Raw genomic sequence first — 115,343 nt, 5'->3', positions numbered from 1 at the left:
AACCGCGTGACTACATATTGCAAAAGCAACAGCCCGCCAGCAGCCTCTTGGTCAAGACCTTGCACGGTTGGAACAGCCTTGGCCAGCCCCTGTTCGCGCCGGATCGCCCTGCACGTCACACGGTTTCGCAAAACCACCCCGGTTCGGTCCGCAAGTCGCCACAATTTGATCCCAAACAGAACCTCAGCGATCGCAATTCCGGCGTCCGCTTTGTTTTGGTTAGGTTTTTTTGATGCTGACACCGTTGCAGAACGCAGCCCAGATCACTCAGACCGTTGCAGTATTTCCTGCAACGTCATTTTGCGTGGAAATGGGCGCCAACACCGGGGATCCGATCGGAGTGATCGACGATCTGGCGTTGGATGACGTGTATCAGCTGGCCTCCGGTCAGCGGCCCAAGGAACTGCGATTGACCGCGCGCGCCGACGGGCAGCTGCTGATTGCCGGGAACAGTGATACAGGATCTGCTGGTGCGCATCTCCATCTGGATTGCCTGATCACCCTCATGCCCGACGTTGGCGCAAATGTGGACGGCATCGTTATGGTTGAGGTGGACAACGCGGGCATGATCGCAGCCGTTTATCTGCTGCCCCTTGCCCCGCTTGAGCCGCAACTGGGCTATACACTCGTTCGTAAAACCCGTGATGGGGCCCGACGGCGACTGGCGCAGCTGGCCTGTGTTTCCTTTACCCGCGGCACCCAAATCACCCTCGCAAATGGGACACTGCGTCCAATTGAAAAGCTGCAGGTTGGCGATCGTGTCCTGACCCGAGATGATGGCGCACAGCGGGTGCGCTGGATTGGTCAAACCACGACGCGCGCCATCGGAGATCTGGCCCCTGTCCTGATCCGGGCCGGTGTCCATGGAAATGAGCGGGACCTGTTGCTGAGCCCCGACCACCGCCTTTTGGTTCATAACCGCCGGGATCTGCACCGCCTTGGCCGCGCCGATCATCTCGTCCGTGCCAGAGATCTGGTGAACGGTGGCGACGTCACCGTGCAGAGCGGTGGTTTCGTGGATTATTTCCAACTCCTGTTTGATCGCCATCACATCATCTTTGCCGAAGGGATTGCCGCAGAGAGCCTGCTGCTGGACCCTTTGACCCGCGCGGCCCTGCCCGACGACCATATGGCCCACAGCCCCGGATTGTTGATGGGGCACCAGCGGGTTGCATCGGGGCTGGATATCCAGCCTGTGGCGGTCGAACGTTCTGCGCAGACATCCCAACTGCCATCCCAACTGCGCCGCGCCCTGATGCGCTGAGCGCAACGCGGCATCCCGCAGCAGTCAATTGTACAGTACAGTGTTTAGCGCTAACAAGCCGCCCAATCGCGTGGCAGTGCAATCATTAGTCGCGTTTACATTTTTTGTACCGAACACGTCTACGTTCGCCAGACTGCCCGGTTCCGTGCTGCTTCGGATCGGCTGTGGGAATTTGAATATGAGCAAACGTCATCTTGTTGAGCGCTGGTTCACCGCTATCTGGGAAAACAACAATGCTGCGGTCTTGGCGGAGCTGTTGCATCCTTCTGTCAGAGAGAGCAATACACTCGACGGGATGCCCAACCCCCATGACGATTTCCCCGTTCTGGTAGAGGCTGTTCACCGGCTAATCGGCAGGTTTTCCGTTGATATTCTGCACCACATGGAAGACGGAGATTGGACCTCGACCTTCTTCGTTCTGCGTTCAGATGTTCACGGCAGCGAACAGAATGTCTCGGCCGATGGGATCGTGATGATGCGGTTCATCGACAACCAGATTGCCGAGCTCCAGTCGCGGTTTGATGCCTTCACCTTTTTCGAACAGCTCGGCCAGTTGCCCGAGGAGGCGATGCCTGCATGCCTGGCCGGACAGCGGCTTACCTGGGCCTGATCTTCAAGCGGCCGACAAAAAAGGGCCCGCAGGTTGCGGACCCGATTTATGAATAACAGCTGCAATGCGGACTGATTACAGCGGATCACCAGACCAGAGCCTGCTTTAGATCAACTCCAGCTCTTCAGTGGTCTCTTCTTCGGCCTCGGGCGCGAGGTCTTCTGATGCGTCCTCAATGCTGAGGGCCATGATCAGGCTCTCGCCTTCGGTGCTAGCAGGCATGTCCTGCGTCTCCAGTGCGTCCTCATAGGCAGCAAACAGATCTTCTGGATCCTGGAAGCCTCCCTCCGGGGCGTCGATGCGGAACACCTCCTCCTGCGTGCCATCCTCCCCGGTTTGATAGAACACTACCCCTTCAAGGGAGGACAGATCGCCGCCGATGGCGCCAGACAGGTAATAGCTGACATAGTTCTCAAAGGTCGGATCTGTTCCCTCGGGAAGGGATGGAATGCTGTAGGGGTTCGGATCTGGCTCTTCCGACAAGATGAAGGTCCCGCCCAATGGATCGCCCGCATCCGAAAAGACCTCTCCGAAGAACAGTTTTTCGTAGGTTGGATCCTGCGGATCTTCGGGCTCTTCCGGTTCTTCCGGATCGTCGGACACGGCCTTGATCGAACCTGCGTCGTTGGTGGTTGACGTGGCACGAATGCCGAAAATATCGACTTCATCAAGGCTGTCGATATCCAGCTCCAACGTCAGGGTATCCCCCGTCTGGAGGTAAGTTTCCTTGTCTTCGCCTTCTGGGCCAAGGCCCGGATCACTGAGCGCGACAGCCTCGTCCCACTGGATGCGCTCTCCATCAAGACGGGTTCCATTCATGTTGAGCGGTCCATCAAGGTTTTCGCTGGAGCCTGAGAACTCGTCATCCCCGAAGTACACGGCATTCACGTCCATGGCCCCTTCGACCACCGTGATGTCCGAGAAAAACGACCCTTCCTGTTCGTACAGAGTGACAATGTAGGACAGACCGTCGATCTGATACGTGAATACTTTGGATTGAACTGGCATGGAGCTCCCCCACAAATGGCCAAGCTTGCCCGCCAAATCGGACAAGGCTAGCGGCCGTCGGAAATCTGAAATTCGGCAACTTGACCCAAGTTTCGCCCAATTTTCGCCAAATTTAAACAAAACACGTAAAAACAATCCCGCGAGATTGTCGCCAATCAGGGAACTGTCTGGCCAACTGACAGCGGACACTCAGAAATTTACATTACCTTACGTCAGAACACGCGATGGGTGAGCCTGTCTATACGCCTCTCCGCCCCTGTTTTTCTTGCCTCGGCCTGCATTCCTGATATACGCGCGCACATGCTCGATACCGTCACAAACCGCCCCGACCTGCCTGCTGAGATCGCTCGGCGCCGCACCTTTGCGATCATCTCGCACCCGGATGCGGGCAAGACCACCTTGACCGAAAAATTCCTTCTTTACGGGGGCGCCATTCAGATGGCTGGCCAGGTGCGCGCCAAGGGTGAGGCGCGGCGGACGCGCTCTGACTTTATGCAGATGGAAAAGGACCGCGGGATCTCGGTTTCTGCATCGGCGATGTCGTTTGACTTTGCAAACTATCGCTTCAACCTCGTCGACACACCCGGCCACTCGGATTTTTCCGAAGACACATACCGCACGCTGACCGCAGTGGATGCGGCGGTGATGGTGATCGACGGTGCAAAAGGCGTGGAAAGCCAGACACAGAAGCTGTTCGAGGTCTGCCGCCTGCGCGACCTGCCGATCCTGACCTTCTGTAACAAGATGGACCGCGAGAGCCGCGACACCTTTGAGATCATTGACGAGATCCAGCAGAACCTTGCCATTGACGTAACGCCGGCCAGCTGGCCGATTGGTGTGGGCCGTGATTTCATTGGCTGCTATGACATGCTGCGCGATCGGCTGGAACTGATGGACCGGGCCGACCGCAACAAGGTTGCCGAGAGCATCGCGATTGAAGGGTTGGACGACCCCAAGCTGGCCGAACACGTGCCGGCGCATCTGCTCGACAAACTGCTGGAAGAGGTCGAGATGGCGCGCGAGTTGCTGCCTGCGCTTGACCCGCAATCGGTGCTTGAGGGGCACATGACCCCGATCTGGTTCGGCTCTGCCATCAACTCCTTCGGCGTGAAGGAACTGATGGACGGGATTTCCACCTACGGCCCCGAGCCGCAGCCGCAGTCCGCCGAACCCCGCCAGATCGCACCCGACGAAAAGAAAGTCGCAGGCTTTGTGTTCAAGGTGCAGGCCAACATGGACCCCAAGCACCGGGACCGTGTGGCCTTTGTCCGGCTTGCGTCGGGCCATTTCAAACGCGGCATGAAGCTGACCCATGTGCGCACCAAAAAGCCGATGGCGGTATCCAACCCGGTCCTGTTCCTCGCCTCAGACCGCGAACTGGCAGAAGAGGCCTGGGCCGGCGATATCATCGGCATCCCGAACCACGGTCAGCTGCGCATCGGTGATACGCTGACGGAGGGAGAAGCTCTCCGTGTGAGCGGCATCCCATCCTTTGCCCCGGAACTGCTGCAAGGCGTGCGCGCGGGCGATCCGATGAAGGCCAAGCACCTTGAAAAGGCGCTGATGCAATTCGCCGAGGAAGGCGCAGCCAAGGTGTTCAAACCGTCAATCGGCTCCGGCTTTATCGTCGGCGTGGTTGGCCAATTGCAGTTTGAGGTCCTCGCCAGCAGGATCGAGATGGAATACGGCCTGCCCGTACGCTTTGAAGCCTCCCAGTTCACCTCTGCCCGCTGGGTCAGCGGCGACAAGCAGGCGATGGACAAGTTCATCAACACCAACAAGCAGCACATTGCCCACGACCACGACGGGGACGTTGTTTACCTCACACGTCTGCAATGGGACATCGACCGGGTAGAACGCGACTATCCGGACTTGAAACTGACCGCGACCAAAGAAATGATGGTCTGAACCCCGTTTCCTGCTCCAAACGCTGACAGCTGACCCGCCATGGATATTGCAAAACAAAACTATCCTGGCGGGTTCTACAAACTGCTGCGACAGCTAGAGAGACGTGAGACACCGTTTCAGGCGCCTTTGTCAGCGCTGCCCCCGGTCGACGTGGTGTTGACGGATTTGTTTACCCCACTCCCGCCCCCTGCGTCGAGCGCTCCCTCTCTGGACGATCTGCCGGACCATCATATTGCGCATAAATGGCAGGCCTTATGCGCAGAATTTGCGGGCGCGCCAGAGATCTGGGCGCTTCACGCGCTTTGCATCGCGATCCTGCGCCGTCGGGACCCACCACAAGAAGCGCGCGCGCTGTTTCTGCGGATCTGGACCGAACATGGGGCGGACCTTGCTGCAGATCTCCCCATCCGCTGGCTGATCTCTGCTGCGGCCACCTTTGCCGATCACGGAGAGACGATAGAGCAACGGCTTGGCGGGCAAGGCTTGCAGATGCTGTTTCACCTGATCAAGCTGCATGACAGTGAACGCAGACTGTCTGGTCGCCCGCTTGATCGCGGCCTGCCCCGGATCAAGGGCAAGGAATTGGATGACCTGGGTTTTGGCATGAGCCCCTACCACCTCCCCCATGGGGACCTGGACCGACACATGCTGGCCCGGCTGTGGCGTATCTGTGAAAACGATTTGGTGTTGCGTCCGCTTGGCATGAAAATGCTGCGGATGGTGATGGAGGATCCACGCAGCATCTTTGGACGCATCCAGCGTTACAAGGCGCCTCGCAAATCATGACGCCAGAGAAACGAACCACCTGGGGCATTGTCAGCACCATCAAGGCCGATGCGCGTACGGTTCTGACGTTTGCCGCCTACCATCTGGATCTCGGCGCCCATCGCGTGCACATCTATCTCGATGAACCCAATGACGAGACCTTTGTGCATTTGAAGGCCCATCCAAAGGTCCGCGTCACGACATGTGACGACACCTATTGGCGCAAGCGTAAACGCGCCCGGCCGGCGATGCATCAGGTCCGACAGACCATGAACGCCACCCACGCCTACCGCCGCATTCAAACCGATTGGGTTGCCCATATTGATGCGGATGAATTCATCTGGCCAATGCCGGACGTCGGCGCACCCAAGGTCGCGGATATATTGACGAGCTTGCCACCAGGCACCACGACCTTGCGGCTGCGCCCGCTAGAGGCGCTGGCCGGGCGGCAAGACCACTATAAATCAATGGTGCCTCCAGGCCCTGAACGCGAGGACGAGGTTCGCGCAATCTATCCCGAATTCGGTAGTTTTCTGAAAGGTGGCTTCCTGAGCCACACCGCAGGCAAGCTGTTTGCCCGTACAGGGCTGCAAGATGTGCAGTTTCGCATTCACAACCTTCTTCGAGACGGAGAAAAAATTCCCGGCGAAGCAATCACCTCTGCCCTCCAGCTGTGCCACCGGCACGCGACAAGCTGGGATCATTGGCAATCCACCTACCGTTTCCGATTGCAGCGGGGGTCTTACAGGCCAGGTCTTTCCGCCGGTTTCCCCCGGGCCATGGGCGGTTTCAGCGCTCATGAACTGCTGTCGATGGTGGAAGAGGAACACGGCCAAGACGGCTTGCGTCGGTTCTTTGCAGAAATCAATGCGGAGCACCCGAGGGTGTTTTCCGAACTGCAGTCACGCAACATGGTCCACCACTGTCAGCTGGATCTCGACGCCAAACGACAGCGACATTTCCCTCAATTTGACTAAACTGTTTCGCGATTACCCGTGTCGCAATCAAAACAGCGGTAAAATCGCGGTTTAATTGACGATCATGGCGGATTTTGCTATGCCCCGCCGCAAGCCAGTCCAGACAGGACGCAAGACCATGCGGGACAGGCACTGTTAGACACGCGCGGGCCAGGTCAGTGTCCGCAAAAACGGACGCAAATGACAAAATTTTCAGATCTGAACCTGAACCCCAAAGTCCTCAAAGCAATTGAGGAAGCGGGTTACGAATCCCCCACACCGATTCAGGCAGGCGCCATTCCGCCCGCTCTCGAGGGCCGTGATGTTCTGGGGATCGCGCAAACCGGGACCGGCAAGACCGCGTCCTTCACTCTGCCGATGATCACCCTTCTTGCACGGGGTCGTGCACGGGCGCGGATGCCGCGGAGCCTTGTGCTGTGCCCAACACGCGAGCTCGCGGCGCAGGTCGCCGAGAACTTCGACACCTACACCAAGCACCTGAACCTTACCAAAGCGCTGCTGATTGGTGGGGTGTCGTTCAAGGAGCAGGACGCGCTGATCGACAAGGGTGTCGACGTCCTGATCGCAACGCCCGGCCGACTGCTCGACCATTTCGAGCGTGGCAAACTGATTCTGTCTGACGTGAAAGTCATGGTTGTCGACGAAGCTGACCGTATGCTCGATATGGGTTTCATCCCTGATATCGAACGCATTTTCGGCCTGACGCCCTTCACTCGCCAGACGCTGTTCTTCTCTGCGACAATGGCACCCGAGATTGAACGCATCACCAATACCTTCCTCTCCGCACCCGAGCGGATCGAAGTCGCCCGGCAGGCCACGACCTCCGAGAACATCACCCAAGGCGTGGTGCTGTTCAAAGCCTCCCGCCGCGATCGTGAAGGCAGTGAAAAGCGGAAGCTGCTGCGCCACCTGATCGATCAGGAAGGCGAAAAATGCACAAACGCGATCATCTTCTGCAACCGGAAGACGGACGTGGATATCTGCGCCAAATCGCTCAAGAAATATGGCTACAATGCCGCGCCGATCCACGGTGATCTCGATCAGAGCCAGCGCATGAAGACGCTGGACGAGTTCCGCGAAGGCAATCTTCGTTTCCTCGTGGCCTCCGATGTGGCGGCCCGTGGTCTGGACGTTCCAACTGTCAGCCACGTGTTCAATTTCGACGTGCCCAGCCACGCAGAGGACTATGTTCACCGCATTGGCCGTACCGGTCGCGCCGGTCGCGACGGTACTGCGATGATGATCTGCGTGCCCAAGGACGAAAAGAACCTGGAAGACATCGAGCGTCTCGTTCAGCAGGAGATCCCGCGTATCGAGAATCCGTTCAAAAAGGCCAAGGCAGACCCCAAGGCCAAAGCGGACGCCAAGGCCCAGGACACTGCCGAAGCCAAAGACGGCGAGACCACAGAACGCAAGACCCGTAGCCGCCGCTCCTCGCGCAGCAAGGATGCCGCCAAGGAAGAGACCACAGCCGTCGAGGCAAATGTGGTGGAGGCCAAGGCCGCAGAACCCGCAAAGACCGAAGAGCCCAAGGCAGCCAATCGTGGCAAGCCGGACCAAAAGGGCAACCAGAAGTCCAAAAACAACCGTGGCCGTGGCAACAACAACGACCGTGTGGTTGTTGGCATGGGCGACCACATGCCAAGCTTCATCGCGCTGAGCTTTGCAGAGCGTCGCGCTGGCTGAACCACAGCTGAAACCAATGACACAAAGGCCACCCAAACGGGTGGCCTTTTTTTATGGATAACACATGCGTCCGGCGGACCTTTGCACGTGCAGCATGGCGGGATTGACGATTTTCGCGGATGTCCTCACCCCTCCAACCCCCTATCTAAGCGGCAACAAAGACGACATCCGAAAGACACGAGGTTCATTATGGACAAGCTGGAATTCCCACACGTGACCGCTGAAGAAATCCGCCAGATCGAAATGCGCGCCCACGAGCTGCGCGCGCAGGCGATGGCTTCTTTCCTGCGCAGCGTTGGTCGCGGCTTTGCGTCCCTGCCCGGCAAACTGGCCGGCCTGTTCGCCCGCCCGCGCCACGCCTGATCGACCAAGATCTGACATCGGCAGCCTCCTCCCTGCTGCTCCTGTCGCAAGACGCCCTGCCCATTCGGCAGGGCGTTTCTGTTTCTGGGTTACCCCAGGATGGTCAGCGCACGAAAAAGCCCGCCACAGGGGTTCTGCAGCGGGCTCTGACAATGTGATACGCACCGTAGGCGGATCGCAACAACGGATCAGCGCATACGGCTGATCACCACAGTGACTTCTGGCTTTTTGCCAATTTCATTCTGCGCGGTCTGACGCGCAACCCGGCGGAGGTTTTCCTCCAGCTTGTCATCGTTGCGCAGCGTCTTTGCATCGGCACGCATCACGAATTGGTTCAGGTCTTCTTCCATCACCTCAACCAGAGCCGCGTTCGAACTGCCGGTTTCTGCCAGCCCCTTGATGTCGCACCATGGTTCACCCAGCGGCTCATCTTCCTCATCAAGGATAAGGGTGACAACCACATGACCGTTCAACGCCATCCGGATCCTGTCGCGCACGACGCCATCTAGCGCACCGTATTTGACGGAACCGTCCAGATAGGTGCGGCCGGTATCGACGTAATCCACCACCTTGGGCGCATCGCCTGTCAGATCCATCATCATGCCGTTCACGGCCACTGCACTGGCGATACCCTTGGCCTCTCCCAGACGGGCATGCTGGCGCAGGTGACGGTGCTCGCCGTGCATCGGGATCAGCATCTGCGGCTTGATGATATCGTGCATCCGCTCCAGATCAGGCCGGTTTGCATGCCCAGACACGTGATACAGCCCGGAGCTGTCATCAACCACGTCGACCCCTTTTTCAGAGAACTGGTTGATAATACGGATAACACCCCGTTCGTTGCCCGGAATGGTTTTGGACGAGAACAGGAAGAGGTCGCCCTCTTTCACCTCTACGCCACGATACTTGCCACGCGCCAATTGCGCAGAGGCCGCACGCCGCTCGCCCTGGCTACCGGTCACGATCAGCATCAGATTGTCGCGCGGCAGCTCCTGCGCGGCCTCGACGCTGACCACCTTGGGAAAGCCCTGCAGGACACCCGTTTCGGTGGCGGCATCGATCATCCGCTGCATGGCCCGCCCCAACAGGACAACGGACCGCCCGGCGGCGTGGCCAGCCTCTGCCAGCGTCTTCACACGCGCGACGTTTGACGCAAAGGTGGTCGCAACGACCATGCCCTCTGCCTCGCCGACGAGGCGGGTAATTTCGGGGCCGACTTCGACCTCGGACCGGCCGGGGTTCAACGAGAACACATTCGTGGAATCGCAGACCAGCGCCTTGACGCCATCCTTGGCGATCTCTGCCCACATTTCCGGATCAAAAGGCTCGCCCACGATCGGTGTTGGGTCAGTTTTGAAGTCCCCAGTGTGCACGACACGCCCGGCAGGTGTGTCGATCACCAGACCACCGCTTTCCGGGATCGAGTGGGAAATCGGCGCAACACCAATGGTGAACGGGCCAAGCTGTGTGACTTCGGGCCAGGCGGACACGGTTTTCACCTGTTCGCTATCCAGACCCGCCTCATCCATCTTGCGGCGGGCAAGGTTGGCAGTGAAGGCGCGGGCATAGATCGGTGTGTTCAGATCCCGGTAGAGATGCGCAACCGCGCCGATGTGGTCCTCATGGGCGTGGGTGATGAAAATCCCTTCCAGCTGGTCGGCCCGCTCTTTCAGCCAGCGGATGTCCGGCATGATGAGATCAACACCTGGGGTGCTGTCCATATCGGGGAATGTCACCCCGAGGTCGACCAGAACAAGGCGTTCCTTGCCCGGTTTGCCATAGCCATAGACATAGGCATTCATGCCAATTTCCCCTGCCCCACCCAGGGGCAGGTAGATCAAACGTTCAGTGCTCATCCTTGGAGACCGTTTTCCTTGTTATATTTGTGAATGATCTGAAGACCATGCATGGTGAGATCGTCCTCCCATGCGTCAAACAGATCTGCTGTCTGCTGGAACAAAGGCGCCAGCCCGCCTGTCGAGATTACTTTCATCGGCACGCCCCGCTCTGCTTTGATTTGCGCGCAGATCTCGCGTACCAGGCCTACGTAGCCCCAGAACACACCTGACTGCATACATGCAACCGTATTGGTGCCAATCACGGCCTGAGGTTTGGAAATATCCACATGGGGCAGTGCCGCTGCAGCCTGATGTAGCGCTTCAAGGCTAAGGTTCACCCCCGGCGCAATGACGCCGCCGATATAGGCACCATCTTCGGCCACCACGTCAAAGGTTGTCGCCGTGCCGAAATCCACCACAATCAGATTGCCGCCATATTTGTCAAAACCCGACACCGTATTGACCAAACGGTCCGGCCCGACATTGGTTCCCTCATCCACCCGCACCGCCACGGGCAAAAGACAATCGGTTTTGCCGACCACCACCGGCCGGGTGTTGAAGTAGCGATCTGCCAGGACGCGCAGGTTGAACACCACGCGCGGCACCGTCGAGGAGATGATCATATCGGTGATATCCGCCTCGATCCCCTGCAGGCGCATGAGCGTATTGAGCCAGACATAATATTGATCTGCCGTGCGCCGCCAGTCTGTTGCTGTGCGCCACGTGCCGACAAAGTTTTCGCCGTCCCAGATTGAAAAAACTGTATTCGTGTTACCGCAGTCTACCGCCAGAAGCATGCTCTGCCCTCTCGCCTAGAAAAAGATGTCCGCGGCCGGGATGCTGATGCGTCCCTTCGCGGTGTTCAGAACCAGATTTCCTGAGGCGTCGATCGTTTCAAAAGTCCCCTCGGTTTCGCTGGTCATCGTGCGTGCGGTCACAACCTCGCCCAACCGGGCGGCACGGGACAGCCAGGCGGTTCTGATAGGTTCAAACCCGTAGGTCACAAACTGCGCCTCAAGCCGGGCGTAGGCCGCTGCCAGCTCGCCCAGGAACACCTCAGGTGTGACCTGAATGCCGGTCTCGGACAACAGCGACACGGGCCATACAGCGCCCGGCTCCAACCATTCCTGCATTGGTGTTTCGATCAGATTGACACCGATCCCGATAGACAGGTGGCTGACACCGCCATCATTGCCGCTTCCGGCGCTTTCCAACAGAATGCCCGCCAGTTTTCCACCGTTGAACAACACATCATTGGGCCACTTCAAAGCGAGGCCCGGAACCTCTCCGCACAGCGCGATGCAGGCGTCGTAGACTGCCAACGCAGCCACAAAACTCCGCAAAGCCACCTGGTCGGCCGGCCCCTTCGGTCGAAGGACCAGTGTCGCCGCGAAATTGCCAGTCGGCTCTTTCCAGGCCCGTCCACGACGGCCCCGCCCCTTGGTCTGCCGCTTGGCCAGGATCCACTCAGGGCCGCTCAGGGTCGGCGCACGTCGCGCGGCTTCGTCCAAGGTACTGTCCACCTCATCAAGGAGGCAGCGTCCATATCCTTCGGGCCAGTCGCTCATGTCCGTTTCCCCTCGTGCTCGGGTCTTATCAAGGCAAAAAGGCCCGGTCCTAAGACCAGGCCTTGTTTGTTTTTTAGGCGATCAACGATCAGTTGACCAGCGCCACCGACGCAGCGGCAGCTGCCCCTTCGACACCAAACATGTTGATGATACCCAGAAGCATGACAGCGGCGGACGCCATCAGGAAGCCCCAGAGGATCGGCGAGCGGTTGCTGTCCAGCTCTTCGCCCTCTTCACCAAAGTACATGTAGTAAACGATGCGCAGGTAGTAGAACGCACCGATAACAGAGGCGATCACACCCGCGATGGCCAGCCAGGCGAGGCCCGCATCATAAGCGGCGTTCAAGACGTAAAGCTTGCCAAAGAAGCCCAGCATCGGCGGTACTCCGGCCAGCGAGAAGAGCAGGATCAGCATTGCCAGCGCCTTGCCCGGCTCGCGGCGCGCGTAAAGGTTCAGCGCGCGGATGTCGGTGATCGGTTTGCCGTCCTTTTCCAACATCAGGATAAAGGCAAAGGTCCCGATGTTCATGGACACGTAGATGGCCAGATAGACCAGCAGTGCCTGAACACCATAGGCGGTGCCAGCAGCCAGACCCATCAGCGCATAACCCATATGCGCAATCGAGGAATAAGCCATCAGACGCTTGATATCACGCTGACCGATCGCGGCAACGGCGCCAACGAACATGGACAAGAGAGACAACAGCGCGACAACCTGGCTCCAGTCTTCGACCGCGTGGCCGAATGCGTCATGCATCACGCGGGCAAACAGACCCATCGCAGCGACCTTGGGAGCAGATGCGAAAAACGCGGTCACGGGGGTCGGCGCGCCTTCGTAGACGTCCGGGGTCCACATGTGGAACGGAACCGCAGAGACCTTGAACGCCATGCCCGAGATCAGGAAGACCAGACCAAACAGCAGGCCGACAGAGACTTCGCCGTGCTGTGCCACCGCGTAAATACCCGCGAAATCGGTCGTTCCGGCAAAGCCATAGACCAGCGAAGCACCATACAGCAGCAGGCCGGAGGACAGCGCACCAAGAACAAAGTACTTCAGGCCAGCTTCGGTCGACTTCACACTATCCCGGCGCAGCGACGCCACGACATAGAGCGCCAGAGACTGCAGCTCGAGGCCCATGTAAAGCGACATCAGGTTGCCTGCAGAGACCATCACCATCATGCCCACCGCGCTCAGCGCGACGAGGATGGGATATTCAAACCGCAGCATGCCACGGCGGGACATATAGTCCTGCCCCATGACCAGAACCGCAGCTGCAGAAAGCAGGATGGCAACTTTTGCGAAACGCGCAAAGCCATCGTCGATGAACATGCCATTGAAGGCAGACCGGCTACCATCGGAGCCGGTGCCAATCCAGATGGCAAGAACCAGCATCAGGCCAGCGATAAGCCAAACCAGCGCCGAGGCCAGTTTGTCTTTGCCGGTGTAGACAGCGCCAAGGAGCGCCGCCATTGCGCTGAGCGCCAGAACAATCTCTGGCAGGATAACGGTGAGATCAGCTGGGATCATCAGCCCATGCCCCCTTAGTGCGAAGCGATCTGGGTCGCCGGGGACAGATCCGCAGCGGCCAGAGATTGGTTGAAGTTAGCGATCAGCGCCTCGGTGGACGGGCTGATGATGTCGGTGACAACCGCAGGATAGACACCCAGCAGGATGGTCATGATGACCAGCGGTGCAAAGATGAAGCGCTCACGCGCAGTCATATCCTTGATGGTTTTCAGGCTCTCCTTGATCAGATCGCCAAAGACCACACGGCGATACAGCCACAGAGCATAGCCCGCCGAGAAGATAACGCCGGTGGTCGCGATCATCGCAACCCAGGTGTTTTTCTGGAAGGTGCCCATCAGGGTCAGGAATTCACCGATAAAGCCGGATGTGCCGGGAAGGCCCACGTTGCCCATGGTAAAGAACATGAAGACAAGCGCATAGGCGGGCATCCGGATGACAAGACCGCCATAGGCGTCGATGTCACGGGTGTGCATGCGGTCATAGATCACCCCAACGCAGAGGAAGAGCGCGGCAGAGATGAAGCCGTGGCTCAGCATCTGGAAGATCGCACCGTCGATGCCCTGCTGGTTGGCAGCAAAGATACCCATGGTGACAAAACCCATGTGTGCGACCGAGGAGTAAGCAATCAGCTTCTTCATATCGTCCTGAACAATCGCAACCAGCGACGTGTAGACAATCGCAATCGCGGACATCCAAAGGACGAGATCAGTCATCACCTCGGCCCCGACCGGGAACATCGGCAGAGAGAAGCGAAGGAAGCCGTAGCCACCCATTTTCAGCAGGATCGCCGCCAGAACAACAGACCCAGCAGTCGGAGCCTGAACGTGCGCATCAGGCAACCAGGTGTGAACCGGCCACATCGGCATCTTCACTGCGAAAGACGCAAAGAACGCCAGGAACAGAAGTGTCTGCATGCCACCCACGATGTGGATGCCGAGGACGTCGAAACTTCCGGCAGAGAAGCTGTGCGTCAGCAGCGCTTCGATGTCGGTGGTGCCTGCGTCTGCAAACATGGCGATCATGGCGATCAGCATCAGAACAGAGCCGAAGAACGTGTAGAGGAAGAACTTGAACGACGCGTAGATGCGGTTCGCGCCCCCCCAGATACCGATGATAAGGAACATCGGGATCAGGCCTGCTTCAAAGAAGAGGTAGAACAGGACAAGATCCAGCGCCATGAACACACCGAGCATCAGCGTTTCCAGGAGCAGGAACGCGATCATGTATTCCTTCACACGGGTCTTGACGTCCCAGCTGGCCAGAATGGTCAGCGGCATGACGAAGGTTGTCAGCATCACGAACAGAACCGAGATGCCGTCCACGCCCATTTTGTATTTCAGGCCAAAGATCCACTCGGCCTCTTCCACAAACTGGAAGCCGGTGTTGGCGGGATCGAACTCAAAGTAGATCCCGAGGCTCACCAGGAAGGTGATCGTGGTAGCAAAAAGCGCAACATATTTCGCGTTACGCTGTGCCGCCTCATCCTCGCCGCGCAGGAACAGGGCCAGGATGGCCGCCGCGAGCGCCGGGATAAAGGTGACAATTGAAAGGAGATTGTCCATCAGTGCGCTCCTCCGCCGATCGACATCCAGGTAACCAGGGCTGCAATCCCCAGCACCATCCAGAAGGCATAAGTGAAGATGTAACCCGACTGTGCGCGACCGGCGAGGCGGGTGAAGAAGGGAATGATACCCATGGCCAGGCCATTGAGGGCACCATCAATGGTGCTGCCATCGCCGCGCTTCCAGAAGAAGCGGCCAAGCGCCAGAGCCGGTTTGACGAAGACGTAGTTATACAGCTCGTCAAAGTACCATTTGTTCTTGAGGAACTGGTAGAGCGGCTGATGGGTCTGTGCCAAACGGCCGGGCAGGCTCGGGTTCACGATGTAGAACCAGATCGCCAGGGACAGGCCAAGCACCATTGCGATGAAGGGCGAAACCTTGACCCATTTGTTGACAGCATGGGCATCGTCCAGAAGGGTGTTGTCAGGTGCGATGTAAAGCGCGCCCTGCCCCGGTTCACCAGCAAAGGCATAGTGATGTTCGCCCTTGGCGGCCTCGCCGTGATCATCCTTGGCTGCACCATGGTCGTCTCCATGCGTCTCGGCAGAGGCTTCGGCATACGGGATGCCATAGAACTTGCCCACGGTGTCGGTGTGACCAAAGAAGCTGTTGTACCAGACCATACCGGAGAACACAGCACCCAGAGCCAGCACACCCAGTGGGACCAGCATGACCATCGGGCTTTCATGCGCGTGATCGTGCGTATGCTTGTCGCCACGCGGCTTGCCGTAGAAGGTCAGGAAGATCAGGCGCCAGGAGTAGAAGGAGGTCATCGCCGCTGCGATCACCAGCATCCAGAAGCCGTACATGGAACCACCTGCATAGGCGCTTTCGATGATGGCATCTTTCGACAGGAAGCCTGCAAAGCCGATGTGCGTCAGCGGAATACCAACGCCGGTGATGGCAAGGGTACCGATCATCATCGCCCAGAAGGTATAGGGGATTTTCTTGCGCAGACCGCCGTAGTTCATCATGTCCTGCTCGTGGTGCATCGCGTGGATCACGGACCCCGCACCAAGGAACAGCATCGCTTTGAAAAAGGCGTGCGTGAACAGGTGGAACATCGCTGCGGAGTACATGCCGACACCGGCTGCAACGAACATGTAGCCAAGCTGCGAACAGGTCGAATAGGCGATCACACGTTTGATGTCGGTCTGGACCAGACCAACCGTCGCCGCAAAGAACGCCGTGGTCGCACCCAACACGGTGATAAAGGCGGTCGCTTCAGGCGCCACTTCCATGAGGGGCGACATGCGGCACACAAGGAACACACCAGCAGTAACCATCGTCGCTGCGTGGATCAGGGCCGACACTGGGGTCGGGCCTTCCATCGCGTCTGGCAGCCAGGTGTGCAGGATCAACTGAGCCGATTTACCCATCGCACCGACGAACAGCAGGAAGGCAATCAGGTTTGCCGCGTTCCATTCCGTCCACAGGAAACCCAGCTGGGTTTCAGCCAGCATCGGCGTCGCGGCAAAGATGTCATCAAAGTTGATGCTGCCAGTCAGGAAGAACAGCGCAAAGATACCAAGCGCAAAGCCGAAGTCACCGACGCGGTTGACGATGAACGCTTTCATCGCGGCCGCACCAGCAGAGGGTTTGCGGTAGTAAAAGCCGATCAGCAGGTAGGAGGCAACGCCCACACCTTCCCAGCCAAAGAACATCTGGACCAGGTTGTCGGCGGTCACCAGCATCAGCATGGCGAAGGTAAAGAACGACAGGTAGGCAAAGAACCGCGGCTTGTAGCTCTCCCCGTCCTTCCACTGCGGATCGTGATCCATGTAGCCAAAGGAGTAGAGGTGAACCAGCGAGGACACGGACGTAATCACGATCAGCATGATCGCGGTCAGACGGTCAACGCGGAACTGCCAGGACGTGTCGAGGCTACCGGACTGGATCCAACGCAGGATTTCGACGGTGTAATAGCCGTTTTCATGCGCAGAGGGATCAAACGTCAGGAAGACGATCCAGGACAGCGCCGCCGTCAGGAAGAGAAGTGCAGTGGCGAACACGGTCGCCACTTTTTCGCCAAGGATCTTGTGGCCAAAGCCACAGACCAGCGCCCCCACCAGCGGGGTAAAGAGAAGGATGGTTTCCATGACGCTTTAGCCCTTCATCACGTTGACGTCTTCAACGGCAATGGTGCCGCGGTTACGGAAGAAGCAAACCAGGATCGCAAGACCGATGGCGGCCTCAGCAGCGGCCACTGTCAGAACAAACAAAGTGAAGACCTGCCCGACCAGATCGCCGAGGAACGACGAGAAGGCCACGAGGTTGATGTTCACCGCGAGGAGCATCAGTTCGATGCTCATCAGCAGGATGATGATGTTCTTGCGGTTCAGAAAGAGCCCGAAGATGCCGATGACGAACAGCGTCGCCGCGACGGTTAGATAATGCTCAATTGTGATCATTGTCTCAAAGCCCCTGCCCCGGTTTCACGTCCTTGAGTTCCATTGCCTTGGCCGGGTCACGCATCATCTGGGCGACAACGTCCTGACGCTTCACGTCCTGGCGATGGCGCAGGGTCAGCACGATCGCACCGATCATGGCGACCAGCAGGATCAGGCCCGACAGCTGGAACAGAAGGAAGTATTGATCATAAAGGATGAGGCCAAGCGCCTCGGTGTTGTGTTTGTCAGCCGGGATCGGCTGCGCCAGCTGGCTACCTGCCGCCGGTGCGCTTTCCCATGCGCCAAACGCCATGACAAACTGCATGAGGATCACCAAACCGATCAGCAGAGCCAGCGGCATATAGCGCGCCATCTCGGCCTTCAGTTCAGCAAAGTCCACGTCCAGCATCATCACGACGAAGAGGAAGAGAACCGCAACGGCGCCGACGTAGACGATCACCAGCAGCATGGCGACAAATTCAGCGCCCAGCAGGACGAACAGCCCCGCAGAAGAAATAAATGCCAGGATCAGCCACAGCACCGAGTGAACTGGCTGACGGCTGATCACCGTAAACAGCCCGCCCGTAATGGCGCTGATGGCAAAGAGGTAAAAGGCAAAAACGGTCATGTTTCATCGTCCCCTTTGGCGTCCATGACTTCCTGCGCCAGCTCCAGCGCCCGGGTCATGGCCGGAATGCCGGCAAAGACCGACATCTGTCCGATCGTTTCCACGATCTCTTGTTTCTTCGCGCCCGCCTCAAGAGCGTGGCGCACGGTCTGGCGCACAGCGGTATCTGCCTGTGCCCCCTGCATTGTCAGCCCGGCCAACGTCAGCAGCAGCCGGGTCTTTGCGTCCAGCCCGTCCTTGTTGACGGTATTGCCGAACATCAGCTCCATGACGTCCTTGGGCATGGTCGGCCACAGGGCCTCAAATTCCTTGAATGCGCCAGAGGGCGAGAAGCTCTCCAGCGCCGGGTTCAAGGCCTTTGCCATGTCCTGTGCTTGGGCCATCATGGCCTCAAACGGGTTCTTGGCGTCACTCATCGGTACGGCGCATCCAGTTCCAGGTTGCGGGCGATTTCGGCTTCCCAACGTTCCCCGTTCGAAAGCAGCTTTTCCTTGTCGTAGAACAGCTCTTCGCGGGTCTCGGTGGCGAATTCAAAATTCGGGCCTTCGACGATGGCATCCACCGGGCACGCCTCTTGGCAGAAACCGCAATAAATGCACTTGGTCATGTCGATGTCGTACCGGGTGGTGCGACGCGAGCCATCTTCGCGGGGTTCCGCATCAATGGTGATCGCCTGTGCAGGACAGACCGCCTCGCAGAGTTTGCAGGCGATGCAGCGCTCTTCCCCGTTGGGGTAGCGGCGCAGCGCATGCTCACCACGGAAGCGCGGCGACAGCGGGCCCTTCTCGTGCGGATAGTTCACGGTGGCCTTGGGTGCGAAGAAATACTTCAGACCCAGTTTCATGCCAGCCCAGAAATCCTGAAGCAGGAAGTATTTGGCGGCGCGGGTATAGTCGAGGTTCGCCATGTATCAGCCTCCCACGGTCCAGCGGGCAAAGATGCCCCAGAACCATTCAAATTTTGCAGCAAAGGCCACGAACACCACCCAGGCCAGCGAGAACGGCAGGAAGACTTTCCAACCCAGACGCATCAGCTGGTCATAGCGGTAGCGGGGCGTGATCGCCTTTACCATCGCGAAGAGGAAGAAGAAGAACGCCATCTTGCCAACCATCCACAGAACGCCATCGGGCAGGAACGGGAACGGGGACAGCCAGCCGCCAAAGAACAGGAGAGACATCAGCGCACACATCAGGAAGATCGCGATGTATTCCCCCGCCATGAACAGCAGGAACGGCGTTGCAGAATATTCAACCTGGTAACCGGCAACCAGTTCGGATTCCGCTTCAGGAAGGTCGAACGGCGGGCGGTTGGTCTCGGCCAATGCCGAGATGAAGAACAGGAACACCATCGGGAAGTGCGGCAGCCAGTACCAGTTCAGCAGACCAAACTCGCCGTCCTGAGCGCGCACGATGTCGCCAAAGTTCATCGAACCTGTCGACAGGATCACACCGATGATGATCAGACCGATGGACACCTCGTAGGAAATCATCTGCGCCGCAGAGCGCAGGCTTCCGAGGAACGGGTATTTCGAGTTCGACGCCCAGCCCCCCATGATAACGCCGTAAACCTCAAGCGAGGAGACCGCGAAAACATAGAGAATTGCGACGTTGATGTCCGACAGAACCCAACCATCGTTGAAAGGGATAACTGCCCAGGCGATCATCGCCAGGACAAAGCTGGTCAGAGGCGCCAGAATGAACACCGCCCGGTCTGCACCGGCGGGGATCACCACCTCTTTCACAACATACTTGAGAGCGTCCGCCACCGACTGCAGCAGGCCGTAAACGCCCACGACGTTGGGGCCCCGACGCATCTGGACAGCGGCCCAGATTTTGCGGTCCCCGTAGACGAGGAACAGGAGCGAAATCATGACAAAGGCAACAACTGCAAGCACTTGCGCCAAAATCAGAACAGCGATGCCGCCTGGGGTGTTAAAGAATTCAGCCATAGGTCCTCACACCGTGGGTATTCCGTTAGCCTCGCAATCCGCGACCACGACTTCGGCGTCGATGGTGCGCAGTCCGCGCGGGAGGGAAGGCGAGATGGTGTAGACAGCATCTGCGGTCTGAACGCCACCCTCTTGTTTCATTTTTGTGCGCACATGACGTGCAAATCCGTATCCGCGGATCAGCGCATATTGCGCTGCTGCGCATTCAGCGTAGTTGTCCAGATCGGCACTGTTTCGCGCGCCGGTCATGGAAACGTGGAACTGCACCAGATCCCCCTCGAGAAGCCGCGTCGACACCCCCTGATAATCAGGGGAAAACGCCGCATCCGCGCTCTGTGGGGCCTGCACGCAGGCCACCAGCAGAAGGGGGGATATGATGGCTGTCCGGATCACTCCGCCGCGATCTTCTCGGCGCTGCGCGCCTTGGCGTTCGCGGACAGTTCGGCCATCAGCTGCGAGGACCGCGCAATCGGGTTGGTCAGATAGAAATCCTTCACTGCCGTGAGGAAGTCCGCCTTACCCATTGCATCCTGCGCAAGCGCTTCGCCGTCGTTTTCGATCACCTCGTCGATGCGCGCCAGATGCGGCACCTCGGCAATCAGGGCGCTGCGCAGCTGTGCCAGCGAGTCATAGCCAAGCTTTGCATCCAGCTCCGCAGACAGTGCCCGCAGGATCGCCCAGTTCTCTTTCGCTTCACCGGGGGCAAAGCTGGCACGCATGGCCAGCTGCGGACGACCTTCGGTATTCACGAAGAGACCGTTTTCCTCGGTGTAGGCCGCACCCGGCAGGATCACATCAGCACGATGTGCGCCGCGATCACCGTGGCTGCCTTGGTAAACCACAAAGGCACCTGCATCAATTTCGACCTCATCAGCACCAAGGTTGTAGATCACCTCGGCACCATCAATCGCCGCCGCAAGGCCACCCTCGGTGACGGCATTGATGTCCATTGCGCCCACGCGGGATGCCGCAGTGTGCAGGACCAGCATGTTGCCCAGCGATTGTGCCTTGGCGAGAACCGCAAGACCGTCAGCCTCGCGCAGGGCGCCCTGCCCCACGATTACCAACGCACCATCCGAAGCCGAAAGACCATCAAGCGCAGCGCGATCGGTTCCGACGTGATCATAGTCGTAGGTCAGATCAACAGCCTTGCCGACCAGCTTGACGTTTGCGCCCTTCAGCCATGCCTTGCGAATGCGGGCGTTCAGAACCGGTGCTTCGTCACGGGGGTTGGTGCCGATCAGGATGATCTCTTGCGCGGTGTCGATATCTTCGATCGCTGCGGACCCGACATAGCCTGCACGGTTGCCGATGGGCAGGCGTGCATTGTCGGTGCGGGCCTCAACCTTGCCACCCAGGCTTTCGATCAGCTGTTTCAGCGCAAATGCAGCCTCGACAGAAACAAGATCACCGATCAGACCAGCAACCTTCTTGCCCTTCATTGCCGAGGCAACAGCCTCAAGCGCTTCGGGCCATGTTGCGGGCTTCAGTTTGCCATCGACACGCACGTAAGGACGATCCAGGCGCTGGCGGCGCAGGCCGTCCCAGACAAAGCGGGTCTTGTCGCTGATCCATTCCTCGTTCACGCCGTCATGGTTGCGCGGCAGGATCCGCATCACTTCGCGGCCCTTGGTGTCAACACGGATGTTGGAGCCAAGCGCGTCCATCACGTCGATGGTTTCGGTCTTGGTCAGCTCCCACGGACGGGCGGTAAACGCATAAGGTTTGGAGGTCAGCGCGCCAACCGGGCAGAGGTCGATAATGTTGCCCTGAAGATTGCTGTCCAGGGTTTCATTCAGATAGCTGGTGATCTCTGAATCTTCACCACGCCCGGTCTGGCCCATCTGAGTGATGCCCGCGACTTCGGTGGTGAAACGAACGCAGCGCGTGCAGGAAATGCAGCGGGTCATTGCAGTGCCGACGAGCGGACCGAGATCGAGATCATCAACCGCACGCTTTGCTTCGCGGAAGCGCGAGAAATCGACGCCATAGGCCATCGCCTGATCCTGCAGGTCGCATTCGCCACCCTGGTCACAAATCGGGCAGTCAAGCGGGTGGTTGATGAGCAGGAACTCCATCACCCCTTCGCGCGCCTTTTTGACCATCGGAGAGTTGGTCTTGACCTGCGGGGCCTGACCTTCTGGACCGGGGCGAAGATCGCGCACCTGCATCGCGCAGGAGGCCGCAGGTTTCGGCGGACCGCCAACAACCTCAACCAGGCACATACGGCAGTTGCCCGCAATGGACAGGCGCTCGTGATAGCAGAAACGCGGGATTTCAACCCCTGCCTCTTCACACGCCTGGATCAGGGTCATCGCCCCATCCACCTCAATCTCGGTTCCGTCAATGTTGATCTTGCGGAGGTCAGACATGGTCTATTTCGCCCTCAGTAACACGCCGATCGCGCTGTTTTTCTTGATTTCCGCACGACCAAACGTACAGAATGTTTCCGTTTTCTCGTATGAGACCCCGTTTTGCGCCAGGAAGCGTTCTCCCTTGGCCCGCATCCGGGACTTTTCGGCGTCCGAGCTGATGTAGGCCCGGATTTCCGTATCGGTGTAGCCCAGCTGGTTGGCGCGCGCACGAAGGCGGCGCAATTCACCGAGGCCTTTGAAGAACCGCGCAGACAGAGAGTCGCAGTGATCCGCAACTTCCTTTGCCAGGGCGACCGCGAACAGCGGATCTTCGATTTCGGGCACGTCCCGCAGGGACGGCTTGGCAGTGGCAAGACCTGGCACCAGCACGAGGCTGGCAGCAATAGCGGCGATCAGTGTGTGCTTCATGGAACGCTCCTTGGAATTGGAGTGCCCACAACGACGCGACAGACCGGCGTTATGCAATAACACCGGTGCCAGCGCGCGGTTCGCTGCCACAGGATATGCCGCAGCCCCGATCACGGGGTGCAGGTTCCGCCATAAACGGCATCCCCGCCAGCCAGCGGCACGGCATCATCCGCATTCAGCGGATCCGCCTGCCAGGCAATCTTGGAGGTGCCATAGTTTTCGATGCAGTAGCGGACGCCCTCGTGATGGGCGGCAAGCCGGGCGCCTTCCAGCGAGCGGGTCGCATCGGACACCGCAACGGTGAACACCGCACGATCCGCTTTCTTGTCGACCGCTTTGGCCTTTGCCTTGAACGGCACGCCGCCATAAAGCGGGCGATTGTTCACCAGATCGGCACAGCCCGCCAGAGCCCCGGCACAAAGGCCGATCAAGGCAAAGGTTTTTGTTACGCCCAGCATCCTCAGCACCCCCGGCCTTATTCCGCCGCCATGGCGCCCATGCGCCCGGACTTCTGTGCTTTGATGCGGTCTTCGATTTCCTCGCGGAAGTTGCGGATCAGGCCCTGGATCGGCCATGCAGCCGCATCGCCAAGCGCGCAGATGGTGTGGCCTTCAACCTGTTTGGTCACATCCCAAAGCATGTCGATCTCTTCCAGCTCTGCCTCGCCCTTCACCAGACGGTCCATCACGCGCATCATCCAGCCGGTGCCTTCGCGACAAGGAGTGCACTGGCCGCAGCTTTCGTGTTTGTAGAACTTGGACAGACGCCAGATCGCCTTGATGATATCGGTCTGCTTGTCCATGACGATGACCGCCGCGGTGCCAAGGCCGGACCCCAGTTCGCCGCGCAGGTAGTCAAAGTCCATGATCGCATCGCGCATGTTCTCACCGCGGACACACGGCACGGAAGACCCACCGGGGATCACTGCCAGCAGGTTGTCCCAACCGCCACGGATGCCGCCGCAGTGTTTTTCGATCAGCTCTTCAAACGAGATGCTCATCGCCTCTTCGACAACACAGGGGTTGTTGACGTGGCCAGAGATCGCAAACAGCTTGGTGCCTGCGTTGTTCGGGCGGCCAAAGCCTGCAAACCAATCCGCACCTCGGCGCAGGATGGTCGGCACAACGGCGATCGATTCCACGTTGTTCACGGTGGTCGGACAGCCATAAAGACCCGCACCCGCCGGGAACGGCGGTTTCATGCGGGGCATGCCCTTTTTGCCTTCCAGGCTTTCGATCAGCGCGGTTTCTTCACCACAGATATACGCGCCTGCACCGTGATGCAGGAAAACGTCGAAATCCCAACCGGACCCCGCTGCGTTGCGACCCAGAAGACCGTTGTCATAGGCTTCATCAATCGCGGCCTGCAGGGCTTCACGCTCGCGGATGTATTCGCCGCGCAGATAGATGTAGCAGGTGTGCGCATTCATCGCGAAAGAAGCGATCAGCGCGCCCTCGATCAGCGTATGCGGATCGTGACGCATGATTTCGCGGTCTTTACAGGTGCCCGGCTCGGATTCGTCAGCGTTGATGACGAGATAAGAGGGACGACCGTCGCTCTCCTTGGGCATGAAGGACCACTTCAGACCCGTAGGGAAGCCCGCACCGCCGCGGCCGCGCAGACCAGAGTCTTTCATGGTCTGGATGATCCAGTCCCGCCCTTTTTCGATGAGGCCTGCGGTGCCATCCCAATGGCCGCGCTGTTTGGCGCCTGCCAGCGTGCGCTCATGCATCCCATAAAGGTTGGTAAAGATCCGGTCCTGGTCCTTCAGCATGTCTGCCTACCTTTGGCTGTCCTGGCGCATCCGCCAGAGTTGAAAAATGTTGACCCCTGCATAGATAAAGCCAGCAAGCGCGGCAAAATCGAACAGTAAAGCGTAGCGTCCGGCGAGCCCCAGAGCGGGGCCGATGAACAGCGTCACGGCAAGCCAGCCAAGCATGGTTGCAGCAATCACCAATGCGATGTGCCGTCCTTTTGCTGCCAGTGCCTTTTCGCGTTCTGCGCTCATTTGGTCCTGATGTCTGGCCCCTGCCCGCAATCAGGCAGAGGCGCTGTTGTTTCTTTAGTCGTCGTCGCCGTAGCGATCGTCTGCTTTTGCCTTCTTGGCGAATTCGGTCTCTTCACCGGAAGCGAGCTGTTTTGCCTGCTCGATCCAACCGTCACGCTCAATGCGGCCCTTGAACTTCAAACGGCTGTCGACCCAGGCGATCTCCGCCTCGCTCCACGCAGCAATCTGATCAAAGTGGAAAAAGCCCAGTTCGTTCAGCGTCTCTTCCAGCTTCGGGCCAACGCCCTTCAGCATCTTGAGATCATCTGCCTGACCGCCACGCGCCGCAGAGAGGGTCTCTGGCTCTTTCTCGGCAACAGCAGCTGCACCACCCTCGGGGGATGCGGGCTCTTGAACAGCGGATTTCTTGGGCTTTTCAGCAGCGGCCTTCTTGGCAGCAGCTGCCTGCTTGGCGGCCGGGACAGCCTGTTTCGGGGCTGGCGGCGGAGTGTCAGCGGTGTCGCGACCGGCAACCTTGCCATCCTTGCCAATCCACGGCGTCAGGATCGGAACCTCGGTCCCGTCGATCCGCTTGACGGTATCACCAATGTCCGCAGCCAGCTGGACCGAAGCGTTATATTGGGTCTTGCCGCTCTCATATTCGGTGAGCGAGGTCAGACCGGACTTCGGCTCTGCCGCATAACGGCCATTTTGCGGGCCGGGCAGCGGAACCTGGCCAGCCGCCAGATCGTCAAGCAGCTTGGCAAAGCCCTCAGCCGTCAGGTCTTCGTAGTAGTCTTTGCCGATCTGAGCCATCGGAGCGTTGGTGCAGGCACCAAGGCATTCGACCTCTTCCCAGGTGAACTTGCCGTCTGCCGACAGGGTGAACGGCTTGTTCGCGATCTTTTCCTTGCAGACAGCGATCAGGTCCTCGGCACCGCAGATCATGCAGGACGTGGTGCCGCAGATCTGAACATGTGCAACAGAGCCAGTCGGTTGCAGCTGGAACATGAAGTAGAAGGACGCAACCTCAAGCGCACGAATATAGGCCATGCCCAGCATGTCCGCGACATATTCGATTGCGGGCTTGGTCAGCCAGCCTTCCTGCTCCTGTGCGCGCCACAGCAGCGGAATGATCGCGCTGGCCTGGCGGCCTTCTGGGAACTTGGTGATCTGCGCTTCAGCCCAGGTCTGGTTCTCAGGCGTGAAGGCAAAGCTTTCGGGTTGTTCGGAATGCAGACGACGGAGCATTAGCGGTCAATCTCTCCAAATACGACGTCCATGGTGCCGATAATGGCAGCCACGTCGGCCAGTTGGTGTCCTTTGGCCACGTAGTCCATGGCTTGCAGGTGCAGGTAGCCCGGCGCGCGCAGCTTGGCGCGGTAGGGTTTGTTGGTGCCGTCGGCCACAAGATAGACGCCGAATTCGCCCTTGGGCGCTTCAACAGCGGCGTAAACTTCGCCAGCAGGCACGTGGAACCCTTCGGTGTAGAGCTTGAAGTGGTGGATCAGGCTCTCCATCGAGGTTTTCATGTCGCCGCGCTTGGGCGGGGTCAGCTTGCCACGGGCTAGAACATCACCCGGTGTTTCGCGCAGCTTGCCGATACACTGACGGATGATCGACAGCGACTGGCGCATCTCTTCCATGCGGACAAGATAGCGGTCGTAGCAGTCGCCGTTCTTGCCAACGGGGATCTGGAAATCAAATTCGTCATAGCACTCGTAAGGCTGCGAGCGACGCAGGTCCCATGCAAGGCCAGAGCCACGAACCATCACACCAGAGAAGCCGTAGTTCAGGATGTCCTCTTCAGTCACAACACCAATATCGGCGTTACGCTGTTTGAAAATCCGGTTTTCGGTCAGCAGACCATCGATGTCATCCATCACAGCCGGGAATGTATAGGTCCAGGCTTCGATGTCGTCGATCAGCGCGTCGGGCAGATCCTGGTGAACACCGCCGGGCCGGAAATAGGCCGCGTGCAGACGGGCACCGCAGGCGCGTTCGTAGAAGATCATCAGCTTCTCGCGCTCTTCAAAGCCCCACAGCGGCGGGGTCAGCGCGCCAACGTCCATCGCCTGCGTGGTCACGTTCAGCAGGTGATTGAGGATGCGGCCGATCTCCGAATAGAGAACGCGGATCAGCGAAGCGCGACGCGGAACTTCCACGCCGGTCAGCTTTTCGATGGCCAGACACCAGGCATGTTCCTGATTCATCGGCGCCACGTAATCGAGGCGGTCGAAATACGGCAGGTTCTGCAGGTACGTCCGGCTTTCCATCAGCTTTTCGGTGCCGCGGTGCAACAGGCCGATATGCGGGTCGCAGCGCTCAACGATTTCGCCGTCCAGCTCCAGCACCAGACGCAGAACGCCGTGTGCCGCAGGGTGTTGCGGGCCGAAGTTGATGTTGAAGTTACGGATCTTCTGTTCGCCGGTCAGGGCGTCGTCCATTTTGGAGCCGTCCATTACTTCGCCCCCTCTTTCTCGTCGCCGGGCAGGATGTATTCGGCACCCTCCCACGGGCTCATGAAGTCAAACTGGCGGTACTCCTGAACCAGGCTCACCGGTTCGTAGACAACGCGCTTTTGCGCCTCGTCGTAACGGACCTCGGTGTAACCGGTGGTCGGGAAATCCTTGCGCAGCGGATAGCCACGGAAACCATAGTCGGTCAGGATGCGGCGCAGGTCCGGGTGGCCGGTGAACAGGATGCCGAACATGTCGAACACCTCCCGCTCAAACCAGTTGGCGGAGGGGTGCACATCCACGATCGACGGAACCATCTCATCCTCACGGATCGACACCCGCAGGCGGATCCGCTGGTTCTGGTACATGGACAGGAAGTGGTAGACCACATCAAAGCGCTTGGCGCGCTCGGGGTAGTCAACCGCGGTCACATCCACCAGAGAAGAGAATTTGCAGGTAGGGTCGTTCTTGAGGAACTCAACAAACCCGGCGATGTTTGCCGGGGCAACGTCGACGTTCAGCTCGTCAAAGGTCACATCCCAGCCGATCACACAGTCAGGACGTTTCGCTTCGATCTGGGCGCCGAGTTCTTTCAGGGCTTCAGTCATTTTCGTCTCTCCAACCAAAGCCACTTAGCGCACGAGCGTGCCGGTGCGGCGGATTTTGCGCTGCAGCTGCATCAGACCGTAAAGCAGAGCTTCTGCCGTCGGAGGGCAGCCCGGCACGTAAACATCAACCGGCACAACACGGTCACAGCCGCGAACCACCGAATAGCTGTAGTGGTAGTAGCCACCGCCGTTCGCACAGGAGCCCATCGAGATCACATAGCGTGGCTCGGGCATCTGGTCGTAAACCTTGCGCAACGCAGGAGCCATCTTGTTGGTCAGCGTCCCGGCCACAATCATCACGTCCGATTGACGCGGAGAGGCGCGGGGGGCGATGCCGAACCGCTCGGCGTCGTAGCGCGGCATGGAGGTGTGCATCATCTCAACCGCGCAGCACGCCAGACCAAAGGTCATCCAGTGCAGCGAGCCGGTGCGGGCCCAGTTGATGATGTCCTCGGCAGAGGTCAGAAGAAACCCCTTATCCTGAAGCTCAGCGTTCAGGGCCTGAGTGACCATTTCCTTGTCGACACCTGCGGTGTTGGCTCCGGTCATCACTCCCATTCCAGGGCCCCTTTCTTCCATTCATAGGCAAAACCGATGGTCAGGACTGCGAGGAACACCATCATCGACCAGAAGCCCGCATCACTGATGTCCTTGAAGCCGACGGCCCAGGGGAACAGGAATGCAATTTCCAAGTCAAAAATGATGAACAGAATCGACACGAGGTAAAAACGTACGTCGAATTTCATACGCGCGTCATCGAATGCGTTGAAACCGCATTCATAAGCACTGACCTTTTCGGGGTCCGGATTGCGGACGGCAAGTACAACTGCCGCCAAAATAAGAACAATTCCAAGCCCGACCGCTACGGCCAGAAACACCAGAATCGGGAGGTATTCCCGCAACATCTCTTCCACGAGTGGCTCCTTTCCGTGCGCGCGGATTCCTGCGCGCCGTCAATTGGCGTGTTGACTTGGGGCAGTGTCTACTCCCCTGCCCTCTCACCGTCAACCAAGGCATCGTTAATGGATGAACCTTCTGTAACCGACGCGGCAGAACAACATCACGCCCTTTAAACCCTATTGTTTTCATAGGATAAGGCGCGCCCGGTCAAAGGCACGCCTTGGTGAATGAAATGCGACAATAACGCCGCTTTTAACGCTGCCAGCTGGGTTTTTCCTTTGCAAAGAAGGCCGCGATGCCTTCTGGCGCTTCGCTGCCCTCCCAACGTTCGACCAATGCCGCAATTGTGTGATCAATGACCGCATCGTCGATTTTCGGCCCCAGATCCCGCACAAGAGCCTTTGCAGCCCCCACTGCTTCGGGTGCGCAGCTCAGATATGGGACAACTTCGGCCTCGATTGCGGCCTCCAAATCAGCAGCAGGGACGGCTTTTGCGAGAATCCCCAGCTCCACCGCCTCCGGAGCATCAAACAGGCGCGCAGACATAAAGACGCGCCGCGCGCGCGCTTCGCCCATCCGCGCAACGACATAGGGGCCGATGGTTGCGGGAATCAGGCCAAGCCGAGTTTCGGTCAGCCCCATCTTGATGTGGTCCGCGCCGATGGCGACATCACACACGGAGGCCATTCCGACACCACCACCAAAAGCGTTACCCTGAATCGCTCCGATCACGGGTTGAGGAAGCGTGTTGATCGCCATCAACATCTCTGCCAGCACGCGGGCTTCCCGCGCGCGCGTTTCAGCGTCCGCAGTCATCTGCGCCTGCATCCATCCCAGATCACCACCTGCGCAGAAACTCTTGCCAGCGCCGGTCAGCACAACCACACGGACCGACCTGTCCGCCGCCAGCGTCGCTGCGGCCGCCTTCAGCTCCTGCAGCATCTCGCCCGACATGGCATTGTGTTTTTCCGGTCGGTTCAACATCAGCGTTGCAACGCCGCGGTCATCCCGAGACAGGGTGAGTGTGTTGTACATCCATATGCCTTTCAAAAGATCCTGTGCGCCGCCGGTTGTTTTCCGGCGGCATCATCAGATTTGGACTGCAATGCGCCGCTGGCTCAGCCCCGCATGGCCCGTGCCATTTCGGCAGCATCAGACAGCACCTCTGCGTCCAGCCCCGTCTCATAGCCAAGGCGCGTCAGATGCTCATGCACGGCTTCGGTTGCCACATTGCCTGCCGCACCGGGCGCATAAGGGCATCCGCCCAAACCGCCAACAGCCGCATCAAACACCCGCACCCCAAGCGACAGCGACGCATCGATGTTGTCAATCGCCCGCCCTGCCGTGTCATGATAGTGACCCGCAAGGCGACTGACCGGCACCCGGTCACGCACCGCAAGCAGCATTCGCGCGATCGAATCGGGCGTCGCCTGGCCGATGGTGTCGCCGAGCGAAATCTCATAGCAGCCCATCGAAAACAGCCGGTCGGCAAGATCGGCAACAGCGCCCGGGTCTGTGGGGCCGTCAAACGGACACTCGACGACGCAGGAAATATAGCCCCGCACAGGCAGGTCGATGTGGCGGGCGGCCTCAATGATCGGGGTGAACCGTTCGATGGATTCGGCCACGCTGGCATTGATGTTGGCTTGGGAAAACCCTTCGGAGGCAGAGGCAAAAATCGCGATTTCATCAGCCTTGGCCGCCAGCGCGTCCTCATAGCCGCGCATGTTGGGTGTCAGTGCAGCATAGCGCACATCGCTCCCCCGGTTGATCCCGGCGAGCACATCCGCAGAGCCAGCCATTTGGGGAACCCACTTGGGAGACACAAAGCTCGCGACTTCAATGCGCCGGAACCCCGCCTGCGTAAGACGGTCAACCAGCGCCACTTTCTCGGCGACAGGTATATCCCGCTTTTCATTTTGCAGTCCGTCTCTCGGTCCGACTTCGAAAATCTCGACACTTTCACTCACAGGCTATCCTCCCAAGCTCAATGCACAAATCAACTGGCCCTTCGGGCCGTGCAGCGCGGGCACGGCCAAAGCCGCACCCATGCCAGCGATTTAGCTGTCCGCCTCTTCCAGACGAACCAGGGCTGCACCCGCTTCGACCTGATCACCAGCCGCGGCCAGCACCTCGGCCACAACGCCATCGCGCGCCGCCAAGAGTGAGTGTTCCATTTTCATCGCCTCAAGGATAGCCAATCGTTCACCTTCTTTGACGCTCTGCCCCGCTTCGGCAAAAACCGCCTTGACCAATCCCGGCATCGGGGCCTCGATCACGTTCTGGTCCCCTCCCGCTGCCGAGGCACGTTCAAGCGGGTCAACCACCTCGAACTGCAGGCCATAGCCATCAAATACGGTAATCGTGTTTCCGGACTGCGACATGGCCGGGAGACGATCGCCCCCCAGAACCCAGCCGCCACCGATCCGGTTCGCGCAGACCTGAGCGTCAGGATCCTCGGGGAATTCCCAAAGCTGTCGATCCGGCCCGTCAACTTCGACCATCGCCTCAAAGGGCTCCCCCTGATAGCTGAGGTGCACGGAACGGCGCATGTCGGACCAGAGAGTAAAGCCCGTCTCCCAGCTGCCATTGATCAGCCCAAGCGCCTGCATGGCTGCTGCGGCCTTGTGTTCCGGCTTGACCTCAGGCGCCTTGACCAGCTGCTCAAGATCCCGCGCGATCAGCCCGGTGTCGACCTCTCCCGCTGCAAACCCCTCATGTGCGGCCAGCGCACCAAGGAAAGCCAGGTTTGTCACCGTGCCGCCCACTTCCGTCTCGGCCAGGGCCTGCGACAGGCGGGACAGGGCAATGGCGCGGGTGGGTCCATGCACGATGACCTTAGAGATCATCGGATCGTACCACGGGCTGATCGTGTCGCCAGCCCGCACGCCACTGTCCGCGCGGCAGCTTTCGGGGAAGGACAGATGAGTCAGGGTGCCGGTCGCAGGCAGGAACCCCTTGGGCACGTCTTCTGCATAAAGCCGGGCTTCAAACGCGTGGCCCGTGATGGAGAGATCGTCCTGCTGGGCAGGCAGGCTCTCGCCCGAGGCCACACGCAGCTGCCATTCCACCAGATCGACACCGGTGATGAGTTCGGTGACGGGGTGTTCGACCTGCAGTCGGGTGTTCATTTCCATGAACCAGAACCCGTCGGTGCGCAGCCCGTCAGATCCATCGACGATGAACTCCACCGTGCCTGCGCCCTTATAGCCGATCGCCTCGGCCGCGCGCACGCCGGCCTGCCCCATCGCTTCGCGCATTTCCGGGGTCATGCCGGGTGCGGGCGCCTCCTCAATCACCTTCTGGTGGCGGCGCTGCAGTGAACAGTCCCGCTCAAACAGATGCACCGCGTGGGTTCCGTCACCAAAGACCTGCACCTCAATGTGGCGCGGTTGCTGGATGTATTTTTCGATCAAGACGTCCGGGTTGCCAAAGGCAGTGGTGGCCTCGCCCTGTGCGCTCTTCAGTGCTTCGGCAAAGTCACCAGCAGCCTCGACCAGCCGCATCCCCTTGCCGCCACCACCGGCAACAGCCTTGATGAGAACAGGATAGCCGATCTGATCCGCTTGTTCCTGCAGGAACCCTGCATCCTGATTGGTGCCGTGGTAGCCCGGTACGACCGGAACACCCGCCTCCTCCATCAATACCTTGGCCGCGTCCTTCAGCCCCATTTTTCGGATCGCATCAGCGGACGGGCCAATAAAGGTGAGGCCAGCGGCCTCAACGGCATCAACAAAGTCCGGGTTTTCCGAAAGAAAGCCATAGCCCGGATGGATCGCCTGAGCCCCTGTCGATTGGGCAATTGCGATAATCTCATCCCCAAGGAGGTAGCTGTCAGCAGGCGCAGGGCCAGTACCGATATGGCAGGCCTCATCCGCCATGGCGACATGCTTTGCGCCACGATCTGCGTCGGAATAGACGGCAACCGTTTTCACGCCCATGGCGCGGGCGGTTTCCATCACGCGGCAGGCGATCTCGCCGCGGTTTGCGATCAGAATCTTGTCAAACATCTTTGTGGTCTCCGAAATCACGGACCAGACGAAAGGTCTCAACCATCATCGGTGCGTTCTGGTGAAAGCGGCCCGCGCGGGTCATGTAGGCTTGATACCCGGCTCGCCAGTGCTCCAAATCTTTGAATTCCCCCTGCCGCGGAACCATCTCTGCCGTCACATCGCAAAAGCGGATCTTTTCCACTTTTTCCGTCTGTGTGGCGCAGGCGGCGGTTCCGTCCCAGCTCAAGACGATATCCACGCGCCCCACCTCGGGGAGGCTCTCCAAACCATCGTCAAAGACCGACCAGGCTTCGCAGCTGACGGTCTTGGCCCCCGACCGGATCAGGCCGATGATTTCGGCGTTCAATGCCGGTGAATCGCCGGGGCGATAGCTTTGCGCGCCGGGAAACTCTGCGATGGCTTCAGCAAGGGAGGTCATTTTTGCCTCACATCCGGAACACGCCAAAGCGTGTATCTTCGATCGGCGCATTCAGGGCAGCGCTCAGGGACAGGGCCAGCACGTCGCGCGATTTGCGCGGGTCGATGATGCCGTCGTCCCAGAGCCGTGCGGAAGCATAAAGCGGATGGCTCTGCTCTTCGAACATGTCGATCGTGGGCTGCTTGAACGCCGCTTCTTCGTCAGCGCTCCAGCTGCCGCCCTGGCGTTCGATGGCATCACGTTTCACCGTTGCCAGCACGCCTGCGGCCTGCTCGCCACCCATCACCGAAATGCGGGAGTTCGGCCAGGTCCACAGGAAGCGCGGCGAGTAGGCCCGCCCCGACATGCCGTAGTTACCGGCCCCGAACGAGCCGCCGACCAGCATCGTCACTTTCGGCACATTGGTGGTCGCCACCGCCGTCACCATCTTGGCGCCGTGGCGGGCGATGCCCTCGTTTTCGTATTTGCGGCCAACCATGAAGCCGGTGATGTTCTGCAGGAACACCAGCGGGATCTTGCGCTGGCTGCACAGTTCGACGAAATGCGCGCCTTTCTGGGCAGCTTCCGAGAACAGCACCCCGTTGTTGGCGATAATCCCAACCGGGCAGCCTTTCACATGGGCAAAGCCGGTCACCAGGGTCTCGCCAAAGCGCGGCTTGAACTCGTCAAAGCGGGAGCCGTCGACCAGACGCGCGATCACCTCGCGAATGTCATAAGGCGTGCGTAGGTCGCCGGGCACCACGCCGAGGATTTCCTCAGGATCGTAGGCAGGCTCTTCCGGGCTGGCCCAGTTCACCGTCAGAGGCTTGGTGATGTTCAGCGACTGCACTGCACGGCGCGCCAGCGCCAGCGCGTGGGCATCATCCTCGGCCAGGTAATCGGCCACGCCGGACAGGCGCGTATGCACATCGCCGCCGCCCAGGTCTTCGGCACTGACAACCTCGCCCGTTGCGGCCTTTACCAGCGGCGGGCCCGCCAGGAAGATGGTGCCCTGCTCCTTCACGATGATGGTGACGTCCGACATCGCCGGCACATAAGCACCGCCCGCAGTGCAAGAGCCCATGACAACAGCAATCTGTGGAATGCCCTTAGCCGACATGCGCGCCTGGTTGTAGAAGATGCGCCCGAAATGATCGCGGTCGGGGAAGACCTCATCCTGGTTGGGCAGGTTGGCACCGCCCGAGTCGACCAGATAGATGCAGGGGAGACGGTTTTCCTCGGCGATCTCCTGCGCGCGCAGGTGTTTCTTGACCGTCATCGGGTAATAGGTGCCGCCCTTCACGGTGGCGTCGTTGCAGACCACCATGACCTCTTGCCCATGCACCCGGCCGATGCCTGCGATCACGCCCGCTGCGGGTGCAGCACCGTCATACATATTATGTGCGGCCGTCGCGCCGATCTCCAGAAACGGAGAGCCGGGATCAAGGAGGTTCGCCACCCGGCGGCGCGGCAGCATCTTGCCGCGGCTTTCGTGCCGCGCGCGGGATTTCTCGCCGCCGCCCATGCGCGCAGCCTCAGCCGCCTCGCTGATCTGCGCCAGCGCGTCCATATGCGCCGCGCGGTTCTGTTTGAAACCTTCGGAGGAAGGCATCGCCTTGGATGTGAGTTTCATGTCCACTCTCCCGTTGTAGGGGTTAGGCTGTGTCCCGTTATACGGGAAATTTCTTTCATTCCGGTTGGGGCAGCGTACGCCGGGTATGCAACACCTTGAGTCATTGGCTTGCTTCCCCGGTCATATCCTCGCTGCGCATCAGAACTCTTAGTTTGAGCCATTCTGAAAGTGCCTCCGAATAGCGGCACACTAATTCGGAAGGCAAATTGGGGTCCGATATCTTGGTACAATCGGGAGCGTCGCCCAAAGCAGGCATGGGCAGAGACAGACCTGCAGGCCCGTTGCCATCAAGAACACTTTTGTCGAAGCCGGGCATCTGGCTAACGATGCGCGCTCCATCCGCCTCCAACCACGCCGCGGCGCTATCAACACAATACTGTAAAGCATTGTTTTCCAGGCTCATGTTGCACATGCGGACGACCTGCGAGACGCATTGGGTATCCATGGGCACCGCAAAGCCAACATCGGGAACAAATCCAGTGCAAGCGCTCAGAAAACCGGCTGTATCAAAAACGGGGGTCGCCTCACCTGCCGCAGTAAGAGGAAAGGACGCGCCCAAAGCGCAAGCACAGGCTGCAACAATGGAAAGGACCGGCTGTTTCATCAGTTCACCTCCCTCACCGCCCGCGCCTTCAGCTCCTTGCGGATCACCTTACCGGTTACGGTCATCGGCAATGCATCCAGAAATTCCACCTCGCGGGGATAGGAGTATTGGGCCAGGCGCTGCTTGACGTGATCCTGAAGCTCTTTCTCGGTGGCCGTGGCGCCTGCTTTCAGCACCACATAGGCCTTCACGATTTCCGTGCGCAGCGGGTCGGGTTTACCGACGACGCCCACAGTCGCCACTGCGGGATGGGTCATCAGGCAGTCTTCGATTTCGGCCGGGCCGATGCGGTAGCCCGCAGAGGTGATGACATCATCCTCGCGGCCGACAAAGCGCAGATAGTCGCCCTCCCAGATGCCGCGATCACCGGTGACCAGCCAGTCGCCATGAAATTTCTCTTCCGTTGCCTCGGGGCGGTTCCAGTATTTCAGCATCATTGATGCAGCCCCGCGACGCACGACCACATCCCCCTCGCCCTGTGTGGGGGCGCCATCTGGATCGATCACCTCCACCACGCAACCCGGTACCGGCTTGCCGATGCAGCCGGGACGAACCGGGAAGTCCACGGCACAGGAGGACACGGTCATGTTGCATTCGGTCTGGCCATAGAACTCATTTATGGTGACGCCCAGATTCTGCTGGCCCCAGGCGAGCATCTCTGCGCCCAGCGGCTCTCCGCCGCTGGCGACAGAACGCAAACCGTCGAGCCCCTGCCCTGCTGATTTCAGCACCCGCAGCGCGGTGGGTGGGAAAAACACGTTACGCACCTCGCCGCGTGCAATGATCTCGGCGCAGGCCTCGGGCGTGAATTTGTCGAGCCGCGCCGCAACCACCGGCACGCCCAGCGCCAAACCTGGCATCAGCACGTCGAACAGCCCCCCGATCCAGGCCCAGTCCGCCGGTGTCCACAGGCAGTCCCCAGATTGACCCAAGTGGTCATGGCTGATCGCAACGCCCGGCAGATGGCCGGACAATACCCGATGCCCGTGAACGGCGCCTTTTGCGCTGCCGGTGGTGCCGGACGTATAGATAAGGACAGCCGGGGTTTCCGGCGTTGTGTCCGCAAAAGGCAGACGAGAGGCGGCCTCTGCCCCTGCTATCAGCAACGGCTCCACCCGCAACGGCGTAGCAAGTGCGCCCAGTTGCGTCTCTCCTGCTGCATCCGTCACCACATAGCTGAGACCTGCATCATTGATCCGCGAGGCCAGAGCGTCATGCTGGAACAGTTTAAATAGCGGCACCGAAATGGCGCCAATCTTCCAGATCGCAAGATGCGCCGCCGCACAGCCAACCGACTGGCTCAACAAAACACCAACCCGATCACCCGGTTTGACCTTTTCCAGCAAATGGCGCGCAATGCGGTCGACGTGATCGTGCAAGGCCCCGACGCTCACGTCTTGCCGATCTGGCCCGGTGAGATCAATCAGCGCCAGCTGGCTCTCGTCATGATCCAGCGCCTGCGCCGCCATGTTCAGCCGGGCCGGAAAAACCCAGCTGCCATCGGCCATCAAACCAGGATAGGTGGTATCGCTCGCCATCATCAGCCCTTCGCTTTTTGCATATCTGCTATGCGGAATTTCCGTTCATTCCCAAGGGGAAAGACGACCTCTTCTTGATCCAGATCAGAGCAGAGCTGAGCAGCATGGCGCATAGATCTCTCGTACAAGAAAGAAGAGGGATAGTCCCAATGACCCGTATGGTATCCGCCCTGGCACTCAGCGCTGCAATCGCCGCTGTCGCAGGCCCCGCTCTCGCTCAGTCGCAAGGCGACTGGACCGTTGGTTTCGGCTTTGCCAATGTGAACCCCAAGTCCAACAACGGCACCGTCGGTGGTGCAGCGGCAACCGTAGATGACAACACCGCGCTGACCTTCACCGCTGAGTACTTCATCCGCGACAACATCGGTATCGAGCTGCTGGCTGCCAGCCCGTTCGAGCACGACATCTTCCTGAACGGCGGCTATGCGGCGACCACAAAACAACTGCCGCCCACCCTGTCGATCAACTACCACTTCCCGACCCAGAGCAAATTCAAGCCCTTCGTCGGCGTTGGTATCAACTACACCACCTTCTTTGAGGAAAGCACTCCTGCTGGTGTGATCTCCCTGGATGACAGCTTTGGCTTGGCCGTGAACCTTGGTGCGGACTGGCAAGTGTCTGATCGCGGCGCCCTGCGCTTCAACGTCCGTTACATGGACATCGACACCGATGTGACCCTGAACGGCACCGATGTCGGCACCGCAGAAATCGATCCGGTCGTGGTTGGCTTTGGCTACGTGCACCGTTTCTGATCTTTCACCTTCGGGTTTCGGAAAGGCGTCGCTTCTGCGGCGCCTTTCTTTATTGCAGCTCACGTCTTTGGCGCGCCGGGCAAACGAGGGGTTGGTCCACTGTGGCGGATCAAACCGCCGAGCCAGTTTACCTCGTAACGAAACAGCGCCGCGTCATGTTCATCCGCCACCCCACATGTCACGACCAACCACGTCCAGGGGCCATTGCCAGGCCGGGCAGAGCAGTCGGTTGTCCGGGGCACACCCTCCAGTCCGGATGCTGCATGATCGGCAAGGTAGCGTTGCGCATAAAGGGTGATGACGTCGGACTCCGTGATCCCCTGTCGCATCACACCGTAGCGAAATCCGATCCCGGCCAGAACCAGCGTCAGCAGAACAAAGGGCCCCCAGTAGATCACCCGCATGACTGCATCCTTGTTCTGATCAGGACCGGAGCGCCATTACATCTGGCCCATCAGCTCGCGGCCAATCAGCATGCGGCGAATTTCGCTGGTGCCTGCGCCGATTTCCATCAGCTTGGCATCGCGGAAGATCCGGCCAACCGGATTGTCGTTGAGATACCCTGCACCGCCAAAAGCCTGAACCGCCTGATGAGCCTGCGTCATCGCAACCTCAGAAGCATAGAGGCAGCACGCTGCTGCGTCCTGCCGGGTGACGGTGCCCTTGTCACAGGCCTTTGCGACTTCATAGACATAGGCCCGGGCGGTGTTCATCGCGGTGTACATATCCGCGATCTTGCCCTGCATCAGCTGGAAGTTCCCGATCGGCTGGCCGAACTGTTTACGTTCTTTCATGTAAGGCATCATCTCGTCCATGCAGGCGGCCATGATCCCGGTGCCGATACCTGCCAAGACAACACGCTCGTAGTCGAGACCGGACATCAGGACGCGCACGCCCTTGCCCTCTTCGCCCAGAATGTTCTCAAACGGGACTTCCACATCCTCAAAGACCAGCTCTGCCGTATTGGACCCACGCATCCCCAGCTTGTCGAAGTGCTGCGAAGTGGAAAAGCCCTTCATTTCCTTTTCGATGAGGAAAGCCGTGATCCCTTTGGAACCAGCCTCAGGATCCGTTTTGGCATAGACCACCAGAGTGTCAGCATCGGGGCCGTTGGTGATCCAGTATTTGTTGCCGTTCAAACGGAAGTGGTCATTGCGCTTTTCGGCCCGCAGGCTCATCGACACAACGTCAGACCCAGCGCCCGCTTCGGACATCGCCAGGGCGCCGACATGTTCGCCGGAAATCAGCCGCGGCAGATACTTCTGCTTTTGCTCTTCACTGGCGTTCAGTTTGATCTGGTTCACGCAGAGGTTCGAATGCGCCCCATAGGACAGCGACACCGAGGCGCTGGCGCGGGCGATTTCTTCGACCGCAACAGTGTGGGCCAGATAGGACATGCCTGCACCACCGAATTCTTCGGGCACCGTGATACCGAGCAGACCCAGCTCCCCCATCTCCTGCCACAGTTCGGCGGGGAACTCGTTTTTCTGATCGATTTCCTGCGCCATCGGCTTGATGCGCTCTTGCGCCCAACGATGCACCATATCGCGAAGGGCGTTCACGTCCTCGCCCAGGTCGAAGGTCATACTCGCGTTAAACATCGATTCCTCCCGAACCAATCCATTATTGAACAGTTGTTCATTAATAGGCATATACCCCGCCCCCAGTCAACAACCTCGCACAGCAGACCGCTAAACCTTCACAAGCGATTGAAACATTAACAAACATCCAAGGGTTGCCTTGCTTGCGCCATAGTATCGTGTGACAACAATTCAGGTTTTGGTAACCCGTGGCAGCCCAATGCGTAATCTGATCATCAACGGCACCTTTGATTCCGGCTCGGCCTATTGGACCGGAAATGACCTTGAGACGAGCTATAGCGAGGGTGCCTATCTCAACAACGGCTCCTCCAACCGGGTGGCCGAAATGGACGGTCGTGCCAATCAGACCACGGTGATGCAGCAGACGTTCCGCGTTGATGGCCCGATCCAAACGGCGGTCACCCTGGATGCAGCACTGCGCAATGCGTCGCTCAATCAGGCCGGAACCGAAGGTTTTGCCGTTGAGGTTCTGGCATCTGACGGCACTGTCATCGCCTCCATGACAGTCCTTCCAACCACCAACAGCTTTACCCAGGTCAGCCTCGACGTGACCTTTGACAGCGCGGGCGACTACACCCTCCGCCTGACAGAGCTGGGCAAAGACAACAGTCTCGGCGCGATTGTCGACAACATCTCCCTGATTGTGTGCTTTTGCGGTGGCACGATGATTGGAACGCCAGACGGGCCTCGCGCGATCGAAACCCTGCAAGCCGGTGACATCATCCTCACCGAAACCGGTGCAAAGCCGCTGCGCTGGATCGGGCGGCGGGTTGTTCGGCCCGACGAAATGACACGCAACGCCAAACTGAAGCCGGTGCGCATCGACACCGGTGCATTGGGCGCGGGTCTTCCGACACAGCCGCTGGAGGTTTCACGGCAACACCGGATGCTGGTGCGCTCTCGCGTGGCAGGGCGCATGTTTGGCAGCCAGGAAATCCTGCTGCCAGCCATAAGGCTGACTGACCTGCCCGGCATCGAAATCAGCGAGGGCACAGAGCCCGTCAGCTACTTTCACATGTTGTTCGACAATCATGAAATTGTCCGGGCCAACGGCGCCCCAAGTGAAAGCCTTTTGGTGACTGAGCGGTCTTTTGCTGCGCTTACCCCAGCCGCACAGGAAGAGCTGCAAGCGCTCTTTCCCCATCTTGTGCACCGCACCGGAACCGCGGCCGCATCTGCCCGCCCGATACCGGAGACAGCCCGCCAGAAGCGGCTGATTCAACGGCTCGCCAAAAACCAACACCCTGTCCTGGATGCAGCCTGATCCATCACGGCGCCGACACGGGCGGGGAAAACAGACCGTCAGACGCCAGGCGCTGCGCCACCCGCCTGAAAAACAGCGCTGACTTCACTGCGGATAATGCGAGCAATCTGGTCGCAATCCTCAAGCGAAAAGGTCAGCGGTACGCGCATATCGATAATGCCCGCCAACACCCTGTCTGTTTTGGGCATGGCAGGTGCGTCGGCATACCGCCAGCTGTCATAGCGAGAGGTAAAGGCAACCGGTTCAGGCGCACCAAACCATTTCAGTTCAACTCCACGGGCAGCACAGCGGCGCAGGACGTCTTCGACCCCGTCCGCAGACCAATCCAAGAGCAGGAACTGAATGGACGATCCGACAAAGTGCTCAGGTTCAGGGCGGTCGATCACGGTCAGCCCAGGTGTATCGCGCAGCCCTGCTTCAAGCCGACGATAACGGGCATTCCAGCGGTCCACCTGCGCCTCAAGATCCTGCAGCTGCGGCCGCAAAATGGCTGCCCGCAGATTGTCCATGCGCCCGGAAATATTCGGGGTCACATATTTCACCCGCTCAAAGACTTCCGGATCCGGTGCCGCACGGTGGCGAGAATACAGCATGTAAGAGCCAGAGAGCATGATCGCGCGGGCGGCGATCTCCTCGTCCGAAGTCACCAGCAAGCCACCTTCGCCCGAATTCACGTGTTTGTATGTCTGGCAGGAATAACACCCAACCGCGCCGTGCCGACCGGACAGCGTGCCATTCCAGCGCGCGCCCATCGTGTGGGCGCAATCCTCAATCACCGTGACCCCGGCAGCGTCACAGATCTCCATCAATCGGTCCATATCGCAAAGATGGCCCCGCATGTGCGACAGCATGAGCACCTTAGGATGATCTGCCTGCGCAAGCTGCCCGGCCAGATCCTCCAGATCCAGCGTCAAAGCCTCGGTGACACCGACATAGACCGGCCGCGCCCCAACCGAGGCGATAGAGCCCGGCACCGGCGCGAGGGTAAAGGCGTTTGTCAGAACCCTGTCCCCCGGCTTCACCCCAACCGCCCGCAAGGCCGTTGCAAGCGCATAGCCACCCGACGCCACCGCAAGCGCATAGGGCGCGCCCATCTGGGCCGCAAACTCTTCTTCCAGAAGGGTGGTTTCCCCCGCCTCGCCGTCTGCCACATTATACCGATGGAGCCGACCGTGACGCATCACGTCGACTGCGGCCTCGATGGCGGCTTCGGGGATGGGTTCTTGCTGGGTAAAGTTACCCTTGAAAACGTCCGTCATGGGCCGAGTAGTGCGCGCCATGACGAAGCAGGTCAAGGCTCAGATCACCAGATCGGCTGCCATGCCACAGAATTCATCCTCGCGCTGTGCAACCCAAATCAGTTGCGGCCAATCAACTCTGCCACGATGGCAGGCAAATGCGCAAAATCTGACAGCAGGGCTTCGGGCTTGAGCGCGGCCATGTCTTCGCCCGATGGGCCAAAGGTCACAAGAACCGACGGCACCCCAGCATTGGCCGAAGTGGTACGGTCCGTGATGGTATCGCCAATGAGAATGGTCTTGTCGGGGGCACCACCGGCCCGGCGCGCGGCTTCAAACAGCGGCGCGGGATCGGGTTTGCGCACCGGCAGCGTGTCGGCGCCCACAAGCGAATGAAACGCATCCCGCACACCCAGGCTCTGCATCAGTTTCTCAGCCAGAGCTTCGGGTTTGTTGGTGCAGATCCCAACGCCAAACCCATCGGATTTCAGCTGCTCCACCGCATCCATCGCACCGGGGTACATGACGGTGTGATGGTCAATCGCATCCCGGTAATGCGACAGCAGAACCGGATAGAACTCCTCCACCAGCGCCTCTTCAAACTTTCCAGCGCGCTCAAGACCAGCAGTCAACATGGCCTTGCCCCCCCGCAATGCGGTGCCGGCATCTCGCTCTCGCGTCAGCAGATCACCCAAACCCATCTCACGGAAACAGGCATTGGCAGCAGCAAGCAGATCACCCGACGTGTCCGCCAATGTGCCATCCAGATCGAAGATAACAGTTCGCATATTTACCCTCTCTCGGCGCATTTCCGCCGCCGCTTGTTGCAGGACGCAACCTTGTTTGATGGCGCTTTGCCTTGCACGCCTGCTGTTAGCGGATAAAACGGGGGCGCTGAAAAGACAAAGAGAAAAGAAAACATGAGCACAGCCCTCGTCATTCTGGCCGCAGGCAAAGGCACGCGGATGAACTCTGACCTTCCAAAGGTTCTGCATCCGATTGCGCAGGTTCCGATGCTGGAACACGCCATGGTCGCCGGGCGGTCGCTTGAGCCGGAACGCACCATCGTGGTGGCCGGTCACGGGGCTGATCTGGTCCGCGCAGCAGTTGCCGAGATCGACGAAACAGCCACCGTGGTGCTGCAAGAAGAACAGCTGGGCACCGGTCACGCCGTCGCGCAGGCCAAGGATGCCCTTTCGGGATTTGATGGGGATATCGTGGTGCTTTACGGTGATACGCCGTTCATCAGCGCCGACACCATCGAACGCATGGTCGCCGCTCGCGCCCGCGCCGATCTGGTCGTCCTGGGCTTTGAGGCCGCAGATCCTGCACGCTATGGCCGGTTGGTGATGCGGGGCGATACGCTCGAAAAGATCGTCGAGTACAAGGACGCAAGCGAGGAAGAGCGGACAATCACCTTCTGCAACTCTGGTCTGATGGCAGGCGACGCAAAGCAGATGCTTGGACTGCTGGAGAAGGTCGGCAACGACAATGCCGCCGGGGAATACTATCTGACGGACCTGCCTGCCCTTGCGCGCGCCGAAGGCCTGAGTGTCACCGCCGTGTCCTGCGATGAGGCTGAGACGCTTGGCATCAACTCCCGTGCGGAACTGGCAAAGGCAGATGCCGTATTCCAGGCCAAGGCGCGTGCAGAGCTGCTGGATCTGGGCGTAACGCTGATGGCGCCGGAAACCGTCTACCTGGCGTTTGACACCATGATCGGGCGAGACACTGTGATCGAACCCAATGTGGTTTTCGGTCCCGGCGTCACAGTGGAAAGCGGCGCCTTGATCCGGGCGTTTTCCCATTTGGAAGGCTGTCATGTCTCGCGCGGCGCCAAGGTCGGCCCGTATGCGCGCCTGCGCCCCGGAGCGGAGCTCGCCGAAGACACGCATATCGGCAACTTTGTCGAAATCAAAAACGCCGAGATCGCCGAAGGCGCCAAGGTCAACCATCTGAGCTATATCGGCGACGCCAGCGTCGGAGCCGCCACCAACATCGGGGCGGGCACCATCACCTGCAACTACGACGGCGTGATGAAGCACCGCACCGAAATTGGTGCGCGCGCCTTTATCGGCTCGAACACCATGCTGATTGCGCCGGTCAAGGTGGGTCATGAGGCCATGACCGCGACAGGCACAGTGGTGACCAAGAATATCGAGGACGGCGCGCTGGCCCTTGGCCGCGCCGAACAGCAAAACAAACCCGGCCGAGCCCGCAAGCTGATGGACATGCTGCGCGCCAAGAAGGCCCGTCTCCAGAAAGGAGCCGAATAATGTGTGGCATCGTCGGTGTTCTCGGCAATCACGAGGCAGCCCCCATTCTTGTCGAGGCACTGAAGCGGCTGGAATACCGCGGCTACGACAGCGCCGGGATTGCAACCGTCAACAACGGTGATCTCGCCCGGCGCCGTGCGGTGGGCAAGCTCGCCAATCTATCGGACCTTTTGGTGCATGAGCCGCTGGCTGGAAAATCCGGCATCGGTCACACCCGTTGGGCCACCCACGGGGCCCCGACCGTGGGCAACGCCCACCCCCACCGCGCGGGCCGTGTTGCTGTTGTTCACAATGGCATCATCGAGAACTTCAAGGACCTGCGCGCGGATCTGGGCCGCAAGGGCATCACCTTTGCCACTGAAACCGACACGGAAACTGTCGCCCTTCTGTGCGAGTCGTTGATTGCCGACGGGAAAGCCCCCGTTGATGCGGCCTACGAAACCGTTCAGCAGCTTGATGGGGCGTTTGCCCTCGCCTTCTTGTTTGAAGGCGAGGAGGATCTGATGATCGCGGCGCGCAAGGGCTCCCCCCTGGCGGTGGGTCATGGCGACGGCGAGATGTTTGTTGGCTCCGATGCCATCGCGCTCGCGCCTTTCACGGATGAAATCAGCTACCTGGAAGAGGGCGATTTCGCGGTCCTGACCCGCAACAGCCTTGAAATCCGCGACCAGCGCGGCGCGATTGCAAACCGCGAAAAGCGCAAGATCGTTCTGGAAAACGCCCGCGTCGACAAAGACGGGCACAAGCATTTCATGGCCAAGGAGATTGCGGAGCAGCCCGTCGCCATTGATCGCGCGCTCAAGGCCTACATGAACGACAACGCAGAGATCACCCTGCCGGAGGGGCTGGATTTCACCAAAGTCGAGCGTCTCACGATGGTGGCCTGCGGCACTGCGTTCTACGCCTGCATGGTCGCCAAATACTGGTTTGAACGGATCGCCCGTCTGCCGGTTGAGGTCGATGTGGCCTCGGAGTTCCGCTATCGCGAGCCTCCTGTGGCACCCAATACGCTTGCGTTGTTTGTTTCTCAGTCCGGCGAAACAGCCGATACGCTGGCAGCGCTGCGGTATATGGACGGCAAGGCAGAAAAGATCGTCGGGCTGGTCAACGTACCCGAGAGTTCGATCGCACGTGAAAGCGATGTGATCCTGCCGCTTCATGCCGGGCCCGAGATTTCGGTCGCATCCACCAAGGCCTTTACCTGTCAGCTGTCGATCCTGCTGCTGTTGGCGCTGCGTGCTGCTGAACAGCGTGGCCTGCCACTGCCTGATGGCATGCCGGGTGATCTGCGATCCCTGCCCGGACTGATCCACCAGTCGCTCGCAGGCGAAAAACAGATTGCCGCCTCTGCCCGCAGCCTTGCCAAGGCTCAGGACATCATCTTCCTTGGCCGGGGCCAGCTGTACCCATTGGCACTTGAGGGTGCGCTGAAGCTGAAGGAACTGAGCTATATCCACGCCGAAGGCTACGCCAGCGGCGAACTGAAACATGGGCCGATTGCATTGATTGATGAAAAGGTGCCCGTGGTGGTGCTGGCTCCGCGAGACGAGTTGTTTGAGAAAACAGTCTCCAACATGCAGGAGGTCATGGCCCGTGGTGGCAAGGTGATCCTGGTGACTGATGCCGAAGGCGCAAAGATCGCTGGCGAAGGCACCCATGAGGTGATCATCATGCCGCAGATCCCTGATGCGCTCGCGCCGATCCTCTATGCCGTACCGGCGCAGCAGATCGCCTATTTCACCGCGATTGCCAAGGGCACCGATGTGGACCAGCCTCGAAACCTCGCCAAATCCGTGACCGTCGAATGACCTGCGACGACGCGCTGGAGGCGCTGAGGACCCATATTGAGCCGGGCCGGGCAGAACAGATGGCGGCCTACCACAAGCAGAGCCGCGAGGTGCTTGGCGTTTCGAATGTTGCGCTCAACGATCTGGCCAAGAGCTGGCGACAGCAACTTGACCTCGACGCCCGCATCAACCTTGCAGCAGAGTTGTGGCAGAGCAACATCTTTGAGGCCCGCATTCTGGCGGCCAAGTTGCTGACGCAGGCTCGGATCAAGGAAGACGAGGCCGTTTGGCAGCTGCAGACATCTTGGGTTGCGGACTTTGACAGCTGGGCCATCGCGGATGCGGTTGCATCAGCCATCGGCAAGCGCCTTCAGGCCCAGCCGGCGCGGCTGGAGGAGATCAGCGAATGGACCACGTCAGAACACATGTGGACCCGCCGCGCCGCATTGGTCAGCACTTTGCCCTGGGCGAAACTGGCCAACCCGAAACCTGCCGAACTGGACCAGCGCGAACAGATCGTCGCCTGGGCCGCCAGCTATGTCCATGATCGCAACTGGTTCATCCAAAAGGCGGTCGCCTGGTGGATCCGTGATCTGTCAAAACATGACCCGGACATGAGCCGCGCCTTTCTGCTGCAGCATGGCGAAGCGATGAAAGCCTTTGCCCGCAAGGAAGCGGCCAAATACCTGCGCAAGTCCGCACAACAAGGCGCAGCCGCCTCCTCGCAGGAGGACGCGGCAAGCTGACCGGTCGTCCAACGGACCATGTGGCAAACACCAAAACGGCGCGGTCACCCGCGCCGTTTTGATTTACTCCCAACTTACCAGGCTGGCCCGCTCAGCCCGCTGGCAGAACCTGAACCTCTACCAGTTCGGTCAACGGCAACCCCAACGCGCGCATCGCATCAATCGACAGGCGGCTTCCTGCACCGGCAGCCCCTTCGATCGGTCGCAGGGTCAGCACGACCTCGTTGCCACGGGGGCTGCGTACCCGCGCGCGCTGCGCAGAAGAGACAAGCGGCGTCTCCATCCACAGGCCCGGTTGGGACGGATCACCAAGGCTCGCCACTGTTGTGGCGCGCCCCGTGTAGCCTGCACTGGTTGCGGACGTTCCCGGTGCCGGTGCAACAGATGTGGTCCCGGCCTCCAGCGGTGCAAGCGGCGTGGCCGCTACGTCCGGCGCAGCAGGCACGGTTGATGGTGACGCGGGTGCAACGGGGGCCGAACCACCGCCGCTGCGCGGCCCAAGAATGGAAGAATTCCACTGCAGCGGGCCACAAGCACCCACAAAGGCGACGGATGAAAGGATCAAAACAGAATAACGCATGGCCTGACCCTAGCCCCGCTCTCTGGTGTTGACCAGTGACAAACAAGGCTGATTGCAACTCCCCTCTTGCCGCAGGCCCATAGCGGCTTTACCTAAGAAGAATGGCTGCTCCGCTGATTGATCCCTTCGCCCGCGCAATCACCTACCTGCGCGTTTCGGTGACCGACCGCTGCGATTTTCGCTGCGTCTATTGCATGTCCGAAAACATGACCTTCCTGCCCAAGAAGGATCTCCTCACGCTTGAGGAACTGGACCGGATGTGTTCGACCTTTGTCGGCATGGGGGTTGAAAAGCTGCGCATCACTGGCGGTGAACCATTGGTGCGGCGTGACATCATGACCTTTTTCCGCGCCATGACCCGCCACCTTGACAGCGGTGCCCTGAAAGAGCTGACGCTGACGACAAACGGCTCTCAGCTGGAGAAATACGCTCAGGATCTCTATGACGCCGGAGTACGACGGGTGAATGTATCTCTGGACACCATCGACGAGGGCAAATTTGCCGACATCACCCGCTGGGGGCGCCTGCCGCAAGTGATGCGCGGCATTGATGCGGCGCAAAAGGCCGGGTTGCGGATCAAGATCAACGCCGTAGCCCTCAAGGGGTTCAACGAGGACGAGCTGCCCAGCATCACCCGCTGGTGCGCTGAGCGCGATATGGATCTCACCTGGATCGAGGTCATGCCGATGGGCGATATCGGAAATGAAAACCGTCTGGGCCAATACTGGTCCCTCAAGGACGTGCGCCGCGCCTATGAAGACCACTACACCGTGAGCGACCTGACAGAGCGGACCGGCGGGCCAGCCCGCTATGTCCGGCTCGAGGAAACCGGCCAGAAGATCGGTTTCATCACACCGCTGTCGCATAATTTCTGCGAAAGCTGCAATCGCGTGCGTCTCACCTGCACCGGTGAGCTGTACATGTGCCTGGGCCAAGAAGACATGGCCGATCTGCGCGCGCCGTTGCGCGATCATCCCAATGATGAAACCGCGCTGGAAGACGCCATCCGAGCCGCGATCCTGCACAAGCCCAAAGGCCATGATTTCGACTATTCCCGCCAGCGGCTAGACGGGCAGATGCCCCGCCACATGAGCCATACCGGCGGCTGAGATGACCCGCGACACATCCGCCGACCGTCCGGCGCTGTTCCATATCTACCGCGCAGCCACAACGCTGCTCGCGCCTTTTGCCTTTCGCAAGGTGGCAGGCAAACTGGCTGAACATGGCGTCAGCCCGGAACGTCAGCGCGAGCGTCTTGGGTATGCAAGCCTCCCACGTCCCGCGTCCACGACGGCAGATGGCACGCACAAGCCGCTGGTCTGGTTTCACGGGGCCTCTGTCGGTGAAAGCCTGGCCGCGCTGAGCCTGATCGACAAGCTGCTGCCGCGTCTGCCGCAGGCCGAGTTTCTGCTGACCTCCGGCACCGCCAGCTCTGCCGACATGATGGCCAAGCGTTTGCCAGAACGCTGCCGTCATCAGTTTGCCCCGCTGGATGCAAGCGGACCGGTGCGCCGGTTCCTGTCCCATTGGAAACCTGACGCCGCCCTTTTTGTTGAAAGCGAACTCTGGCCTGTCACGCTGGACGCGGCAAAGCGCGAAGGCTGCAAACTGGCGCTGGTGAATGCCCGTCTGTCTGCCAAATCAATCGAGCGCTGGAAATCCAAGCCTGCGGTGGCTGCCTTTGTCATGCAACAGTTCGACGTCCTGCTGAGCCAGAACCCGGAAATGGGCGAGATCCTCATCGAGCTCGGGGCCAGTGCAGAGCGGGTGCACCCCAGCGGCAATCTCAAGGCGGGATCCGCCCCTCTGCCGATTGATCGCGCCGCGCTGGAGGCCGTTCGCACAGCGCTTGGTCGCCGCCGCGTCTGGATCGCGAGTTCGACACACAGAGGGGAAGAACAGGCCGTCATTGCGGCTCACAAGGCGCTGCTTGAGACTGATCCCTCACTTTGCCTGCTGCTTGCCCCTCGCCACCCCGAGCGCGCGGATGAAGTTGCTGATCTGATCCGCAAGGCCGGGCTGACATTTGCGCAGCGCAGCAAGGGAGAGGCGCTGACCTCCGACATCCAGATTTATCTCGCAGACACATTGGGCGAAGTCGGGACCTGGTATGCGCTCTCGCCCATTGTTTTCCTTGGCGGATCCTTGGCACCGATTGGGGGCCACAACCCCTTTGAGGTCGCCCAAGCAGGGTCAGCCGTGCTGACCGGTCCGGGGTATTCAAATTTCGCTGAAACCTTCCCTCCCCTGATTGCTGCCGGTGGCGCCGTCGAAGTCCAGGATGGCCAGAGCCTCGCAGCAGCCGTGCAGACCTGGCTCAGCGACTGCAGCTCGCTTGACCAGGCCCGCGATGCGGCCCGCAGTGTTGTGCTGTCACAGGCGGCCGCACTTGATGGGGTCGTCGATCTGCTGATTGAAACGCTCAACCTTCAGGGGCCCCCCCCCAGCCGCCCCCGCCGTTAAAGATATTTCATCATGGCCGATCTTCTTGTTACGAACTTCAACCGCAACTTTACCGGGGTATCGGCAACAGCAGCCAATGTCGTCCGCCAGCAGGCCCGACGATATGACATGGCGCTGGTCGGCCGCCCGCTGCCCGGCTGCCCCGACCCCATCAGCGTCGCTGCCGCCCGCGCCGCAACGCGCAGACATGCCAGCGACAAGCCCTTTGCGATCTGGCATGTGCGTCGCAACACGGAAATGCGGGCAGCGATCTGGGCCCGCGATGTGCTGCGCCTGCCGATCAGGATCGTCTTCACCTCCGCAGCGCAGCGTCGCCATTCCGCGTTTCCGCGCTGGCTGATCTCGCGCATGGATGCGGTCATTGCCACCACAGAAGCCGCTGCAACATACGTCCCGCATGTACGCGCCGTGGTGCCGCATGGCGTGGATACCGATGTGTTCTGCCCTGCCGAGAACCGGGAAACGGCATGGGCCTCACTGGGCTATGGCGGCGGCAGAGGGATCGCAACGGTCGGACGTATTCGCCCTGAAAAAGGCACGGACCTGTTTGTGGACACGATGCTGCAGGTTTTGCCACAACAGCCGGACGTGGTGGCGCTGATCGTGGGCCGGGCCGCGCGGGAACATCAGGGGTTTCTGAAAGGGTTGCAGGCCCGCATCAAGGACGCAGGCCTGAGCGACCGGATCCTGTTTCCCGGCGAGATCCCCGCAGCTGACCTGCCACGTGTGATGCGGGCCTTGTCGCTGGTTGTGCAACTCCCCCGCTACGAAGGCTACGGTATGGCGCCACTGGAAGGTCTGGCCAGCGCTGTGCCGTTTGTCGGTTCTGATACGGGCTACTACCGGTCCTTTTCTGCGCAAGAAACCGTTGGGCGTGTCGTCCCGTTGGGGGCCGTCGGTGACGCTGTGGATGCGACCTTGGGCGTGCTGAGCGATGCAGACGCCTTTGGGGCAATGGCCGCGCGGGCACGGGACGTTGCGCTGCACAGTTTCAGCGCGCAAAAGGAGGCAGACGGCATCGGCGCGGTCTACGACGCCTTATGGGGCGCCCCCTCCTCCGCGCAAAGCTGACAAAAAAAACCGCCCCCGATGAGAGGGCGGTTTTTTCATTTCAGTCGACGGGCCTGGATCAGGCGGCAGGCATCCGCTGTTCGACAATTTCAGCCCACCAGCTGCAGCCGGCAGGGATGGCATCGTCGGTGAAGTTGTATTCAGGGTGGTGCACCGCTGCGGTGTCGCCATTACCGACCAGGATATAGGCACCGGGGCGCTCTTCGAGCATGAAAGCAAAGTCTTCACCGCCCATGACCAGCGGGGCCTCTTCGCAAGACCCAGAGATACCCTCTGCCACCTTGGCGGCAAAATCGGTCTGCTCTTCGTGGTTCACCATCACCGGATACCCGCGATAGTAGGTCACATCTGCCGTTCCACCAAAGGTCGCCGCAACACCAGCACAAATTTCCTTGATCCGCTTTTCGGCAAGGTCGCGCATGTCTGCGGACATCGTGCGCACTGTGCCTTTGATCTGGACGCTCTGCGGAATGACGTTGAACGCTTTCGAGGACGTCTCAAAGGAGGTCACGGAGACAACGATCTGCTCAACCGGGTCGGCATTGCGCGAGGCAATGGTCTGCAGCGCCAGAACCGCCTGCGCCGACATCACGGTGGTGTCGATGGTTTCCTGCGGCTTCGCGGCATGGCCACCACGGCCTTCGAATGTGATGTCAAACTGGTCGGTCGCGGCAAAGAAAGCCCCCGGACGGATCGCAAAGGAGCCGACAGGGCGCCCTGGCCAGTTGTGCATGCCGTAGACTTCCTGAATGTTCCAGCGGTCCATCATGCCATCTTCGCACATCTCGCGACCGCCGCCGCCACCTTCTTCGGCAGGCTGGAAGATCACCACGACAGTGCCGTCGAAATTGCGGGTCTCTGCGAGGTATTTCGCGGCCCCAAGAAGCATCGCAGTGTGACCGTCGTGGCCGCAGGCATGCATTGCGCCATCTGTTTTGGAGGCATAGTCCAGCCCGGTCTGTTCATGGATCGGCAGCGCATCCATGTCGGCCCGCAGACCAATCACCTTTCCAGATGTGTCAGCCTTGCCCTTGATCACACCAACAACACCGGTTCGACCAATGCCGGTGACGATCTCGTCACAGCCAAATTCCTTCAGCTTCTCCGCGACGAGAGCACTCGTGCGATGGGTTTCAAACAGGATTTCGGGATGTTCATGAATATCACGGCGCCATGCGGTGATTTCTTCCTGCATTTCGGCAAAACGGTTCTTTACGGGCATGTTGTCTTCCTTTCCGTCAATGGCAGGTCACAGCTGTGGCTCTGCCCCAGTCTTTCAATACGCGCGCGGCTGTTCTGCCCCGCCAGTGTCGTCAATTCAGCGGCAAACGCTGTTCGATCATCGTCACGAGCCAACTGCAGCCTGCAGGAATGGCGTCGTCGTTGAAATCGTATTCGGGATGGTGCAGGCCGCGGCTGTCGCCATTGCCCAGCCGGATCATCGCGCCGGGCCGCGCATCCAGCATGAAAGAGAAATCCTCGCCCCCCATGGACAGCGGCACCTCTCCACAGCTGCCCGACACAGCCTCGGCTGCGGCGCGGGCGTGATCGGTCGCCGCAGCATCGTTGATGGTCACCGGCACGCCGTTCACAAACTCAACCTCGGCCGTGCACCCGAATGTCTGTGCGATCCCGTCGGTCACCGCCCTCAGACGATCAGGGATCTGCGCCCGCACGTCGCGGGAATGGGTGCGGATAGTTCCCTTCACTTCTGCCCGATCAGGTATCACGTTGAACGCCTTGGAAGAGGTTTCAGCGGAGGTAACAGACAGAACCCCCTGCATCACCGGGTCCACGTTGCGTGCGACAATCGTCTGCAAAGCGCAGATCAGCTGGCACATCATCACCGTGGTATCACGGGTTTCATGAGGTTTGGCCGCATGCCCGCCCCGGCCCTGCAGGCGAATGATGAATTCATCCACCGACGCAAGCAGCGCGCCGGAGCGGATGGCAAACTGCCCGGTTTCCAGTCCCGGAGAATTGTGGATGGCATAGACCTCATCAATTCCGAACCGCTCCATCAGCCCATCCTTGACCATCGCTTCGGCGCCATTGCCCCCCTCTTCGGCCGGCTGAAAGATCACCACAGCAGTGCCGTCAAAATTGCGGGTCTCTGCCAGATATTGCGCAGCCCCCAGCAGCATGGCCGTGTGACCGTCATGACCGCAGCCATGCATGGTGCCGGGGATCTTTGAGGCATGCGCCAATCCGGTCTGTTCCTGCATCGGCAAGGCATCCATGTCCGCGCGCAGACCAACCGCGCGACCAGAACCCGTCTCGCGCCCCCGGATCACGCCCACGACACCGGTACGCCCGATGCCGGTCACGACCTCATCACAGCCAAAGGCTTTCAGCTTTTCTGCAACCAAGGCGCTGGTGCGATGCGTATCGTACAGGATCTCCGGATGCTCATGAATGTCCCGTCGCCAAGCGGTAATATCGGCGTGCAAATCTGCAAAGCGGTTCTTGACGGGCATTCTGGGACCTCAGGCTGTGGGCATTCGTCGTTCGACAAGCTCGGCAAACCAGCTGCAGCCCAGCGGAATCGCTTCGTCGTCGAATACATAGGCAGGGTGGTGGCACATGACGGTGTCGCCATTGCCAAGGAAGATATAGGCGCCGGGACGTTCCTCCAGCATGTAGGCAAAGTCCTCGGACGGCATGATCGGGTCGGTGGCATCATCCACATTGGCCGACACAGCCCGCGCAGCCTCAACCGCGTAGACCGTCTCTGTCTCGGTGTTGACAGTCACAGGATAGCCGGGCGTCCATTTCACAACGGCCTGCGCGCCATAGGCCGAGGCAATGTCTTCGGCGATGCGGCGGACGCGATCTTCGGCCTTGCTGCGCCATTCGCTGGCCAACGTCCGCACCGTGCCCTGAAGGCGCGCGGTATGGGCGATGACGTTGGACGCAGTGCTGTCGGTTTCAAATGTGCCAACTGTCAGAACCACCGATCTCAGGGGGTCCACATTGCGCGCTACAATCGACTGCAGCGACACGACGATCTGCGCCGCCACCAGCGTGGTATCCACCGCCTCATGCGGCGTTGCTGCGTGACCACCCACACCGGTCACCGTGATCTCGAACTCATCGGACGACGCCAGAAGCGGCCCCGGGCGAATTGCAAATGTGCCCACCGGAATACCGGGCGCATTGTGAAGGCCGTAGACTTCCTGGATGTTCCAGCGATCCATCAGACCGTCCTGACACATGGCCAGCCCACCTGCCCCGCCTTCTTCGGCAGGCTGAAAGATCAGCACGACGCGGCCGTCAAAGTTCCGGGTTTCCGCGAGATATTTAGCAGCCCCCAGCAGGATCGATGTATGGCCATCGTGACCACAGGCATGCATGAGCCCCGGTTTGGTAGACGCATACTCAAGGCCCGTCGCCTCGGTAATGGGCAACGCGTCCATGTCTGCCCGCAGACCGATCACGCGGCCCGAATTGTTGCTCTTGCCATCGATGACAGCGACAACACCGGTCTTGCCGATGCCCGTCGTGATATCCGTGATCCCGAACGACGTGAGCTTTTCCACAACAAAGGCTGCGGTTTCGTGGACGTCGTACATAAGTTCGGGGTGCTGATGCAGATGGTGACGCCAGGCGGTGATTTCTCCGTGCATCTCGGCCAGTCTGTTCTTGATCGGCAACTGTCTTTCCCCCTGTTTCAATCCGCGCTCCGGTGGCCGGGTCCTGCCGACAGCGCTAACGCGCGGCAGGCTGCGGCACTCTCCGTCAAAAAACTTGCTTTATCAAGTATTGGCGTACAGTGCCGCCGGCCTGGGCAGGATGCTGCCCGTCAGGCCTGCTCAACCGGCGAGCCGGTCGACCAGTTCCTGCATGAATTTGTGTCCCGCATCAAACTGCGCGACCTCAATGAACTCATTGGGTTGATGCGCCTGCGCGATGTCACCCGGCCCACAGATCACGGCAGAATAACCTGCTTCCTGAAACTGTCCTGCCTCGGTGCCATAGCTCACTACATGTGTTGCGTTATCGCCGGTCAATGACCTGACAAGCGTTTCGGCTTCTCCATCCACCTCTGGCACCAGCGGCGGAACATAGAAATCGCGGCTGACATCGATGCGGGTTTCTGGTCGGACGGCCTGCATGCCTGCTTCGACCTCGCGGATGCGGGCGTAATAGGCCTCTTGCCAGTGATCTGCGGTCTCACCCGGAACCAGTCGGAAATCCATCATGAAACTGCAGTCTTTCGCGGTGATGTTATGCGCAGTCCCGCCCTCGATCATGCCAACGTGACAGGTCGTAAATGGCGGATCAAACCGCGCTGCAACCTCATCGGGGGTCTTGGCCATGTTCTCTGCGTTGCGATCATTGGCCCATTCGATCAGGCGCGCGCCTTCCATGATTGCGCTGACGCCAGTGGGCTGCAGCGAACTGTGAACCTCAAAACCAACCAGGTGCGTGTCAAAGCCAACGCTGCCCTTATGGCCGGTGACCGCCTGCATGGTCGAGGGCTCCCCCACGATCACGCAAGAGCCCTTGGGCAGGATCTTCTGCATTTCCTCAATCATCGGCGGGGCACCGGTGCAGCCAATTTCCTCATCAAAGCTGAGCGCAAGCTGCATCGGCCGTTTAACGCCGCGATGGTGGGCCGCCACCAAGCCCCAGATCGCCAAGGAATCAAAGCCCTTCATGTCGCAGGTGCCACGGCCGAAATATTTGCCGTCGCGCTCTACGACGGTGAAGGGATCGCTCTCCCACGGCTGGCCATCAACTGGCACCACATCCGTGTGCCCGGACAGAACCACTGCGCCCTCGACCTCGGGGCCGACATGGGCAAAGACAGCGGCCTTGTGGGGCTGTTCGGGATCAACCCAGCGATGGGAGACGATGCCGTGGCTGTCCAAATAGTCCTGCACCCAGTCAACCAACGGCAAATTGGTGTCGCGGCTGACCGTGGGGAAGGAGACCAACTTGGTCATGATTTCCAGTGGGCTCAGCTGTTCGGCCATGGATCAGTACCCGCTATCAGTGGTCAGAACGAAATGGCCAGGAGCAACTTCCATGTACTGGGAAGGCTCGGGGCTGTAGTTCAGGTCATGGATCGGAGACGGGATCGGTTTGAAATTCAGATCCTTCTCAGACTTGCGCTGGTTCGGATCCGCAATCGGAACCGCCTTCATCAGGGCCTGGGTGTAGGCGTGCTGCGGGTTTTCAAAGACACGCGCCCGCGGGCCGATTTCCACGATCCGCCCCAGGTACATGACCCCAACCTGATGAGACACACGTTCCACGACAGCCATATCGTGGCTGATGAACAGGAAGGACAGGCCCAGCTCTGCCTGAAGCTCCATCATCAGGTTCAGCACCTGCGCCTGCACGGATACATCAAGGGCCGAAACGGCCTCATCCGCAACGATGAGCTTTGGATTCAGCGCAAGGGCGCGGGCAATCGCGATGCGCTGGCGCTGACCACCGGACATCTCGTGCGGATAGCGGCGCATAAAGCTGCGCGGCAGGTGTACACGGTCAAAAAGGTTGGCGACCCGGTCCTGCAGCTCTGATCCAGAGGCAAGCCCATAGTTGCGCATGGGCTCGGCCACCTGATCCATCAGCTGCATCTGCGGGTTCAGCGACGCAAACGGATCCTGAAAGATCATCTGCATGTCCTGACGCGCCTTGTGAAGTTCATTCTGATTGAGCCCCAGAATATCGCGACCTTCAAATTCGACCTTGCCGGACTGGGGTTCGACCAGACGCAGAATGGACCGCCCGGCAGAGGATTTGCCACAACCGGATTCCCCGACCAGCGACAGGGTCTGGCCCTTGAACACCTTGAAGGACACGTCCTCTACCGCGTGCACATTCGCAACGGTGCGGCGAAGCAGGCCACCCTTGACCGGGAAGCGGGTCACCAGGTTCTCGACGCTCAGGATGACCTCATCAGATCCCTTGATCGGTTCGATTTTCTGGTCTTCGGCCCCCATCAGCTTCATTGGCTCGGGATAGTTCTTGCCGCTCATCTCACCGAGCTTGGGCACCGCCGCCAACAGTGCCTTGGTGTAATCATGCTGCGGATTTTCAAAGATCTCGTGGACTGTGCCCTCTTCGACCTTGTTGCCGCGGAACATCACCACCACTCGGTCCGCCATCTGTGCGACAACGGCCATGTCGTGCGTGATGAACATGACCGCTGTGCCCGTTTCCCGCTTGAGCCGGTCCATCAGCGCGAGGATTTCGGCCTGGATGGTCACATCCAGCGCCGTGGTCGGTTCGTCCGCAATCAACAGGCGCGGCTCACAGGCCATCGCCATCGCGATCACGACCCGCTGACGCATACCGCCTGACAGTTCATGCGGGTACTGTTTCATCCGGCGCTCAGGCTCGGGGATGCGCACTTCGCGCAGCAGTTCGATGGCACGGGCCTCGGCCTGGGCCTTGTTCATGTTTTTGTGGATCCGCAGCCCTTCGGTCAGCTGGCGGCCCACCGTGAACACCGGATTGAGAGCGGTCATCGGCTCTTGAAAGATCATTCCGATCTCATTGCCGCGAATCTGCTTCATCAAAGCCTGGTCGGTATCACCCAGATCGACCTGCCCACCTTCGCGGCGATCGAACACAAGTTGACCCGACGTAATTTCACCACCACCGAACTCGACCAGGCGCATCAGCGACAAGGAGGACACCGATTTGCCTGAGCCAGATTCGCCCACGATACAAACGGTTTCGCCCGGATTCACATCAAACGAGACATCCTGCACCCCGACAACGGGGCCGTCTTTTGTCTGGAACTCGACGCGAAGGCCTTTAATTTGTGCAATAGGCTGATCCAGCACGGTGACGTCCCCTTGTAGTCCTGATTGGTTCTAAGAAAGCGGTGGCGATAACACAAAGGTGTATGCAACGGCATTCACGGCGTCAAACCCACCTCATTTTTTTCTGGACCGCAAGTCTTGCAATTTCCCGGAACTCTGTATTCGATACCCGCAGTGCAGCCACCTCTGCCTGTCAATTCCGCTGAAGTCATATTCTTGTGAGCTCAGCCATGACGGGAAAAGGCGGCATGCCTTACAGGACGGCCCGCAGCAATGCGGCAAACGAGCAGGCCAAAAAGGCTTGTTCAAAAAAAAGGCGCTTAGGTGTCCGACAAGGAGTGTAAAATGAAAATCAAGACCCTCTTGATGGGTGCGATTGCGGCAACTGCTCTCGCTCCCGCAGCCTTTGCCGAACGGGGATCGGACGGCCAGGTCAACATTATCTATTGGCAGGCCCCTTCCATCCTGAACCCGTTCCTTTCGGGCGGCACCAAGGACGTTGAAGCCGCCTCGCTCGTGATCGAGCCGCTGGCGCGTTACAACTCGTCCGGCGAAATGGTTCCGTGGCTGGCAGAAGAGATCCCGACCACCTCCAACGGTGGCGTGTCCGAAGATCTGACCTCGATCACCTGGAAGCTGAAAAAAGGCATCAAGTGGTCCGACGGCTCCGAGCTGACCTCGGCCGACGTGAAATTCACCTATGAATACTGCACCCACCCCGAAGGCGGTTGTGCCCAGGTGACCAAATTCGAAGGCGTGACCTCTGTCGAAACACCCGATGACTATACCGTCGTCGTGACCTTCGGCGCAGCCACCCCCTTCCCCTACGGCCCGTTTGTCGGCGGTGAGAGCCCGATCCTGCAGAAAGCGCAGTTCGAGCAGTGCATGGGCGCCAAAGCCCCAGAGTGCACCGACGCCAACTTTGGCCCGATCGGCACCGGCCCGTTTGTGGTTGAAGAGTTCAAGCCCAACGACGTCATCACCTTCGTAGCAAACGACCAATACCGCGACGCCTCCAAGCCCGCCTTCTCGCGCGTGCTGTTCAAAGGTGGCGGTGACGCAACTGCAGCTGGTCGTGCCGTTCTGGAAACCGGCGAATTCGACTACGCCTGGAACCTGCAGCTGGCACCCGATGTGATCTCCCAGATGGAAGCCGCCGGCAAAGGCAAGGCCGTTGCAGGTTTTGGCCCGCTGGTTGAGCGTCTGATGCTGAACAACACCAACCCGTCGCCGGACCTCGGCCCGGATGAGCGTTCGGTCGTGCGTCCGCACCCGTTCCTGTCCGACCCCGCCGTCTACAAGGCGATGTCCATGGCGATCGACCGCGAACTGCTGGTTGAAATCGGCTATGGCAAAGCGGGCAAAGTGACCTGCTCCTGGGTTCCGGCCCCTGAAGCCTACGCAATCAGCCCGGAAGGCTGCAACGTGCAGGACGTCGCTGGCGCCAACGCGATGCTGGACGAAGCAGGTATCGTCGACACCGATGGTGACGGCATCCGCGAAAAGGACGGTGTACCGCTGAAGGTTCTGTACCAGACCTCTACCAACGCTGTACGTCAGGACTTCCAGGCGCTGATCAAACAGTGGTGGAGCGAAATCGGCATCGACGCCGAGCTGCGCAACATCAACGCATCGGTCTTCTTCGGTGGCGACCCGGGCTCCCCGGACACCTTCCAGAAGTTCTATGCTGACGTTGAAATGTACGCCAACACCTTCAACGGCACCGACCCGCAGTCCTACTTCGGCAACGGTCTGTGCGACAAGGCACCGACTCCGGCATCGCAGTGGCAGGGTGAAAACATCTCCCGTTTCTGTGACGAAGAGTTCGACGCCCTGCACGCTGAGCTGTCCGGCACCGCCGACATGGCCAAGCGCGTTGAAATCGGTCAGAAGCTGAACACCATCATCTTCGAAAAAGGCGGCATGATCCCGCTGGTCCACCGCGGCCGTCTGTCCGCACACGCAAACACCCTGGGTGGTGTTGATCTGAACGTGTGGGACAGCGAACTGTGGAACATCGCTGACTGGCATCGCGCCGAATAAAGGCGATCCAGTCGTCAACAGGGGCCCCGGCACATAGCCGGGGCCTGCTGGTTTTCGCGTTACGGCACGGGGCAGATTCCGGCATTGTTGTCACCTTCGAACTGACCTAAGACAGCCCGCATGGCGTTCCCAGCCCAGTGACACTGCGGTCACGACGGGCAAGGCTGACGCGAACCTCATGACACCTTAATTGCAAAGGCGCCTGGCTGATGCTGACTTTTACCATCCGACGGCTGATCCTCGCAGTGCCGACACTGCTGTTTATCAGTCTCGTGATCTTCCTGCTCCTGGAGCTCGCCCCGGGCGACCCGATGGCGCAGGTTCCCCTCACCGTTCCCCCCGAAGTCAAAGAAAAGATGCGCCTGGCCCTTGGCCTGGGCGAGCCCGTCCATATCCGGTTCTGGAAATGGCTGGTGCAGTTCTTCTGGATCGAACCCCAGGTTCTGATCGACAATATCTTTGGCACCACCTTCTCTGCTGGCGATCTGCGCGTGATCTCCTGGCAGACCCGCTCTCCGGTCATGGACATCGTTGTTCAGCGTCTGCCACAGACCCTGTGGGTTGTCGGAACTGCCTATATCGTCGCGATTGTCATCGCGTTGCCGATCGGAATCTATTCCGCCTACCGCCAGTACAGCTGGTTTGACCAGATGGGGACATTTGTGTCGATGGTGGGCTTCTCCGTGCCGCCGTTCTTTTCGGGGGTTCTGGTTATCGTGATCTTCTCGGTACAGCTTGGCTGGTTCCCGTCGATCTATGACACCACTCTTGTCGTCGACAGCTGGGACACCTTTGTCAAACAGCTGCAGCAGATGGTCATGCCGGTGATGGTTCTGGCTCTGCAGATCACGGCACAGCTCAGCCGTTTCATGCGCGCCTCCATGTTGGACAACCTCAACCAGGACTATGTTCGCACCGCCCGCGCCAAGGGCCTGAGCGAATATGTCGTGGTCATGGTGCATGTGCTGCGCAACTCGATGATCCCGGTGGTTACCGTCATCGCCCTGGGCATCCCCTCGATCTTTGGTGGCGCCATCATCACCGAGCAGGTGTTCAAGGTGAACGGCATCGGTCAGCTGCTGATCGGTGCAATCCAGGCCAACGACCTGCCGATGGTGCAGACACTTACCTTTATCTTTGCCGTGCTGATCGTGTTGTTCAACCTGATCGCCGATGTGCTCTACGGCATTCTGGACCCGAGGATTCGCTATGACTGACGCAGCAAAAAAAGACCCGCTGCAGCATTCCAGCGTGCAGCAGGAGGCCGAGAAGGCGCCGCGCAGCCAGTGGCGTGACGTGTGGGATCAGTTCAAATCCCACCGTGGCGCCCTGTCGGGTGGCATCCTGTTCCTGATCATCTGTGTCGGGGTCATCTTCGGCCCGCTGGTGTATTGGAACGATGCCCAATATGTGCCGACTGGCCGTGACTTCATCAAACTGCGGGACATGCGGCCGATCTATCACGCGCTGTGGGACCCCTCGGCCAAGATGGACTGGGCCTATCCGCTGGGCACCGACAACCTTGGTCGCGACACGCTGTCTCGCCTGATGTTCGGCGGACGGGTTTCGCTTGCGGTTGGTATGGCTGCGATGGTGCTGGCGCTGCTTCTGGGCAGCTTGGTCGGCGTGGTTGCAGGCTACTTCAAGCGCCTTGACGGTCTGCTGATGCGCCTGACCGACCTGTTCCTGGCCCTGCCCCTGCTGCCGATGATCCTGGTGGCCGCGGTTCTGTTCCGCGAAAGCCTGTCCAAGTCCATCGGCCCTGAGGGCGGTGTGTTCGTGCTGATCGTTTGCCTGATCGGGATTACCTCCTGGATGCCGACAGCCCGCATCGTGCGCGGTGACGTGCTGGCCATCAAAGAGCGCGAGTTCGTGCTGGCGGCCCGCTCCATCGGGACCAAACCGGACAAGATCATCTCTCGTCACATCCTGCCCAACGTGCTGTCGCCGATCATGGTTTCTGCCACCCTCGGCATCGCAACGGCGATCATCACGGAATCAGCCCTGTCCTTCCTTGGCTTTGGCTTCCCGCCGGACTTCCCCACCTGGGGTCGCCTGCTGAATGACGCGGTTGACCGGATGACGCTCTTCCCCGAGCGTGTGCTGTGGCCCGGTATCCTGATCTCTCTGACCGTGTTGTCGGTGAACTATCTGGGCGACGGTCTGCGCGACGCCTTGGATCCAAGGATCCGCGGCCGCTGATCCCGCAGACACTGCGACACATTCAAATAAGAACATATCAACTGGCCGCCTGCTCTTGGGCGGCCAGTTTGTTTTTTGCGATGACCGCAGCAACGGGACATCTGCCTCATGAAATCGGCACGAACAGAATACCGTTCTGCATTCCCCTGTGCTTTCCCCATGGCTTCCCCTTGTCAGCGCCCGAAAATCACGCCATTTCGGGAAAATATTCCAAATCTCGGCACTGCCGCCATGATGGAGCCCGCAAATGTTTGAAACCCTTGGCTTTGACGAAACAAGCGCACGCGCCGTGTCTGTCTACTTCGCGCTTGGCGTTGGCCTTCTGTTTGGTGCACTGGCCCAGCTGACACGCTTCTGCTTTCGCCGGGCCCTCGTCGGTGAGGACCGCAGACAGGCAGCAGGCGTTTGGGCCATTGCTCTCGCAGTCGCGGTGATCGGCACCCAAGCTGCCGTTGCGCAGGGCTGGATCGACTTTGCAGATCACCGCCTTTTGGTGGCTGACTTGCCGGTTTTGGCCGTTGTTCTGGGCGGTCTCATGTTTGGTGGCGGTATGATCCTCACCCGGGGCTGCGCCTCGCGGCTTCTGGTTCTGGGCGGCAGCGGCAATCTGCGCGCGCTGATGGTCATGGTGGTATTCGCCATCGTTGCCCACGCCACGCTGAAAGGGATATTCGCCCCGCTGCGGACTGCGCTTGGCAGTGTGACGCTGCCCTTGGGTGATGCGGCCTCTCTGTCGGGACTTGCAGGCAGCGGAGGTGTCGCTGCGGCGGTCATCACGGCCCTTGCGCTTTTTGTTGCAGCGCGTTCAGGCAACCGTCTGCTGCCGCTGATTGGCGGCGCGGCCATCGGCGCCTTGGTTCCATTGGCCTGGGTCGGCACCGGCTATGTTCTTTTCGACGAATTCGACCCCATCGCGATGGAGAGCCTCTCCTTCACCTCCCCCGCTGCGGACACGCTGTTTTTCACCGTTGCCTCTAGCGCGGTCCCCGCGGGATTTGGCACGGGTCTCGTCGCGGGCGTGCTGGCCGGGGCCTTGGTCGCCGCCCTGCTGAGCGGCACATTCCAATGGCAGAGCTTTGACAGCCCGCGCCAGACCGGCCGCTATATGGCTGGCGCAGGCCTCATGGGCATGGGCGGCGTTCTGGCAGGCGGCTGCACGGTCGGAGCCGGGCTGGCCGGTATTCCAACCCTGAGCCTCGCAGCCCTCCTTGCGCTGGTATCGATTGCGACCGGGGCGCTCGTTGTCGAGCGGCTGCTTAATGCAGCCGCTTCCGGATCTGGCGCACCGACAACCAAACCAGCAGCACAACCGGTAGAGTAAGCAGCGCCGTCAGCATCCCCTTGCTGACGGACAAAACCTGCGCCAGCGGATAAAGCGCGTAAGACGCAAGCGACACCGCATAATAGCTGATTGCCACCACTGACAGACCTTCCACAGTGTGCTGAAGCCGAAGCGCCAGATCCGCGCGGCGGTCCATGCTTTCCAGTAGCGCCTGGTTCTGGGCACTGCGCTCCACATCCACCCGCGTTCGCAGCAGCTCTCCTGCACGGCGCGCCCTGTCAGCAAGGGTGACCAGCCGCTGCTCGGTCGACTTGACCGTCCGCATGGCCGGCTCAAACCGCCGCAGCATGAATTCTGCAAACGTCTGGAACCCGCCGTAGCGCACCTCTCGCAGCAAAGCGATCCGCTGGTTGACCAGCGCCTCATAGGCCCCGGTCGCACCAAATCGGAAAGACGCACGGGCCGCCATTGCCTCCAACTCGGCCGAAACCGTCAGAAGTTGGGACAGGGTCTGCTCTGCCGGGGCTTCGGCACCGGTCATCTGCGCCATCATTTCGCTCAGATGCGCATCAAGTGCCCCGATTGAGGGCGACAATCCACGCGCCCGGGAAAACCCAAGCATCGACATCGCACGGTAGGTTTCGATCTCGCAAATTCGTTGCACCACGCGACCGATCCGCTGACTGCCGGTTCCGTCGCTGACAAATACCGCAAACCGCATGTGCCCCGCCGGATCGATGCGAAAATCCCCCGCCATGATGGCACTGTCGTCCAGAACGCTGGAGACAGCCAGACTTTCGGGGACGAACCAATCAGCAAACGCTGATTTGATCGCCTCCTCCTCAGCTGGGCGTGGCTCCAGCCGGATCATGAGCGACGTGATGCGCTGACCGGGAGCCTGTGCCAGCCAGTCGTTGGGGAACAGATCGAAATCGACAGGATCAAAGGCCCGTTTGCTCACCCCGTCAAAGTAGAGCGTATAGCTCACGAATTCGGTGTGTTGCTCCCACTTGAGCATATGGCGCCCCAACTGGGCAGAATGGTGCGTAGCCCCCGGCTGTGGGTGTGGCGCGCCATGACGATCCAGCAGATCCGTCAGGTGGCGTAGATCCAGTGTCCGGTCCCGATGCACCGCTTCGCTGGGTTGTTTGATCGCCAGATAGACCACCGTGCAGGGGCTCTGCATGGTGGGGAATGGGCGGGCGTGCAGCTCGTTGACAAGCTGATAGCGCAGGGGATGGTCTTCGATCGGTGGCATTACAGGGTCTCCGAATTTCTCCGCAGACTAGTCAAAACAGGACAAACCTGTAAAGAAATCTTTTATTTCAATAACTTACCGGAATACCACGGCATACAGTTCGAAAATTCCCCTATTTTTCAACACTCAGGATCGTCCCCTGGGCCGCAGCGCACAGTTTTTCCTCTCCATCGTTCAGAACAAAGATGTCGCAACGGGTCACTGCCTGACGCTTGCCAGAGGAAATCACCTCGGCCCGCGCGATCAGCCGGTCCCCTATCGCGGGGCGTGCGTAGTTGATTTTCATCTCTTGGGTCAGCACGTTGTCAAGAACGGATCCACCGGCATAGGTCATCGCATTGTCCGCAAGATAGGCAAGCACACCACCGTGGGCAAATCCGTGCTGCTGCTTCAGCGCGTCGCGAAGTTCCAGCTCCAGCACCGCCTGTCCCCGCTCAAAACCGGTGAGTTCCGCGCCGACCAACTGGCTAAACGGCTGGGTCTTGAGGATCTCCTGACCCATTTTCAAAATATCCATGTCGTGCAATCCCTCTATCTGTATACGGGTCAACCCGACCACCCTGCCCTGCGCCTGTCAAAACAGACGCCGCGGCAGCGCATCAAAAAAGGCGCCCCGAACGGGACGCCTTGCTTTGGTGAACTGCTGGTTGGATCAGTCGATCATCCCCAACAAAGTGTCGAGCGACTGTTTCGCATCGCCATAGAACATCCGGGTGTTCTCCTTGAAGAACAGCGGATTTTCGATGCCGGAATAGCCAGTCCCCTGTCCACGCTTGGAAACGAACACCTGTTTCGCCTTCCAGCATTCCAGCACCGGCATGCCGGCGATGGGCGAGTTGGGGTCTTCCTGCGCGGCCGGGTTCACGATGTCGTTGGAACCGATAACAATGGCCACATCCGTCTCCGGGAAGTCCTCGTTGATTTCGTCCATTTCCAGAACGATGTCGTAAGGCACCTTGGCCTCAGCCAGCAGAACGTTCATGTGGCCCGGCAGACGCCCCGCAACGGGGTGGATCGCAAAACGCACATTCTTGCCCTTGGCCCGCAGACGACGGGTCAGCTCAGCAACATTCTGCTGCGCCTGCGCCACCGCCATGCCGTAGCCCGGAATGATGACAACACTGTCTGCGTCCTTCAGGGCATTCGCCACACCTTCGGCGTCGATGGCAACCTGTTCACCTTCGATCTCCATCGCAGGACCAGCGGTACCGCCAAAGCCCCCAAGGATGACCGACACAAACGACCGGTTCATCGCCTTACACATGATGTAGCTGAGGATCGCACCGGAAGAGCCAACAAGCGCGCCCACAACAATCAACAGGTCGTTGCCCAGAGAGAAACCAATCGCCGCAGCCGCCCAGCCAGAATAGCTGTTGAGCATCGACACCACGACCGGCATGTCCGCGCCGCCAATGCCCATGATCAGGTGATAGCCGATGAACAGCGCAGCGATCGTCATCAGAACCAGCGGCAGCAGACCACCGGTGTTGAAGTACCAGATCAGACAGAGCAGCGACAAACCCGCCGCGCCCGCATTCAGCGCATGACCACCCGGCAGTTTTTCGGCAGCAGAGGTCACTTTGCCCGCCAGCTTGCCATAGGCGATCACAGAGCCGGTGAAAGTGACAGCACCGATAAAGACGCCCAAGAACAGCTCCACCCGCAGGATCGCGATTTCAACACCGTCCTTCTTGGCCAGAAGGGCTGCAAAACCTTCCAGCGCCTTCTTCTCGGCCTCATCCATGGCCAGCACACGGCCAAGTTCGATATGGGCGATAAAGCCGACGAAAACCGCTGCCAGACCAACAAGCGAGTGCATCGCCGCAACCAACTGGGGCATTTCGGTCATCTGCACGCGCTTGGCCACATAATAGCCGATGATGCCACCTGCTGCGATCAGAACGATCGACAGGAACCACAATCCTGCACCCGGCCCGATGAGCGTTGCAAGAACCGCCAGCGCCATGCCGGCAATCCCGTACCAGACCGCGCGTTTCGCGCTTTCCTGACCTGAAAGCCCACCCAGAGACAGGATGAAGAGAACAGCAGCAACCACATAGGCCGCAGTAGTAAATCCGAATTCCATGATCTCTGCCCCTTTAGGATTTCTGGAACATGGCGAGCATGCGCCGTGTCACGAGGAAGCCGCCGAAAATATTGATCCCGGCCATAAAGACCGAAAGCGCGGCGAGCAGGATCACCAGGAAGCTGCCGGAACCGATTTGCATCAGCGCACCCAGAATGATGATCGACGAAATGGCGTTGGTTACCGCCATGAGCGGCGTGTGAAGGCTGTGCGAGACGTTCCAGATCACCTGGAAGCCAACAAAACACGACAACGCAAACACGATGAAATGCTGCATAAAGCTCGCCGGTGCGAACAGGCCAACAAACAGCACCAATGCCCCCCCAGCAGCAAGAAGCGTGACCTGCTGTTTGGTCTGCTCCTTGAAGGCCGCGACTTCCTGCGCGCGCTTTTCCTCTGCCGTCAGCTCCTTGGGGGCATCGGGTTTCTTTTGCGCAGCAATCGCCTGCACCTTGGGCGGTGGCGGCGGGAAGGTGATTTCCTTTTCGAACGTGACCGTCGCGCCGCGGATGACATCATCTTCCATGTCATGCACGATCTGGCCGTCCTTTTCAGGGGTCAAATCGGTCATCATGTGGCGGATGTTGGTCGCGTACAGCATCGACGCCTGCGTTGCCATCCGGCTGGGGAAATCCGTGTAGCCGATGATGGTGACGCCATTGTCGGTGACAACCTTCTCGTCCATCACCGTGCCTTCGACGTTGCCGCCCTTTTCGGCTGCAAGGTCCACGATCACCGAACCCGGCTTCATCGCCGCAACCATGTCCTCAAGCCACAGCTTGGGGGCCTCTCGGTTGGGGATCAGCGCGGTGGTGATAACGATGTCGATCTCCGGGGCCAGCTCGCGGAACTTGGCCAGCTGGGCCTCTCGGAACTCTGGGCTGGAAACAGACGCATACCCACCAGTCGCCGCGCCATCCTGCTGTTCTTCTTCGAAATCCAGATAGACAAATTCGGCGCCCATGGATTCGACCTGCTCGGCCACTTCGGGACGCACGTCGAATGCGTAGGTCACGGCACCCAGCGAGGTCGAGGCCCCGATCGCCGCAAGACCGGCAACGCCTGCGCCCACAACCAGCACCTTGGCCGGGGGCACCTTGCCTGCAGCGGTGATCTGACCGGTAAAGAAACGGCCAAAATTGTTGCCCGCCTCGATCACGGCACGGTAGCCCGCGATATTGGCCATAGAGGACAGCGCATCCATCTTTTGTGCGCGGCTGATGCGGGGAACCATTTCCATCGCGATCACATTCGCGCCTTTGGAGCGCGCCAGCTCCATGCCCGCTTCGTTGCCACCGGGGTTGAAGAAAGAGATCAGCGTCTTGCCGGCTGTCATCCGCTTCAGTTCGGTTTCCGTGGGCTGACGCACCTTGGCAACGATATCGACCGATTTCCACAGTGCCGCGGGCGTCTTGATGATCTCTACCCCAGCCGCCTCATAGGCCTCATCCGAGAAACCGGCTGCTGCACCGGCGCCGGTTTCGATTGCACAGTCATAGCCCAACTTTTGCAGTTGAACCGCGGAGTCGGGTGTCATCGCAACACGCGCCTCGCCGTCAAACACTTCCTTTGGCGTGCCTATTTTCACCTTGTCGGTCCCCCTTCTGTCTCGCCGCCCGCATCGCGCGAGTACGGATCGCAAATATTTTGACTACATTGCGCAACATTTTTGCGCAACCGTTTCGCTGCGTCGCCGCGCTATTTCGCTGCGCTGCCGCAATTTCATCACAGCCAACGCCGTGTTTTCTGTTCGTAGCGCGCCCAGTCTGCCCGAAACTGACGCCGCAACTTTTTTTCTTCCGGAATGATGAAACGCCGCTCCAGCACCCAGACAAACAGCGGCAGCAACGCCAAGGACAGCACCGCGTCAAAGCGCAGGACTAACCCCAGCAACAAAAGGCAATCGCCCAGATAAATCGGGTTTCGGCTGCGTTTGAAGATCCCGGACTGAACCAGATGGCTTGGCTCGCCGTGTGGGTGCACCGTCGTTTTCTGGCGGCGCATCTCAACCACGGCCAGTAGGATCAGGATGACACCCCCGCCAATCAACAGGCCGCTCAGAAGACTGATAACCCCGCCGCCGCCAGCCCCACGCAGGCTGAGACCAAAATGCCACAGATTTGCCTGCACCCATGCAAGCCCGGCAAAGCCGAACAACCAGACCGGCGGTGTATCGATCCAGGATTTCACGGGAGGCGTCCTGCCAGCATCTTGTCAAAAATCACGCACATTGGCGGCAGTTTTCCCTCAACCGGACAGAAGGTCCACCCTTCTGCCGGTGCTTTCGAATGATAAGGACAGATTGCCCAAAATTGCATCAAAACGGCGAATCCGTTCCGGTTTGCGGCATGATCCTGCACAGAATGTCGCGAATGGCTACGTATACTTTCGCATTCCGTTCACTGTGAAAAATCCCCCGCCCCTGCCATCACAGGGGCGGCCGCGCCTGATCGGGCTCACTCCCACTCCATCTCCTCGAAAACGCGCCCGGCATTTTTGGTCGCGAGCTCCTCGAAGGTATCAAGCCCCTCCCAGCGGCTTTGATCGACATAATAGGCCGAAGCGAGGTCACCCCCCTCTTCGATGTGGGTGCCAATCTTGCCCCTCAGATCCAGCAGGTAATCCAGAGTATAGCGGCGGACCTGATCCATATTGGTCGGATGTCCGTGCCCCGGAATGACATAGGTCGGGGCATAGGCTTCAAAACGCTCTTGCCAGGTGTCGATCCAGCAGCTGGTGCAGGTGTGTTCAAAGATCGGCAGCATGCGTTCGTGAAAGGCGATGTCGCCAGCAATCATCATGCCCCATTGCGGCAACCAGACCTGGGTGTCACCCGGATCATGGGCCGGCCCCAGATGCAGAACCTGGATTTCGACCCCACCAAGCGCCAGATCATAGCGATCCTCAAACGACAGGTTGGCAGGCTCGATCCGTGTCTGCCCTGCACGGTCCTTGTTGTAGGCCTGCATCCGCTGCAGGATGAAATCACCGTTTTCGCGGACTTCAGCTGTGGCATCCACATGAGCCAGCACATCCACGCCCTGATCCCGCCAATAGCCATTGCCCAGCATCGCGTGACCCTGGCCGTTTTCATTGATCACCAGCACAACAGGCTGATCTGTCACATTCCTGATCTCCTGATGAACCGCCGCCGCCAGCGCATCGGACGCCCCGGCATTTATGACAACGACCCCCTCAGAGGTCACAATAAAGCTGAGGTTGTTGTTGTGACCTGCATTTTCATAGGTCGGGGGCGCAGTGGCCCCGATAGCCGAGAACACATGAGGGATCACCTCGACCGGTTTGGAATAAAGTTCGGACTGGGGGTATTGATCCGCGATGTCTTCGCTCGCCAGTCCGGCAGTCGGCGCCATCAACAGCGCAGCCAGACCAAGGGTCAGTCTCTGGGCAATCACTTTCATCTTTCTCTCCCTGAAATGTCGTAAACCGCTGGGTTTGATTTCACATTCACACATGGGAATATAAGTGTAAACAACGGAACCGTCCCCTGACCTCGCCGCGCCCGAATGCGGCAACGGGCAAAGTGACGGAACGGCGAACTTGCCTCGATACAGCTCTCCGATAGGCTGGGCTACAACCAGAGGCCGCGGTCACATGGACCGTGCGCGTTCCACAATAAGCGAGGCAAAGCCATGACACTTCAGGGAAAACACGCGTTGATCACCGGCGGCGGCACAGGCATCGGCCTCGCCATGGCAAAGGCGCTCGCCGATCAGGGGGCTGAGGTCACGATTACCGGCCGCCGACAGGAGGTGCTGGAAGAGGTTGCGACAGATGGCCTACATCCGCTCGCGATGGATGTCCGGGACGAGGCAGATGTCATCGCCAAGATCGACGCCGCCACTGCCGCCCGGGGGCCGATCCAGATCTGTGTGCCCAATGCAGGCATTGCCGAGGGCAAGGCGTTGCACAAGATGTCGATGGAGTTCTGGCGTAACATGATGGCGACCAATCTGGACGGCGCCTTTCTGACCATCCGCGAATCCATGAAGTCCATGCGCCAGACCGATTGGGGCCGCGTTGTCACCGTCTCCTCCATTGCGGGGCTGCGCGGGTTGCAGGGGGCTCCTTGCTATTCGGCCAGCAAACATGGGCTCATCGGCCTGACACGATCGCTGAGCGAGGATTATCTTGGCACGCCCTACACGTTCAACGCGCTCTGCCCCGGCTACGTCGATACCCCGATCATCGACCGGAACGTGACCTCTATCTCCCAGCGTGCTGGCGTCAGTGAAGAAGATGCGCTCAAGATCATGGTCTCTGCCAACCGCCACAAACGCCTGATCCTGCCGGATGAAGTGGCCGCAGCGCTGCTATGGCTTTGCGGCCCCGGCTCGCAGTCGATCAACGGGCAGACCATCGAAATTGCAGGTGGTCAGACCTGATTAGGAACCAGCCAAGCCCAGTTCAAACCTTAGTTCAAAGCCCGGCCCAAACGCTGCCCCAAAGCGCTGGACAGGGTTTTGAATATCGGATACGACGATAAAAGCTTTAAGCATAAAACAAATGAGCAAGGCACCCGTCCGCTCATCAACTGATGGGGATCCGATGACTGATTTCGCCGCAACCAAGGCCATGTTCGCGCTGCCGGAAGGCATGATCTACCTCGACGGCAATTCGCTGGGGCCGATGCCGCGCGCCACTGGGGAACGTGTGCGCCACACAATCGAGGATGAATGGGGCGAAATGCTGATCACCGGCTGGAACAAGGCCGGCTGGATGCAGAAACCCACGGCAATCGGCGACCGGATCGCCCGGCTGATCGGGGCTGAAGCGGGTCACGTTGTGATGGGCGACACGCTGTCGATCAAAGTCTATCAGGCTGTTGCGTCCGCGCTGGAACTGAACCCCACCCGCAAGGTGGTTCTGTCCGACAGCGGCAACTTCCCTTCCGACCTCTATATGGTTGAGGGGCTGGTGAAATCGCTGGGCCCCGACTATGCGCTGCGCGTTGTGGCACCGGAGGAGGTCAGCGCTCATATCACCGATGACGTCGCCGTTTTGATGCTGACCGAAGTCGACTACCGAACCGGACGCAAACACGACATGAAGGCGCTGACAGAACAGGCCCATGCTGCCGGTGTTGTGACGGTTTGGGATCTGGCACACTCCGCAGGCGCGCTGCCCGTGGATCTGGCGGGCTGCAAGGCGGATTTCGCGGTCGGCTGCACCTATAAATACCTCAACAGCGGCCCCGGTGGCCCCGCCTTCATCTACGTCGCCCCACGCCACGCAGATGCCGCCCGCCCGGCCCTGTCCGGTTGGCTGGGCCACGCCGCACCCTTTGATTTCGACCTGAACTACAAGCCCGGCAACGGCATCGAACGTATGCGGGTTGGCACGCCCCCTGTGTTGCAACTCGCCGCGCTTGAGGCGTCGATGGACATCTGGGACATGGCCGACATGGCCGATGTGCGCGCCAAATCCATCGAACTTTGCGATCTGTTCATCACTGAGGTCGAAGCCCGCTGCCCCGATCTCACCCTTGCCTCCCCCCGTGACGGGGCGGGCCGTGGCAGCCAGGTCTCTTTCCGTTTCCACGAAGGCTACGCCGCCATGCAGGCGCTCATTGCCCGTGGCGTGGTTGGCGACTTCCGCGCGCCTGACATCATGCGCTTTGGCTTTACCCCGCTTTATATTGACGAGGGCGACGTGCGGGCCGCTGTTGATATCATCGAAGATGTGATGACCAACGCACTCTGGGACCGGCCAGAGTATAAAACGCGCAACGCCGTCACCTGATCTGATGATCCGCCATCACACATATCGCGTGCCGCTCTGCCGTCCTGCGGGCTGGGTCGCCCTGTGGCGACGGCTGGCCCAATGCGGCACGCTCAACACCAGAAAGGCCCTTGTTTCCGCAATCTGATATACTACCGGAACACCAAGGAGCCTTTCCATGTCCACCCCTTATGATCCCGCCAAGGAAGGCGCGCAGATGTCGTTTGACGGGCGCATGTCCTATGGCGACTACCTGTCGCTCGACACGCTGCTGAACGCGCAGAAAACCTGGACCAACACCCATGACGAGATGCTGTTCATCATCCAGCATCAGACCTCTGAATTGTGGATGCGCCTCGCCATCCACGAGTTGACCGCCGCGCGCAGCCGCTTGCTGGAGGACAAACCACACGAGGCCTTCAAGATGCTCGCCCGTGTTGCCCGCATCTTTGAGCAACTGAACTCCGCCTGGGACGTGCTGCGCACCATGACGCCCTCGGACTACACCGCCTTTCGGGATGAGCTGGGCCAAAGCTCTGGCTTTCAGTCGCATCAGTACCGCCAGATCGAGTTCATGCTGGGCAATCGCAACAAGGCCATGCTGCGCCCCCATGCGCACCGCCCCGACATTCTCGCCTTGCTGGAGGAAGAGCTGAGCCAGCCATCGCTTTATGATGTGGCCTTGCGCAGCTTGGCCAAGCGGTTTGATCTGCCCGCCGAGGTGCTGAACCGTGATCTGTCAGAGGCCTACACGCCCCACCCCGCGGTCGAAGCCGCCTGGAGCGAGGTCTACCGCAACACCGAGGCGCATTGGGATCTTTACGAACTGGCCGAAAAGCTGGTGGATTTCGAGGACTACTTCCGCCGCTGGCGCTTCAACCACGTGACCACGGTAGAACGGGTGATCGGATTCAAACGCGGCACCGGCGGCACCGGTGGGGTCAGCTATCTGAAACGGATGCTGGAGGTGGAACTGTTCCCCGAACTCTGGCACCTGCGCACCTCGCTCTGACGCAGAGCCAATAAGCGGCAGGCCAAATCATGGCCTGCCAGCCCTATCGCGGGACCAGTGCAGCGGCGACCAACAGCGCGAGCTGCCGCACGCCCGCACGGTAGGCAGCATAATCGGGCGAGGTATGCTTTACCCCCTTCATCGCGCTGCAAAAGGCGCGCGCGACCTCTGCTGGCGGACCCGGCAGCCGCACGGCAGCTGCACGATCCATCTCTTCCAGCCATTCGGCATAGACCGCACGCAACAGCGCTTCGCCTGCTTCGATGTGGTCGGCTGCGGTGCTCAGGCTCGCCTCCAGTGTCTCCATTCCATGCGGCGTGCTCAGCATTGCCTCCATCGCCGCCCCGCCCTGGGCCTCGAAGGCTGACAGGATCCTGCTCTCTATCGGGCCTTCGGCAATCAGTGCGGAACGGACCGCCTCCGAGGTATCCGCGTAATAGGCATCAATCAGCGCCTTGAGGATCGCGGTCTTGTTCTTGAAATGCAGATAGACCGCAGGCCGCGACATCCCTGCCCGTTTGGCAATGTCGTCCATTGACGTCTTGCGAAACCCATAGGTCGAAAAGGCCGCCCAGGCGGATTCCAGAATGTTGCGCTGTTTGGGATCTATCTGCGGCATGTCCATGACCTGCTTCTGACAGTTGGGGCGAAATTTGTCAATTGACACCCTGACAGTTTAACCCCATTTTGTCAGAAAGCCCTGCAGCCAGCACAGAAAGGACACAGCATGTCCACGACCCTCCGCATCAACGGGATCACACATCAGGTTGATCTGCCAGACGACGTACCGCTCCTGTGGGTTCTGCGCGATGAAGTCGGCCTGACCGGGACAAAATTCGGCTGCGGCGTTGCGGCCTGCGGTGCCTGTACAGTGCATATCGATGGCGAGGCGGTTCGCTCTTGTCAGGTGGCATTGTCCGATGTGTGGGGCGACGTCACCACCATCGAAGGGATCGGCACCCCCGACACAATGGCCGCCGTACAACAGGCCTGGGTGGCCAATCAGGTGGCGCAATGTGGGTACTGCCAGTCCGGTCAGATCATGCAGGCCGCGAGCCTCCTGGCAGAAAACCCCTCTCCCAGTGACGCGGAAATCGACGAGGCGATGCAGGGCAACCTGTGCCGCTGCGGGACCTATCCCCGTATCCGCGCCGCCATCCACGACGCCGCCAAGATGATGAAGGAGGCCTGAGTCATGGCCAGCATTCGCAAGATCGCCCGCCGCAGCTTTCTCATCGGCTCTGCTGCCATTGTTGGCGGCGTCGCCTTTGGCACCTACAAATACCATCAACCCGCCCCCAATCCGCTTGAGGAAAAAGATGGGCGCGCGGTGCTGAACCCCTTTGTCTTTGTCGATCAATCCGGTGTCACCCTGATTGCGCCACGGGCCGAGATGGGACAGGGGGTGAAATCCTCCTGGGCAAGCCTGATCGCCGAGGAACTGGACGTCGATCCAGCCAAGGTCTCGGTCCTGCACGGCCCCGCAGCCAAGGCCTATTACAACAGCGCCATGATGTCCGAAGCCCTGCCCGGTCGCGGCTATGATGCCTCAGATTTCCAGCACTCTCTGGGGGAAATCGTTGGCCATATGTCCAAGTTTCTCGACCTGCAGGTCACCGGCGGCTCGTCTTCCATGCGTGACGGGTTTGATCGGATGCGCCAGGCAGGCGCCAGTGCCCGCGAAACGCTCAAGCAGGCGGCGGCAGATCAGCTTGGTGTCAGCCGCGACCAACTGAAAACCGAGGACGGCCATGTCGTCGCCCCGGATGGCACGCGCCTGTCCTACAGCACCCTTGCCGCTGCCGCCGCGATGATCGAACCGGTGGAAACAGGCCTGCGCCCCGCCTCCAGCTGGCGTCTGATCGGCAAGGACGTGCCACGCATCGATATGGTGGCCAAATCCACAGGCACTGCAGAGTTCGGCGTCGACGTTCGCCTGCCCGGCATGAAATTCGCAGCCATCAAGCAAAGCCCCCATTTCGGTGTCGGCAAAACCGCCTTTGACGCCAGCGCGGCCGAGGGGATGGCCGGTGTCGAAAAGATCCTCGATCTTGGCGATGCCGTTGCGGTTGTGGCCACCAATACATGGCTTGCCCAGCAGGCCGTGGATGCAATTGACGTCACCTGGGATCCCGCCCCCTACCCCGAAACGACCGACGCGATCTTTGATGAAATCGCCCGCAGTTTTGGCAATGCGCCCAACTCCACCATGCGCGATGACGGCGATGTGGACACGCTGCCTGACGGCGCAACCGTGATCGAGGCTGAATACCGCCTGCCGTACCTCGCCCACGCCACGATGGAGCCGATGAACGCAACCGCGCTTTACACCGGGGACGGCCTGCAGATCTGGGCGCCGAACCAGGGCCCGACCGTGGTGCAGAAAAACGCAGCAGAGCTCGCCGGTCTGGAAAAAGACGCGGTGGAGGTGAACACCACCTATCTGGGCGGTGGATTTGGGCGGCGGATTGAAACCGACTATACAGACCGCGCGGTTCAGATTGCCCTGCAAATGCCGGGCACCCCGGTGCAGCTAACGTGGAGCCGCGAAGAGGACATGTCCCATGACTTCTACCGCCCCGGCGCCATCGCGCGTTACCGGGCTGCGGTAAAGGACGGCAATGCTGTCATGGTCCACGGCAAGATCGCCGCCCAATCCACCACAGTTGAGGGCGCAGGCCGGATGCTGGGCCTGCCGATGACCGGCCCGGACAAGGGCCATGTGGACGCGGCCTTTAACCAGCCGCTGGCCATCCCGAATTTTCGGGTAGAGGGCTATCTGGCCAAACCGATGATCCCGGTTGGTTTCTGGCGCTCGGTCGGGGCGTCGTTCAACGGGTTCTTCTCCGATTGCATCATCGACGAGATGGCCCATGCCGCGGGTCGCGATCCGTTGGAGTTCCGGCTGGAGCTGGCCCACCCCGAATGGGAGCCTGCAGCCAAAGTGCTGGAAACCGTCCGCGACATGTCTGGCTGGACCGGCAAGACAGCAGACGGCATCGGTCGCGGTGTCGCCCTTGCCTACAGTTTTGGCACACCGGTTGCGCAGGTCATCGAAGTGGCCAACCAGGACGGACAGATCCGTATGACCAACGCATGGATCGCCGCCGATCTGGGACGTGTCATCGACCCCCAAAACACCCGCGCCCAGATGTTTGGCGGTATGGTCTATGGCCTGTCCGCCGCCTGTTTTGGCGAAATCACCTTTCAAGGTGGCGCAGTCGAGCAGCAGAATTTCCCCGACTATGACGCCCTGCGCATGCACACCATGCCAAAGGTAGAGGTCGCCCTGCTGGAGAACCAGCCGCATATGGGCGGTGCGGGCGAACCCGGCACCCCGCCAGCCGCCCCGGCGCTGGCCAATGCGATCTTTGACCTGACGGGCCGACGGGCACGACAGCTGCCGCTGATGCACGATTTCGATCTGTTCATCTGAGGGCACCGGCCGTCTCAACAGCAAACAGGCGTTCAAACCAGGACGCCTGTTTCATCCCGCCATCACAGGTGTTTTTCCATCCGGTAGTTGTGCAAAGTCACATCGTTGCGGCGGATATCCTGGCGCTCCAGCACAGCAAAGCCGCGTGATTTGAACAGCGGCGCGGCCAGTTCACTGGCCTCCACCCGCAGACACGTCAGCCGCAGCTCGCGCGCGAATTGCTCCAGATAGGTAAACAGCCTGCCTGCAATCCCCTGCCCCGCGACATCCGGATCACAAAACAGCATATCAATATGGCCCAGCCCATCCCCCTTGGACTGCAGGTCAATAAAGGCCACGGGCTGCTCTTCGCCGTTGATCGGCACCACCCAGACCCACGTCCGGCGGCCATCGCGCAATCGGTCTTCAAATCTCTCGGTCGGCGGCATGGCCGGGCACCAGGCGTTGCGTTGCGCGTCGTCATAGGCAGAGGCTGCGCCGATGTGGATTGCCCGGAAAAACACCCGCGCCAGCGCCGCAGCATCAGATGGATCCGCCGCCCGCAAGCGCCCCTTCGCGGCATCAGACATAACACACCCTCACAGGCCAAAGGTTCAGGCGATCTGACGATCCCCGCCAGCCGGTAGCGAACGCCTGCCAGAGGCCCAGTCGCGGACCGCATCTCCGAAGGCGGTGAACAATGGCCGGGACACCGGGTCGTTTGCAGCGTCCCACTCCGGGTGCCATTGAACCGCCAGGGTAAAGCCCGGCGCGTCCTTGACATAAATCGCTTCGGGCGTGCTGTCAGGGGCCGTGCCGTCGATCACGATGCGCGCACCCGGTGTTTTGATCCCCTGCCCATGCAGCGAATTCGTCATCACCTCGGGCGCGCCAAACAGCTGGTGAAAGACCCCTCCCTCTGTCAGGCTGACGGTGTGGCGCATGGCGAATTTCTCTTCCAGCGTTCCGTCCGGTGGCATCCGGTGGTTCATCCGGCCGGGCAGATCCCGAATCTCCGGATAAAGCGTCCCGCCCATCGCCACGTTGACCTCCTGAAAGCCCCGGCAGATCCCCAGAAACGGCTGCCCCCGCTCAACGCAGGCCCGCACCAATGGCAAGGTGATGGCATCGCGCGCCCGGTCAAAGGCGCCATGCGCCTCTGTCGCGGATTCGCCGTATTCGTTGGGGTGCACGTTGGGCCGACCACCTGTGAGCAGGAAGCCATCAAAGGTCTCAAGCAGCTCCTCCACCGACAGGAACCGTGGATCCGAAGGGATCAGCAGGGGCATGCAGCCGGACACATCCGCCACCGCCTCTGAGTTCATGGTTCCTCCCGCATGGGCGGGATAGTCATCGTTGATCAGATAAGAATTGCCGATAATGCCGACTTTGGGTCGCACCATTTTGACCTCTGCTTTTGGGTGCTGGCGACCGGGCCGCCCGCTACCTTGTACAAAATCGCCCCCATGCGGGAGCCGCAGACAACATGTCTGGTTGCTGCCATCCTACAGTCCCCGCGCCGGGTTGCAATTCACAACCCTGATGCTGCCGATGGTTTCACCCCAGCCACCAGGCCGGGGCACAAAAGATAAGGGCAGAGGGGATCAATGATCTCCCCCTGCCCTGCTTGATCGCCCGGCTTGGTGACGCGGAAAAGATCAGGCCTCGCCCTTCAACCCCGCAGCGGCAATCCCCGCCATCGCGGCCTCTGCGTCATTGTCCGAGGTATCGCCGGTCACGCCAACTGCACCAATCACACCGCCGTCTTCGCCGCGCACCAGAACGCCGCCCGGAACAGGCACCCCCTGACCGCCATAGACGCCGTTCACCGCCGCCATGAAATAGGCCTGCTGCTCGGCCCGCGCCATCTGCGCCGAGCCCGCCATCCCCAGCATGACAGAGCCATAGGCCTTGCCCTGAGCGATCGCAAACCGCCCCGGTGCAGCGCCGTCTTCGCGTTCAAAAGCCAGCACATGGCCACCAGCGTCCAAGACCACGACGGACAGGGGCTTCAGCCCCAGTTCACGCCCCTTGGCGCGGGTGGCTTCGATGATGGTGCGTGCATGCTCCAAAGAAATAGTCATGTCGATCTTCCCTGATTGGTCTTTCGTATGTGCAAAAAGGGCCAGGCAACTCTGCCCGGCCCTCTTGGTCTCAAATCAATGCTCAGCTCTGCGCCTTCAGCTCCAGTCGGCGGGCGTGCAGCACGGGCTCGGTATACCCCGACGGCTGAACGCGACCACGGAACACCAGATCGCACGCCGCCTGGAACGCAACCCCGTCAAAACCGGGCGCCATCGGGCGATAGGCCGGGTCGCCTTCGTTCTGCTTGTCCACTACGGCGGCCATCTTCTGCATTGCCGCCATGACCTGCTCCTCGCTCACCACCCCGTGGTGCAGCCAGTTGGCAAGCGCCTGGCTGGAAATCCGGCAGGTCGCCCGATCTTCCATCAGGCCGACATTGTGGATATCCGGCACTTTGGAACAGCCCACGCCCTGATCGACCCAGCGCACAACATAGCCCAAGATGCCTTGTGCGTTGTTTTCGATTTCCTGCGCGATATCTGCGTCAGAGAGGTTTTCCCCCTGCATCACCGGAATGGTCAGCAGGTCCGCCAAGGTACCGCGCGCGCCGCCTGCCTTCAGTTGATCCTGCACGTCATGCACGTTGATGCGGTGATAGTGCGTGGCATGCAGCGTCGCAGCGGTCGGCGACGGCACCCAGGCACAGGTCGCGCCCGATTTCGGATGACCGATCTTGGCCTCCAGCATCTCTCCCATGCGGTCCGGCATCGCCCACATGCCCTTGCCGATCTGCGCCCGCCCCTTGAGACCACAGGCCAGACCGATGTCCACATTGCGATCCTCATAAGAGGCGATCCAGGGCGTCGCTTTCATCTCGCCCTTGCGCATCATCGGCCCTGCTTCCATCGAGGTATGGATTTCGTCGCCGGTGCGATCCAGGAAACCCGTATTGATAAAGGCCACGCGGTGCTTTGCAGCCCGGATACACTCCTTGAGGTTCACGGAGGTGCGACGTTCTTCATCCATGATACCGATCTTCACCGTGTGCCGCGGCAGGCCCAGCGCGTCCTCGACATGGTCAAAGATGCGGTCGGTAAAGGCCACTTCTTCAGGGCCGTGCATCTTGGGCTTAACCACATAGACCGATCCGTGCACAGAGTTGCCGCCTTCGGATTTGAGATCATGCATGGCGCAAAGAACCGTGATCATCGCATCCATGAAGCCCTCGCCAGCTTCACGGCCTTCACTGTCCAGAACAGCCGGGTTGGTCATCAAATGGCCGACATTGCGCACCAACAGCAACGAACGCCCCTTGAGCACCAGACCAGAGCCGTCTGGCGCCTTGAATGCCAGATCCTCGTTCAGAACGCGGGTAAAGGTTTCGCCACCTTTGGTGACCTCTTCGGCCAGATCGCGCTTCATCAGGCCAAGCCAGTTGGAATAGGCGGTCACCTTGTCTTCGCTGTCGACGCAAGCAACGGAATCTTCGCAGTCCATGATGGTAGAAAGCGCGGATTCCAGAATGATATCGTTGATCCCGGCCTGATCGCCCTTGCCGATGTTGCCCGCCTTGTCGATCACAACAACAGCATGCAGACCGTTGTTTTTCAGCAAGATCTTGGTCGGCGCATTCGCCTCGCCGTCGTAGCCTGCAAACTGCGCTGCATCCTTCAACGCCGGAACCAGCGCGTCACCTTCAACCCTAAGAGCCGTGCAATCGTTCCAGGACCCCTCTGCAAGCGGGAAGGTCTGATCAAGGAAGCCACGCCCCCAAGCAATCACCCTAGCACCGCGCGCCGCGTCGTACCCTTTGCCTTCTGGCAGGTCACCCATCGCATCGGTGCCATAAAGCGCATCATACAGGCTGCCCCAACGTGCATTGGCCGCATTCAGGGCAAAGCGTGCATTGGTGATCGGAACCACCAGCTGCGGGCCGGGCACATTGGCAATTTCCGGATCGACATTCTGTGTCTCGATCTCAAAGTCATCCCCTTCGGACAACAGATAGCCAATCTCGCGCAGGAACGCTTCATACGCCGCCTCGTCATGGGCCTTGCCCTTGTTGGCGACATGCCAGGCATCGATCCGCCCCTGCAGATCAGCGCGTTTTTCCAGCAGCGCGCGATTTTCATCGCCCATGCCGTTTACCAGACCGGACAGCCCCGCCCAGAACGCATCGGCATCGACACCGGTTCCTGGCAGTGCCTTGTCCTCAACAAAGGACACCAGCGTATCGGCAACCTTCATGCCATGACGTTCCTGCATGCCACTCATCGGGCGATCCTCCTCATTTGCGCGTTTTCGCCTTTGGGATACACCAAAAGTTTCCTATCGGCAACGCCACTGGTAATATTAGTTTACCAATTTGCACGAAACAGCTTCAAAAATTCAAAACAGATATTCCGGATATGGCGCTCATTCCGGCTTAAACCATCCCACGAACAGAAAAAAACCCGGCAAATGAATGCCGGGCCAGTCGGGGAGGAATTCTGATGGTGCTGAACAGGTCAGCTGCCAATGGTGCTCACTTCCGCTTGCGCGGGGACATCCAGGGGCGCCACGGCGTCCTGCTCGCCGCCTTTGTTGAAAACCCACAGGAGGAAAATCGCAAACATCACCAGGACCGCGACAACCACGCCGCGGATTCCCAACAGGGCGGGCTTGTGGCGTTTTTCTTCGCGTTCAACATTGGTGTCAGGTGCCGACATGGGTCGCTCCTTTGTCTACAAGTTTGCGCGGTTGCTGGCGCGGGGCCGCAGCCGCTGGTACATATGCTTGCAAAACATACGCTGACCGACCCGTCCGGGTTCCACGCAATAGGAAAAAAACATGAATGATGCCGCGCCCAATGCCGCACCGCAGACGTTTTACCTGAAAGATTACAAGCCCTTCGGCTATGAGGTGGAGTCGGTCAAACTGACCTTTCAGCTGTCGCCAAACGCAACCAAAGTGCATAGCGCGATCCGCTTTACCCCCAAAGCCGACGCCGAAGACAACCGGTTCTTTCTGCACGGCGAACAGCTGTCGCTGATCTCTGCCAAGATCGACGGCACCCCTGTCACTGCGCGCCTTGTAGATGGCGGGCTGGAATGCGACGTCCCCCGCACGTCTTTCCTGTGGGAAGCCGAAGTTGAGATTGATCCCGCCGCCAATACCGCGCTGGAAGGGCTCTATATGTCAAACGGCATGTATTGCACCCAATGCGAGGCCGAAGGCTTCCGCAAGATTACCTATTACCCCGACCGCCCCGACGTGATGTCCACTTTCACCGTCCGGATCGAAGGCGACGAACCGGTGATGCTGTCCAACGGCAATCCGACAGGTGCGGGCGAAGGCTGGGCCGAATGGCACGATCCCTGGCCTAAACCGGCCTATCTGTTTGCGCTGGTGGCTGGCGATCTGGTGAACCACCCCGGCAGCTTTGCCACCAAGTCCGGCAAGGACGTGGAGCTGAACATCTGGGTCCGTCCGGGGGATGAGGGCAAATGCGCCTTCGGCATGGAGGCGCTGAAGAAGTCCATGAAGTGGGACGAGGACGTCTATGGTCTGGAATACGACCTTGATCTGTTCAACATCGTTGCCGTCGATGACTTCAACATGGGCGCGATGGAGAACAAGGGGCTGAATATTTTCAACTCCTCCTGCGTTCTGGCCTCGCCTGAGACGTCCACAGATGCCAATTTCGAACGCATCGAGGCGATCATCGCGCATGAGTATTTCCACAACTGGACCGGCAACCGCATCACCTGCCGCGACTGGTTCCAGCTGTGCCTCAAGGAAGGGCTGACGGTGTTCCGCGACGCCCAGTTCACCGCCGACATGCGATCGGAGCCGGTGAAGCGGATCGAAGACGTCATCGCCCTGCGCGCCCGCCAGTTCCCAGAGGATGGCGGCCCCCTCGCCCATCCTCCGCGCCCTGAAGAGTTTCAGGAGATCAACAACTTCTACACCGCGACCGTCTATGAAAAAGGCGCCGAGGTCATCGGCATGCTCAAGCGGCTGGTGGGCGATGACAACTACTACAAGGCGCTGAACCTGTATTTTGAGCGCCACGACGGCCAGGCCTGCACCATCGAGGACTGGCTGAAGGTGTTCGAGGACGCCACCGGACGCGACCTCAGCCAGTTCAAACTGTGGTACAGTCAGGCGGGCACCCCACGGGTGAAGGTGTCCGAGGAATACGCCGATGGCACCTACACCCTGACATTCGAGCAATCGACGCCCCCGACCCCCGGCCAGCCGGAGAAGGCGCCGCGGGTCATTCCGATGGCAGTGGGCCTGTTGTCGCCCAACGGCGACGAGGTGCGCGCAACTGAGGTGCTGGAGCTGACCGAGGCCAAGCAGAGCTTCACCTTTGAGGGCCTCGCCTCCAAACCGGTGCCTTCCATCCTGCGCGAATTCTCCGCCCCGGTGATACTAGAGCGCGAAACCACCAATTCTGAGCGCGCTTTCTTGCTGGCGCACGACACCGACCCGTTCAACCGCTGGGAGGCCGGCAATGCGCTGGCCAAGGAGGTGCGCGTTGCCATGGTGCTGGATGGTGCCGCCCCCGATGCGGCCTATCTGGATGCGCTGGAAAAACTGGTACGCGATGACGAACAGGACCCGGCCTTCCGTGCGCTGGTGCTATCGCCCCCCAGCCAGTCGGACATTGCCCAAACCCTGCATGAGCGCGGCCACACGCCCGATCCGCAAAAGATCTATGATGCGGCAGAGACCTTTACCCAGACGCTGGCGCAGCAGCTGGAAACCAGCCTGCCCCGCCTTTATGCCGCCACCACCGTTGAAGGCCCCTATGTTCCGGATGCCGACGGTGCGGGCAAGCGCGCCCTCAACTCCCGCATCCTGTCGCTGCTGACCCGGCTGGACGGAGGCGAACAGGCTGCGCGCCAATACGCCTCTGCCGACAACATGACCCAGCAATATGCCGCGCTGGCCGCATTGATGAAGGCCGAAAAGGGCGAGGCCCAAAGCAAGGCGTTCTTTGAGCAGTGGCAGGACGACCGGCTGGTGATGGACAAATGGTTTGCCCTGCAGATCGCTTGCGCAGCGCCAGAGGCCACAGCCGCCACTGCCAAGGAGCTGACACAACACCCGCTGTTCAGCATGAAGAACCCCAACCGCTTCCGCGCTGTCATGGGGGCGCTGGCGGGCAATCACGCAGGGTTCCACCACGCGAGCGGCGCGGGCTATCAGCTCTTGGCCGAAAACCTGATCGCGCTGGACAGCGTGAACCCGCAGACCACCGCCCGCATGTGCGCCGCCTTCCAGACCTGGAAGCGTTACGACAGCAAGCGTCAGGCACAGATCCAGACGGAACTGGAGCGGATCCTCGCCACCAGCGGCCTGAGCCGGGACACCCACGAGATGGTCAGCCGCATGCTCAGCGCCTGATCCGTCTCATCTGCCCAAGGGGAATCTCATCGGCCCGCCTCGTTTCAGCGACAGTCTGACGAGGCGGGCCGTTTTTGTTTCCAACCCCGCAAAAACACCCGCGTGATGCCATCGGAAATTCTTAATAGATGCCAGCTTGGCCGCGCTCCCGCCATGATTGCGCCCCATTGGAAAGGCACCTTTTGAACACAGGAAATGCTGCCATCTTGCGGAAGAACCATGCTCAAAAAAACCGGACCCGCGCGCACCATGTTGCGACATGTGATTGCCTCTCTGCCCCTTGGCGGATCCCGCGATGACGGGCGGCGCGATCACGACGGCGAAATGGTTTCCGATCGTCCCTTCGACACACAGGACAGCCGCAGCGGGCCGCCACAGATCATTCCGCAGTCTGGCGACCATGACCGGCTCATCGTGCCGGTTTGCGACCCCTCAGACACCGACGCCGATCACGCCCCGCTGCAAGACAAAGGGCAATTTCTGGCCCGTCAGGATCGCTGGGATGACCTGTCAGATCTGATCAGGGCCGCCGATACGGCCCGTCACAATACGACCCACGGCATGCCCGTCGCAGAGCTGCTGGCCCACGGGGCGCGCAGTGACGTGGTGAATGCGGTCGAACACAAGCTCAGCCTCGGCCATGCCGGTGATCGCCGCAAGATGATCGAGGGCATCATGGGACTGGAGGCAATGTGCGCCGACCACCGCGATGACCCTTATTTGCGCACTCTGGTGGCGCTGGCTCATATCGATGTGGCCTGGATCTGGCGCGGATATTCCGATGTCCTGTCCATCACCGTCGCCAATGGCCAGCGCTGTGCGGCCCATTTTGATCGCGCCGCAGCGCTTTTGCATCCTCTTGACGGCGTTGCCCTGGACAGCCCTTTCATCGCAGCCGCGAAATGCGCTCTTTTTGCCGGTCAGCAGGCAGGCACCCCGGTTCAGATCGCAGATGACTTTGCTGCCCTGATCGATCTCGATCCCGACAACCACCGCCACATGCGCAGCCTGGGCACCCATATGCTGCCCCGCTGGTTTGGCTCTTATCCCGCGCTTGAGCTGGAAGCCCGCCGTACCGCCGCCCGGACAGAGGCCACATGGGGCGCCGGCGCCTACACTTGGGTCTATTTCGATGCGCTAGCGCTGGATCCCGAAGCTTGCGCGCGGGTCGATATCCCCTTCTTCATGGATGGGTTGCGCGACATTCTGGACCGACGCCCGGATCAGGAAATGGTCAATCTTCTCGCGTCCTATTGCGCGGTGGCGCTGCGCTATATGGAGGATGCAGAGCGCATTCAGGCCGCAAAACGCGAAGATATCGCAAAGGCCGCCAACTGGTTGATCCGCGATCACCTGCGCGAGATTCACCCGCTGATCTGGGCCCACGCCGCACAACGCTTTGACAACAACCTGCGCATCGCATCGCCACGCCGATTTGCAGATCACGGCCGCAAGGACGCGCTTGCCTTTATCGCCAAGCTGTTCAGCCGCGAGATAGAAGCCGGTCAGCGCGTGGAGTTCTCCGCCAGCGGATTGCGCGTCACATCAGATTAAGGGCAGGCCCTGAAGCCTGCCCCAACCTGCTATTTCTTCTTGAACGCATCCATCAGCGCCGCGCCCAAGGCACCGGTATTCTGGCCAGAGCCCTGACCGCCGCCCTTGGGGCCAGCGGACATGCGGCCTTTGCCACCTTGCGCACCGCCCGCTTTGCCGCCTCCGCGCCGTGGCCCTGCGCCTTTGGCCGGTCCGCGCGCGTTGCGCTCTTCCTTGGCCGAGGCACCACCGTCTTTCTTCATGGTCAGGCCAATCCGCTTGCGCGGCACGTCGACCTCGGTGACGGTGACCTTGACCACCTGACCGGTTTTCACCACCTCATGGGGGTCTTTCACAAACCTATCGGCCAGCTGGCTCACATGCACCAGCCCGTCCTGATGCACGCCGATGTCCACAAACGCGCCAAAGGCCGCCACGTTGGTCACCGTGCCCTCCAGCACCATGCCCGGCTTCAGGTCCGTGATCTCCTCAACCCCGTCTTTGAACGATGCCGTCACAAACGACGGACGCGGGTCACGGCCCGGCTTTTCCAGTTCCGCAAAGATATCCCGCACAGTGGGCAGACCGACATCGCCGCCAACGAATTCCTCCGCCCGCAGGGATTTGAGCGCTGCGCCGTCGCCCATGATCTGACGGATGTCGCGCCCGCAGGCGGCCACGATCTTGCGCGCCACATCATAGCTTTCGGGGTGGACAGAGGACGCGTCCAGCGGCTCCTTGCCATCGCGAATACGCAGAAAGCCTGCGCATTGTTCAAACGCCTTGGGACCAAGGCGCGCCACCTTCAGCAGCTCCTTGCGGGTGGCAAACGCCCCGTTCATGTCGCGGTGCGCCACAATCGCTTCTGCCAGACCGGGGCCAAGGCCCGAGACATGGCTTAACAGCGGCGCAGATGCCATGTTGAGATCAACGCCAACGGCGTTCACCACGTCCTCGATCACTGCCTCCAGCGACTTCGACAGTTTGTGCTGGTCCACGTCATGCTGGTACTGACCCACACCGATGCTCTTGGGTTCGATCTTTACCAGCTCCGCCAGCGGGTCCTGCAGGCGCCGGGCAATCGACACTGCCCCGCGCAAGCTCACGTCCAGATCGGGGAACTCCCGCGCCGCCAGTTCAGAGGCGGAATAAACCGAGGCCCCGGCCTCGCTCACCACCACTTTGGTCGGAGCCTTCACCTTCGCGGGGAGATGTTTCAGAACCTCCGCCACCATCTTTTCGGTTTCGCGGCTGGCGGTGCCGTTGCCGATGGCGATCAGCTCCACGCCATGTTCGGCAATTAGCTTCACAATCGACACCTGCGCGCCACGCAGATCGTTCTTTGGCTGAAACGGGTACAGGGTTTCGGTGGCCACCAATTTCCCGGTCGCATCAACCACCGCCGCCTTGACGCCGGTGCGGATGCCCGGGTCCAGCCCGAGGGTCGGCCGCGCACCGGCTGGCGCTGCAAACAACAGGTCCTTGAGGTTGCGGGCAAAAACCTGAATGGCGTCATCCTGTGCGCGGGCGCGCAGATCGCCCATCAGCTCCAACATCATCGACAATGACAGCTTGACCCGCCAACACCAGCCCGCGACTTTGCGCAGCCAGATGTCGCCGGGCCCTGTGCCGCTCGCGCCCAGCACGGCGGCAACCATCGCCTCGGCCCGCGCAGCACCTTCTTCGGGCTCTGGTCCAACGTCCAGCGTCAGAACACCCTCGTTCGATCCGCGCAGCATCGCCAGCGCCCGGTGCGAAGGCACATCCGCCCAGCGCTCGGAATGGGCGAAATAGTCAGAGAACTTGGCGCCTTCCTGCTCCTTGCCCTCGACCACCTTGGCGCTCAGCACGGCCTCGCGCTGCATGAACTCGCGCAAGCGGCCCAGCAACTCGGCATTTTCCGTCAGCTGCTCGGTCAGGATATCGCGCGCGCCATTGAGCGCGTCTTTCACCGTCGCCACCGCCTCGGTGACATAGCCTTCGGCCAGTTTCTGCGGGTCGGCGTTGCGGTCGGCCAGGATGGCATCTGCCAGCGGCTCCAGCCCGTTTTCCTTTGCGATCATCGCCTTGGTGCGTCGCTTGGGCTTGTAGGGCAGATAGATATCTTCCAACTGCGCCTTGGTCTCGGCCTTGGCGATGGACGTAGCCAGATCGTCGGTCAGCTTGTCCTGCGATCTGATCGAGTCAAGGATGGCCCCACGCCGCTTTTCCAGCTCGCGCAGATATTCCAACCGCTCCGCAAGCGTGCGCAGCTGGGTATCATCCAGACCACCCGTCGCCTCTTTCCGGTAGCGCGCGACAAATGGCACGGTGGCGCCTTCGTCCAGCAGCGCCACGGCGGCATTCACCTGTTTCGGAGCAGCGCCAATTTCCGTGGCTATGGTCTGGCTGATGCGGGTGGATGTGTCCAAGGCGGCTGCTCCTTCTTATTCTTGGAGGTCTTTCTTAGCCGCGGCCAAAGACCCAGCCAAGAAAATGTTTCGCTCTCAGCGGAGCCCCGCGCCCAGCCAACACCCCATTGCCCCCTTGCCCCTTCTCGCGCACGGGCCTAGAACGCTTGCCAACGATAGACATTCGGATACGGCGGAAAACCATGCTCGACCTGACATATGAACTCCCCAAGCCCAAGGTGATCGCGGGCGCAAAGCATGACTGGGAACTGGTCATCGGGATGGAGGTCCACGCCCAGGTCAGCTCAAACGCCAAGCTGTTCTCTGGCGCCTCCACCAAATTCGGCGCAGAGCCGAACTCCAACGTGGCCTTTGTTGACGCAGCGATGCCCGGCATGCTGCCCGTCATCAACGAATACTGCGTCGAACAGGCCGTGCGCACCGGTCTGGGCCTCAAGGCAGAGATCAATCTCTGGTCCGCCTTTGACCGCAAGAACTATTTCTACCCTGACCTGCCGCAGGGCTATCAGATCTCGCAGCTATATCACCCCATCGTGGGCGAAGGCGAAGTTCTGGTGGAACTGGGGGACGGCACCGCGCGCCTGGTGCGTGTCGAACGCATCCACATGGAGCAGGACGCGGGCAAATCGATCCACGACATGGACCCCAACATGTCCTTTGTCGACCTGAACCGGACTGGCGTCTGCCTGATGGAGATCGTCTCGCGCCCCGACATTCGCGGCCCCGAAGAGGCCGCCGCCTATATCGCCAAATTGCGCCAGATCATGCAGTACCTCGGCACCTGCGACGGCAACATGCAAAACGGCAACCTGCGCGCAGACGTGAACGTATCGATCTGCCGTCCGGGCCAGTACGAGAAATACCAGGAAACCGGCGATTTCTCTCATCTCGGCACCCGCTGCGAAATCAAGAACATGAACTCCATGCGCTTTATCCAGCAGGCCATCGAAGTCGAGGCACGCCGCCAGATCGCCATCGTCGAAGCGGGCGGTACCGTCGATCAGGAAACCCGTCTCTATGATCCGGACAAGGGCGAAACCCGCTCCATGCGCTCCAAGGAAGAGGCGCATGACTACCGCTACTTCCCCGACCCGGACCTGCTGCCGCTGGAAATCGAACAGGCTTGGGTGGATGACATCGCCGCCAACCTGCCGGAACTGCCGGACGAAAAGAAAGCGCGCTTCATCAACGACTTCGGCCTTTCCGACTATGACGCCTCGGTGCTGACCGCAGACGTGGAATCCGCCGCGTTCTTTGAGGAAACCGCAAAGGGTCGCAGCGGCAAGCTGGCTGCCAACTGGGTCATCAACGAACTCTTCGGTCGCCTGAAGAAAGAAGACCACTCCATCACCGAATCCCCGGTCTCTCCGGCCCAGCTGGGCGGCATCATCGACCTGATTTCTTCGGACGCCATCTCCGGCAAGATCGCCAAGGATCTGTTCGAAATCGTCTATACCGAAGGCGGCGACCCGGCGCAGATCGTCGAAGAGCGTGGCATGAAGCAGGTGACAGATACAGGCGCCATCGAGGCCGCCCTGGACGAGATCATCGCCGCGAACCCCGCGCAGGTCGAAAAGGCCAAGGTGAACCCAAAGCTCGCCGGCTGGTTTGTCGGTCAGGTGATGAAAGCCACCGGCGGCAAGGCCAACCCCAAGGCCGTGAACGAGCTGGTTGCAAAGAAACTGGGCGAGTGATCTCAGCCACAATCGTGATTGGAAAAAGGGCGCCCCTCGTGGCGCCCTTTCTCGTTGGGCCATCCATGAGCTGGAGGGCTTTCCCCGGTTTTTCCCGCCGCCACATTCGCGGACCTGCTGGCTTGACCTTCCCTGGGTAAGCGGCTTTCCTCTGGCAAAATTCCAGGAGCCATCATGACAAACGCATTCGATCAGGAACTACAGGACCGGTTGGTCCGCTATGCCGCCATCGACAGTCAGAGCGATGAAAACGCGCCCGGCTCGCCCAGCACGGAGATCCAGTTTGATATGCTGAACCTCCTTGTGGAGGAACTGCAAAGCATCGGCGCGCAGGACGTACAGCTGACAGACTACGGCACCGTCCTTGCCACGGTGCCAGGCACCGCCGAGGGCCCGACCATCGGCTTTCTTGCCCATGTCGACACCGCGCCGCAGTTCAATGCGGCGGGGGTGAAACCGCGGGTCATCAAGGGGTGGAACGGTGACGACATCAGCTATCCCGACAATCCCGACCTCATCCTGTCACCGGCAAAATCGCCCTATCTCGCCACCAAGGTGGGCGACGACATCATCACCGCCTCCGGCCTCACGCTTCTGGGAGCCGACGACAAGGCGGGCGTTGCCGTCGTCATGACACTGGCCCGCCATCTGATCGCAAACCCCGACATCAAACGCCCCACCATCCGGGTGGCCTTTACCCCGGACGAAGAAATCGGACGTGGCGTCGATGCCAAGCTGCCCGCCGATCTGGCGGTTGATTTCGCCTATACGCTCGATGGCTCTGATGTGGGTGAAATCATCTACGAGAGCTTCAGCGCCGACCGCGCGGTTGTGACGGTCAAAGGGGTCTCCATTCACCCCGGCTGGGCAAAGGAAAAGATGGTCAACGCTGCGCATCTTGCGGCCAAGATCGTCCAGACCCTGCCGCAGGCCACCATGACCCCCGAAACCACCGACGCCCGCGAGGGTTTTTTGCATGTCACCGACATGAACGGCGGCTCCTCCGAGATGGAGATCAAGCTGATCCTGCGTGATTTCGAACTGGACGGGCTCGCCGCCAAGGGAGATCTGCTGCGCAAAACCTGCGAGGCGGTCCAGGCCAGCGAGCCGCGCGCTGAAATCACCTGCGAGATCTACCCCCAGTATCGCAACATGCGGTACTGGCTGGAGAACGACATGACCCCCGTCAACCTCGCACTGGAGGCCTGCAAGGCCAATGGCATCGCGCCCATCTCCGTCCCGATCCGCGGCGGCACCGATGGTTCCCGACTGACTGAACTTGGCGTTCCAACCCCCAACATCTTCTGCGGCATGCAGAACGTCCACGGCCCCCTCGAATGGGTCTCGGTTCAGGACATGGCCAAATCAACCCAGGTTTGCCTGACGCTGGCCCAATTGGCCGCAAAGACCTAGGGTCAGGATGCATCACGGCGCGCCCGGTCATGCAATCGGGCCGCCACACCCGCGCTGTGGCGTCGCGTGCACCATCAAGTGGCATGACTGCGCCGCTCTCACAACCTGCACCTTGACCCAACCTGCCGATCCGCTAAACCTCGCCCGATAAGTCAGGAGATGCTCATGCAGGCCTATGAATACAAAGTCATCCCCGCCCCGCAAAAGGGCACCAAGGCCAAGGGGGTCAAGACACCCGAGGCGCGCTTTGCCAATTCGATCGACCTGCTGCTGAACGAGATGGCCGCCGAAGGCTGGGAATTTCAGCGCGCAGAATTGCTGCCGTCGGAAGAACGCAGCGGCCTGACAGGGTCCGTGACCAACTGGCGCAACGTGCTGGTGTTCCGCCGCCCGACTGCGGAGGCACGCCAAACCGCAGCCGAGGCGCAAACCGCGCAGCTGACGCAACTTCTGCAGATGATACAGGCAGCCCAACCCGCAGCCGCAGCTCAGGCAGATGCCGACATCGCCCCCACCAAGGCAGACACCCCCGCCGCGCCCGCGATCACCGCAATTGCGGGCGACCCGGAGGCCCCGGAAGGCGCCATTGCCGTTCCCGGTCGCGGTGCCCGCGCAATGCAGTCCGATGATGGTGTGGAAGAGCTGAGCCCGGTCTCCGGCGTGACAGCTGCCCTGAAGGCCCGCGCCTCACTGGCCGGGGATCGCAAAGAACCGCCCGCCCCCGCCAAACCGGTGCAAAGCCCGAAAACAGACAACGAAGGCTGATCGCCCGCACCTCAGCAGGGCTGATATCTTGTCCCTGTCATGGCAGGTAACCGTCTGATCTGCACCATTCGGGACAGATCAGATGGGCCGCACGGGGCCCCTGATCCGGCTTGCACGTTGCAGATCGGGCACATCGGCGGGGCCTTGCCGGTCATGGCCAGCCCCGCAGGCCTTCGGTGTCAGGCCCCGATATCCAAAGCCAGCGCATGGATGCGGGGAACAACATCCCCCAGCGCCTTATGCACGGCCCGATGCTGGGCCACGCGGTTCATCTCACCAAAGGCAACTGCGCGGATACGCACGCTGAAATGGCTCTCTCCCTTGCCGTCGTGGCCTGCATGGCCGATGTGCTGGTCGCTGTCGTCCTGCACCACAAGCTCGCGCGGCTCAAACGCTGCGCTCAGGCGTGTCTCGATCTCTTCACGGATGCTCATTCTGTCGTGTCCTGCATAAAAATCCCCGGAATAATTGTCCGAGCCCCCTTCAATCTGGCGACCCTTAGATTAGAATGTCGCCTCCGAGTCGAAAAGTGCGTCTAGAAGGTGCCCCCGCATGACCAAATCCGATCCCTTTGGCTTCGATATGTCCGTCCGCTCCGCGAAGAAGAAAAATCCGCGCGGACGCCGCAGCACAACGGGGGCTTCCGAGACCTCGACCCGTGTCTGCGAGCATGAGGGCTGTAACGAAGCCGGGCAGTTCCGTGCCCCCCGCGCCCCCGATGTTCTGGATGACTACATCTGGTTCTGTCAGGACCATATCCGCGAATATAACCAGAAGTGGAACTTCTTCGAGGGCACAACAGAGGCCGAACTGAACGCACAGCAGTCCAAGGACAAGGTCTGGGAGCGTGAAACCAAGCCGATGGGCGACCCGGAGACCCGCGCCTGGGCGCGTCTGGGCATCGAGGACCCGCATCAGGTGCTGGGCGCCAACGCAACCCGCAACCCCGGTCGTGCGGCACAGGCAGGCCGTCGCCTGCCCCCGACCGAACGGCGCGCGATCGAAATCTTGGAGGCCAAGGACGACTGGTCCAAGGCAGACATCCGCAAGGCTTACAAAAAGCTGATCAAAGTGCTGCACCCCGACATGAACGGCGGCGACCGCAGCCAGGAAGAACAGCTGCAGGAAGTGGTCTGGGCCTGGGACCAGATCAAGGACAGCCGCAGCTTCAAGTAAACCGGGAACCGGCGCAGGCTGGTCAGGCCCCCACGGGCTGACCAGCCCAGCAAGGGCCAGCCAGACAACACAGACGCAGATCCGAACATGAAAAGGGCGGCCCATCGGGACCGCCCTTTCTTTGTTGTGGTGCGATATGCGCCCTGATCTCAGCGGATCATCAGCCTTTGCGCATCGGGCGGGCATTGCCGCCTGCCTTGCCAGCGGCAGCTGCACGGGCCTTGTTCTTCTTGCTGTTGGGCTTGCCTTTAGGCGGCGGAGGGCCCTTGCGACCGGATTTTGACGGGTTGGACCAATCGGTTTTGGGCTTGCCTGCAGGCTTCGCCGCACCAAAACCGGCAGGTTTGTCACCGCGATCTGACGCGCCACGCGCCTTGACCGTCGCTTTGCCGCCCTCGCCGGTGCGTTTTGGCTTGTCGAACTTCGGCTTGTCGCCCCAGCTCTTGTCGCCCCGTGGCTTGTCACCGCGCGGTTTGTCGAACTTGGGCTTGTCACCCCAGGAATTCTCTCCGCGGGGCTTGTCGAAACGCGGCTTGTCATCGCGCGGCCGGTCCTCACGGGGGCGGTCCTCGCGGTTTTTGTCAAAACGCGGCTTGTCCCCATAAGGTTTGCGATCCCCGCGATCATCGCGATCACGCGGGCCACGGCGTTCGCCACGCGGCCCGTCACGTTGACCATCACGGCCACCGCCCTGCGGGCGCGGGCCCTTGGGCAGGTCAGGCGCCTTGTCCAGACGAGTGACCGAAGCCCCCTCTTCCAGACCTTCGTGCTTGACCGCGCCCCAGAATGCATCCGCACTGGCTTCGCGCACTTCCACATAGCTCTGGTCGAACTGAACCCGGATGGCACCGATGTCGTCCTTGGTCAGGCCACCGGCGTTGCACAGCGCAGGCAGCAGACGGCGCGGTTCCGCACCGGCCTTGCGACCACCGCTGACCGAGAACCACACCGACGGGCCAAACGGGGCCCGTTCCTGACGCTCACGACGGTCTGCCTGCGGATCGCTCAGCTCTTCGGGCGCGCTGTGGCGCTGGTGGAACAGACGCAGATAGGCCACCGCCAGCTGCTCCGGCGCAAAGCGTTCCAGCAGTTCTGCCACCGCCGGTGCCTCGCCTTCGCTGACCGCATCGCTCCAGGCAGGATCTGCCAGCAGGCGCTCAAAATCACGCGCCCGCACCTGATCGGCGCTTGGGGCCGGTGTGGTTTCTGCGGTGATCTTGGCAGAGCGCAGCAGACGCAGCGCCTTGCCTTTGGCCTTGGGCGGCACGATCAGCGCGCTGACACCCTGACGGCCCGCACGGCCAGTCCGGCCAGAGCGGTGCAAAAGCGTTTCATGGCTCGACGGCAGATCGGCATGGATCACCAGATCCAGCTTGGGCAGGTCGATCCCGCGCGCCGCCACATCGGTCGCGACACAGACACGGGCCCGGCCATCACGCAAAGACTGCAGCGCGTTGGAGCGTTCAGATTGGGTCAGCTCACCCGAAAGCGCCACAACCGAAAAGCCACGGTTGCTCAGACGGGTGGTCAGACGGTTCACCACGGCGCGTGTGTTGCAGAACACGATCGCATTGGGCGCTTCGTGATAGCGCAGCACGTTGATGATGGCGTGTTCGGTATCGCGCTGTGCAACTGCCAGCATCTGATATTCGATGTCGGCGTGCTGGGAGGCCTCCGCCAGCGTTTTGATCCGCTGGTGATCCTTCAGATAGGTCTCTGCCAGACGCGCAATTCCCGCCGGAACAGTGGCCGAGAACATGAGCGTACGGCGATCTTCGGGGGATTCACCAAGGATGAACTCCAGATCCTCGCGAAAGCCCAGATCAAGCATTTCGTCGGCTTCATCCAGAACCACGGCACGCACCTGCGACAGGTCGATAGAGCCGCGGTTGATGTGGTCGCGCAGGCGACCCGGTGTGGCCACGACGATATGGGCGCCACGTTCCAGGGCCCGGCGCTCGTCGCGCATATCCATACCGCCAACGGTCGATACCACATGGGCACCAGCTTCGGCATAGAGCCAGCCCAGCTCGCGCTTGACCTGCAGCGCCAGCTCGCGGGTCGGCGCAATCACCAGCGCCAGCGGCAGGGTTGCGCGGCCAAGGGTTTCGGCGTCCCCCAGAAGGGTCGGCGCCATGGCAAGACCAAAGCCCACGGTTTTGCCCGATCCGGTCTGCGCCGAGACCAGGAGATCAGAGTTTTCCAGTTCGGGCGCGGTCACGGCCAGCTGCACCGGTGTCAATTGCTCGTAGCCGCGCGCCTGAAGCGCTTGTTCGAGTGCTGTTTTCAAGATTTTCATTTCGCTTGCTGCGGGGCGCGCCACCTTGGCCACGCCGATATCGGGAATGTCCCCGACTGCGCAGGAACGCGGATGTCCTCATCCAAAGGCCGCCAGATATCGGCTTTGCACTGTTTTGTACAGTATTCATTTGTGCCAGAGCGGAGCTGACCTGCCCGCCCCGCGCAACCCCGCTATGCGACGCATCCCCCAAGGCAGCCCCGACCCAAGGGCATCATGGCCCCGCCACACCGCCAAAAACGACAGCGCACCCCCGCGATCCGTCACCACCCCACAGGGCACGCAATACCGTCAGGAACGTAGCGCAAAATGACACGAGACCAGCCCCGATAAGGCCAGTTTGATCACAAACGTCACGACAGATGGTCAAACCCGCCCTCACCTCTTGCGATTGCGGTCAGGATCGGGCACCAATCCCCCCGATTGCCCAAGGTCAGCCGACCCGGAGGCGAATGAGGATAAGGATCGACTGTAATGACCGACGGCATGCTGGATATGAACGCGAAACCGACCGAGAGCATCTCGGTGCGCGATGTGTTCGGGATTGACACGGACATGACCATCAAGGGCTTCGCCGAAGGCTCTGACCGCGTGCCCGCTCTGGACCCGACCTACAAATTCGACCCCGACACCACGCTCGCGATCCTCGCAGGCTTCAGCCACAACCGTCGCGTCATGATCCAGGGCTACCACGGCACCGGCAAATCGACCCACATCGAACAGGTCGCCGCCCGGCTGAACTGGCCCTCCGTGCGCGTGAACCTCGACAGCCACATCTCCCGGATCGACCTGATCGGCAAGGACGCCATCAAACTGCGCGACGGCAAGCAGGTGACTGAGTTCCACGAGGGCATCCTGCCCTGGGCGCTGCGCAACCCGGTTGCGATCGTGTTTGACGAATACGATGCAGGCCGCGCAGACGTGATGTTCGTGATCCAGCGTGTTCTGGAACACGACGGCAAGCTGACGCTTCTGGACCAGAACGAGATCATCACCCCGAACCCGTTCTTCCGCCTGTTTGCAACGGCGAACACCGTTGGTCTGGGCGACACCACCGGCCTCTATCACGGCACCCAGCAGATCAACCAGGCCCAGATGGACCGCTGGTCGCTGGTCTCGACCCTGAACTACCTGAGCCACGACGCCGAGGCCGCGATCATCCTGTCGAAGGCACCGCATTACAACACCGCCGAGGGCCGCAAGACCATCAGCCAGATGGTGACCGTCGCCGATCTGACCCGCACCGCCTTCATGAATGGCGACCTGTCGACCGTGATGTCGCCGCGGACCGTGATCAACTGGGCCCAGAACGCCGAGATCTTCCGCAATGTGGGCTATGCCTTCCGCCTGTCGTTCCTGAACAAATGCGACGAGCTGGAGCGCCAGACCGTGGCCGAGTTCTACCAGCGCTGCTTTGACGAAGAGCTGCCGGAAAGCGCGGCAAACGTGAGCCTGGGGTGACGCCATTTTTCGTCATAGCAGCCATTTGGGTCGCGCTTGACGCAGTCTGGTTGTTTGACAAAACTGGTTGAAAGAAGACTGATCCGTCAGCAATGACGGGCAGTCAACACAGTCATTTGATACGGCTGCGTTGGGAATGCGCCCCTTTGTTCCTGACCGTGTCGATCTGGAGTGCGTTCAATGGCGAATAAGCCCAACGATAATCCCGCCGATCCGTTCAAGAAGGCGCTGGCCGAAGCCACCAAGGTGATGGCCGACGATTCTGAACTGAACGTGTCCTACTCCGTCGACCCGGCGGGGCTGTCGGGCGATTCCATGCGCCTGCCACAGGTGACACGCCGAATGACGCGCGAAGAGGTTCTGCTGGCCCGCGGCACCGCCGATGCGCTGGCGCTGCGCCACAAATACCACGACGCCGGGCTGCACGCCCGCTACGCCCCGCAGGGCGACATGGCACGTGACCTCTACGAGGCGCTGGAGTCGGCGCGTTGCGAAGCCGTCGGCGCCCGCCACATGCCCGGCACCGCATCAAATATCGACGTCAAGATCCAGAACGAGGCCCTGCGCAAGGGCTATGACCAGATCACCTCCTCCGCCGAGGCCCCGCTGGCCGTTTCCGCAGGCTACCTGATCCGCCATCTGGCGACCGGCCGCCCGATGCCCGATGCGGCCGCCAACGTCATGGAACTGTGGCGCGGGTTCATCGAACAGCAGGCAGGCGATACGCTCGCCAATCTTGACGAAACCATCGAAGATCAGGCGGCATTTGCCAAATTCGCGCGTCAGGTCATCACCGATCTGGGCTATGGCGACCAGCTGGGCGACGACCCGGACCAGCTCGACGATGAGCAGGACAGCGACGCCGAACAACAGCCCGAAGCCGAAGAGCAGCCCGACAGCGAAGGTCAGGACCAGTCCGACGAGGAAGAGGCCGACGCCACCCCGGAACAGAGCCAGGAACAACAGCAGGACGAAAGTCAGGCGCAGGTCTCCATGGACGACATGGCGGATGACGAATTCGCCGAAGAAACCGAAATGCCCGATGGCGAGGCGCCGCTAGACCCGCCCCCGCCCCCTGCCGCGTCAGAGGCGGATCCCGACTACAAGGTCTTCCTCGACACCCATGACGAGGAAATCGCAGCCGAAGATCTGGCTGAACCCGCCGAACTGGAACGCCTGCGCGCCTATCTCGACCAGCAGCTGGAACCGCTCAAGGGCGCGGTGTCGCGGCTGGCGAACAAATTGCAGCGCCGCCTGCAGGCGCAGCAGAACCGCTCTTGGGAATTCGACCTGGAAGAAGGCATTCTGGACGCAGGGCGTCTTGCCCGCGTGGTCGCCAACCCGACCACCCCGCTGTCCTTCAAGCGTGAAAAAGACACCGAATTCCGCGACACAGTGGTGACGCTGCTTCTGGACAACTCCGGCTCGATGCGCGGCCGTCCGATTTCGATCGCCGCGATCTGCGCCGACGTTCTGGCCCGCACGCTGGAACGCTGCAACGTCAAGGTCGAGATCCTCGGCTTCACCACCCGCGCCTGGAAGGGCGGGCTGGCCCGCGAAGCCTGGCTGAACGAAGGTCGCCCGCAACAGCCCGGTCGTCTCAACGACCTGCGCCATATCATCTACAAAGGGGCCGACGCCCCCATGCGCCGCACCCGTGCCAATCTGGGTCTGATGATGAAGGAAGGGCTGTTGAAGGAAAACATCGACGGCGAGGCGCTGGAATGGGCCCACCGCCGGATGATCGCGCGGCAAGAGGCCCGCAAGATCCTGATGGTGATTTCCGATGGCGCCCCGGTCGATGACAGCACCCTGTCGGTCAACCCGGCCAACTATCTGGAAAAACACCTGCGTGATGTGATCGCCATGGTGGAGCGGCGCAAACAGGTCGAACTGCTGGCCATCGGCATCGGCCATGACGTGACGCGCTACTACGACCGCGCGGTGACCATCACCGATGTGGAACAGCTGGCGGGCGCAATGACCGAACAGCTCGCCGCGCTGTTTGACAGTGACCCTCGCGCCCGTGCCCGCGTGATGGGTATGCGAAAAGTCGGCTGACCGGATCGCGCATGGGGCAGCACAGGATCGAGTATTTTTATTCCACGCATTCCGCCTATGCCTATCTCGGCTCGCGGCGGCTTGCGCAGATCTGTGCCGCTCATGACTGCCAGCTGATCCACCGCCCATTCCTGTTGTCCCCCGTGGTGGAACAGGCTGGCGGTCAGCCCTTTGCCGCGCGCAGCCAGGCCCATGTGGATTATTTCTTTGGCCGCGAGATCGAACGCTGGGCCGCCTATCGCGGCGTGCCGATCATCGACTATCGCCCCACCCACCACGACAACCCGCTGACGCTGTCCAGCGGCATGGTGATCGTCGCGGCCCGGTTGGGCCTGGATGTGGACGCATTAGCCCATGCCCTGCTACAGGCGCATTGGCGCGATGACATCGACCTCATGAACCCCGCACAGCTGGAAACCGCCGCGCGCACGGCCGGGCTGGATCCGGCGCCGCTCCTTGCTGGGGCGATGGATGCGGATGTTCAGGCCGAACTGCAGGCCAATACCGACGCCGCACTGCGGCTCCACCTCTTCGGGTCGCCCACCTATGTGCTGGACGGCGATCCATATTATGGGCAGGATCATCTGGACCTGCTGGAGCACGCGCTGCACCAGCCTTTCCCCCAGCCTGCCTTTCAAAACCCGTCGGTCAACGACGCCTGATTTTCACGGGTTGCGCCTGACCTGCCTTCGCGGTTCTCTGGCGCGACCCAAACGCGCTCGCAAAGGAGGCCCCCATGTATCAGTCATTCGACGTGACCGCCCGCCCAGAGCAAGGCCCCCCGCGGCTCGCCGCGCTGCGCGCCGAGCTGGCGCAGGACGGGCTGGATGGGTTCCTGATCCCCCGCGCCGACGCCCATCAGGGCGAATATGTCGCCCCACGCGATGAACGTCTCGCCTGGCTCACGGGCTTTACCGGATCTGCGGGCTTCTGCGCCGCCTTGAGGGACGTCGCAGGTGTGTTCATCGACGGGCGGTATCGGACCCAGGTGAAACAGCAGGTCGCCGCCGACTACACCCCGGTGCCCTGGCCCGATGTCCAACTTGCCGACTGGTTGAAAGACCAGCTGCCCCAGGGCGGGCGGATTGCCTATGACCCCTGGCTGCACGCCACCAGCCAGATCCAGAGCCTTGAAAAACAGCTCAGCCCACATGGCTTTGCCTTTGTGCAGACCGACAATCTAGTGGACCGCATCTGGCAGGACCAACCCGCCCCCCCGATGCAACCCGCCTTTGCCCACCCCCTTGAATACGCGGGCACCGCTGCTGCGGACAAGATCGCCACACTGGCCCAGGATCTGCGCGATCTGGGACAAAGCGCTGCCGTCATCACGCTACCGGACAGCATCATGTGGCTCCTCAATATCCGGGGCAGCGACATTGCCCACAACCCGGTCGCCCACGGGTTTGCGATCCTGCATGCTGAGGGGCGTGTCGATCTGTTCATGGCCAAAGCCAAGCTGGACGGGCTCGCAGATCATTTGGGCGCACAGGTCACCTGCCACGACCCTGCTGACTTCCTGAGCCATGTTGCCGCACTGGCAAAGCCCGCAGATGCCAAGGTTGGCGCAGATCTCACCACCCTGCCCCAAATCGTCGCTGACCAGCTTGGGCAGGCGCTGGTGGGCTCTGGCGATCCCTGCGCCCTGCCCAAGGCCCGCAAATGCGCCGCTGAAATCGACGGCAGCGCGGCCGCGCACCTGCGGGACGGGGCCGCCGTTGTGGAAACGCTCGCCTGGCTTGATGCACAGGCACCCGGCACCATGAGCGAAATCGACGTCGTCAAACACCTCGAAGCGGAGCGCACCAAGGATCCAAGCCTGCGCGACATCAGCTTTGACACCATCTCCGGCACCGGCCCCAACGGCGCCATCATGCACTACCGCGTCAGCGAGGAGAGCAACGCAACGCTAGAAGACGGCCACCTGCTGGTGCTCGACAGCGGTGGTCAATATCTGGACGGCACCACCGACATCACCCGCACCATCGCCATCGGCACCCCACCGCAAGAGGCCCGCGAGGCCTATACCCGCGTTCTGCAGGGCATGATTGCAATGTCCCGCCTGATCTGGCCCAAGGGACTGGCAGGCCGCGACATCGAGGCCGTTGGCCGCATGCCCCTGTGGCTTGCCCGGCAGGACTTCAACCACGGTCTCGGCCACGGCGTCGGCGCGTTTCTCAGCGTGCACGAAGGCCCCCAGCGCCTGAGCCGTGTCAGCCATGTGCCGCTGGAAGAGGGCATGATCCTGTCCAACGAACCCGGATACTACCGCGAAGGGGCCTTTGGCATCCGGCTGGAAAATCTGGTGGTGGTCAGCCCAGCCGCAAATCAGCCCACATCCGATCCGGAACGTGATATGCTGGCCTGGCGCACGCTCACCTTCGCACCGCTTGATCGCCGTCTCATCGTGACAGAGATGCTCAGCCGTGACGAACGCGACTGGCTTGACAGCTACCACGCCGATGTGGCCGCGAAAATCGGACCCAACGTAACAAAGGCCGCAAAGGTCTGGCTGGATGCCGCTACGGCACCACTGTGATACCGCATTGTTACAACACACTAAGATAATGACCGTACGAACGACGTGAAGGAAGTACCCATGACAAAGATCCAAATTCGCAAAGCCCCCGGCCGCTGGGTCGTCCGCTCTGGCGGCGCCGTGCTGGGTGAAAGCAACAATGCGCTTGAGCTGAGCGAAGGCGATCTGCCACCGGTCATCTACTTCCCGCGCGAAGATGTGGCTTTTGCCTTGCTCGACCAGAGCGACAAGACCACCCATTGTCCGCACAAGGGCGATGCCACCTATTATTCCATCGTGAACCTGTCCTCCGTCACGCCCGACGCGGTCTGGAGCTACGAGGACCCAAAGGAAGAGGTCGCTGCGATCAAGGGCCATCTCGCCTTTGTCACCAGCGAAAGCGTCAAGGTGGAACAGATCTGAGCCCCCCGGCTCAGACAGTGCAGCAGTCAGAGACAGGCGCCCTCGTGGCGCCTTTTTCTTTGGCTGAATGAAACCCGCCGTCCCTGCATCGGTGATGCACCGACTGTCCGGGACAGACCGCAGCAATAGGGTGCCGCCCGCAGGTCGGCATAGTCATGAGGGTAGAGCCATGGCGATGCAGGAGTCGCCTCCCGCACGGGTCAGGCAGGCCAACCCGGAGACGGATCAGCGCCCGTCAAGTGGCTGTGAGAGTTCGGCAAAACCTTGCCACAGACCATGTCGCGACACCGGCAGATCCCTGCCAGTCAGTCGAATTTGATTTTCTCGGGGCCCTGTAAATAAAAACTCATTCAAAAACGGGTGGAAACACCCGATACACACACAGTCCCGATCAGCTCAGAATGGTCCGGCACAGATGGCGGCGCGCGGTCTCGATCGACTCGCCCGTCCCGAACATCTGCGCATCGCTGGCACTCTGCACGACGTAATTGATCAACGCCTCAAAGGATGCCCGCTCTTTTTCCTGCTCACTTGCCTTCGTCATGTACTCAACCTCTTGCGGGTTGATGTCATCGATTTGCATGTTGTCACTTCCGAAGAATGATCACTATTTGCCTAGTGTTAACCATATTTTCGTGAAGCGCGCGTGAAAGGTTAACAAAACCTTTTGAAAACGGTTGGTCCGTTTCAGAAATACCACATATTTCAACTCAGCTTTGACGGGTAAAGCGGTGTTTTCACTGCATGTTTGGAAGATACACAAGGTTTTCCACAGAAAACGCCATTTTATTGGGCTTTAACTGTGCTCTTCCGCAGCCGCCGCCGCCAGCGCCCGGTTGTAGGCTTTGAGCGAATCAATGTGGTAAAGGGCGCCGATCAACTCCGGCGGATTTTCGCTGTCACCCTCCTCGGTCATCACCGGCAAGAACGCGATATCCGCCCGATCAAAGATCGGCATCGCCGCCTCAAGCGAGGCAGAGGCACGAATCAACAGCCCCTGCTCCAGCAGCGCTTCACACTCTTCGCGGCTTGCGCAGCGCGGATCGCCCATCGGCCGCATCACCCCGCCCGCCCGCAACAGCGACAGCAGATAGGCCTGCGGCCCCGCCGCACAGTGAATGTTGCGCCGCTCCAGCTGGGTCAGGAAAAAGGACCGGTCCACAATGCGCGAGGCCAGCGCAGTGGACATCGACACCGCCACCATCACCGCCAGACCGATCTGCCAATCCCCTGTCAGTTCGAACACGATCAGCGTGGTGGAAATCGGCGCGCCCAGAACCGCCGCCGCAACCGCCCCCATCCCCGCAAAGGCATAAAGCGTATGGGTGCCGGACACATCCGGCAGCACCGCCGTCGCAATCAGCCCAAAGGCAAGCCCGGTCAGCGCACCGACCATCAGCGACGGGGAAAACACCCCTCCGCCCATGCGCCCGCCCATGGTGATCGCAACAGCCGCCGTCTTGACCATCGCAAACAGGATCGTCTGATGCAGCACCAGCGCACCGGTCAACGCCAGAACGGTGGTTTCATACCCAACCCCGATGATATGCGGATACCAGACCGCAATGACGCCCAGCAACAGGCCAGACGCCGCCGGGCGCAGCCAGCGCGGCAGCCCCAGCCGGTCCTGCAGCGCCGTGCCCAGCTGGTCGGCAAAAAAGATCGACCGCATCAACACCACCGCGACCAGACCGCAGATCAGCCCCAACATCAAAAAGGCAGGCAGCTCTACATAGAACTGCAGCGCGCCGGGGGTGATCAGATCGAACTCGGTCACATCACCGTACTCCAGCCGGTTGATGACGGTTCCCGCAACCGAAGCAATAACAATCGGCGCAAAGGCATGGACGGCAAAGTGGCGCAACACCACCTCCAGCGCAAACAGCGCGCCCGCAATCGGCGCGTTAAAGCTGGCGGACACCGCCGCCGCAACCGCGCAGCCCAACAGATCCCGCCCGGTGATTCCGTCGGCCTTGATCTTGTCACTGACCCAGGTAGAGATCACGCCCGCCATATGAACGACCGGCCCCTCCCGCCCGGTCGACCCGCCGGTGCTCAGCGTCAGAAAGGACGCAATGGCCGAGGCAATGCCAGCCCGTTTCTCTACCCGCCCTTCGCCAAGGGCCGCGCCTTCGATCACATCGGCGACCGAACGGACCCGCCCGTCAGGGGTGAAGCGATGCAGGATCACCCCCACAACCAAACCACCCAGGGTCGGAATCAGGACCAGCCAGTACCACGGCATGTCCTGTGCAAAACTGTGCAGGAAATTGACATCCTCAGCGCCGTAGACCCAGGCCTGAAACGCAGTGATACCCTTGCGAAAGAACAGCGCCGCAAACCCGGCGGCAACACCGATCATCAGCGCGATCAGCCAGAACTGAAACTGCCCCGGACCGCGATGGCGCAACACCCGCCAGGCATCCCGCATCTCGGCAACTGCCTGCGTCGCATGGGCCGAGATAAAGGAGCGGAGTGTCTGTCGCATTGGGCCGTCTGTCCTGGTGTCAGTCTTTCTGTCTCAAGGCATTAGTAACCGCCAGGACGTTAATCCAGCGTCAAATTCCGCCCGCGCTTTCTGTCAAAGCGACAGCTGACGCAGTTGTGTGACGCGCCTGCCATGACCGGACGGGGCTTAGCCCGCCAATAGCGCCTTGGCCGCTGCGCGCGCCTCTGGGGTGATGGTATCGCCCGACACCATCCGGGCCAGTTCATCCACCCGCTCCGCGTCGTCCAGAGGAACGACCTGCGACAGGGTCTGCCCGTCAACAACCTGTTTCTGCACCCGCCAATGATGCGCCCCCTGTGCAGCAACCTGCGGGGAATGGGTGACGACCAGAACCTGCCCGCCTTCGGCCAGCGCCTTCAGGCGACGGCCAACCGCATCAGCAGTGGCACCACCGACCCCGCGATCGATCTCATCAAAGATCATGGTCTGATTGCCGGTCTCGCCACGCAGGCAGACCTTCAACGCCAACAGAAAACGGCTCAGCTCACCGCCAGAGGCGATCTTGTTCAGCGGGCCCGCAGGCGCGCCGGGGTTTGTCGCGACGGTAAAGGCCACGCCATCCTTCCCCTCGGGGCCGGGATCTGCCGGGCTGACGAGGGTTTCGAAAACCGCACGCTCCATCTTGAGCGGGGCAAGCTCTGCCATCACCGCGCCATCCAGCGCAGCCGCACTTTCGCGCCGGGCCGCCGACAGCTGTTCAGCAGCGGCATTATAGGCCGCTTCGGCCTGCGCCAGCGCCGCTTCGCGATCTGCCAGATCCTGATCGCCCGCATCCACCGCTGCCAGCTTTTGGCGCAGCGTGTCGGCATAATCCCCCAGATCATCTGCAATGACGTCATGCTTGCGCGCCAGTGCCCGGATCGCAAACAACCGCTCCTCGCAGTCTTCCAGATCACCGGGGTTGAACTCCAGCCCATCCAAAAGCCGCGACACACCATCCTGCGCCTCGCCCAGCTCGATCATCGCCCGCCCCAGCGCCGCCAGCGGCGCATCCAGCGCGCTTTCGGCCTGATCGGCAACCCCCTCCAGCCAGCGCTGCGCATCGCCAAGGGCGCTTTCCGCCCCATCAGACAGGATCGCATGGGCACGCTGAATGTCGCCACGAATGCGCTCGGCGGCCTGCATTTCGCGGCGACGCTGATCCAGCGCCGCGTCCTCGCCGGGCTGAGGGTCCAGCGCGTCCAATTCCGCAACCGCATGGCGCAGAAACTCTTCTTCGGCGCGGATCGCCTCAAGCGCGCTGCGGGTTTCCTCAACCGCCTTGCGGGCCCGGCTGGCCGTGGTCCAGCGCTCGCGCACTGTCGCCAGAAGATCCGCAAGATTGGCAAACTCGTCCAGCATCGCGCGATGGCCGCGCGGGTTCAGCAGACCGCGATCATCATGCTGGCCATGCAGTTCCAATAGCGTCTCAGACAGCGCCCGCAGCACCTCGCCCGAACAGCGGCGATCATTGACCCAGGCTGTCTTGCGCCCCTCCGCGGTGTTCACCCGCCGCAACAGCAGCGTCTCGCCGCCCGGCAGGCCCGCCTCGGCAAGAACCGCATGGGCCGGATGATCCGGGGCAAGATCGAACTCTGCCATCACCTCGCCCTGCTTGGCGCCCTGACGGACCAGTTCGGCCCGCCCGCGCCAGCCCAGCACAAAGCCCAGCGAATCCAGCAGGATCGATTTACCCGCCCCGGTTTCCCCGGTGAGCACGTTCAGACCCGGCTGAAAATTCAGTTCAAGGTGATCAATGATCAGGATATCGCGGATATCAAGCGCGCGCAGCATGGCCCGGCCTCATTGCGGAAGTGGCACTTAGAGCCACTCCCCCTTGATGGACTGACGGTAGATCTGGCTCAGCCAGTTGTTGCCGACATCGCGCATTTTCAGCCCGTTTTGCGTCAGCAGCTTAAAGCTGTCCTCGTACCATTCGGTCGATTGATAGTTATGGCCCAGGATCGCGCCCGCGGTCTGTGCCTCATTGACCAGCCCCAGCGACAGATAGGCCTCTACCAGACGGTGCAGCGCTTCGGCGGTGTGGGTGGTGGTCTGGAAATCCTCGACCACGACACGGAAGCGGTTCACCGCAGAGGTATAGTGCCCCTTGCGCAGGTAGTAGCGGCCAATTTCCATCTCCTTGCCTGCCAGATGGTCAAAGGCGAGATCGAATTTCAGGATCGCGGAGTTGGCGTATTCGCTGTCCGGGTAAACCTCGATCACGGTGCGCAGGGACTGCAGCGCCTGGAAGGTCAGCCCCTGATCGCGGCCCACCTCGTCGATCTGGTCATAGTAGCTCAGCGCAAGAAGATACTGCGCATAGGCGGCATCTTCCTCGGTTGGGTAGAAATCAATGTACCGCTGCGCGGCTGCGCGGCTTTCCTCGTAGTCGCGGCCCAGATGATAGGCATAGGCCTGCATGATCAACGCCTGCTTGGCCCAGGAGGAATAGGGATAAAGACGCTCGATCTCCGCAAAGTAGAAGGCCGCATCCTTGGTCCGGTTGCGCTCCATCTCGAATTCGCCGCGTTCATAAATCTGCTCGGGTGTGAACCCTTCCAGCGGTTGCGCACTTTTTGCTGCGCCGCCGTCCCCACCACAGCCCGAAAGAGCCGCAATCAGAAGAAACGCGCCGATGGTTTTGGCTGCCGCCCCCATGCCGATCATGATCGCCTAACCTCACCGTCTTTTGCTTACGGGTGTGAACCCCGGTTACGCCCGGTCTAGCACATTCATTTGACGGGCAAAACGGCTTTAACCGTCTCCCGACCCACTTGGCAGAGAAAGCGCGGCGGGGTCAAGGGGACAGAGATCACAGCCATACGCTGTATGTGACCCTGTGCCCCTAAACCAAAACAACCGCGCGGCATCTGCCACACGGTCGTTGATCTGTCGTGATAGTGACGTTGGGTCACGGTGTCGGTAATTCGGGCGTCAGGCCCCCCAGCCGACGCCCTCTGCTCGATACCCCGATCAGGCGACGCGGCGCGTCTCTGTCGGAATTTCTGCCCAGACCAACCCCTGCCCCGGCAGGCGGGCGGTCATGATCGGGTCACAGGACACCTTGCGCAGCGCACCCGGTGTTGCAAAGGCCGCGCGCAGCAGCGTGTTGGTCAGCGAGTGACCCGCGCGGTCCCCGATGTAGTGGCCAAAGATCGGGCCACCTGCCAGCGCCAGATCCCCCAGCGCATCCAGCATTTTATGGCGCACAGGCTCGTCGCTGTGGCGCAGCCCCTGGCCGCTTTCGACCACGGGACCATCAAAGACGATCGCGTTCTCACCCGGCACACCGCCGAGGGCCAGACCATTGGCCTGCATGGTTTCCACATCCGCGCGGCGGCAGAAGGTACGGCAATCGCAAAGTTCCCGCGCAAACGTACCGTTGCGCATGTCCAGCGTGCGGCTTTGACGGCCAATCGCGGCCTCGTCAAAATCAATGTGGAACTCGATGATCAGGCGGTTGCTCGGCATCAGGGTGGCGGTTGCCCCCTCATGGCTGACAGTGACCGGTTTCATCACCTGCAGCGCGGTGACAGGCGCGCCCAGACGCTGGATGCCCTGCTGCATGATGCCGCGCACGAAATGCGCCGAAGAGCCATCCATGATCGGAACTTCCGGACCGTCGATTTCGATCAGGGCGTTGTGGATACCACAACCCGCCAGTGCGGCCATGATGTGTTCAACGGTAGACACAGAGGCACCAGAGGTGTTCACCAGACGGGTGCACAGCGCGGTACGCTCCACCAGATCCCAGCGGGCGGGAACCAATGTGTCGCCAAGCGAAATATCGGTGCGGCGGAAACAGATACCGTGATCGGCAGATGCAGGCTTCAGAATCATGCGGACAGGTTTGCCGGAGTGCAGTCCGACCCCGTCAAATGTCACTGATGCTTTAAGCGTGTTCTGCACGGTGTGCCTCGTTTCGTATGGTCCGACCTCACAGGGTCGTGTTGCGAAACAGAGGTAAGGTGTCGGCCCGAAAGGCTCAACTCAATCTTTGTAACGGAATGAAACATGACTGAAACAGATAGGCGAAAGACTGCCAACTCCAGGTTAACAGACGGTAAACAAAACAAAAAAGGCCGCCATTTGGCGACCTTTTCTGATGTCTTGTGATCCGCTTAGTTGGCCTGGCGGCGCAGGAAGGCGGGAATTTCGATGCGCTCCTGCTCCGGATCGGCCTGACGCTGCTGCGGTTGCGGCGCGGCGGCGGCCTGCTGGCCATGACCGTGCTGGGCAACCTGCGGCTGCGGCGCAGGCGGCTGCTGGCGCGCGGCGCCCTGATTGTCCGCGGCACTGCCGGTCATGCGGTGGATCAGAGAGTTCAGGCCAAAGCGGCGCTGTTCCTGACCGGATGCGGCAGGCTGTTGAACCGGCTGCTGCTGTTGCTGCTGCACCTGAGGCTGCGGGGCCGGAGCGGGCTGCGGCGCGCGCGGCTGCACAGCGTCGATTGACGGGCGCTGCTGCATCTGCTGCTGAACCGGCTGCTGTTGCTGCACCGGCTGGTGCTGCGGGGCCTGCGGCTGGGCGCGCTGTGCAGCGGCCTGCAGACGCACGATCGCCTCGGGCGACGGCGTACCGGGAGCAGGCGCCTTGGGGGCCACAAAGGTTTCTGCCGGGTTGTTCACCGCAGCGTCTGCCTGCGGCTGGAAATCCGGAACACCGTTGCCCTGATAGGCCGGTGCAGGCAGGCCGTCGGCGCCCATGTTGTCGTGGGTTTCTTCGACAACCTCGTCATATTGCCCATCAGCGGCCTGTGCAGCGCTGTTGAACTCAGAAAACAGCGAAGGCTCTTTTTGCGCGGGGGCTGCGGCAACCTCGGCTGCGGGCTGTTCGACAGGGGTGTTCAGCTCCAGCGGAGCCGCAGCAGCGGCGCGGTTTTCTTCAACGCTGACAGTCTGTTTCAGCGGTGCAGACATCGGGCGACGCGGCACCGGGATATCGGTCTGAACGTCAACAGCATCGATGCCGGTGGCCACAACGGACACGCGCATCTTGCCTTCCATCTCGGTATCGAGGGTCGAACCGACGATGATGTTTGCGTTCGGGTCCACCTCTTCGCGGATGCGGTTGGCGGCTTCGTCCAGCTCGAACAGGGTCAGGTCGTGGGCGCCGGTGATGTTGATGAGAACACCCTTCGCACCCTTCAGGCTGATTTCGTCGAGCAGCGGGTTCGCGATCGCCTTCTCGGCGGCCTGAACGGCGCGATCTTCGCCTTCGGCCTCGCCTGTGCCCATCATCGCCTTGCCCATCTCGTCCATCACGGCGCGAACATCGGCAAAGTCGAGGTTGATGAGACCCGGACGCACCATCAGGTCGGTGACACCTTTCACGCCCTGATACAGAACGTCATCCGCCATCGAGAAGGCTTCGGTGAAGGTGGTTTTTTCGTTGGCCAGACGGAACAGGTTCTGGTTCGGAATGATGATCAGCGTATCAACGACCTTTTGCAGGGCTTCGACACCCTCCTCGGCCTGACGCATCCGCTTGTTGCCTTCGAACTGAAACGGCTTGGTCACAACGCCGACGGTCAGCACGCCAAGCTCACGGGCGGCCTGCGCGATGATCGGAGCCGCACCGGTCCCGGTGCCGCCACCCATACCGGCGGTGATAAAGCACATATGCGCGCCGGCCAGATGGTCGACGATCTGTTCGATGCTTTCTTCTGCGGCGGCGGAGCCAACAGAGGGGCGCGCGCCCGCACCCAGACCTTCGGTCACTTTGATCCCCAGCTGCACGCGGCTCTTGGCAGAGCTCTGCTGCAGGGCCTGCGCGTCTGTGTTGGCAACGACAAAGTCGACGCCATCCAGCTGCTTCTCGATCATGTTATTGACAGCGTTGCCGCCCGCACCGCCGACGCCAAACACGGTAATCCGGGGCTTCAGCTCGTCCTGGCCGGGCATCGAAAGGTTCAAGGTCATGCTCGTTCCGCCTGTGTTTATCAGCCCTCCCGCAAGGGCCTATTCCTGTCCTAATCCGCTCCAATCCTACCGCGCAGCACGAGTCGCGTCATCCCAAAAAGCGTCAAAATCCACAAAATCTGGACACATGAGCGCCCAAATTCGCGGTATTTCGCCGATAATGGCAAATCTTGCGGAAGCGACAGCCAGTGACCACAACACAGCGTTTGCGCCCAAGGGCTTCTGCCACTTGAGTCTGCTGCTTCTAACGGGTCTGGCTGGCCACTGCTCGGCCTGCGTGCGCCGCGTGGAGCGGTCGTTACCACAACATTAACGCGGCAAGAATCCGCTGTCACCCGCGAAACGGAAGCGCGGGGGAAGTTTTTCGTTAACATCTGCTTAATTTTCTGCCCGACCGCCCATCGGCGGCAGGGCAAGGCGGCGTCGCGCCGGGCCGGTTACCAGTTGTCCCGGAACCACTTCACCGCGCGCCGCAGGGTGCCGCTGGCGTTGCGATCCACCGGCATCTCGAAATCCCACCACTCATCCTGCGGATGGGCGGCAAACAGGCTCAGCCCCACCGCCGAGGCAAACCCCGGACCAGTGGCCGACTGCGGCAGGCCGTGAACACGCAGCGGACGACCCAGACGGACCTGCTGCCCCAGAATGCGGCTCGCCAACCCATCCAGCCCCATGATCTGGCTGGAGCCCCCGGTCAGCACGATCTGCTGGCTTGGCAGGCTGTCAAATCCGGCGGCATCAAGTCGGGCGCGCACCTCTTCCAGGATCTCCTCGACCCGCGGACGCATGATGCCGATCAGTTCCGCCCGGCTGACGGTGCGGCGGTCATGCTCCCAATCGCCGGTATCGGCGTGGATGTCGATCATCTCGCGATCATCTGCGCCAGTGGCATGAACCCCGCCATGAAAGGTCTTGATCCGCTCGGCATTGGCCGTCGGCACCCCAAGCCCCATGGAAATGTCGCTGGTGATGTGATCGCCACCCATGCGCACCGCATCGGCATAGATCATGTGCTTTTTCATGAAGACAGAGATCGAGGTCGACCCGCCGCCCATGTCGATGCACGCAGCGCCCAGCTCCTGCTCGTCCTCGACCAGCGCCGAAAAGCCCGATGCATAGGCCGAAGAGGCAATCCCTGCCAGTTCAAGATCACAGCGCTGGATGCAGCGCACGAGGTTCTGCACCGTCGAGGCATCGACAGTCAGCATGTGCATATCCACCGCCAGCGTCTGCCCCATCTGCCCGCGCGGATCACTAAGCCCCGAGCGGTTGTCGAGCGCGAAATTCACTGGCTGGGCATGCAGCACTTCACGACCCGCGCCATATTCCGGCACCTCGCAAGCGGCCAGCACACGGGCGATTTCATTTTCGGTCACGACCTGCCCTTCCAGATCGACCAGCGCGTCCAGCCCGTAAGAGCGCGGATTGGCCCCGGAGAAACAGGCAATGACGTGATCCACCCGCACCTCGGCCATCTTCTGCGCCGCCTGCACGGCGGTACGGATGGCACGTTCGGTTTCCTGCATGGCGGTGATCTCGCCAAACTGCACCCCGCGCGACCGCGTGGTGGCCGCGCCGATCACCCGAAACCCCGACTGCCCCGCAAGCGACCCGATAGAGTTGTCCTCGCTCAGCCGCCCCGTGCCGTCAAAGCGCAGCACCAGACAGGCGATCTTGGAGCTGCCCACATCAAGAATGGCCACGACACCGCGCTGCATCGCCTGACGTCGCATCTGCCGCATGGCGCGCTGGGATTGATAAAGATCAGTCATGATTACTGCCCACCTGCATTCAACTGACGAATCCGCCACCAATCCTCGACGGCGGCCTGGGTCATGCGAACCGTCGGGCGCGCAGCCAGCCGCATATCCACGGCTGCCACATCCCGCTCCAACAGATCGCGCACTTCGCTGACGGCAATGACCCGCTCCAGGGCGGGCACCGGTTTTTTCGACGGCAGCATGATCCGCTGCCCACGGTCCAGAACCAGATCCCAGCGCCGCTCTCCGATCCGCACCAATCCGCGAATACGCGGCCCCAGCGGCTTGGCCACCGCAAAGAGGCGCAGCGCCTCTTCGATCGCCATATCCGCGCCCTCACCCGCCACCAAAGGCAGGTTGGGATGCAGATTGCGCGCACCCAGTTCGGCAACATGCACGCCAGTGTCATCCAGCAGCGCAAGCCCCTCGCGGCTGCGCCACACAACGGCTGGCGTGCGTTCTTCGACGGTCACTTGCAACACCCCGCCCGGACGGATGCGCACATCTGCGCTCTCTACCGGGTCAAGCCCGGTGATCTCGTCGCGGATCTGGGTCAGGTCCAGATCAAAAGAGCTGACAGGAAAATCAATCGGCACAACCTCGCGGATGTCTTCCGACACGCTGGTGCCTGCGCCGTCGATGGCCATCACATTGACCATGAACTCGGGCCGTTCCTCGATCGAGGCGCGAATGTCATTGACCAGCACCTGAAGCTGATCGCGCCGCCCCTCATCTGCCATAAAGGCCGCGCCGGCCACAAAGACCAGGCAGAACGGAATGCCGAACCGCACGCCAAAGCGGATCCCCGGCGTCAGCATCCAGCGCTGGAACCGATAGGTCAGCCGCGATGGCGCCGGATCAGTGCGCCCGCTGCGGGGTTTGGTGAATCGCTCAATCAGCGCCCGCATGACGCATCCTCAACCATCCACGCGCAAAGCTGGCCAAAACTCATGCCGCAATGGGCTGCCTGTTCCGGCGCAAGCGACGTGGGCGTCATGCCTGGCTGGGTGTTGGTTTCCAGCAGGATCAGCCCGTCCTTGCCACGGCTTTCGTCCCAGCGAAAATCGGTCCGGCTCACCCCGCGGCACCCCAGCGCATCATGGGCGCGCACCGCGTAATCCAGACACAGCTGAAAAATCTCGTCCGGCAGATCCGCAGGCAACACATGCCGCGAGCCACCGGGTTTGTATTTGGCGTCGAAATCATACCACCCGTCAGTGAGGATATCCGTCACCGTCAGCGCCTTGCCGTCGACAACCGTGGTGGTCAGCTCACGCCCCGGCGCATAGGTTTCCACCATCACCTCATCCGGCATGTCCTCAGACAGCTGCGGCGGCGTATTGGCGGCCTCCTGCACGATATAGATCCCGACGCTGGAGCCTTCGTTGTTGGGTTTCACGACATAGGGCGGCGCCATCACATGGGCCGCAGAGACGTCGGATTTTGCGAAAAGCCCGCTGTCCACGACCGGCAGACCGGCGGCGCGAAACGCCTCTTTCGAGCGCTGTTTGTCCATCGCCAGCGCCGAGGCCAGAACACCGGAATGCGTGTAGGGAATCGCAAGCCATTCCAGCAGCCCCTGCACACACCCATCTTCGCCCCAGCGGCCATGCAGCGCGTTGAAGACGACATCCGGGCGATCCGCAGCAAGCTGCGCCGCAAGATCCGGACCCGCGTCCAGCTCTGTGACCTGATACCCCTCATCCCGCAGTGCGGCAGCGCATTCGCGCCCTGTGGAAAGTGACACCTCGCGCTCAGCCGAGGGGCCGCCCATCAATACCGCCACTTTCGGGAGTGTCCTGCTCGACTCACTCACGACAAGCGCCTCAAATTTCCGGGGCTTCACGCCCCTTGTTGTTCCAGCCTGAAATGGCCCGATATGCGCAGGTTGGCCCTGCATTGGTCGTGCGAAGCGTGATAGCCCGCAATGGCTCCGGATCCGCTGGTGCCTCACACCATATTAACGACAAATTCGTTACCGGCCCGTTAACATTGCCTTTACCAAGATCGCGCTTTTCCGCTTCGATCCGCCATTGCGTTTCACCCGGTGGCGGGCCTGACTTCAAGGGGAAAGCCTTAAAAATCAGGTCATTTATCGTTTATTCGGAAAGCGGATCCCCCACCCGCATGATTTCCCACTCTAGCGTTATGCCAGAATTGGCGTAAACCTCTTTTCGCACTTCTTCGCCCAATCCCTCAAGATCTGCGGCAGTTGCGCCACCGGCGTTAATCATAAAGTTGGAGTGCTTCTCGCTCATCTGCGCGCCTCCGCGACGGGCTCCGCGCATGCCGGCATCATCAATGACCTTCCAAGCCTTGAGATCATGCACATCATCCGCCCGCCCGGTTGAGGAAAACCCGGCCGGATTGCGAAAGGTCGACCCGGCAGAGCGTTCCTTCGTGGGCTGGGTGGCGTCCCGTTTTGCGAGCTGATCTTCCATCCGGGCATGAAGCGCCGCTGGCTCACCCAAAGGGCCGCGCAATTTGGCCGACACAAGGACCGCGCCCTCCGCCAGATCGCTTTGGCGATAGGCAAAATTCAGGGCCTCGGGCCCCAGCTCTACCACCTCTCCCGTCCGCAAAACCACGGTGGCCGACTGGAACACATCCGCCACATAACTGCCGTAGCAGCCGGCATTCATGCGCACCGCCCCCCCGACAGAGCCGGGAATGGTGCGCAGAAACGTCAGATCAACCCCGGCATCAGCGGCCTTGCGCGCCACATGCGCATCCAGCGCAGCCGCACCCGCAGTGACCGTGTCGCCATCGATCTCGATTGAATTGAACCCCCGGCCCAGCCGCACGACAACCGCCCGCAGCCCGCCATCGCGCACGATCAGGTTCGACCCGACCCCCATGGGAAACACCTGAACCGACGGTTCACAGGCCCGCATGAAATGCGAGAGATCTTCAATATCGGCAGGCTGAAACAGATAATCCGCAGGTCCGCCCACGCGCAGCCAGGTCAAATCCGCCAGCGCCCGATTGGGTGTAAGCCTGCCACGCAGCCCGTCGATGTCCATAGATCCCGTCCCGTCTTGTCGTCCGTCAAAATCCCCACGCGGACGCAGCTGCGTCCTGATGTGTGCCCTGCCTCTACTCTGGAATCAGCGCCGCCGACAATGGTCTCCCCGTCGCGCAGGCCCGCGATCCAGCCGCGTCTCAGCCGCCGTTCAGCTGGCGACGCAGCCAGCGACCCAGATAGATCACTGGCCAGCGCAGAACAGACATGCCCGCAAACAGCACACCCAGCCCCCACCACGGCCCGTTTTCATAGGTCACATAGCCCAGCAGCGGGATGCCAAGGGCGATCAGCACATAGGCGCGCGACCAGTGATTGTCGCGGCTTGGGATCATCGCCAGAACATTGGCGGCAACCACCCAGACACAGGCAAGGATCAGCGATGGCGTCATTTGCGGGCCTCCGCACCGT

At 60.7% G+C, this 115,343-nt stretch carries 102 protein-coding genes (1 of these 102 only partly in view); 35 read left to right on the top strand and 67 right to left on the bottom strand.

The window, feature by feature from the left end:
* Positions 1-232: 232 nt before the first annotated feature.
* Both NIT7645_RS04070 and NIT7645_RS04065 read left to right on the top strand, forming a co-directional pair.
* Positions 233-1,264: a Hint domain-containing protein gene (locus NIT7645_RS04070; RefSeq protein WP_008560487.1), complete on the top strand. Its 1,032-nt coding sequence runs from the start codon at positions 233-235 to the stop codon at positions 1,262-1,264.
* 178 nt (positions 1,265-1,442) lie between these two features.
* Positions 1,443-1,874: an ester cyclase gene (locus NIT7645_RS04065; RefSeq protein ID WP_008561029.1), complete on the top strand. Its 432-nt coding sequence runs from the start codon at positions 1,443-1,445 to the stop codon at positions 1,872-1,874.
* A 105-nt stretch (positions 1,875-1,979) separates the two neighbouring features.
* Here the strand turns inward: NIT7645_RS04065 and NIT7645_RS04060 are convergent, their stop codons facing one another.
* Positions 1,980-2,882 (bottom strand): hypothetical protein, encoded by a 903-nt coding sequence (locus NIT7645_RS04060; RefSeq protein WP_008562842.1) that lies wholly within the window; start codon positions 2,880-2,882, stop codon positions 1,980-1,982.
* A 300-nt stretch (positions 2,883-3,182) separates the two neighbouring features.
* Here NIT7645_RS04060 and NIT7645_RS04055 point away from each other — a divergent pair, with 300 nt between their 5' ends.
* From NIT7645_RS04055 to NIT7645_RS19475, 5 genes are all read left to right on the top strand, one after another.
* A complete protein-coding gene (locus NIT7645_RS04055) occupies positions 3,183-4,790 on the top strand; it encodes a peptide chain release factor 3 (RefSeq protein WP_037302480.1) in 1,608 nt (535 codons plus the stop codon).
* A 39-nt stretch (positions 4,791-4,829) separates the two neighbouring features.
* A complete protein-coding gene (locus tag NIT7645_RS04050) occupies positions 4,830-5,576 on the top strand; it encodes a hypothetical protein (RefSeq protein WP_008563061.1) in 747 nt (248 codons plus the stop codon).
* Positions 5,573-6,532 (top strand): glycosyltransferase family 2 protein, encoded by a 960-nt coding sequence (locus tag NIT7645_RS04045; RefSeq protein ID WP_008562657.1) that lies wholly within the window; start codon positions 5,573-5,575, stop codon positions 6,530-6,532. Before NIT7645_RS04050 ends, NIT7645_RS04045 begins: the two co-directional genes overlap by 4 nt.
* Positions 6,533-6,712: 180 nt before the next feature.
* The gene (locus tag NIT7645_RS04040; protein ID WP_008561301.1) at positions 6,713-8,218 is read left to right on the top strand and encodes a DEAD/DEAH box helicase; all 1,506 of its coding nucleotides are present in this window, start codon (positions 6,713-6,715) and stop codon (positions 8,216-8,218) included.
* A 189-nt stretch (positions 8,219-8,407) separates the two neighbouring features.
* Entirely contained in the window at positions 8,408-8,581 is a 174-nt protein-coding gene (locus NIT7645_RS19475; protein ID WP_008559062.1) for an RSP_7527 family protein, read from the top strand.
* 188 nt (positions 8,582-8,769) lie between these two features.
* On the opposite strand, the gene NIT7645_RS04035 is transcribed toward NIT7645_RS19475, so the two are convergent.
* The 29 genes from NIT7645_RS04035 to NIT7645_RS03895 all read right to left on the bottom strand — a co-directional run bounded on the left by NIT7645_RS04035 (position 8,770) and on the right by NIT7645_RS03895 (position 36,965).
* The gene (locus NIT7645_RS04035; RefSeq protein ID WP_037302481.1) at positions 8,770-10,437 is read right to left on the bottom strand and encodes a ribonuclease J; all 1,668 of its coding nucleotides are present in this window, start codon (positions 10,435-10,437) and stop codon (positions 8,770-8,772) included.
* Positions 10,434-11,216: a type III pantothenate kinase gene (locus tag NIT7645_RS04030; RefSeq protein ID WP_008561667.1), complete on the bottom strand. Its 783-nt coding sequence runs from the start codon at positions 11,214-11,216 to the stop codon at positions 10,434-10,436. Before NIT7645_RS04030 ends, NIT7645_RS04035 begins: the two co-directional genes overlap by 4 nt.
* Before the next feature lie 15 nt (positions 11,217-11,231).
* Positions 11,232-11,987, bottom strand: coding sequence for a biotin--[acetyl-CoA-carboxylase] ligase (locus tag NIT7645_RS04025; RefSeq protein ID WP_046210003.1), 756 nt, complete (start codon positions 11,985-11,987; stop codon positions 11,232-11,234).
* An 88-nt stretch (positions 11,988-12,075) separates the two neighbouring features.
* A complete protein-coding gene (gene nuoN, locus NIT7645_RS04020; protein WP_037302483.1) occupies positions 12,076-13,515 on the bottom strand; it encodes an NADH-quinone oxidoreductase subunit NuoN in 1,440 nt (479 codons plus the stop codon).
* A gap of 14 nt (positions 13,516-13,529) precedes the next feature.
* Positions 13,530-15,077, bottom strand: a complete 1,548-nt coding sequence (locus tag NIT7645_RS04015; RefSeq protein ID WP_008558951.1) for an NADH-quinone oxidoreductase subunit M — start codon at positions 15,075-15,077, stop codon at positions 13,530-13,532.
* Positions 15,077-17,176 carry an NADH-quinone oxidoreductase subunit L gene (gene nuoL / locus NIT7645_RS04010; RefSeq protein ID WP_050686206.1) on the bottom strand — a complete coding sequence of 700 codons (2,100 nt, stop codon included), beginning with the start codon at positions 17,174-17,176 and terminating at the stop codon, positions 15,077-15,079. The genes NIT7645_RS04015 and nuoL overlap by 1 nt, the downstream gene beginning before the upstream one ends.
* A 6-nt stretch (positions 17,177-17,182) precedes the next feature.
* Positions 17,183-17,488 (bottom strand): NADH-quinone oxidoreductase subunit NuoK, encoded by a 306-nt coding sequence (gene nuoK / locus NIT7645_RS04005; protein WP_008560402.1) that lies wholly within the window; start codon positions 17,486-17,488, stop codon positions 17,183-17,185.
* A 4-nt stretch (positions 17,489-17,492) separates the two neighbouring features.
* Complete coding sequence (locus NIT7645_RS04000; RefSeq protein WP_008561140.1) at positions 17,493-18,095, bottom strand: NADH-quinone oxidoreductase subunit J; 603 nt, start codon at positions 18,093-18,095, stop codon at positions 17,493-17,495.
* A complete protein-coding gene (locus NIT7645_RS03995) occupies positions 18,092-18,511 on the bottom strand; it encodes a carboxymuconolactone decarboxylase family protein (RefSeq protein ID WP_008560179.1) in 420 nt (139 codons plus the stop codon). The genes NIT7645_RS04000 and NIT7645_RS03995 overlap by 4 nt, the downstream gene beginning before the upstream one ends.
* Positions 18,508-19,002, bottom strand: coding sequence for an NADH-quinone oxidoreductase subunit NuoI (nuoI, locus tag NIT7645_RS03990; protein ID WP_008560865.1), 495 nt, complete (start codon positions 19,000-19,002; stop codon positions 18,508-18,510). Before nuoI ends, NIT7645_RS03995 begins: the two co-directional genes overlap by 4 nt.
* Positions 19,003-19,005: 3 nt before the next feature.
* On the bottom strand, positions 19,006-20,043 hold the full coding sequence (nuoH, locus tag NIT7645_RS03985; RefSeq protein WP_008559463.1) for an NADH-quinone oxidoreductase subunit NuoH: 1,038 nt from the start codon (positions 20,041-20,043) through the stop codon (positions 19,006-19,008).
* A gap of 6 nt (positions 20,044-20,049) precedes the next feature.
* Positions 20,050-20,436, bottom strand: coding sequence for a YNQ4 family lipoprotein (locus NIT7645_RS03980; RefSeq protein ID WP_008559941.1), 387 nt, complete (start codon positions 20,434-20,436; stop codon positions 20,050-20,052).
* Positions 20,433-22,415 (bottom strand): NADH-quinone oxidoreductase subunit NuoG, encoded by a 1,983-nt coding sequence (nuoG, locus tag NIT7645_RS03975; protein WP_050686204.1) that lies wholly within the window; start codon positions 22,413-22,415, stop codon positions 20,433-20,435. The genes NIT7645_RS03980 and nuoG overlap by 4 nt, the downstream gene beginning before the upstream one ends.
* A 3-nt stretch (positions 22,416-22,418) precedes the next feature.
* Positions 22,419-22,826: a DUF5333 domain-containing protein gene (locus NIT7645_RS03970; RefSeq protein ID WP_008559744.1), complete on the bottom strand. Its 408-nt coding sequence runs from the start codon at positions 22,824-22,826 to the stop codon at positions 22,419-22,421.
* Between the two features lie 110 nt (positions 22,827-22,936).
* The gene (locus NIT7645_RS03965) at positions 22,937-23,284 is read right to left on the bottom strand and encodes a hypothetical protein (RefSeq protein WP_037302484.1); all 348 of its coding nucleotides are present in this window, start codon (positions 23,282-23,284) and stop codon (positions 22,937-22,939) included.
* Positions 23,285-23,301: 17 nt separating this feature from the next.
* The gene (gene nuoF / locus NIT7645_RS03960) at positions 23,302-24,600 is read right to left on the bottom strand and encodes an NADH-quinone oxidoreductase subunit NuoF (RefSeq protein ID WP_008560710.1); all 1,299 of its coding nucleotides are present in this window, start codon (positions 24,598-24,600) and stop codon (positions 23,302-23,304) included.
* Between the two features lie 6 nt (positions 24,601-24,606).
* Positions 24,607-24,834, bottom strand: coding sequence for a DUF5337 domain-containing protein (locus NIT7645_RS03955; protein ID WP_008560333.1), 228 nt, complete (start codon positions 24,832-24,834; stop codon positions 24,607-24,609).
* 54 nt (positions 24,835-24,888) lie between these two features.
* Positions 24,889-26,064, bottom strand: a complete 1,176-nt coding sequence (locus NIT7645_RS03950) for an NADH-quinone oxidoreductase subunit E (protein ID WP_008559335.1) — start codon at positions 26,062-26,064, stop codon at positions 24,889-24,891.
* The gene (locus NIT7645_RS03945) at positions 26,064-27,275 is read right to left on the bottom strand and encodes an NADH-quinone oxidoreductase subunit D (RefSeq protein WP_008560945.1); all 1,212 of its coding nucleotides are present in this window, start codon (positions 27,273-27,275) and stop codon (positions 26,064-26,066) included. Before NIT7645_RS03945 ends, NIT7645_RS03950 begins: the two co-directional genes overlap by 1 nt.
* Positions 27,275-27,880 (bottom strand): NADH-quinone oxidoreductase subunit C, encoded by a 606-nt coding sequence (locus NIT7645_RS03940; RefSeq protein ID WP_008560772.1) that lies wholly within the window; start codon positions 27,878-27,880, stop codon positions 27,275-27,277. The genes NIT7645_RS03945 and NIT7645_RS03940 overlap by 1 nt, the downstream gene beginning before the upstream one ends.
* Before the next feature lie 24 nt (positions 27,881-27,904).
* Complete coding sequence (locus tag NIT7645_RS03935) at positions 27,905-28,438, bottom strand: NuoB/complex I 20 kDa subunit family protein (RefSeq protein ID WP_008561963.1); 534 nt, start codon at positions 28,436-28,438, stop codon at positions 27,905-27,907.
* Complete coding sequence (locus NIT7645_RS03930; RefSeq protein ID WP_008561912.1) at positions 28,429-28,794, bottom strand: NADH-quinone oxidoreductase subunit A; 366 nt, start codon at positions 28,792-28,794, stop codon at positions 28,429-28,431. Before NIT7645_RS03930 ends, NIT7645_RS03935 begins: the two co-directional genes overlap by 10 nt.
* A gap of 238 nt (positions 28,795-29,032) precedes the next feature.
* Positions 29,033-29,815 (bottom strand): crotonase/enoyl-CoA hydratase family protein, encoded by a 783-nt coding sequence (locus NIT7645_RS03925; protein ID WP_008563086.1) that lies wholly within the window; start codon positions 29,813-29,815, stop codon positions 29,033-29,035.
* A gap of 83 nt (positions 29,816-29,898) precedes the next feature.
* Positions 29,899-30,750, bottom strand: a complete 852-nt coding sequence (locus NIT7645_RS03920) for a hydroxymethylglutaryl-CoA lyase (RefSeq protein WP_037302485.1) — start codon at positions 30,748-30,750, stop codon at positions 29,899-29,901.
* Positions 30,751-30,840: 90 nt separating this feature from the next.
* Positions 30,841-32,790: an acetyl/propionyl/methylcrotonyl-CoA carboxylase subunit alpha gene (locus NIT7645_RS03915; RefSeq protein ID WP_008563263.1), complete on the bottom strand. Its 1,950-nt coding sequence runs from the start codon at positions 32,788-32,790 to the stop codon at positions 30,841-30,843.
* Positions 32,783-33,211, bottom strand: coding sequence for an ASCH domain-containing protein (locus NIT7645_RS03910; protein ID WP_008560355.1), 429 nt, complete (start codon positions 33,209-33,211; stop codon positions 32,783-32,785). The genes NIT7645_RS03915 and NIT7645_RS03910 overlap by 8 nt, the downstream gene beginning before the upstream one ends.
* Positions 33,212-33,218: 7 nt before the next feature.
* Positions 33,219-34,823: a carboxyl transferase domain-containing protein gene (locus NIT7645_RS03905; protein WP_050686202.1), complete on the bottom strand. Its 1,605-nt coding sequence runs from the start codon at positions 34,821-34,823 to the stop codon at positions 33,219-33,221.
* Between the two features lie 100 nt (positions 34,824-34,923).
* On the bottom strand, positions 34,924-35,427 hold the full coding sequence (locus tag NIT7645_RS03900) for a hypothetical protein (protein ID WP_131724144.1): 504 nt from the start codon (positions 35,425-35,427) through the stop codon (positions 34,924-34,926).
* Positions 35,427-36,965: an AMP-binding protein gene (locus NIT7645_RS03895; RefSeq protein ID WP_050686434.1), complete on the bottom strand. Its 1,539-nt coding sequence runs from the start codon at positions 36,963-36,965 to the stop codon at positions 35,427-35,429. Before NIT7645_RS03895 ends, NIT7645_RS03900 begins: the two co-directional genes overlap by 1 nt.
* A 149-nt stretch (positions 36,966-37,114) precedes the next feature.
* Between NIT7645_RS03895 and NIT7645_RS03890 the strand changes: the two genes are divergently transcribed.
* Positions 37,115-37,717 (top strand): OmpW/AlkL family protein, encoded by a 603-nt coding sequence (locus tag NIT7645_RS03890; protein WP_037302488.1) that lies wholly within the window; start codon positions 37,115-37,117, stop codon positions 37,715-37,717.
* Positions 37,718-37,776: 59 nt separating this feature from the next.
* On the opposite strand, the gene NIT7645_RS03885 is transcribed toward NIT7645_RS03890, so the two are convergent.
* On the bottom strand, positions 37,777-38,121 hold the full coding sequence (locus NIT7645_RS03885; protein WP_008560775.1) for a hypothetical protein: 345 nt from the start codon (positions 38,119-38,121) through the stop codon (positions 37,777-37,779).
* 36 nt (positions 38,122-38,157) lie between these two features.
* On the bottom strand, positions 38,158-39,318 hold the full coding sequence (locus tag NIT7645_RS03880; RefSeq protein ID WP_008559706.1) for an isovaleryl-CoA dehydrogenase: 1,161 nt from the start codon (positions 39,316-39,318) through the stop codon (positions 38,158-38,160).
* 199 nt (positions 39,319-39,517) lie between these two features.
* Here NIT7645_RS03880 and NIT7645_RS03875 point away from each other — a divergent pair, with 199 nt between their 5' ends.
* A complete protein-coding gene (locus tag NIT7645_RS03875) occupies positions 39,518-40,582 on the top strand; it encodes a Hint domain-containing protein (RefSeq protein WP_008562303.1) in 1,065 nt (354 codons plus the stop codon).
* Positions 40,583-40,620: 38 nt separating this feature from the next.
* Here the strand turns inward: NIT7645_RS03875 and NIT7645_RS03870 are convergent, their stop codons facing one another.
* Together NIT7645_RS03870 and NIT7645_RS03865 are read right to left on the bottom strand one after the other, a co-directional pair.
* Positions 40,621-41,841, bottom strand: coding sequence for a DegT/DnrJ/EryC1/StrS family aminotransferase (locus NIT7645_RS03870; RefSeq protein WP_008561646.1), 1,221 nt, complete (start codon positions 41,839-41,841; stop codon positions 40,621-40,623).
* A 98-nt stretch (positions 41,842-41,939) separates the two neighbouring features.
* Positions 41,940-42,608, bottom strand: a complete 669-nt coding sequence (locus NIT7645_RS03865) for an HAD-IA family hydrolase (RefSeq protein WP_008559195.1) — start codon at positions 42,606-42,608, stop codon at positions 41,940-41,942.
* A gap of 132 nt (positions 42,609-42,740) precedes the next feature.
* Here NIT7645_RS03865 and glmU point away from each other — a divergent pair, with 132 nt between their 5' ends.
* Genes glmU through NIT7645_RS03850 form a run of 3 tightly spaced genes read left to right on the top strand, consistent with a single transcriptional unit; the run spans position 42,741 to position 46,629 of the window.
* Positions 42,741-44,096 carry a bifunctional UDP-N-acetylglucosamine diphosphorylase/glucosamine-1-phosphate N-acetyltransferase GlmU gene (gene glmU, locus NIT7645_RS03860; RefSeq protein ID WP_008560502.1) on the top strand — a complete coding sequence of 452 codons (1,356 nt, stop codon included), beginning with the start codon at positions 42,741-42,743 and terminating at the stop codon, positions 44,094-44,096.
* Positions 44,096-45,904, top strand: a complete 1,809-nt coding sequence (gene glmS / locus NIT7645_RS03855; RefSeq protein WP_008562907.1) for a glutamine--fructose-6-phosphate transaminase (isomerizing) — start codon at positions 44,096-44,098, stop codon at positions 45,902-45,904. Before glmU ends, glmS begins: the two co-directional genes overlap by 1 nt.
* Positions 45,901-46,629 (top strand): DNA alkylation repair protein, encoded by a 729-nt coding sequence (locus tag NIT7645_RS03850; protein WP_008562144.1) that lies wholly within the window; start codon positions 45,901-45,903, stop codon positions 46,627-46,629. The genes glmS and NIT7645_RS03850 overlap by 4 nt, the downstream gene beginning before the upstream one ends.
* A gap of 91 nt (positions 46,630-46,720) precedes the next feature.
* Here the strand turns inward: NIT7645_RS03850 and NIT7645_RS03845 are convergent, their stop codons facing one another.
* Complete coding sequence (locus tag NIT7645_RS03845) at positions 46,721-47,209, bottom strand: hypothetical protein (RefSeq protein ID WP_008560589.1); 489 nt, start codon at positions 47,207-47,209, stop codon at positions 46,721-46,723.
* A 101-nt stretch (positions 47,210-47,310) separates the two neighbouring features.
* Here NIT7645_RS03845 and moaA point away from each other — a divergent pair, with 101 nt between their 5' ends.
* Genes moaA through NIT7645_RS03830 form a run of 3 tightly spaced genes read left to right on the top strand, consistent with a single transcriptional unit; the run spans position 47,311 to position 50,743 of the window.
* On the top strand, positions 47,311-48,318 hold the full coding sequence (gene moaA, locus NIT7645_RS03840; RefSeq protein ID WP_050686200.1) for a GTP 3',8-cyclase MoaA: 1,008 nt from the start codon (positions 47,311-47,313) through the stop codon (positions 48,316-48,318).
* A gap of 1 nt (position 48,319) precedes the next feature.
* Positions 48,320-49,672, top strand: a complete 1,353-nt coding sequence (locus NIT7645_RS03835) for a 3-deoxy-D-manno-octulosonic acid transferase (protein ID WP_050686198.1) — start codon at positions 48,320-48,322, stop codon at positions 49,670-49,672.
* 12 nt (positions 49,673-49,684) lie between these two features.
* Entirely contained in the window at positions 49,685-50,743 is a 1,059-nt protein-coding gene (locus NIT7645_RS03830; RefSeq protein ID WP_008558998.1) for a glycosyltransferase family 4 protein, read from the top strand.
* A gap of 58 nt (positions 50,744-50,801) precedes the next feature.
* Here the strand turns inward: NIT7645_RS03830 and NIT7645_RS03825 are convergent, their stop codons facing one another.
* The 5 genes from NIT7645_RS03825 to NIT7645_RS03805 all read right to left on the bottom strand — a co-directional run bounded on the left by NIT7645_RS03825 (position 50,802) and on the right by NIT7645_RS03805 (position 57,546).
* Positions 50,802-51,965 (bottom strand): M20 aminoacylase family protein, encoded by a 1,164-nt coding sequence (locus NIT7645_RS03825; RefSeq protein ID WP_008562717.1) that lies wholly within the window; start codon positions 51,963-51,965, stop codon positions 50,802-50,804.
* Between the two features lie 91 nt (positions 51,966-52,056).
* Complete coding sequence (locus tag NIT7645_RS03820) at positions 52,057-53,220, bottom strand: M20 aminoacylase family protein (protein ID WP_008561968.1); 1,164 nt, start codon at positions 53,218-53,220, stop codon at positions 52,057-52,059.
* A gap of 9 nt (positions 53,221-53,229) precedes the next feature.
* Entirely contained in the window at positions 53,230-54,396 is a 1,167-nt protein-coding gene (locus NIT7645_RS03815) for a M20 aminoacylase family protein (RefSeq protein WP_050686196.1), read from the bottom strand.
* Between the two features lie 159 nt (positions 54,397-54,555).
* Positions 54,556-55,722: an acetylornithine deacetylase gene (argE, locus tag NIT7645_RS03810; protein ID WP_008560501.1), complete on the bottom strand. Its 1,167-nt coding sequence runs from the start codon at positions 55,720-55,722 to the stop codon at positions 54,556-54,558.
* A 3-nt stretch (positions 55,723-55,725) separates the two neighbouring features.
* On the bottom strand, positions 55,726-57,546 hold the full coding sequence (locus tag NIT7645_RS03805) for an ABC transporter ATP-binding protein (RefSeq protein ID WP_050686194.1): 1,821 nt from the start codon (positions 57,544-57,546) through the stop codon (positions 55,726-55,728).
* A 324-nt stretch (positions 57,547-57,870) separates the two neighbouring features.
* Between NIT7645_RS03805 and NIT7645_RS03800 the strand changes: the two genes are divergently transcribed.
* The 4 genes from NIT7645_RS03800 to NIT7645_RS03785 all read left to right on the top strand — a co-directional run bounded on the left by NIT7645_RS03800 (position 57,871) and on the right by NIT7645_RS03785 (position 63,091).
* Positions 57,871-59,568 (top strand): peptide ABC transporter substrate-binding protein, encoded by a 1,698-nt coding sequence (locus NIT7645_RS03800; protein WP_008559936.1) that lies wholly within the window; start codon positions 57,871-57,873, stop codon positions 59,566-59,568.
* Between the two features lie 209 nt (positions 59,569-59,777).
* On the top strand, positions 59,778-60,785 hold the full coding sequence (locus tag NIT7645_RS03795; protein WP_008561542.1) for an ABC transporter permease: 1,008 nt from the start codon (positions 59,778-59,780) through the stop codon (positions 60,783-60,785).
* Positions 60,778-61,770 carry an ABC transporter permease gene (locus NIT7645_RS03790; protein ID WP_008560345.1) on the top strand — a complete coding sequence of 331 codons (993 nt, stop codon included), beginning with the start codon at positions 60,778-60,780 and terminating at the stop codon, positions 61,768-61,770. The genes NIT7645_RS03795 and NIT7645_RS03790 overlap by 8 nt, the downstream gene beginning before the upstream one ends.
* A gap of 247 nt (positions 61,771-62,017) precedes the next feature.
* Positions 62,018-63,091, top strand: a complete 1,074-nt coding sequence (locus NIT7645_RS03785; protein WP_037302489.1) for a YeeE/YedE thiosulfate transporter family protein — start codon at positions 62,018-62,020, stop codon at positions 63,089-63,091.
* On the opposite strand, the gene NIT7645_RS03780 is transcribed toward NIT7645_RS03785, so the two are convergent.
* The 6 genes from NIT7645_RS03780 to NIT7645_RS03755 form a co-directional block, all read right to left on the bottom strand.
* The gene (locus NIT7645_RS03780) at positions 63,027-64,310 is read right to left on the bottom strand and encodes a DUF3422 family protein (RefSeq protein ID WP_008561488.1); all 1,284 of its coding nucleotides are present in this window, start codon (positions 64,308-64,310) and stop codon (positions 63,027-63,029) included. The two genes, NIT7645_RS03785 and NIT7645_RS03780, sit on opposite strands and share 65 nt — an antisense overlap.
* Before the next feature lie 112 nt (positions 64,311-64,422).
* Positions 64,423-64,827, bottom strand: coding sequence for a PaaI family thioesterase (locus NIT7645_RS03775; protein ID WP_008559317.1), 405 nt, complete (start codon positions 64,825-64,827; stop codon positions 64,423-64,425).
* A 135-nt stretch (positions 64,828-64,962) separates the two neighbouring features.
* The gene (locus NIT7645_RS03770) at positions 64,963-66,396 is read right to left on the bottom strand and encodes an NAD(P)(+) transhydrogenase (Re/Si-specific) subunit beta (RefSeq protein ID WP_008563190.1); all 1,434 of its coding nucleotides are present in this window, start codon (positions 66,394-66,396) and stop codon (positions 64,963-64,965) included.
* A gap of 13 nt (positions 66,397-66,409) precedes the next feature.
* Positions 66,410-67,984 carry a Re/Si-specific NAD(P)(+) transhydrogenase subunit alpha gene (locus tag NIT7645_RS03765; protein ID WP_008562809.1) on the bottom strand — a complete coding sequence of 525 codons (1,575 nt, stop codon included), beginning with the start codon at positions 67,982-67,984 and terminating at the stop codon, positions 66,410-66,412.
* Positions 67,985-68,121: 137 nt separating this feature from the next.
* Positions 68,122-68,586, bottom strand: a complete 465-nt coding sequence (locus tag NIT7645_RS03760; RefSeq protein ID WP_008563234.1) for a methyltransferase family protein — start codon at positions 68,584-68,586, stop codon at positions 68,122-68,124.
* A 266-nt stretch (positions 68,587-68,852) separates the two neighbouring features.
* The gene (locus NIT7645_RS03755) at positions 68,853-69,818 is read right to left on the bottom strand and encodes an MBL fold metallo-hydrolase (protein WP_037302490.1); all 966 of its coding nucleotides are present in this window, start codon (positions 69,816-69,818) and stop codon (positions 68,853-68,855) included.
* 231 nt (positions 69,819-70,049) lie between these two features.
* Between NIT7645_RS03755 and NIT7645_RS03750 the strand changes: the two genes are divergently transcribed.
* The 3 genes from NIT7645_RS03750 to kynA all read left to right on the top strand — a co-directional run bounded on the left by NIT7645_RS03750 (position 70,050) and on the right by kynA (position 73,150).
* Complete coding sequence (locus tag NIT7645_RS03750) at positions 70,050-70,802, top strand: SDR family NAD(P)-dependent oxidoreductase (protein ID WP_008561623.1); 753 nt, start codon at positions 70,050-70,052, stop codon at positions 70,800-70,802.
* A gap of 163 nt (positions 70,803-70,965) precedes the next feature.
* The gene (gene kynU, locus NIT7645_RS03745; protein ID WP_008561279.1) at positions 70,966-72,159 is read left to right on the top strand and encodes a kynureninase; all 1,194 of its coding nucleotides are present in this window, start codon (positions 70,966-70,968) and stop codon (positions 72,157-72,159) included.
* Between the two features lie 157 nt (positions 72,160-72,316).
* Complete coding sequence (gene kynA, locus NIT7645_RS03740) at positions 72,317-73,150, top strand: tryptophan 2,3-dioxygenase (protein ID WP_008559734.1); 834 nt, start codon at positions 72,317-72,319, stop codon at positions 73,148-73,150.
* Between the two features lie 43 nt (positions 73,151-73,193).
* Here kynA and NIT7645_RS03735 read toward each other — a convergent pair whose 3' ends face one another.
* A complete protein-coding gene (locus NIT7645_RS03735; RefSeq protein WP_242656089.1) occupies positions 73,194-73,769 on the bottom strand; it encodes a TetR/AcrR family transcriptional regulator in 576 nt (191 codons plus the stop codon).
* A 108-nt stretch (positions 73,770-73,877) separates the two neighbouring features.
* Here NIT7645_RS03735 and NIT7645_RS03730 point away from each other — a divergent pair, with 108 nt between their 5' ends.
* A complete protein-coding gene (locus tag NIT7645_RS03730; protein ID WP_008561710.1) occupies positions 73,878-74,342 on the top strand; it encodes a (2Fe-2S)-binding protein in 465 nt (154 codons plus the stop codon).
* A 3-nt stretch (positions 74,343-74,345) separates the two neighbouring features.
* Positions 74,346-76,586 carry a xanthine dehydrogenase family protein molybdopterin-binding subunit gene (locus tag NIT7645_RS03725; protein WP_008560235.1) on the top strand — a complete coding sequence of 747 codons (2,241 nt, stop codon included), beginning with the start codon at positions 74,346-74,348 and terminating at the stop codon, positions 76,584-76,586.
* Between the two features lie 62 nt (positions 76,587-76,648).
* Here NIT7645_RS03725 and NIT7645_RS03720 read toward each other — a convergent pair whose 3' ends face one another.
* The 5 genes from NIT7645_RS03720 to NIT7645_RS03700 form a co-directional block, all read right to left on the bottom strand.
* Positions 76,649-77,155, bottom strand: coding sequence for a GNAT family N-acetyltransferase (locus NIT7645_RS03720; protein ID WP_008561264.1), 507 nt, complete (start codon positions 77,153-77,155; stop codon positions 76,649-76,651).
* Between the two features lie 24 nt (positions 77,156-77,179).
* Positions 77,180-77,968 carry a gamma-glutamyl-gamma-aminobutyrate hydrolase family protein gene (locus NIT7645_RS03715; RefSeq protein ID WP_008559569.1) on the bottom strand — a complete coding sequence of 263 codons (789 nt, stop codon included), beginning with the start codon at positions 77,966-77,968 and terminating at the stop codon, positions 77,180-77,182.
* A gap of 255 nt (positions 77,969-78,223) precedes the next feature.
* Positions 78,224-78,649: a GlcG/HbpS family heme-binding protein gene (locus NIT7645_RS03710; protein WP_050686192.1), complete on the bottom strand. Its 426-nt coding sequence runs from the start codon at positions 78,647-78,649 to the stop codon at positions 78,224-78,226.
* 82 nt (positions 78,650-78,731) lie between these two features.
* Positions 78,732-80,864, bottom strand: a complete 2,133-nt coding sequence (locus NIT7645_RS03705) for a malate synthase G (RefSeq protein ID WP_037302491.1) — start codon at positions 80,862-80,864, stop codon at positions 78,732-78,734.
* A gap of 233 nt (positions 80,865-81,097) precedes the next feature.
* Positions 81,098-81,298, bottom strand: a complete 201-nt coding sequence (locus NIT7645_RS03700) for a hypothetical protein (protein WP_008562736.1) — start codon at positions 81,296-81,298, stop codon at positions 81,098-81,100.
* Between the two features lie 121 nt (positions 81,299-81,419).
* On the opposite strand from NIT7645_RS03700, the gene pepN reads away from it, so the two are divergent.
* Both pepN and NIT7645_RS03690 read left to right on the top strand, forming a co-directional pair.
* On the top strand, positions 81,420-83,984 hold the full coding sequence (gene pepN / locus NIT7645_RS03695; protein ID WP_008559382.1) for an aminopeptidase N: 2,565 nt from the start codon (positions 81,420-81,422) through the stop codon (positions 83,982-83,984).
* Between the two features lie 219 nt (positions 83,985-84,203).
* Positions 84,204-85,538 carry a hypothetical protein gene (locus NIT7645_RS03690; RefSeq protein ID WP_242656088.1) on the top strand — a complete coding sequence of 445 codons (1,335 nt, stop codon included), beginning with the start codon at positions 84,204-84,206 and terminating at the stop codon, positions 85,536-85,538.
* 29 nt (positions 85,539-85,567) lie between these two features.
* Here the strand turns inward: NIT7645_RS03690 and NIT7645_RS03685 are convergent, their stop codons facing one another.
* A complete protein-coding gene (locus NIT7645_RS03685; RefSeq protein WP_008559133.1) occupies positions 85,568-87,928 on the bottom strand; it encodes a Tex family protein in 2,361 nt (786 codons plus the stop codon).
* A 182-nt stretch (positions 87,929-88,110) separates the two neighbouring features.
* Between NIT7645_RS03685 and gatB the strand changes: the two genes are divergently transcribed.
* From gatB to NIT7645_RS03670, 3 genes are all read left to right on the top strand, one after another.
* Positions 88,111-89,622 (top strand): Asp-tRNA(Asn)/Glu-tRNA(Gln) amidotransferase subunit GatB, encoded by a 1,512-nt coding sequence (gene gatB / locus NIT7645_RS03680; RefSeq protein ID WP_008561131.1) that lies wholly within the window; start codon positions 88,111-88,113, stop codon positions 89,620-89,622.
* A gap of 174 nt (positions 89,623-89,796) precedes the next feature.
* Positions 89,797-91,035: a peptidase T gene (gene pepT / locus NIT7645_RS03675; RefSeq protein WP_008561045.1), complete on the top strand. Its 1,239-nt coding sequence runs from the start codon at positions 89,797-89,799 to the stop codon at positions 91,033-91,035.
* A gap of 165 nt (positions 91,036-91,200) precedes the next feature.
* Positions 91,201-91,800 carry a DUF4177 domain-containing protein gene (locus NIT7645_RS03670; RefSeq protein ID WP_008561769.1) on the top strand — a complete coding sequence of 200 codons (600 nt, stop codon included), beginning with the start codon at positions 91,201-91,203 and terminating at the stop codon, positions 91,798-91,800.
* Positions 91,801-91,979: 179 nt separating this feature from the next.
* Here NIT7645_RS03670 and NIT7645_RS03665 read toward each other — a convergent pair whose 3' ends face one another.
* A complete protein-coding gene (locus NIT7645_RS03665) occupies positions 91,980-92,234 on the bottom strand; it encodes a BolA family protein (RefSeq protein ID WP_008559485.1) in 255 nt (84 codons plus the stop codon).
* A gap of 118 nt (positions 92,235-92,352) precedes the next feature.
* Between NIT7645_RS03665 and NIT7645_RS03660 the strand changes: the two genes are divergently transcribed.
* Positions 92,353-92,976: a DnaJ domain-containing protein gene (locus NIT7645_RS03660; protein WP_008562143.1), complete on the top strand. Its 624-nt coding sequence runs from the start codon at positions 92,353-92,355 to the stop codon at positions 92,974-92,976.
* Between the two features lie 160 nt (positions 92,977-93,136).
* On the opposite strand, the gene NIT7645_RS03655 is transcribed toward NIT7645_RS03660, so the two are convergent.
* Positions 93,137-95,266 (bottom strand): DEAD/DEAH box helicase, encoded by a 2,130-nt coding sequence (locus tag NIT7645_RS03655; protein ID WP_074964243.1) that lies wholly within the window; start codon positions 95,264-95,266, stop codon positions 93,137-93,139.
* A 483-nt stretch (positions 95,267-95,749) separates the two neighbouring features.
* On the opposite strand from NIT7645_RS03655, the gene cobS reads away from it, so the two are divergent.
* The 5 genes from cobS (at position 95,750) to NIT7645_RS03630 (ending at position 101,738) form a co-directional block, all read left to right on the top strand.
* Complete coding sequence (gene cobS, locus NIT7645_RS03650; protein ID WP_037302492.1) at positions 95,750-96,736, top strand: cobaltochelatase subunit CobS; 987 nt, start codon at positions 95,750-95,752, stop codon at positions 96,734-96,736.
* Between the two features lie 180 nt (positions 96,737-96,916).
* On the top strand, positions 96,917-98,797 hold the full coding sequence (gene cobT, locus NIT7645_RS03645) for a cobaltochelatase subunit CobT (protein ID WP_008563167.1): 1,881 nt from the start codon (positions 96,917-96,919) through the stop codon (positions 98,795-98,797).
* Between the two features lie 11 nt (positions 98,798-98,808).
* Complete coding sequence (locus NIT7645_RS03640; protein ID WP_008561389.1) at positions 98,809-99,459, top strand: 2-hydroxychromene-2-carboxylate isomerase; 651 nt, start codon at positions 98,809-98,811, stop codon at positions 99,457-99,459.
* 74 nt (positions 99,460-99,533) lie between these two features.
* The gene (locus NIT7645_RS03635) at positions 99,534-101,336 is read left to right on the top strand and encodes an aminopeptidase P family protein (RefSeq protein ID WP_050686190.1); all 1,803 of its coding nucleotides are present in this window, start codon (positions 99,534-99,536) and stop codon (positions 101,334-101,336) included.
* A gap of 60 nt (positions 101,337-101,396) precedes the next feature.
* Positions 101,397-101,738 carry a DUF427 domain-containing protein gene (locus NIT7645_RS03630; protein WP_008561217.1) on the top strand — a complete coding sequence of 114 codons (342 nt, stop codon included), beginning with the start codon at positions 101,397-101,399 and terminating at the stop codon, positions 101,736-101,738.
* Between the two features lie 391 nt (positions 101,739-102,129).
* On the opposite strand, the gene NIT7645_RS03625 is transcribed toward NIT7645_RS03630, so the two are convergent.
* The 12 genes from NIT7645_RS03625 to NIT7645_RS03570 form a co-directional block, all read right to left on the bottom strand.
* Positions 102,130-102,321 carry a hypothetical protein gene (locus NIT7645_RS03625; RefSeq protein ID WP_008562540.1) on the bottom strand — a complete coding sequence of 64 codons (192 nt, stop codon included), beginning with the start codon at positions 102,319-102,321 and terminating at the stop codon, positions 102,130-102,132.
* Between the two features lie 213 nt (positions 102,322-102,534).
* The gene (locus NIT7645_RS03620; protein ID WP_008561942.1) at positions 102,535-104,226 is read right to left on the bottom strand and encodes a chloride channel protein; all 1,692 of its coding nucleotides are present in this window, start codon (positions 104,224-104,226) and stop codon (positions 102,535-102,537) included.
* Positions 104,227-104,373: 147 nt separating this feature from the next.
* On the bottom strand, positions 104,374-106,020 hold the full coding sequence (recN, locus tag NIT7645_RS03615; protein ID WP_008559314.1) for a DNA repair protein RecN: 1,647 nt from the start codon (positions 106,018-106,020) through the stop codon (positions 104,374-104,376).
* Positions 106,021-106,047: 27 nt separating this feature from the next.
* Complete coding sequence (locus tag NIT7645_RS03610) at positions 106,048-106,896, bottom strand: outer membrane protein assembly factor BamD (protein WP_008559478.1); 849 nt, start codon at positions 106,894-106,896, stop codon at positions 106,048-106,050.
* Positions 106,897-107,202: 306 nt separating this feature from the next.
* Positions 107,203-108,138: a UDP-3-O-acyl-N-acetylglucosamine deacetylase gene (gene lpxC / locus NIT7645_RS03605; RefSeq protein WP_037302493.1), complete on the bottom strand. Its 936-nt coding sequence runs from the start codon at positions 108,136-108,138 to the stop codon at positions 107,203-107,205.
* A 212-nt stretch (positions 108,139-108,350) separates the two neighbouring features.
* Positions 108,351-110,150, bottom strand: a complete 1,800-nt coding sequence (ftsZ, locus tag NIT7645_RS03600; protein ID WP_050686188.1) for a cell division protein FtsZ — start codon at positions 110,148-110,150, stop codon at positions 108,351-108,353.
* 437 nt (positions 110,151-110,587) lie between these two features.
* Complete coding sequence (gene ftsA, locus NIT7645_RS03595) at positions 110,588-111,922, bottom strand: cell division protein FtsA (RefSeq protein ID WP_008559582.1); 1,335 nt, start codon at positions 111,920-111,922, stop codon at positions 110,588-110,590.
* Positions 111,923-111,924: 2 nt separating this feature from the next.
* Positions 111,925-112,818, bottom strand: a complete 894-nt coding sequence (locus NIT7645_RS03590; protein ID WP_008558985.1) for a cell division protein FtsQ/DivIB — start codon at positions 112,816-112,818, stop codon at positions 111,925-111,927.
* A complete protein-coding gene (locus NIT7645_RS03585; RefSeq protein ID WP_037302893.1) occupies positions 112,806-113,726 on the bottom strand; it encodes a D-alanine--D-alanine ligase in 921 nt (306 codons plus the stop codon). Before NIT7645_RS03585 ends, NIT7645_RS03590 begins: the two co-directional genes overlap by 13 nt.
* Before the next feature lie 283 nt (positions 113,727-114,009).
* Positions 114,010-114,933, bottom strand: a complete 924-nt coding sequence (gene murB / locus NIT7645_RS03580) for a UDP-N-acetylmuramate dehydrogenase (RefSeq protein ID WP_008559834.1) — start codon at positions 114,931-114,933, stop codon at positions 114,010-114,012.
* 139 nt (positions 114,934-115,072) lie between these two features.
* A complete protein-coding gene (locus NIT7645_RS03575; RefSeq protein ID WP_008561553.1) occupies positions 115,073-115,324 on the bottom strand; it encodes a DUF2484 family protein in 252 nt (83 codons plus the stop codon).
* A protein-coding gene (locus NIT7645_RS03570; RefSeq protein WP_037302494.1) for a DUF2484 family protein crosses the window boundary here: on the bottom strand, positions 115,321-115,343 show its end. It continues 232 nt past the right edge of the window; the window shows 23 of its 255 coding nt (coding positions 233-255); its start codon lies off the right edge, out of view — the gene reads right to left on this strand; its stop codon occupies positions 115,321-115,323. The genes NIT7645_RS03575 and NIT7645_RS03570 overlap by 4 nt, the downstream gene beginning before the upstream one ends.

Source organism: Phaeobacter italicus (assembly GCF_001258055.1).
GTDB classification, from domain to species: Bacteria; Pseudomonadota; Alphaproteobacteria; order Rhodobacterales; family Rhodobacteraceae; genus Phaeobacter; species Phaeobacter italicus.
Note: the sequence above shows the minus strand (reverse complement) of the source record. Positions and strands in the feature narration are given on the sequence as shown.

What these genes read in the sequence shown, in the direction of transcription:
- NIT7645_RS03865 (WP_008559195.1), bottom strand. Translation starts at nt 42,608, where the DNA reads ATGCGAACTGTTATCTTCGATCTGGATGGCACATTGGCGGACACGTCG.
- NIT7645_RS03735 (WP_242656089.1), bottom strand. Translation starts at nt 73,769, where the DNA reads ATGCCGCAGATAGATCCCAAACAGCGCAACATTCTGGAATCCGCCTGG.
- nuoH (WP_008559463.1), bottom strand. Translation starts at nt 20,043, where the DNA reads ATGGCTGAATTCTTTAACACCCCAGGCGGCATCGCTGTTCTGATTTTG.
- NIT7645_RS04045 (WP_008562657.1), top strand. Translation starts at nt 5,573, where the DNA reads ATGACGCCAGAGAAACGAACCACCTGGGGCATTGTCAGCACCATCAAG.
- NIT7645_RS03820 (WP_008561968.1), bottom strand. Translation starts at nt 53,220, where the DNA reads ATGCCCGTCAAGAACCGCTTTGCAGATTTGCACGCCGATATTACCGCT.
- NIT7645_RS03785 (WP_037302489.1), top strand. Translation starts at nt 62,018, where the DNA reads ATGTTTGAAACCCTTGGCTTTGACGAAACAAGCGCACGCGCCGTGTCT.
- NIT7645_RS03945 (WP_008560945.1), bottom strand. Translation starts at nt 27,275, where the DNA reads ATGGACGGCTCCAAAATGGACGACGCCCTGACCGGCGAACAGAAGATC.
- NIT7645_RS03890 (WP_037302488.1), top strand. Translation starts at nt 37,115, where the DNA reads ATGACCCGTATGGTATCCGCCCTGGCACTCAGCGCTGCAATCGCCGCT.
- nuoI (WP_008560865.1), bottom strand. Translation starts at nt 19,002, where the DNA reads ATGGCGAACCTCGACTATACCCGCGCCGCCAAATACTTCCTGCTTCAG.
- NIT7645_RS03970 (WP_008559744.1), bottom strand. Translation starts at nt 22,826, where the DNA reads ATGAAGCACACACTGATCGCCGCTATTGCTGCCAGCCTCGTGCTGGTG.
- NIT7645_RS03725 (WP_008560235.1), top strand. Translation starts at nt 74,346, where the DNA reads ATGGCCAGCATTCGCAAGATCGCCCGCCGCAGCTTTCTCATCGGCTCT.
- NIT7645_RS03900 (WP_131724144.1), bottom strand. Translation starts at nt 35,427, where the DNA reads ATGAAACAGCCGGTCCTTTCCATTGTTGCAGCCTGTGCTTGCGCTTTG.
- NIT7645_RS03710 (WP_050686192.1), bottom strand. Translation starts at nt 78,649, where the DNA reads ATGACTATTTCTTTGGAGCATGCACGCACCATCATCGAAGCCACCCGC.
- NIT7645_RS03575 (WP_008561553.1), bottom strand. Translation starts at nt 115,324, where the DNA reads ATGACGCCATCGCTGATCCTTGCCTGTGTCTGGGTGGTTGCCGCCAAT.
- NIT7645_RS03895 (WP_050686434.1), bottom strand. Translation starts at nt 36,965, where the DNA reads ATGGCGAGCGATACCACCTATCCTGGTTTGATGGCCGATGGCAGCTGG.
- NIT7645_RS04015 (WP_008558951.1), bottom strand. Translation starts at nt 15,077, where the DNA reads ATGGACAATCTCCTTTCAATTGTCACCTTTATCCCGGCGCTCGCGGCG.
- NIT7645_RS03850 (WP_008562144.1), top strand. Translation starts at nt 45,901, where the DNA reads ATGACCTGCGACGACGCGCTGGAGGCGCTGAGGACCCATATTGAGCCG.
- gatB (WP_008561131.1), top strand. Translation starts at nt 88,111, where the DNA reads ATGCTCGACCTGACATATGAACTCCCCAAGCCCAAGGTGATCGCGGGC.
- pepT (WP_008561045.1), top strand. Translation starts at nt 89,797, where the DNA reads ATGACAAACGCATTCGATCAGGAACTACAGGACCGGTTGGTCCGCTAT.
- NIT7645_RS03705 (WP_037302491.1), bottom strand. Translation starts at nt 80,864, where the DNA reads ATGAGTGGCATGCAGGAACGTCATGGCATGAAGGTTGCCGATACGCTG.
- NIT7645_RS03625 (WP_008562540.1), bottom strand. Translation starts at nt 102,321, where the DNA reads ATGCAAATCGATGACATCAACCCGCAAGAGGTTGAGTACATGACGAAG.
- NIT7645_RS03670 (WP_008561769.1), top strand. Translation starts at nt 91,201, where the DNA reads ATGCAGGCCTATGAATACAAAGTCATCCCCGCCCCGCAAAAGGGCACC.
- NIT7645_RS04025 (WP_046210003.1), bottom strand. Translation starts at nt 11,987, where the DNA reads ATGAGCGACTGGCCCGAAGGATATGGACGCTGCCTCCTTGATGAGGTG.
- NIT7645_RS03940 (WP_008560772.1), bottom strand. Translation starts at nt 27,880, where the DNA reads ATGACTGAAGCCCTGAAAGAACTCGGCGCCCAGATCGAAGCGAAACGT.
- nuoK (WP_008560402.1), bottom strand. Translation starts at nt 17,488, where the DNA reads ATGATCACAATTGAGCATTATCTAACCGTCGCGGCGACGCTGTTCGTC.
- NIT7645_RS03800 (WP_008559936.1), top strand. Translation starts at nt 57,871, where the DNA reads ATGAAAATCAAGACCCTCTTGATGGGTGCGATTGCGGCAACTGCTCTC.
- cobS (WP_037302492.1), top strand. Translation starts at nt 95,750, where the DNA reads ATGACCGACGGCATGCTGGATATGAACGCGAAACCGACCGAGAGCATC.
- NIT7645_RS03715 (WP_008559569.1), bottom strand. Translation starts at nt 77,968, where the DNA reads ATGGTGCGACCCAAAGTCGGCATTATCGGCAATTCTTATCTGATCAAC.
- NIT7645_RS04000 (WP_008561140.1), bottom strand. Translation starts at nt 18,095, where the DNA reads ATGACCGTTTTTGCCTTTTACCTCTTTGCCATCAGCGCCATTACGGGC.
- NIT7645_RS19475 (WP_008559062.1), top strand. Translation starts at nt 8,408, where the DNA reads ATGGACAAGCTGGAATTCCCACACGTGACCGCTGAAGAAATCCGCCAG.
- murB (WP_008559834.1), bottom strand. Translation starts at nt 114,933, where the DNA reads ATGGACATCGACGGGCTGCGTGGCAGGCTTACACCCAATCGGGCGCTG.
- NIT7645_RS03995 (WP_008560179.1), bottom strand. Translation starts at nt 18,511, where the DNA reads ATGAGTGACGCCAAGAACCCGTTTGAGGCCATGATGGCCCAAGCACAG.
- NIT7645_RS03830 (WP_008558998.1), top strand. Translation starts at nt 49,685, where the DNA reads ATGGCCGATCTTCTTGTTACGAACTTCAACCGCAACTTTACCGGGGTA.
- NIT7645_RS03750 (WP_008561623.1), top strand. Translation starts at nt 70,050, where the DNA reads ATGACACTTCAGGGAAAACACGCGTTGATCACCGGCGGCGGCACAGGC.
- nuoG (WP_050686204.1), bottom strand. Translation starts at nt 22,415, where the DNA reads ATGTCTGACCTCCGCAAGATCAACATTGACGGAACCGAGATTGAGGTG.
- recN (WP_008559314.1), bottom strand. Translation starts at nt 106,020, where the DNA reads ATGCTGCGCGCGCTTGATATCCGCGATATCCTGATCATTGATCACCTT.
- NIT7645_RS03875 (WP_008562303.1), top strand. Translation starts at nt 39,518, where the DNA reads ATGCGTAATCTGATCATCAACGGCACCTTTGATTCCGGCTCGGCCTAT.
- NIT7645_RS03915 (WP_008563263.1), bottom strand. Translation starts at nt 32,790, where the DNA reads ATGTTTGACAAGATTCTGATCGCAAACCGCGGCGAGATCGCCTGCCGC.
- NIT7645_RS03955 (WP_008560333.1), bottom strand. Translation starts at nt 24,834, where the DNA reads ATGAGCGCAGAACGCGAAAAGGCACTGGCAGCAAAAGGACGGCACATC.
- NIT7645_RS03635 (WP_050686190.1), top strand. Translation starts at nt 99,534, where the DNA reads ATGTATCAGTCATTCGACGTGACCGCCCGCCCAGAGCAAGGCCCCCCG.
- NIT7645_RS03775 (WP_008559317.1), bottom strand. Translation starts at nt 64,827, where the DNA reads ATGGATATTTTGAAAATGGGTCAGGAGATCCTCAAGACCCAGCCGTTT.
- nuoN (WP_037302483.1), bottom strand. Translation starts at nt 13,515, where the DNA reads ATGATCCCAGCTGATCTCACCGTTATCCTGCCAGAGATTGTTCTGGCG.
- ftsA (WP_008559582.1), bottom strand. Translation starts at nt 111,922, where the DNA reads ATGACTGATCTTTATCAATCCCAGCGCGCCATGCGGCAGATGCGACGT.
- NIT7645_RS03845 (WP_008560589.1), bottom strand. Translation starts at nt 47,209, where the DNA reads ATGCGTTATTCTGTTTTGATCCTTTCATCCGTCGCCTTTGTGGGTGCT.
- NIT7645_RS03720 (WP_008561264.1), bottom strand. Translation starts at nt 77,155, where the DNA reads ATGTCTGATGCCGCGAAGGGGCGCTTGCGGGCGGCGGATCCATCTGAT.
- NIT7645_RS03690 (WP_242656088.1), top strand. Translation starts at nt 84,204, where the DNA reads ATGCTCAAAAAAACCGGACCCGCGCGCACCATGTTGCGACATGTGATT.
- NIT7645_RS03880 (WP_008559706.1), bottom strand. Translation starts at nt 39,318, where the DNA reads ATGTTTAACGCGAGTATGACCTTCGACCTGGGCGAGGACGTGAACGCC.
- glmS (WP_008562907.1), top strand. Translation starts at nt 44,096, where the DNA reads ATGTGTGGCATCGTCGGTGTTCTCGGCAATCACGAGGCAGCCCCCATT.
- pepN (WP_008559382.1), top strand. Translation starts at nt 81,420, where the DNA reads ATGAATGATGCCGCGCCCAATGCCGCACCGCAGACGTTTTACCTGAAA.
- cobT (WP_008563167.1), top strand. Translation starts at nt 96,917, where the DNA reads ATGGCGAATAAGCCCAACGATAATCCCGCCGATCCGTTCAAGAAGGCG.
- NIT7645_RS03965 (WP_037302484.1), bottom strand. Translation starts at nt 23,284, where the DNA reads ATGCTGGGCGTAACAAAAACCTTTGCCTTGATCGGCCTTTGTGCCGGG.
- NIT7645_RS03780 (WP_008561488.1), bottom strand. Translation starts at nt 64,310, where the DNA reads ATGCCACCGATCGAAGACCATCCCCTGCGCTATCAGCTTGTCAACGAG.
- NIT7645_RS04030 (WP_008561667.1), bottom strand. Translation starts at nt 11,216, where the DNA reads ATGCTTCTGGCGGTAGACTGCGGTAACACGAATACAGTTTTTTCAATC.
- NIT7645_RS03950 (WP_008559335.1), bottom strand. Translation starts at nt 26,064, where the DNA reads ATGCTCCGTCGTCTGCATTCCGAACAACCCGAAAGCTTTGCCTTCACG.
- NIT7645_RS03700 (WP_008562736.1), bottom strand. Translation starts at nt 81,298, where the DNA reads ATGTCGGCACCTGACACCAATGTTGAACGCGAAGAAAAACGCCACAAG.
- NIT7645_RS03660 (WP_008562143.1), top strand. Translation starts at nt 92,353, where the DNA reads ATGACCAAATCCGATCCCTTTGGCTTCGATATGTCCGTCCGCTCCGCG.
- NIT7645_RS04070 (WP_008560487.1), top strand. Translation starts at nt 233, where the DNA reads ATGCTGACACCGTTGCAGAACGCAGCCCAGATCACTCAGACCGTTGCA.
- NIT7645_RS03925 (WP_008563086.1), bottom strand. Translation starts at nt 29,815, where the DNA reads ATGTACAACACACTCACCCTGTCTCGGGATGACCGCGGCGTTGCAACG.
- NIT7645_RS03790 (WP_008560345.1), top strand. Translation starts at nt 60,778, where the DNA reads ATGACTGACGCAGCAAAAAAAGACCCGCTGCAGCATTCCAGCGTGCAG.
- glmU (WP_008560502.1), top strand. Translation starts at nt 42,741, where the DNA reads ATGAGCACAGCCCTCGTCATTCTGGCCGCAGGCAAAGGCACGCGGATG.
- nuoL (WP_050686206.1), bottom strand. Translation starts at nt 17,176, where the DNA reads ATGGAAACCATCCTTCTCTTTACCCCGCTGGTGGGGGCGCTGGTCTGT.
- NIT7645_RS03730 (WP_008561710.1), top strand. Translation starts at nt 73,878, where the DNA reads ATGTCCACGACCCTCCGCATCAACGGGATCACACATCAGGTTGATCTG.
- NIT7645_RS03610 (WP_008559478.1), bottom strand. Translation starts at nt 106,896, where the DNA reads ATGATCGGCATGGGGGCGGCAGCCAAAACCATCGGCGCGTTTCTTCTG.
- NIT7645_RS04035 (WP_037302481.1), bottom strand. Translation starts at nt 10,437, where the DNA reads ATGAGCACTGAACGTTTGATCTACCTGCCCCTGGGTGGGGCAGGGGAA.
- NIT7645_RS03590 (WP_008558985.1), bottom strand. Translation starts at nt 112,818, where the DNA reads ATGCGGGCGCTGATTGAGCGATTCACCAAACCCCGCAGCGGGCGCACT.
- NIT7645_RS03870 (WP_008561646.1), bottom strand. Translation starts at nt 41,841, where the DNA reads ATGACGGACGTTTTCAAGGGTAACTTTACCCAGCAAGAACCCATCCCC.
- NIT7645_RS03665 (WP_008559485.1), bottom strand. Translation starts at nt 92,234, where the DNA reads ATGAGCATCCGTGAAGAGATCGAGACACGCCTGAGCGCAGCGTTTGAG.
- argE (WP_008560501.1), bottom strand. Translation starts at nt 55,722, where the DNA reads ATGGCCGAACAGCTGAGCCCACTGGAAATCATGACCAAGTTGGTCTCC.
- NIT7645_RS03640 (WP_008561389.1), top strand. Translation starts at nt 98,809, where the DNA reads ATGGGGCAGCACAGGATCGAGTATTTTTATTCCACGCATTCCGCCTAT.
- NIT7645_RS03770 (WP_008563190.1), bottom strand. Translation starts at nt 66,396, where the DNA reads ATGGAATTCGGATTTACTACTGCGGCCTATGTGGTTGCTGCTGTTCTC.
- NIT7645_RS03620 (WP_008561942.1), bottom strand. Translation starts at nt 104,226, where the DNA reads ATGCGACAGACACTCCGCTCCTTTATCTCGGCCCATGCGACGCAGGCA.
- moaA (WP_050686200.1), top strand. Translation starts at nt 47,311, where the DNA reads ATGGCTGCTCCGCTGATTGATCCCTTCGCCCGCGCAATCACCTACCTG.
- kynU (WP_008561279.1), top strand. Translation starts at nt 70,966, where the DNA reads ATGACTGATTTCGCCGCAACCAAGGCCATGTTCGCGCTGCCGGAAGGC.
- NIT7645_RS04055 (WP_037302480.1), top strand. Translation starts at nt 3,183, where the DNA reads ATGCTCGATACCGTCACAAACCGCCCCGACCTGCCTGCTGAGATCGCT.
- NIT7645_RS04050 (WP_008563061.1), top strand. Translation starts at nt 4,830, where the DNA reads ATGGATATTGCAAAACAAAACTATCCTGGCGGGTTCTACAAACTGCTG.
- nuoF (WP_008560710.1), bottom strand. Translation starts at nt 24,600, where the DNA reads ATGCTGAAGGACCAGGACCGGATCTTTACCAACCTTTATGGGATGCAT.
- NIT7645_RS03630 (WP_008561217.1), top strand. Translation starts at nt 101,397, where the DNA reads ATGACAAAGATCCAAATTCGCAAAGCCCCCGGCCGCTGGGTCGTCCGC.
- NIT7645_RS03885 (WP_008560775.1), bottom strand. Translation starts at nt 38,121, where the DNA reads ATGCGGGTGATCTACTGGGGGCCCTTTGTTCTGCTGACGCTGGTTCTG.
- ftsZ (WP_050686188.1), bottom strand. Translation starts at nt 110,150, where the DNA reads ATGACCTTGAACCTTTCGATGCCCGGCCAGGACGAGCTGAAGCCCCGG.
- kynA (WP_008559734.1), top strand. Translation starts at nt 72,317, where the DNA reads ATGTCCACCCCTTATGATCCCGCCAAGGAAGGCGCGCAGATGTCGTTT.
- NIT7645_RS04060 (WP_008562842.1), bottom strand. Translation starts at nt 2,882, where the DNA reads ATGCCAGTTCAATCCAAAGTATTCACGTATCAGATCGACGGTCTGTCC.
- NIT7645_RS03825 (WP_008562717.1), bottom strand. Translation starts at nt 51,965, where the DNA reads ATGCCCGTAAAGAACCGTTTTGCCGAAATGCAGGAAGAAATCACCGCA.
- NIT7645_RS03905 (WP_050686202.1), bottom strand. Translation starts at nt 34,823, where the DNA reads ATGAAACTCACATCCAAGGCGATGCCTTCCTCCGAAGGTTTCAAACAG.
- NIT7645_RS04040 (WP_008561301.1), top strand. Translation starts at nt 6,713, where the DNA reads ATGACAAAATTTTCAGATCTGAACCTGAACCCCAAAGTCCTCAAAGCA.
- NIT7645_RS03795 (WP_008561542.1), top strand. Translation starts at nt 59,778, where the DNA reads ATGCTGACTTTTACCATCCGACGGCTGATCCTCGCAGTGCCGACACTG.
- NIT7645_RS03935 (WP_008561963.1), bottom strand. Translation starts at nt 28,438, where the DNA reads ATGGGAGTGATGACCGGAGCCAACACCGCAGGTGTCGACAAGGAAATG.
- NIT7645_RS03835 (WP_050686198.1), top strand. Translation starts at nt 48,320, where the DNA reads ATGACCCGCGACACATCCGCCGACCGTCCGGCGCTGTTCCATATCTAC.
- NIT7645_RS03910 (WP_008560355.1), bottom strand. Translation starts at nt 33,211, where the DNA reads ATGACCTCCCTTGCTGAAGCCATCGCAGAGTTTCCCGGCGCGCAAAGC.
- NIT7645_RS03755 (WP_037302490.1), bottom strand. Translation starts at nt 69,818, where the DNA reads ATGAAAGTGATTGCCCAGAGACTGACCCTTGGTCTGGCTGCGCTGTTG.
- NIT7645_RS04065 (WP_008561029.1), top strand. Translation starts at nt 1,443, where the DNA reads ATGAGCAAACGTCATCTTGTTGAGCGCTGGTTCACCGCTATCTGGGAA.